General features: G+C 71.2%; 104 protein-coding genes (2 of these 104 cut by a window edge). 61 read left to right on the top strand and 43 right to left on the bottom strand.

Annotated elements, in window-relative coordinates:
• From ACZ7M7_RS19635 to ACZ7M7_RS19625, 3 genes are all read right to left on the bottom strand, one after another.
• Positions 1–657: the 5' portion of an N-acetylglucosamine kinase gene (locus ACZ7M7_RS19635; protein ID WP_472118464.1), read on the bottom strand. 321 nt of this gene lie to the left of the window's left edge; only the first 657 of its 978 coding nucleotides appear in the window; it begins with the start codon at positions 655–657; its stop codon lies beyond the left edge, outside the window.
• The gene (locus ACZ7M7_RS19630; protein ID WP_369269453.1) at positions 654–1,331 is read right to left on the bottom strand and encodes a uracil-DNA glycosylase; all 678 of its coding nucleotides are present in this window, start codon (positions 1,329–1,331) and stop codon (positions 654–656) included. Before ACZ7M7_RS19630 ends, ACZ7M7_RS19635 begins: the two co-directional genes overlap by 4 nt.
• A gap of 73 nt (positions 1,332–1,404) precedes the next feature.
• Entirely contained in the window at positions 1,405–2,490 is a 1,086-nt protein-coding gene (locus ACZ7M7_RS19625) for a WD40/YVTN/BNR-like repeat-containing protein (protein WP_383629890.1), read from the bottom strand.
• Between the two features lie 278 nt (positions 2,491–2,768).
• Here ACZ7M7_RS19625 and ACZ7M7_RS19620 point away from each other — a divergent pair, with 278 nt between their 5' ends.
• Entirely contained in the window at positions 2,769–3,356 is a 588-nt protein-coding gene (locus ACZ7M7_RS19620) for an Rv1733c family protein (protein WP_472118458.1), read from the top strand.
• A 398-nt stretch (positions 3,357–3,754) separates the two neighbouring features.
• Here the strand turns inward: ACZ7M7_RS19620 and ACZ7M7_RS19615 are convergent, their stop codons facing one another.
• Positions 3,755–5,449, bottom strand: a complete 1,695-nt coding sequence (locus tag ACZ7M7_RS19615; RefSeq protein ID WP_472118455.1) for a DNA alkylation response protein — start codon at positions 5,447–5,449, stop codon at positions 3,755–3,757.
• Positions 5,450–5,524: 75 nt separating this feature from the next.
• Between ACZ7M7_RS19615 and ACZ7M7_RS19610 the strand changes: the two genes are divergently transcribed.
• A complete protein-coding gene (locus tag ACZ7M7_RS19610; protein WP_472118452.1) occupies positions 5,525–6,316 on the top strand; it encodes a PaaX family transcriptional regulator C-terminal domain-containing protein in 792 nt (263 codons plus the stop codon).
• 90 nt (positions 6,317–6,406) lie between these two features.
• Here the strand turns inward: ACZ7M7_RS19610 and ACZ7M7_RS19605 are convergent, their stop codons facing one another.
• Complete coding sequence (locus tag ACZ7M7_RS19605; protein WP_383598806.1) at positions 6,407–7,189, bottom strand: pectate lyase; 783 nt, start codon at positions 7,187–7,189, stop codon at positions 6,407–6,409.
• Between the two features lie 71 nt (positions 7,190–7,260).
• A complete protein-coding gene (locus ACZ7M7_RS19600; protein WP_383598803.1) occupies positions 7,261–8,241 on the bottom strand; it encodes a pectate lyase family protein in 981 nt (326 codons plus the stop codon).
• A gap of 312 nt (positions 8,242–8,553) precedes the next feature.
• On the opposite strand from ACZ7M7_RS19600, the gene ACZ7M7_RS19595 reads away from it, so the two are divergent.
• Positions 8,554–9,867, top strand: coding sequence for an extracellular catalytic domain type 1 short-chain-length polyhydroxyalkanoate depolymerase (locus ACZ7M7_RS19595; protein WP_472118449.1), 1,314 nt, complete (start codon positions 8,554–8,556; stop codon positions 9,865–9,867).
• A 124-nt stretch (positions 9,868–9,991) separates the two neighbouring features.
• Positions 9,992–14,368: an HAD-IC family P-type ATPase gene (locus tag ACZ7M7_RS19590; protein WP_472118446.1), complete on the top strand. Its 4,377-nt coding sequence runs from the start codon at positions 9,992–9,994 to the stop codon at positions 14,366–14,368.
• Here the strand turns inward: ACZ7M7_RS19590 and ACZ7M7_RS19585 are convergent, their stop codons facing one another.
• The gene (locus ACZ7M7_RS19585; RefSeq protein WP_472118443.1) at positions 14,369–15,448 is read right to left on the bottom strand and encodes an NADH:flavin oxidoreductase/NADH oxidase; all 1,080 of its coding nucleotides are present in this window, start codon (positions 15,446–15,448) and stop codon (positions 14,369–14,371) included.
• 152 nt (positions 15,449–15,600) lie between these two features.
• Between ACZ7M7_RS19585 and ACZ7M7_RS19580 the strand changes: the two genes are divergently transcribed.
• Entirely contained in the window at positions 15,601–15,951 is a 351-nt protein-coding gene (locus ACZ7M7_RS19580) for an ArsR/SmtB family transcription factor (RefSeq protein WP_451166100.1), read from the top strand.
• On the opposite strand, the gene ACZ7M7_RS19575 is transcribed toward ACZ7M7_RS19580, so the two are convergent.
• Positions 15,874–17,268: a nucleobase:cation symporter-2 family protein gene (locus tag ACZ7M7_RS19575; protein ID WP_472118440.1), complete on the bottom strand. Its 1,395-nt coding sequence runs from the start codon at positions 17,266–17,268 to the stop codon at positions 15,874–15,876. The genes ACZ7M7_RS19580 and ACZ7M7_RS19575 overlap by 78 nt on opposite strands.
• A gap of 35 nt (positions 17,269–17,303) precedes the next feature.
• The gene (locus tag ACZ7M7_RS19570; protein WP_472118437.1) at positions 17,304–18,659 is read right to left on the bottom strand and encodes an FAD-dependent oxidoreductase; all 1,356 of its coding nucleotides are present in this window, start codon (positions 18,657–18,659) and stop codon (positions 17,304–17,306) included.
• Between the two features lie 208 nt (positions 18,660–18,867).
• Here ACZ7M7_RS19570 and ACZ7M7_RS19565 point away from each other — a divergent pair, with 208 nt between their 5' ends.
• A complete protein-coding gene (locus ACZ7M7_RS19565) occupies positions 18,868–19,332 on the top strand; it encodes a DUF6214 family protein (RefSeq protein WP_472118434.1) in 465 nt (154 codons plus the stop codon).
• Positions 19,333–19,386: 54 nt separating this feature from the next.
• Here the strand turns inward: ACZ7M7_RS19565 and ACZ7M7_RS19560 are convergent, their stop codons facing one another.
• A complete protein-coding gene (locus tag ACZ7M7_RS19560) occupies positions 19,387–20,070 on the bottom strand; it encodes a DUF305 domain-containing protein (protein WP_383598780.1) in 684 nt (227 codons plus the stop codon).
• A gap of 65 nt (positions 20,071–20,135) precedes the next feature.
• Here ACZ7M7_RS19560 and ACZ7M7_RS19555 point away from each other — a divergent pair, with 65 nt between their 5' ends.
• Positions 20,136–21,632, top strand: a complete 1,497-nt coding sequence (locus ACZ7M7_RS19555) for an LVIVD repeat-containing protein (RefSeq protein WP_383598777.1) — start codon at positions 20,136–20,138, stop codon at positions 21,630–21,632.
• Here the strand turns inward: ACZ7M7_RS19555 and ACZ7M7_RS19550 are convergent.
• From ACZ7M7_RS19550 to ACZ7M7_RS19530, 5 genes are all read right to left on the bottom strand, one after another.
• Positions 21,620–22,306 (bottom strand): TetR/AcrR family transcriptional regulator, encoded by a 687-nt coding sequence (locus ACZ7M7_RS19550; protein ID WP_472118430.1) that lies wholly within the window; start codon positions 22,304–22,306, stop codon positions 21,620–21,622. The genes ACZ7M7_RS19555 and ACZ7M7_RS19550 overlap by 13 nt on opposite strands.
• 152 nt (positions 22,307–22,458) lie before the next feature.
• A complete protein-coding gene (locus tag ACZ7M7_RS19545) occupies positions 22,459–23,169 on the bottom strand; it encodes an HAD family hydrolase (protein ID WP_472118427.1) in 711 nt (236 codons plus the stop codon).
• A gap of 76 nt (positions 23,170–23,245) precedes the next feature.
• The gene (locus ACZ7M7_RS19540; protein WP_383598768.1) at positions 23,246–23,917 is read right to left on the bottom strand and encodes a phosphatase PAP2 family protein; all 672 of its coding nucleotides are present in this window, start codon (positions 23,915–23,917) and stop codon (positions 23,246–23,248) included.
• Between the two features lie 153 nt (positions 23,918–24,070).
• Complete coding sequence (locus tag ACZ7M7_RS19535; protein ID WP_383629866.1) at positions 24,071–25,006, bottom strand: M56 family metallopeptidase; 936 nt, start codon at positions 25,004–25,006, stop codon at positions 24,071–24,073.
• A 115-nt stretch (positions 25,007–25,121) separates the two neighbouring features.
• Positions 25,122–25,679 carry a DUF5134 domain-containing protein gene (locus tag ACZ7M7_RS19530; RefSeq protein WP_472119256.1) on the bottom strand — a complete coding sequence of 186 codons (558 nt, stop codon included), beginning with the start codon at positions 25,677–25,679 and terminating at the stop codon, positions 25,122–25,124.
• 177 nt (positions 25,680–25,856) lie between these two features.
• On the opposite strand from ACZ7M7_RS19530, the gene ACZ7M7_RS19525 reads away from it, so the two are divergent.
• Both ACZ7M7_RS19525 and ACZ7M7_RS19520 read left to right on the top strand, forming a co-directional pair.
• Positions 25,857–27,335 (top strand): FUSC family protein, encoded by a 1,479-nt coding sequence (locus ACZ7M7_RS19525; RefSeq protein WP_472118423.1) that lies wholly within the window; start codon positions 25,857–25,859, stop codon positions 27,333–27,335.
• Positions 27,332–27,868, top strand: coding sequence for a MarR family winged helix-turn-helix transcriptional regulator (locus tag ACZ7M7_RS19520; protein WP_472118419.1), 537 nt, complete (start codon positions 27,332–27,334; stop codon positions 27,866–27,868). Before ACZ7M7_RS19525 ends, ACZ7M7_RS19520 begins: the two co-directional genes overlap by 4 nt.
• Before the next feature lie 48 nt (positions 27,869–27,916).
• Here ACZ7M7_RS19520 and ACZ7M7_RS19515 read toward each other — a convergent pair whose 3' ends face one another.
• Positions 27,917–28,681: a VOC family protein gene (locus tag ACZ7M7_RS19515; RefSeq protein WP_472118416.1), complete on the bottom strand. Its 765-nt coding sequence runs from the start codon at positions 28,679–28,681 to the stop codon at positions 27,917–27,919.
• A 167-nt stretch (positions 28,682–28,848) separates the two neighbouring features.
• On the opposite strand from ACZ7M7_RS19515, the gene ACZ7M7_RS19510 reads away from it, so the two are divergent.
• Positions 28,849–29,763, top strand: coding sequence for a GNAT family N-acetyltransferase (locus ACZ7M7_RS19510; protein ID WP_472118413.1), 915 nt, complete (start codon positions 28,849–28,851; stop codon positions 29,761–29,763).
• Here the strand turns inward: ACZ7M7_RS19510 and ACZ7M7_RS19505 are convergent.
• A complete protein-coding gene (locus ACZ7M7_RS19505; RefSeq protein ID WP_451166122.1) occupies positions 29,760–30,152 on the bottom strand; it encodes a VOC family protein in 393 nt (130 codons plus the stop codon). The genes ACZ7M7_RS19510 and ACZ7M7_RS19505 overlap by 4 nt on opposite strands.
• 70 nt (positions 30,153–30,222) lie before the next feature.
• On the opposite strand from ACZ7M7_RS19505, the gene ACZ7M7_RS19500 reads away from it, so the two are divergent.
• Positions 30,223–30,774, top strand: coding sequence for a GNAT family N-acetyltransferase (locus tag ACZ7M7_RS19500; protein ID WP_472118410.1), 552 nt, complete (start codon positions 30,223–30,225; stop codon positions 30,772–30,774).
• A gap of 18 nt (positions 30,775–30,792) precedes the next feature.
• Here ACZ7M7_RS19500 and ACZ7M7_RS19495 read toward each other — a convergent pair whose 3' ends face one another.
• Positions 30,793–31,476, bottom strand: coding sequence for a glycerophosphodiester phosphodiesterase (locus tag ACZ7M7_RS19495; RefSeq protein WP_383598746.1), 684 nt, complete (start codon positions 31,474–31,476; stop codon positions 30,793–30,795).
• 397 nt (positions 31,477–31,873) lie between these two features.
• Between ACZ7M7_RS19495 and ACZ7M7_RS19490 the strand changes: the two genes are divergently transcribed.
• From ACZ7M7_RS19490 to ACZ7M7_RS19480, 3 genes are read left to right on the top strand one after another with little or no spacing between them, the layout of a single operon-like run.
• On the top strand, positions 31,874–33,271 hold the full coding sequence (locus tag ACZ7M7_RS19490; RefSeq protein ID WP_472118407.1) for a DUF6421 family protein: 1,398 nt from the start codon (positions 31,874–31,876) through the stop codon (positions 33,269–33,271).
• Positions 33,272–33,315: 44 nt separating this feature from the next.
• A complete protein-coding gene (locus ACZ7M7_RS19485) occupies positions 33,316–34,065 on the top strand; it encodes an SDR family NAD(P)-dependent oxidoreductase (protein ID WP_383599723.1) in 750 nt (249 codons plus the stop codon).
• Positions 34,062–35,132, top strand: coding sequence for a threonine aldolase family protein (locus ACZ7M7_RS19480; protein WP_383598740.1), 1,071 nt, complete (start codon positions 34,062–34,064; stop codon positions 35,130–35,132). Before ACZ7M7_RS19485 ends, ACZ7M7_RS19480 begins: the two co-directional genes overlap by 4 nt.
• Positions 35,133–35,155: 23 nt before the next feature.
• Here ACZ7M7_RS19480 and ACZ7M7_RS19475 read toward each other — a convergent pair whose 3' ends face one another.
• On the bottom strand, positions 35,156–36,523 hold the full coding sequence (locus ACZ7M7_RS19475; RefSeq protein WP_472118404.1) for a hypothetical protein: 1,368 nt from the start codon (positions 36,521–36,523) through the stop codon (positions 35,156–35,158).
• A 173-nt stretch (positions 36,524–36,696) separates the two neighbouring features.
• Here ACZ7M7_RS19475 and ACZ7M7_RS19470 point away from each other — a divergent pair, with 173 nt between their 5' ends.
• Together ACZ7M7_RS19470 and ACZ7M7_RS19465 are read left to right on the top strand one after the other, a co-directional pair.
• Positions 36,697–37,269: a transglutaminase domain-containing protein gene (locus ACZ7M7_RS19470; RefSeq protein WP_472118401.1), complete on the top strand. Its 573-nt coding sequence runs from the start codon at positions 36,697–36,699 to the stop codon at positions 37,267–37,269.
• Between the two features lie 20 nt (positions 37,270–37,289).
• On the top strand, positions 37,290–37,985 hold the full coding sequence (locus tag ACZ7M7_RS19465) for a B3/B4 domain-containing protein (protein ID WP_451166132.1): 696 nt from the start codon (positions 37,290–37,292) through the stop codon (positions 37,983–37,985).
• Positions 37,986–37,997: 12 nt separating this feature from the next.
• Here ACZ7M7_RS19465 and ACZ7M7_RS19460 read toward each other — a convergent pair whose 3' ends face one another.
• Together ACZ7M7_RS19460 and ACZ7M7_RS19455 are read right to left on the bottom strand one after the other, a co-directional pair.
• A complete protein-coding gene (locus ACZ7M7_RS19460) occupies positions 37,998–38,726 on the bottom strand; it encodes a lysophospholipid acyltransferase family protein (RefSeq protein ID WP_383598729.1) in 729 nt (242 codons plus the stop codon).
• A gap of 187 nt (positions 38,727–38,913) precedes the next feature.
• Entirely contained in the window at positions 38,914–39,330 is a 417-nt protein-coding gene (locus ACZ7M7_RS19455) for a DUF4395 domain-containing protein (protein WP_472118397.1), read from the bottom strand.
• 76 nt (positions 39,331–39,406) lie between these two features.
• On the opposite strand from ACZ7M7_RS19455, the gene ACZ7M7_RS19450 reads away from it, so the two are divergent.
• The 4 genes from ACZ7M7_RS19450 (at position 39,407) to ACZ7M7_RS19435 (ending at position 42,605) form a co-directional block, all read left to right on the top strand.
• Positions 39,407–39,820, top strand: a complete 414-nt coding sequence (locus tag ACZ7M7_RS19450; protein ID WP_383599720.1) for a TlpA family protein disulfide reductase — start codon at positions 39,407–39,409, stop codon at positions 39,818–39,820.
• Between the two features lie 208 nt (positions 39,821–40,028).
• Entirely contained in the window at positions 40,029–40,538 is a 510-nt protein-coding gene (locus ACZ7M7_RS19445) for a flavin reductase family protein (protein WP_383629854.1), read from the top strand.
• Positions 40,539–40,780: 242 nt separating this feature from the next.
• On the top strand, positions 40,781–41,569 hold the full coding sequence (locus tag ACZ7M7_RS19440) for an electron transfer flavoprotein subunit beta/FixA family protein (protein WP_472118394.1): 789 nt from the start codon (positions 40,781–40,783) through the stop codon (positions 41,567–41,569).
• A 73-nt stretch (positions 41,570–41,642) separates the two neighbouring features.
• Positions 41,643–42,605 (top strand): electron transfer flavoprotein subunit alpha/FixB family protein, encoded by a 963-nt coding sequence (locus ACZ7M7_RS19435; RefSeq protein ID WP_362379271.1) that lies wholly within the window; start codon positions 41,643–41,645, stop codon positions 42,603–42,605.
• 62 nt (positions 42,606–42,667) lie between these two features.
• Here ACZ7M7_RS19435 and ACZ7M7_RS19430 read toward each other — a convergent pair whose 3' ends face one another.
• Positions 42,668–43,579: an endonuclease/exonuclease/phosphatase family protein gene (locus ACZ7M7_RS19430; RefSeq protein ID WP_472118391.1), complete on the bottom strand. Its 912-nt coding sequence runs from the start codon at positions 43,577–43,579 to the stop codon at positions 42,668–42,670.
• A gap of 204 nt (positions 43,580–43,783) precedes the next feature.
• Here ACZ7M7_RS19430 and ACZ7M7_RS19425 point away from each other — a divergent pair, with 204 nt between their 5' ends.
• Together ACZ7M7_RS19425 and ACZ7M7_RS19420 are read left to right on the top strand one after the other, a co-directional pair.
• Positions 43,784–45,079, top strand: a complete 1,296-nt coding sequence (locus ACZ7M7_RS19425; protein ID WP_472118388.1) for a DUF6986 family protein — start codon at positions 43,784–43,786, stop codon at positions 45,077–45,079.
• Between the two features lie 103 nt (positions 45,080–45,182).
• Positions 45,183–47,243 (top strand): serine/threonine-protein kinase, encoded by a 2,061-nt coding sequence (locus ACZ7M7_RS19420; RefSeq protein WP_472118385.1) that lies wholly within the window; start codon positions 45,183–45,185, stop codon positions 47,241–47,243.
• 2 nt (positions 47,244–47,245) lie between these two features.
• On the opposite strand, the gene ACZ7M7_RS19415 is transcribed toward ACZ7M7_RS19420, so the two are convergent.
• Positions 47,246–48,016, bottom strand: a complete 771-nt coding sequence (locus tag ACZ7M7_RS19415) for a hypothetical protein (protein ID WP_472118382.1) — start codon at positions 48,014–48,016, stop codon at positions 47,246–47,248.
• Positions 48,017–48,035: 19 nt separating this feature from the next.
• On the bottom strand, positions 48,036–49,115 hold the full coding sequence (locus ACZ7M7_RS19410) for a LacI family DNA-binding transcriptional regulator (RefSeq protein WP_383598708.1): 1,080 nt from the start codon (positions 49,113–49,115) through the stop codon (positions 48,036–48,038).
• Positions 49,116–49,355: 240 nt separating this feature from the next.
• Here ACZ7M7_RS19410 and ACZ7M7_RS19405 point away from each other — a divergent pair, with 240 nt between their 5' ends.
• A complete protein-coding gene (locus ACZ7M7_RS19405; protein WP_472118379.1) occupies positions 49,356–50,306 on the top strand; it encodes an ROK family protein in 951 nt (316 codons plus the stop codon).
• 52 nt (positions 50,307–50,358) lie between these two features.
• Here the strand turns inward: ACZ7M7_RS19405 and ACZ7M7_RS19400 are convergent, their stop codons facing one another.
• Positions 50,359–52,332 (bottom strand): NPCBM/NEW2 domain-containing protein, encoded by a 1,974-nt coding sequence (locus tag ACZ7M7_RS19400; protein WP_472118376.1) that lies wholly within the window; start codon positions 52,330–52,332, stop codon positions 50,359–50,361.
• A 216-nt stretch (positions 52,333–52,548) separates the two neighbouring features.
• On the opposite strand from ACZ7M7_RS19400, the gene ACZ7M7_RS19395 reads away from it, so the two are divergent.
• The 3 genes from ACZ7M7_RS19395 (at position 52,549) to ACZ7M7_RS19385 (ending at position 55,055) form a co-directional block, all read left to right on the top strand.
• A complete protein-coding gene (locus ACZ7M7_RS19395; RefSeq protein WP_472118373.1) occupies positions 52,549–53,535 on the top strand; it encodes a TIGR01777 family oxidoreductase in 987 nt (328 codons plus the stop codon).
• A 51-nt stretch (positions 53,536–53,586) separates the two neighbouring features.
• Positions 53,587–53,865 (top strand): hypothetical protein, encoded by a 279-nt coding sequence (locus tag ACZ7M7_RS19390; RefSeq protein ID WP_383598696.1) that lies wholly within the window; start codon positions 53,587–53,589, stop codon positions 53,863–53,865.
• A 146-nt stretch (positions 53,866–54,011) separates the two neighbouring features.
• Complete coding sequence (locus ACZ7M7_RS19385) at positions 54,012–55,055, top strand: NUDIX hydrolase (RefSeq protein WP_472118370.1); 1,044 nt, start codon at positions 54,012–54,014, stop codon at positions 55,053–55,055.
• On the opposite strand, the gene ACZ7M7_RS19380 is transcribed toward ACZ7M7_RS19385, so the two are convergent.
• Complete coding sequence (locus ACZ7M7_RS19380; RefSeq protein ID WP_472118367.1) at positions 55,022–56,080, bottom strand: protein kinase family protein; 1,059 nt, start codon at positions 56,078–56,080, stop codon at positions 55,022–55,024. The two genes, ACZ7M7_RS19385 and ACZ7M7_RS19380, sit on opposite strands and share 34 nt — an antisense overlap.
• A 24-nt stretch (positions 56,081–56,104) precedes the next feature.
• Complete coding sequence (locus ACZ7M7_RS19375) at positions 56,105–57,460, bottom strand: M20/M25/M40 family metallo-hydrolase (protein ID WP_472118364.1); 1,356 nt, start codon at positions 57,458–57,460, stop codon at positions 56,105–56,107.
• 133 nt (positions 57,461–57,593) lie between these two features.
• On the opposite strand from ACZ7M7_RS19375, the gene ACZ7M7_RS19370 reads away from it, so the two are divergent.
• On the top strand, positions 57,594–58,856 hold the full coding sequence (locus tag ACZ7M7_RS19370; protein ID WP_472118361.1) for a geranylgeranyl reductase family protein: 1,263 nt from the start codon (positions 57,594–57,596) through the stop codon (positions 58,854–58,856).
• 56 nt (positions 58,857–58,912) lie between these two features.
• Here the strand turns inward: ACZ7M7_RS19370 and ACZ7M7_RS19365 are convergent, their stop codons facing one another.
• On the bottom strand, positions 58,913–59,362 hold the full coding sequence (locus ACZ7M7_RS19365; protein ID WP_472118358.1) for a nitroreductase/quinone reductase family protein: 450 nt from the start codon (positions 59,360–59,362) through the stop codon (positions 58,913–58,915).
• 142 nt (positions 59,363–59,504) lie between these two features.
• Here ACZ7M7_RS19365 and ACZ7M7_RS19360 point away from each other — a divergent pair, with 142 nt between their 5' ends.
• The 3 genes from ACZ7M7_RS19360 to ACZ7M7_RS19350 all read left to right on the top strand — a co-directional run bounded on the left by ACZ7M7_RS19360 (position 59,505) and on the right by ACZ7M7_RS19350 (position 62,216).
• Positions 59,505–60,194, top strand: a complete 690-nt coding sequence (locus tag ACZ7M7_RS19360; RefSeq protein ID WP_472118355.1) for a TetR/AcrR family transcriptional regulator — start codon at positions 59,505–59,507, stop codon at positions 60,192–60,194.
• A 100-nt stretch (positions 60,195–60,294) separates the two neighbouring features.
• Positions 60,295–61,554: a sensor histidine kinase gene (locus ACZ7M7_RS19355; protein ID WP_472118352.1), complete on the top strand. Its 1,260-nt coding sequence runs from the start codon at positions 60,295–60,297 to the stop codon at positions 61,552–61,554.
• Entirely contained in the window at positions 61,551–62,216 is a 666-nt protein-coding gene (locus tag ACZ7M7_RS19350) for a response regulator transcription factor (protein WP_472118348.1), read from the top strand. The genes ACZ7M7_RS19355 and ACZ7M7_RS19350 overlap by 4 nt, the downstream gene beginning before the upstream one ends.
• On the opposite strand, the gene ACZ7M7_RS19345 is transcribed toward ACZ7M7_RS19350, so the two are convergent.
• The gene (locus ACZ7M7_RS19345) at positions 62,177–62,482 is read right to left on the bottom strand and encodes a DUF6332 family protein (RefSeq protein ID WP_328429483.1); all 306 of its coding nucleotides are present in this window, start codon (positions 62,480–62,482) and stop codon (positions 62,177–62,179) included. The two genes, ACZ7M7_RS19350 and ACZ7M7_RS19345, sit on opposite strands and share 40 nt — an antisense overlap.
• Before the next feature lie 122 nt (positions 62,483–62,604).
• Between ACZ7M7_RS19345 and ACZ7M7_RS19340 the strand changes: the two genes are divergently transcribed.
• Positions 62,605–63,168: a GNAT family N-acetyltransferase gene (locus ACZ7M7_RS19340; RefSeq protein WP_472118345.1), complete on the top strand. Its 564-nt coding sequence runs from the start codon at positions 62,605–62,607 to the stop codon at positions 63,166–63,168.
• Here ACZ7M7_RS19340 and ACZ7M7_RS19335 read toward each other — a convergent pair.
• Positions 63,152–64,630: an MFS transporter gene (locus ACZ7M7_RS19335; protein ID WP_472118342.1), complete on the bottom strand. Its 1,479-nt coding sequence runs from the start codon at positions 64,628–64,630 to the stop codon at positions 63,152–63,154. The genes ACZ7M7_RS19340 and ACZ7M7_RS19335 overlap by 17 nt on opposite strands.
• 85 nt (positions 64,631–64,715) lie before the next feature.
• Here ACZ7M7_RS19335 and ACZ7M7_RS19330 point away from each other — a divergent pair, with 85 nt between their 5' ends.
• A complete protein-coding gene (locus tag ACZ7M7_RS19330) occupies positions 64,716–65,093 on the top strand; it encodes a MarR family winged helix-turn-helix transcriptional regulator (protein WP_383598660.1) in 378 nt (125 codons plus the stop codon).
• A 39-nt stretch (positions 65,094–65,132) separates the two neighbouring features.
• On the opposite strand, the gene ACZ7M7_RS19325 is transcribed toward ACZ7M7_RS19330, so the two are convergent.
• Positions 65,133–65,873, bottom strand: a complete 741-nt coding sequence (locus tag ACZ7M7_RS19325; protein WP_472118339.1) for a maleylpyruvate isomerase family mycothiol-dependent enzyme — start codon at positions 65,871–65,873, stop codon at positions 65,133–65,135.
• A 157-nt stretch (positions 65,874–66,030) separates the two neighbouring features.
• Here ACZ7M7_RS19325 and ACZ7M7_RS19320 point away from each other — a divergent pair, with 157 nt between their 5' ends.
• On the top strand, positions 66,031–66,606 hold the full coding sequence (locus tag ACZ7M7_RS19320) for a DM13 domain-containing protein (RefSeq protein WP_472118336.1): 576 nt from the start codon (positions 66,031–66,033) through the stop codon (positions 66,604–66,606).
• Between the two features lie 53 nt (positions 66,607–66,659).
• On the opposite strand, the gene ACZ7M7_RS19315 is transcribed toward ACZ7M7_RS19320, so the two are convergent.
• Both ACZ7M7_RS19315 and ACZ7M7_RS19310 read right to left on the bottom strand, forming a co-directional pair.
• Complete coding sequence (locus ACZ7M7_RS19315) at positions 66,660–67,049, bottom strand: VOC family protein (RefSeq protein ID WP_472118333.1); 390 nt, start codon at positions 67,047–67,049, stop codon at positions 66,660–66,662.
• A 60-nt stretch (positions 67,050–67,109) separates the two neighbouring features.
• A complete protein-coding gene (locus tag ACZ7M7_RS19310; protein ID WP_472118330.1) occupies positions 67,110–68,279 on the bottom strand; it encodes an MFS transporter in 1,170 nt (389 codons plus the stop codon).
• 193 nt (positions 68,280–68,472) lie between these two features.
• On the opposite strand from ACZ7M7_RS19310, the gene ACZ7M7_RS19305 reads away from it, so the two are divergent.
• Positions 68,473–69,951, top strand: a complete 1,479-nt coding sequence (locus ACZ7M7_RS19305) for a glutamate-cysteine ligase family protein (RefSeq protein WP_383598646.1) — start codon at positions 68,473–68,475, stop codon at positions 69,949–69,951.
• A gap of 26 nt (positions 69,952–69,977) precedes the next feature.
• On the opposite strand, the gene ACZ7M7_RS19300 is transcribed toward ACZ7M7_RS19305, so the two are convergent.
• From ACZ7M7_RS19300 to ACZ7M7_RS19290, 3 genes are all read right to left on the bottom strand, one after another.
• The gene (locus ACZ7M7_RS19300; protein ID WP_472118327.1) at positions 69,978–71,096 is read right to left on the bottom strand and encodes a Gfo/Idh/MocA family protein; all 1,119 of its coding nucleotides are present in this window, start codon (positions 71,094–71,096) and stop codon (positions 69,978–69,980) included.
• Positions 71,066–71,776 carry a ThuA domain-containing protein gene (locus ACZ7M7_RS19295; protein WP_472118324.1) on the bottom strand — a complete coding sequence of 237 codons (711 nt, stop codon included), beginning with the start codon at positions 71,774–71,776 and terminating at the stop codon, positions 71,066–71,068. The genes ACZ7M7_RS19300 and ACZ7M7_RS19295 overlap by 31 nt, the downstream gene beginning before the upstream one ends.
• 92 nt (positions 71,777–71,868) lie before the next feature.
• The gene (locus ACZ7M7_RS19290) at positions 71,869–72,759 is read right to left on the bottom strand and encodes a class I SAM-dependent methyltransferase (protein WP_472118321.1); all 891 of its coding nucleotides are present in this window, start codon (positions 72,757–72,759) and stop codon (positions 71,869–71,871) included.
• Positions 72,760–72,832: 73 nt separating this feature from the next.
• Between ACZ7M7_RS19290 and ACZ7M7_RS19285 the strand changes: the two genes are divergently transcribed.
• Positions 72,833–73,264 carry a helix-turn-helix domain-containing protein gene (locus ACZ7M7_RS19285; RefSeq protein WP_383598634.1) on the top strand — a complete coding sequence of 144 codons (432 nt, stop codon included), beginning with the start codon at positions 72,833–72,835 and terminating at the stop codon, positions 73,262–73,264.
• Between the two features lie 21 nt (positions 73,265–73,285).
• Here the strand turns inward: ACZ7M7_RS19285 and ACZ7M7_RS19280 are convergent, their stop codons facing one another.
• Together ACZ7M7_RS19280 and ACZ7M7_RS19275 are read right to left on the bottom strand one after the other, a co-directional pair.
• Positions 73,286–73,888: a response regulator transcription factor gene (locus tag ACZ7M7_RS19280; RefSeq protein WP_383598630.1), complete on the bottom strand. Its 603-nt coding sequence runs from the start codon at positions 73,886–73,888 to the stop codon at positions 73,286–73,288.
• Positions 73,885–75,186 carry a sensor histidine kinase gene (locus tag ACZ7M7_RS19275; RefSeq protein ID WP_472118317.1) on the bottom strand — a complete coding sequence of 434 codons (1,302 nt, stop codon included), beginning with the start codon at positions 75,184–75,186 and terminating at the stop codon, positions 73,885–73,887. Before ACZ7M7_RS19275 ends, ACZ7M7_RS19280 begins: the two co-directional genes overlap by 4 nt.
• A 182-nt stretch (positions 75,187–75,368) precedes the next feature.
• On the opposite strand from ACZ7M7_RS19275, the gene ACZ7M7_RS19270 reads away from it, so the two are divergent.
• The 4 genes from ACZ7M7_RS19270 to lpdA all read left to right on the top strand — a co-directional run bounded on the left by ACZ7M7_RS19270 (position 75,369) and on the right by lpdA (position 81,891).
• A complete protein-coding gene (locus ACZ7M7_RS19270; protein WP_472118314.1) occupies positions 75,369–75,959 on the top strand; it encodes a hypothetical protein in 591 nt (196 codons plus the stop codon).
• A 130-nt stretch (positions 75,960–76,089) separates the two neighbouring features.
• Complete coding sequence (locus ACZ7M7_RS19265; RefSeq protein WP_472118311.1) at positions 76,090–79,284, top strand: amidohydrolase family protein; 3,195 nt, start codon at positions 76,090–76,092, stop codon at positions 79,282–79,284.
• Positions 79,285–79,457: 173 nt separating this feature from the next.
• Entirely contained in the window at positions 79,458–80,303 is an 846-nt protein-coding gene (locus ACZ7M7_RS19260) for an SCO2400 family protein (protein ID WP_472118308.1), read from the top strand.
• Positions 80,304–80,478: 175 nt separating this feature from the next.
• The gene (gene lpdA / locus ACZ7M7_RS19255; RefSeq protein ID WP_383598616.1) at positions 80,479–81,891 is read left to right on the top strand and encodes a dihydrolipoyl dehydrogenase; all 1,413 of its coding nucleotides are present in this window, start codon (positions 80,479–80,481) and stop codon (positions 81,889–81,891) included.
• Positions 81,892–81,895: 4 nt separating this feature from the next.
• Here the strand turns inward: lpdA and ACZ7M7_RS19250 are convergent, their stop codons facing one another.
• Positions 81,896–82,597, bottom strand: a complete 702-nt coding sequence (locus tag ACZ7M7_RS19250) for a CPBP family intramembrane glutamic endopeptidase (RefSeq protein ID WP_427842545.1) — start codon at positions 82,595–82,597, stop codon at positions 81,896–81,898.
• 30 nt (positions 82,598–82,627) lie between these two features.
• Positions 82,628–84,571 carry a glycoside hydrolase family 5 protein gene (locus tag ACZ7M7_RS19245; protein WP_472118304.1) on the bottom strand — a complete coding sequence of 648 codons (1,944 nt, stop codon included), beginning with the start codon at positions 84,569–84,571 and terminating at the stop codon, positions 82,628–82,630.
• Positions 84,572–84,814: 243 nt separating this feature from the next.
• On the opposite strand from ACZ7M7_RS19245, the gene ACZ7M7_RS19240 reads away from it, so the two are divergent.
• The 3 genes from ACZ7M7_RS19240 to ACZ7M7_RS19230 all read left to right on the top strand — a co-directional run bounded on the left by ACZ7M7_RS19240 (position 84,815) and on the right by ACZ7M7_RS19230 (position 88,406).
• The gene (locus ACZ7M7_RS19240) at positions 84,815–85,591 is read left to right on the top strand and encodes a class I SAM-dependent methyltransferase (protein WP_472118301.1); all 777 of its coding nucleotides are present in this window, start codon (positions 84,815–84,817) and stop codon (positions 85,589–85,591) included.
• Between the two features lie 135 nt (positions 85,592–85,726).
• Positions 85,727–87,790 carry a galactose-binding domain-containing protein gene (locus ACZ7M7_RS19235; RefSeq protein ID WP_472118298.1) on the top strand — a complete coding sequence of 688 codons (2,064 nt, stop codon included), beginning with the start codon at positions 85,727–85,729 and terminating at the stop codon, positions 87,788–87,790.
• A gap of 19 nt (positions 87,791–87,809) precedes the next feature.
• Positions 87,810–88,406, top strand: a complete 597-nt coding sequence (locus tag ACZ7M7_RS19230) for a TetR/AcrR family transcriptional regulator (RefSeq protein ID WP_383598601.1) — start codon at positions 87,810–87,812, stop codon at positions 88,404–88,406.
• Positions 88,407–88,415: 9 nt separating this feature from the next.
• Here the strand turns inward: ACZ7M7_RS19230 and ACZ7M7_RS19225 are convergent, their stop codons facing one another.
• Positions 88,416–89,510: an acyltransferase family protein gene (locus ACZ7M7_RS19225; RefSeq protein WP_472118295.1), complete on the bottom strand. Its 1,095-nt coding sequence runs from the start codon at positions 89,508–89,510 to the stop codon at positions 88,416–88,418.
• Positions 89,511–89,733: 223 nt separating this feature from the next.
• Here ACZ7M7_RS19225 and ACZ7M7_RS19220 point away from each other — a divergent pair, with 223 nt between their 5' ends.
• From ACZ7M7_RS19220 to ACZ7M7_RS19205, 4 genes are all read left to right on the top strand, one after another.
• Positions 89,734–90,618: a hypothetical protein gene (locus tag ACZ7M7_RS19220; protein WP_472118292.1), complete on the top strand. Its 885-nt coding sequence runs from the start codon at positions 89,734–89,736 to the stop codon at positions 90,616–90,618.
• Between the two features lie 141 nt (positions 90,619–90,759).
• On the top strand, positions 90,760–91,500 hold the full coding sequence (locus tag ACZ7M7_RS19215) for a class F sortase (RefSeq protein ID WP_472118289.1): 741 nt from the start codon (positions 90,760–90,762) through the stop codon (positions 91,498–91,500).
• A 98-nt stretch (positions 91,501–91,598) separates the two neighbouring features.
• Entirely contained in the window at positions 91,599–93,524 is a 1,926-nt protein-coding gene (gene htpG / locus ACZ7M7_RS19210) for a molecular chaperone HtpG (RefSeq protein WP_472118286.1), read from the top strand.
• A 100-nt stretch (positions 93,525–93,624) separates the two neighbouring features.
• A complete protein-coding gene (locus ACZ7M7_RS19205) occupies positions 93,625–94,035 on the top strand; it encodes a VOC family protein (protein WP_328429504.1) in 411 nt (136 codons plus the stop codon).
• A 39-nt stretch (positions 94,036–94,074) separates the two neighbouring features.
• Here ACZ7M7_RS19205 and ACZ7M7_RS19200 read toward each other — a convergent pair whose 3' ends face one another.
• Positions 94,075–94,395: a hypothetical protein gene (locus tag ACZ7M7_RS19200; RefSeq protein WP_472118283.1), complete on the bottom strand. Its 321-nt coding sequence runs from the start codon at positions 94,393–94,395 to the stop codon at positions 94,075–94,077.
• A 454-nt stretch (positions 94,396–94,849) separates the two neighbouring features.
• Between ACZ7M7_RS19200 and ACZ7M7_RS19195 the strand changes: the two genes are divergently transcribed.
• The 7 genes from ACZ7M7_RS19195 (at position 94,850) to polX (ending at position 104,272) form a co-directional block, all read left to right on the top strand.
• Entirely contained in the window at positions 94,850–96,322 is a 1,473-nt protein-coding gene (locus ACZ7M7_RS19195; protein ID WP_472118280.1) for a type III PLP-dependent enzyme domain-containing protein, read from the top strand.
• Positions 96,319–97,662 (top strand): pyridoxal-phosphate dependent enzyme, encoded by a 1,344-nt coding sequence (locus tag ACZ7M7_RS19190; RefSeq protein ID WP_472118277.1) that lies wholly within the window; start codon positions 96,319–96,321, stop codon positions 97,660–97,662. Before ACZ7M7_RS19195 ends, ACZ7M7_RS19190 begins: the two co-directional genes overlap by 4 nt.
• Positions 97,663–97,667: 5 nt before the next feature.
• Positions 97,668–98,885 carry an aminotransferase class V-fold PLP-dependent enzyme gene (locus ACZ7M7_RS19185; protein WP_472118274.1) on the top strand — a complete coding sequence of 406 codons (1,218 nt, stop codon included), beginning with the start codon at positions 97,668–97,670 and terminating at the stop codon, positions 98,883–98,885.
• Positions 98,886–98,978: 93 nt separating this feature from the next.
• Entirely contained in the window at positions 98,979–99,752 is a 774-nt protein-coding gene (locus ACZ7M7_RS19180) for a class I SAM-dependent methyltransferase (protein WP_472119253.1), read from the top strand.
• Between the two features lie 175 nt (positions 99,753–99,927).
• Positions 99,928–101,055 (top strand): GNAT family N-acetyltransferase, encoded by a 1,128-nt coding sequence (locus tag ACZ7M7_RS19175; RefSeq protein WP_472118271.1) that lies wholly within the window; start codon positions 99,928–99,930, stop codon positions 101,053–101,055.
• Positions 101,056–101,208: 153 nt separating this feature from the next.
• The gene (locus tag ACZ7M7_RS19170) at positions 101,209–102,453 is read left to right on the top strand and encodes a DegT/DnrJ/EryC1/StrS family aminotransferase (RefSeq protein ID WP_472118268.1); all 1,245 of its coding nucleotides are present in this window, start codon (positions 101,209–101,211) and stop codon (positions 102,451–102,453) included.
• An 82-nt stretch (positions 102,454–102,535) separates the two neighbouring features.
• A complete protein-coding gene (gene polX / locus ACZ7M7_RS19165; RefSeq protein ID WP_472118265.1) occupies positions 102,536–104,272 on the top strand; it encodes a DNA polymerase/3'-5' exonuclease PolX in 1,737 nt (578 codons plus the stop codon).
• Between the two features lie 14 nt (positions 104,273–104,286).
• On the opposite strand, the gene ACZ7M7_RS19160 is transcribed toward polX, so the two are convergent.
• Positions 104,287–105,468, bottom strand: coding sequence for a flavin-dependent monooxygenase (locus ACZ7M7_RS19160; RefSeq protein ID WP_451166209.1), 1,182 nt, complete (start codon positions 105,466–105,468; stop codon positions 104,287–104,289).
• Positions 105,469–105,760: 292 nt separating this feature from the next.
• Between ACZ7M7_RS19160 and ACZ7M7_RS19155 the strand changes: the two genes are divergently transcribed.
• The 8 genes from ACZ7M7_RS19155 to ACZ7M7_RS19120 form a co-directional block, all read left to right on the top strand.
• Entirely contained in the window at positions 105,761–106,876 is a 1,116-nt protein-coding gene (locus ACZ7M7_RS19155) for a Gfo/Idh/MocA family protein (RefSeq protein ID WP_472118262.1), read from the top strand.
• Complete coding sequence (locus ACZ7M7_RS19150; protein WP_472118259.1) at positions 106,873–107,811, top strand: DUF6807 domain-containing protein; 939 nt, start codon at positions 106,873–106,875, stop codon at positions 107,809–107,811. The genes ACZ7M7_RS19155 and ACZ7M7_RS19150 overlap by 4 nt, the downstream gene beginning before the upstream one ends.
• Entirely contained in the window at positions 107,805–108,557 is a 753-nt protein-coding gene (locus ACZ7M7_RS19145; protein ID WP_472118256.1) for a cupin domain-containing protein, read from the top strand. The genes ACZ7M7_RS19150 and ACZ7M7_RS19145 overlap by 7 nt, the downstream gene beginning before the upstream one ends.
• Before the next feature lie 105 nt (positions 108,558–108,662).
• Positions 108,663–109,946: an ABC transporter substrate-binding protein gene (locus ACZ7M7_RS19140; RefSeq protein ID WP_472118252.1), complete on the top strand. Its 1,284-nt coding sequence runs from the start codon at positions 108,663–108,665 to the stop codon at positions 109,944–109,946.
• Positions 109,943–110,887 (top strand): carbohydrate ABC transporter permease, encoded by a 945-nt coding sequence (locus ACZ7M7_RS19135; RefSeq protein ID WP_472118249.1) that lies wholly within the window; start codon positions 109,943–109,945, stop codon positions 110,885–110,887. The genes ACZ7M7_RS19140 and ACZ7M7_RS19135 overlap by 4 nt, the downstream gene beginning before the upstream one ends.
• Complete coding sequence (locus ACZ7M7_RS19130; protein WP_472118246.1) at positions 110,884–111,750, top strand: carbohydrate ABC transporter permease; 867 nt, start codon at positions 110,884–110,886, stop codon at positions 111,748–111,750. Before ACZ7M7_RS19135 ends, ACZ7M7_RS19130 begins: the two co-directional genes overlap by 4 nt.
• 5 nt (positions 111,751–111,755) lie before the next feature.
• A complete protein-coding gene (locus tag ACZ7M7_RS19125; protein WP_472118243.1) occupies positions 111,756–112,409 on the top strand; it encodes a hypothetical protein in 654 nt (217 codons plus the stop codon).
• Positions 112,410–112,538: 129 nt separating this feature from the next.
• On the top strand, positions 112,539–112,795 hold the 5' portion of the coding sequence (locus tag ACZ7M7_RS19120) for a phospholipase (protein ID WP_383598541.1). Its footprint extends 196 nt past the window's final position; only the first 257 of its 453 coding nucleotides appear in the window; the start codon lies at positions 112,539–112,541; the stop codon falls past the right edge of the window.

The following is a 112,795-nucleotide window of genomic DNA, read 5'->3' as shown; positions in this document are numbered from 1 at the left end:
GGCCACATGGGGAGCGAAAGAAGCCAGGACGGCAGGGCGGTCGGGCCGCGGATACAGCTTCCCGGGCAGCCCCCGCACCGGGCCGAAGCATTCCTCGGCGCGGGCCAGCAGGCGGGCCGACCCGCCCGACCGCCCGTCGTGCGCGCGCAGCGCCGCCTCGAGGCCGGCCCGCCCGATCCAGGCGCCGCTGCCGCAGTCGCCGAGCAGATGCCCCCAGCCGTCCGCGCGGCGCCAGTTCGCCAGGTCGGTGCCGATCGCGATGAGTCCCGTACCGGCGGCGACCACGGCACCGGGCCTCGGCCCGAGGGCGCCGACATAGGCGGTGACGGCATCCGCGGCGAGCGCGACCCGCCCGATACCGAACTCCCGCCGCAGCGCGCCCGGCAGTTCGGCGCGCAGCGCATCACCCAGGCTGGCCATCCCGGCAGCCCCGACGGCGGCCGCGTCCAGCCGGTCCGCACCGGCCTCGGCCACCAGCGCCCGCACCATGGGCACGAGTTGCTCCATGAAGTGCCCGGGGTCGATGCCCCGATCCCCGGTACGAACCGGTTCGCGGGACTCCCGCCGGGCCGTCGCCGCACGACCGACGGTGCCGACGACGACTCGCAGACCGGATCCTCCTGAGTCGACGGCGAGGAATCCGGAGGGGCCGGTCACGGCAGGCGCCAGTCCACCGGCTGTCCTCCCTGCCCGATCAGCAGGTCGTTGGCCCGGCTGAACGGGCGGGAGCCGAAGAAGCCGCGGTCGGCGGACATGGGGGAGGGGTGCGCGGACTCCACCGACGGGAGTCTGCCGAGCAGGGGACGGAGGTTGCGGGCGTCTCGGCCCCAGAGAATGGAGACCAGCGGCTTGCCGCGTCCGGCGAGCGCGCGGATGGCCTGCTCGGTGACCTCCTCCCAGCCCTTGCCGCGGTGTGCGGCCGGTTTGCGCGGGGCCGTGGTGAGCGCCCTGTTGAGCAGCAGCACGCCCTGTTCGGTCCAGGGCGTCAGATCACCGTTGGACGGCTGCGGCAGCCCCAGGTCGGTGTTGAGCTCCCGGTAGATGTTGATGAGGCTGCCGGGCAGCGGACGTACGTCGGGCGCCACCGAGAACGACAGCCCCACGGCATGCCCGGGGGTCGGATACGGGTCCTGTCCGACGATCAGGACCCGTACGTCGTCGAAGGGCTGCTGGAAGGCCCTCAGGACGTTCGGCCCGGCCGGTAGATAGGTGCGCCCCGCGGCGATCTCCGCGCGCAGGAAGTCGCCCATCCCGGCGATCCGTTCGGCAACGGGTTCCAGGGCCTTCGCCCAGCCCGCTTCGACGATTTCATGCAAGGGTCGTGGTGCCACGGGCGTCACCCTACTGCCGCACGGGCGGCGGTGATCAACCAGTGGCCAAGGCCGGCCCCTGAGCCCCGACGGCTCATCCGACCACCGCGGCCCTCACGCACAGCACGTCCGGGAGATGCGACGCCAACTCCTGCCAGCTGTCGCCGTCGTCGGCCGAGGCGAACACCTCGCCGTTGCGATTGCCGAAGTACACGCCCGCCGGGTCCGCGTCGTCCGTGCACATCGCGTCGCGCAGCACCGTGCCGTAGTGGTCGTCCTGCGGCAGTCCCGCCGACAGCGGCTCCCAGGTCTTGCCCGCGTCCGCCGTACGGAAGACGCGACAGCGGTGGTCGGCCGGGACGCGGTCCGAGTCTGCGTTGATCGGGAACACGAACGCCGTCTCGCCGCGGTGGGGGTGCGCGGCCACGGCGAAGCCGAACGTGGAGGGCAGGCCCTCGCCGATGTCCGTCCAGTTCGCGCCCGCGTCGTCGCTGCGGTACACACCCCAGTGGTTCTGCAGATACAGCCGGTCCGGCGTCGCCGCGTCCTGCGCGATCTTGTGGACGCACTGACCGAACTCAGGGTTCGGATCCGGCAGGAACACCGCGGAGACACCGGAGTTGGACGGCGACCAGCTCGCACCGCCGTCGGCCGTCTTGAACACCCCTGCCGTCGAGACGGCGACCGTCACGGCCTGCGGGTCGCGCTTGTCGGTGATCACGGTGTGCAGGCCCTCACCGCCGCCGCCCGGCACCCACTTCGAGCGGGTCGGGTGCTCCCACAGCGGGCGGACCAGCTCGAAGGTCTCGCCGCGGTCCTCCGAGCGGTACAGCGCCGCCGGTTCCGTGCCCGCGTACACCACGTCGGGCTCCGCGGCCGCCGGGTGGAGCTGCCACACGCGCTCCAGCGAAGCGTCCGTGTCCTTGGGGAACTTGACGGCCGGCTGGGCCGGTTCGGTCCAGGTGCGGCCCAGGTCGTCGGAGTGGAAGACCGACGGGCCCCAGTGGGCGCTGTCGCCGCCCACCAGAAGTCGCGGACGCTCGCCGCGGGTGTCGATGGCGACCGAGTACACGGCCTGGGCGTTGAAGTAGGGACTTTCGTCGAACTCCCAGGTGCCGCCTCGCCTCCGTCCGATGAACAGGCCCTTGCGCGTGCCCACGGCGAGCAATGCCTCGGTCATGCCGACCACCTCCGCGACGTCTTTGTCTCAGGTACCGGCCAGTCTGCACCCCGGCACTGACAGTCACCTCTGGAAAGGCTTACGTCGCAGGTCAGCGCGGCGATGATAGCCCTCAGGCGGGAGCCGCGGGCACTTTCGCGAAGACGCCCGCGAGGGCCGCGTGACCCGTGCCACGGTCGATCCCGGTACGTGCAGTGAGCATCCGCCTCCCCTCTCCCGTATGGGATGGCGGCCGGTCCGGCAGGCACGTTCGTGCGCTCATGAGGAGGAAGCCTTCGATGGCGTTCCGTGGTCCGAAGGTGTGGCTGTGGCGCTGGCGGCGCAATCCGCTCAAACGCCGGGCCGACGCGGTGGAGGCCTGGGTGCTCCTCGCCGCCTGGGTACTGACTGTTCTGTGCGGAGTGCTCGCCGGCCTGGCGACGGCCCGCACGGTGGAGTACGGAATGGCCCGGGAGCGCGTCGAGTGGCGGCCCGTCGTGGCCCTGCTCACCGAACAGGCGCCGGGCACGTTCGACGCGCGCTCCGGCACGTCGACCAGCGACTACGTATGGGCGAAGGTCCGCTGGAGCACGCGGGACGGTTCCCCGCACACCGGCCAGGCCCGCGTCCGCCCCGGCAGCGGCGTCGGCACGCCGGTCACCGTCTGGACGGACCCGCAGGGCCGTCTGGTGACCCGGCCCGCCACCCCCTCCGAGGCCCGCACCCGAGCCACCCTGGTCGGCGGCCTCGCAGGTCTCTGCGCCGCCTCCGTCCCCTTCGTCGCCGGCCGAGCCCTCCGCAGCCGCCTGGAGAGCCGGCGCATCGACCACTGGGGCTACGAGTGGGCACGCTTCGGGCCGCTGTGGGGTGGCCGGACGACGGGGTGACGGCCGTAGGGGCCCGGCCCGTGGCTGCCTCGGCGGCGGCGCAGGAGGCGGCCGGCAGCGGTTCCATCCACCCCGTCCATGAAGCAGCGCGGTCCCAGCCGTGATCGAGACGGCGCCCCGCACCGTACTGGCCGACGCCGCCGCGCGGCGACGAGGCCGAACAGTGCTCACGCCTGATCCACCGGCCCACGTCCCTCGGGCGGCGCGTCACATCCGTCAGCCCTGCGGCGCCCGCCGCCGGGAGTTGCCCGAGGGGGGGCCACCCACGTGGGTGGGCTTGCCCGTATCGCGTGGGCGGCACCCAGCCGGTCAGTCCCGTTCTCTCTTGGCCGCCCCTTCGGTGCCACGGCCCGCTCCCGGGCCGCACACCCCAGCCCTCAGCCCTGAGCTTTCATCGCTCATTCCACACCCGGCAGCGCCCGCCCCAGAATCCCGTCCACGTCCGCCGCGTCCGGCAGCGTGCCGAAGGCGTGGCCCCAGTCGCCGGCCAGTCGGGTGGCGCAGAAGGCGTCGGCGACCGGTGTGGGGGCGTGGCGGATCAGGAGGGAGGCCTGGAGGGTGAGGGCCATCAGCTCGACCAGGCGGCGGGCGGAGGCCTCGGAGCCCGCGGCGAGCAGGGACTGCAGGCGGGTCACCGACGCGTCCAGACGCGCGTCCGCCCCCTGTGCCAGGGCAAGTTCGGCGAAGAGTGCCTCCGCAGTGCCCGGCTCGCGGCTCAACGCCCGCAAAACGTCGAGGGCGTTGACGTTCCCCGAGCCCTCCCAGATCGACAGGAGCGGAGCCTCGCGGTAGTGGCGGGGCATGCCCGACTCCTCGACGTAGCCGTTGCCGCCGAGGCACTCGAGGGCCTCCGCGGTGAAGGCCGGACCCCGCTTGGTGACCCAGTACTTGCCGACGGCGGTGGCGATCCGGCGGAACGCCGCCTCGGTCCCGTCCGCGTCGTCCCCGCGTACCACCCGGTCGGCCGCTCCGGCCAGCCGTAGCGTGAGCGTCGTGGCGGCCTCGGACTCCAGTGCCAGGTCGGCCAGGACGTTGCGCATCAGCGGCTGGTCGACCAGCCGCGCCCCGAACGCGCTGCGGTGGCGCACATGGTGTCCCGCCTCGACGAGCGTCTTGCGCATCAGCGTCGCCGAGGACATCACGCAGTCCAGCCGGGTGCAGTTGACCATCTCGATGATCGTCTTCACGCCCCGCCCTTCGGGCCCCACCAGCCAGGCGACGGTGCCGTCGAACTCCGGCTCGGAGGAGGCGTTGGAACGGTTGCCCAGCTTGTCCTTCAGACGCTGGATGCGGAAGGTGTTGCGGCTGCCGTCGGGCAGGACACGCGGCACGAGAAAACAGGACAGCCCGCCCGGCGCCTGTGCCAGGACCAGGAAGACGTCGCACATGGGCGCCGAGGTGAACCACTTGTGCCCGCGCAGCGTGTACACGCCGGGCTCGGCGGTCGGCCACGCCGTGGTCGTGTTCGTACGGACGTCGGAGCCGCCCTGCTTCTCGGTCATCCCCATGCCGGCGAGCAGCCCCCGCTTCTCGGTCGGCACCCGCAGCCCCGGGTCGTACTCCCGGCTGGTCAGCAGCGGTTCGTAGATCTTCGCGAGCTCGGGCTGCCGGCGCAGCACGGGGACGGCGGCGTACGTCATGGACGCCGGGCAGCCGTGCCCCGCCTCCGTGTGCCCCCACACCAGTCCGCCCGCGGTCCGCGCGACATGCGCTCCGGGCCGCTCGTCCGCCCAGGGAGCGGCCGCCAGCCCCTCGCCGACCGCGACCCGCATCAGGTGGTGCCAGCTCGGATGGAACTCGACCTCGTCGACGCGATGGCCGTACCGGTCGTGCGTCCGCAGCACGGGCTCGTGGCGATTGGCCTGCTCACCCCACTCCTGCGCCTCGGCGCTCCCGGCCCGCAGGCCCAGCCGCCGGATGTCCTCCTCGGCCCACCCGGCACCCTCGCGGCGCAGCCCCTCGATCAGGGCTGTGTCCTCGGCGGCGTCGTACGGCGCCAGGGGAGGGGGCTGGTTGGTGACGTCGTGGGTGCCGTACTGCCCGGACTGCTCCGGCGCGACTCCGGACTGTTCCTGCGCGAGTATCGAGACCATGCCGCCAGTGTTGCACCATTGCTGCGGTTGCAGCAATCCTGTAATACGCCGAGCCGGCACGTAAGGTACCTGGCCATGCCGAACAACCCGTCACCGCCGGCCGACGAGGTGGACCTGCGCCCGCTGTCCGCCCGGTCGGTCGTCCTGAGCATGCTGCTGGGTCTGCATCCGCCCGAGCTGCCGGTGAAGGAGCTGGTGCGCAGCGTGGAGCCGTTCGGGATTGCGGGGTCCACCGTGCGGGCCGCGCTCAGCCGGATGGTCGCGGCCGGTGACCTGCGGCGCGCCGACACGGTCTACCGGCTCAGCGACCGGCTCCTGGAACGCCAGCGGCGGCAGGACGACGCCGTCCACCCCGAGACCCTGCCCTGGGACGGCGACTGGGAGATGGTCGTCGTCACCGCCACGGGCCGTGGCCCCGCCGAACGCGCGGAACTGCGCACCGAGTTGACCCGGCTCCGGCTCGCCGAGCTCCGCGAGGGCGTCTGGCTGCGCCCGGGCAACCTGCTCCGGCCCCTGCCGGGCGACCTCGTCCAGGTGGCCCAGCGCTACACGGCCCGCCCCGACCGCCCCGCACCCGAGCTCGCCGCGAGCCTGTGGCCGCTGGACGCCTGGGCCGGCACCGGACGCGCCCTGCTCACCGAGGTCGCCCACGCGCGACGGCCGTCCGACCGTTTCACCGCCTTCGCGGCCGTCGTGCGGCACCTGCTCGCCGACCCGGTGCTGCCCCCTGAGCTCCTCCCCGCCCACTGGCCGGGCGACCGACTGCGCGCCGCGTACGCGGACTACCGGCGGGAGCTCGCGGAGGACGTACGCGCGCGTGACGGGCACGACCGCTCCGACAGCGCACGCGCGCGTGCCCGCAACTGACCGCACACGACGCGACGGCCGCCCGAAGCGCCGTGCGGGGACGCTTCGGACGGCCGCCTTCACCGTGGGGGGACCGCCTGCGAGCGGGTGCTACCGGTAGGTGATGTCCGAGCTGGAGTACAGGCAGTTCGTGCTGTCCGGCCCCGTGCCCACGGCCGTGTTGTTGTTGTACTTCTGGCACGGGATGACCTTGCGGCCGGAGTCGTTGAGGATCGTGATGCCGCGCAGCGTCGCCACGTCGTTGCGGTTGACGTTGATGCCGACCAGACGCGCGGTGGACCCCGTGCCGGTCACCTCGATGTTGCTGAGGTTGACCTTGCGCGTGTACTGCGTGGAGCAGTCGCCGCACGAGCGGTACAGCGTCTTGAAGTCGCTGACGGCGAAGTTGGAGACGTTCAGCGTGCCGGGCCCGTTGTGCTGGAAGACCTTGTCGGCGGCCTTCTTGGCGCCGCCGCCGGTCACGGTGTAGGTGGAGCCGCCCCGGAAGGTGGCCGCGTCCTCGCCGACGTCCTCCCACCACACGTTCTGCAGGGTGCAGTTGCCCTCGCAGTGGATGCCGTCGGCGCCGGGCGCGCCGATGATGACGTTCTTCAGCGTCGCGCCGGCCGCGAGCTTGAAGATCGGGTCCTGGCCCTCCTCCTGACCGTCACCGGCCAGGTCGCCGCTGCCGTAGTAGCGGACCATGCCGCCGTCGCGGACGCCGGACACGGAGATGGTGGAGCTCACCGGCTGGCTGCTGCTGGGCGTCGGCCAGGTGGCGGCGCTCGCCGGCGGCGCGCCGACTGTCGCGATCATGACAGATGAGAGGCCGAGGGCGGTCAGGCCGCCGGTCAGTGCGCGCCGACGGGCGCGGGGCTTTGCTGGCGAAGTCATGTCCCGTATGCCTTCTTCCGGTTGTGGGGGTCTCGGATCGGAAGTGCCGATCTTCTTCCAGGTGGGGGTGGTCAGAGCTTCCCGGCGCCCGCGCCGGACGTCACCGAGGCGACGACGGTGGACGCGGACTCCGCGGTGTAGCCGTAGGGCGGCGTGGTGAAGGTGCCGACCCGGGAGATCTCGGTCGCGGCCCCGCCGAGATCGTTGCCGCGCAGATTGGCGTAGCCGTCCACGTCGCTGCTGCGGTTCGTGGTGACGGCGATCTTGGTGTCGCGGAAGACGTTGTTCTCCACGAGCATCTGGGCGCCCATGCGCGAGTGGCAGGCGGTGTCCGCGCCGGCCACGTAGTTGTTGTAGAAGTGCCCGGTGCCGAAACGCAGGCTGGGGATGCGCGAGTAGACGTTGCTGAACTGGTTGTGGTGGTACGTCACCTTCAGGTGGCCGGTGTCCTCGCTCGCGTTGTTGTCGCTGTGGCCGACGAGCGAGCCCTTGAAGTGGTCCTTGAAGGTGTTCCAGGACACCGTGACGTTGTCCGAGCCGTGATTGATGTCCAGCAGGCCGTCGTAGTGGTCCTTGTCGTGATCGCGGTCGGCCGAGAAGGAGTTGTGGTCGATCCACACCTTCGTCGACTCCTGGACGGTGACGCCGTCGGCCGGCGCCACCGGCTTGCTGATGTTCAGGTTCCGGATGACGACGTTGGTGACCTCCTTCAGGCGCAGCCCGCCGCCGGTGAAGCCGGCCGACGAACCGACGCCCAGCACCGTGGTGTTGGAGCCGACGTCCACCTGACCGCTCAGCGAGATGAGGCCGTTGACCCGGACGACCTTGGCCGAGTCACCGGTGACCGCCGCCTTGAAGGCGTCCAGCGTCGTAACGGTGACCGCCGAGGCGCTGCCGCCGCCGGTCGTCCCGGCGCCGAACCCGACCGGCGAGGTATCGGCCGCCCCGGCCGGCTGCGGCAGGGCGATGACGGCCGCGGTGGCCAGGACCGCTGCCGCGGCCGTCGCCAGTGCCGTTCTTTGCGGGCGTGCACGTGGGGGGAGAGTTCGCATGGGGTGCGTCCCTTCGGGAGGAGCGACACGAACATGTACGTGGACGATGAACGTCATGCAGAACGCCGTGCGCAGGCATTGTGACCATGTGGGGGTGCTGCGCAGCGAGCCGGTCACACTGTTGAACGGAACGTAGAGGGCAAGCGCTTTCTAGTCAACGCTTCGCGCGGAAGAAATCGTCAGCCCTGGTGGGGGTAAGGGCTCTCATGAGGTGGGCGCGGAAGTGGGTGTGGGAGCGCTTCCATGGTGAGCGTGTCCATGCCACGATGCCCTCTCCGTGAGGCCCCTCCCGCGACCAGAAGGGACAAGGACGTGCCCACCCCCATCCGCACGACCGCGACAAGAAGGCTCCGGACCCTCCTCGCCGCCCTGCTGCCGCTGTTGGCGACCCTCCTCGTCGCCGCCCTCACGGCCGCCGCCCGCACCGAGGCCGCCGATGCCGTGCCGACCGCGACGCTGACCGAGGTCACCGATTTCGGCACCAACCCCAGCAACCTGCGGATGTACGTGTATGTGCCGGACAACGTCACCGCCCACCCGGCGGTTCTGGTGGCCGTGCACTGGTGCACCGGCTCCGGACCGGACATGTACCACGGCACCGAGTACGACACGCTCGCCGACCAGTACGGCTTCGTCGTGGTCTACCCGTCCGTCACCCGCAGCAGCAAGTGCTTCGACGTCTCCTCGCCGCAGGCGCTGCGGCGCGGCGGCGGCAGCGACCCGGTCGGCATCAAGTCCATGGTCGACTGGGTGACCCGCACCTATGACGCCGCCACCGGTCGCGTCTTCGCCACCGGCATCTCCTCCGGCGCGATGATGACGAACGTCCTGCTCGGTGACTACCCCGACGTGTTCGCCGCGGGCGCGGCCTTCTCGGGCGTCCCCTTCGGCTGCTTCGCCACGACCGACGGCTCCGAGTGGAACAGTGCCTGCGCGAACGGCACCGTCACGCACACCCCGCAGCAGTGGGGCGACCTGGTGCGCGGCGCCCACCCCGGCTACACCGGACCCCGCCCGCGCATGCAGCTGTGGCACGGCACCGAGGACGACGTCCTGCGCCACCCCAACTTCGGAGAGATGATCAAGCAGTGGACGGATGTCCAGGGCGTCAGCCAGACCCCGGCCGCCACGGACACGTCCCAGTCCGGCTGGACCCGCACCCGCTACGGCGGCACCGGTGACCGGGCCCCCGTCGAGGCGATCAGCCTGCAGGGCGTCGGCCACAACCTGTACGGCTACGGCATGGCGGCCCGGGTGCTCACCTTCCTCGGCATCGACACTGGCGGTCCGGCGCCCCAGCCGCGGCCCGGCGCCTGCAAGGTGACCGCCACCACCAACCCCTGGAGCACGGGCCTGACCGCCTCCGTGACGATCACCAACACGGGCACGACGGCGATCAACGGCTGGCGGCTCGGCTTCACCCTGCACACGGGCCAGTCGATCACCAACGGCTGGGGAGCCACGTACGCCCCCGCCTCCGGCGCGGTGACGGCGAGCAGCGCCTCGTACAACGCGGCGCTCGCGCCCGGGGCGAGCGTCAGCATCGGCTACCAGGCGAACCACACCGGGAACAGCGGGTCGCCGGGCGCCTTCACGCTCAACGGGACGGGCTGCGCCTCGGGGTGATCGCCCTCGGCGAGGAGGCAGGACCCGAGAGATCCCTTGCGTCTCCCGTGCGCGGATGACATGCCGTTTTGCGGGAACCCGGCCGCACGGGAAGCCGACGTCGAACGAGCTGCGAGGGCGAGCGATGGTTCTGGGACTGCTCACACGTCCGACAGCCGCCGTGGCCGAGATGGTCGCGGCCGGGCCCCGGCTGCTCGCCCGAGGAGCGGCCCCCGCGGTGGGAATCGCCGCGGGGGCGGTCGCCGGAACGGCCCGGGCAGGGGTACGGGGTGCCGACAGCGCCGCGCGTGCGGTGCGCGTCGCCCGCAGCTCGCTTCCCCTTCGCCCGCAGCCCTGGAGGTCCGGCGCCCGTACCCATCTCGCCCTGCAGCCCGAGGCGCCCGAGCGGGTACGGATGGAGGGCGGGCTGGAGCAAGCCGCTCGCAAGGTCGCCGCGACGCTGATGGAGCGGCCCGACGTGGCGCTCGCCTACTGGGACGGTGGGCTGAGCCGGCTGGTGGTGACCGCCGTCGAGGAGTCGGCCGGCGACCAGGTGCTGGACAGGGCGGTCGAGATCGCGGCCCGGCACGGTCTGGCCCGGACCGACAATTCGGTGGACGAGATCGCCCACCCCGCCGACCCGGCCGGGGTGCGGGCCGCCACCACGACGCTCGCCGTCGACGGGGTGGGCATCGCGGCCGCGTTCGCCGGCTACGCCCTGCGCCTGCCGACCACGCCCCGGTCGGTGACCGCGCTGGTGACGCTCCTGCGGGAGAATCCGCGCTTCCGGGGCTGGCTGCGGGCCCGGATCGGCCGCTCCCGCATGGACATGGTGCTGGCCATGGCGAACGCGGCCGTACACGGGGCCGGCCGGACCCCGACCGCTCTCGTGCTGGACGGCACGCTGCGCTCGCTCCAGCTGGCGGAGACAGTGGCTCGCGTGGCGGCCTTCGACAAGGTCCACGACGAGGTCTCCGCACCGGACCGGGCCAGCGTGGCCGGGGCACACTTCCCGCGTCCGCCGCTGCGCACCTCCCCGGCCCAGGAGTACGCCGCGCACGCCGAGACCGGCAGCCTGGTGGGTGCGGCGGCGATGCTGCTGGTCAAACACGACGGCACCGAGGCGGCGGAGGCGGTGCTCGCCGGCTCACCCAAGGCGGCCCGCTACGGACCCGCCGCCTTCCACGCCGTACTGAGTTCGGCGCTGTCCCGCGACGGCGTCCTGGTGCGGGACCCCGAGCGGCTGCGGCAACTGGAGATGGCCGACACGGTCGTCCTGCATCCGAGCGCGCTGCGGACGCCGGGCGCCGACGCGGATCCATGGGCGGAGACCGTGCTGGACGCGGCACGGCGCGCGGGCCTGCGGGTCGTGATGGTGGACGACCCCGCCCTGGCCGACTTCACGAGCCTCGCCGACCAGGTGGTGCGCGACGAGCGGTCGCTGAGCGACGTGGTGAACGCGTTGCGCGCCGAGAAGGACAGCGTCGTCGTCACGGTCGCGCGGCCGGCGCAGCACGACGAGGACATCCTCGCCGGACTGCTCGCCGGCGATGTGGCCGTCGCCCTCACCGACCAGGACGGAGCCGTCGTCTGGGGCGCCGACGTGCTGGCTCTGCACGGTCTTGCCGACGTGTGGCGGCTGTTGCGGGCGGTTCCGGCCGCGCGCGGCGTCGGCCGCAGGTCGCAGGTGCTGGCCCGGTCCGGTGCCGCCCTGTCCGGGCTCCTGGTGGCGATCGGCAAGTCCTCGCGCGGGCGCCCCACGCCGTGGCCCGGACTGCGGCACACGCCGGTCGACGCGAGCGCGGCATGGGCCCTGCTCACCGGTGGGCGCGCGGCGCTCGGGGTTGCGACGGCCCGCGCACCGCACCCCCGGCCGCGCGTGTCCTGGCACGAACTGGAGCCCACCGAGGTCCGCGAACGGCTGGAGCACGAGACGGGCCCGGAGCCGACCGTCCCCGAGCAGGTGGGCGGCGGCGCGCGCAAGGCGATCCGCAGGATGGGCCGGCATCCCCTGTTCGCACCGCTGAGCGGTCCGGTGCAGCTCGCCCGGGCCGTGCGCGGCGAGCTCGACGACCCCCTCACTCCGGTGCTGGCCGTCGGCTCGGCCGCCGAGGCGATCCTCGGCTCCATGGTGGACGCCCTGCTGGTCATCGGCGCGCTCGACCTGAACGCCCTGGTCGGCGGCGTCCAGCGGATGCGGGCCGAGCGGGCCTTGTCCGGACTGCTGGCGAAGCAGAAGCAGAAGGCGCGCGTCACCTCCGAGGAAGCCGAGTCCCAGCCGCACGTCGTGGACGCCGCCAAGCTGAGCCCCGGCGATCTGATCGAACTCCGGGCGGACGACGTGGTGCCCGCCGATGCCCGGCTGGTGTGGGAGGACGGGCTGGAGGTGGACGAGTCCGCGCTGACGGGGGAGTCCCTGGCGGCGGACAAGGGGATCGAGCCGACGCCGGACGCCGCCGTGCCGGACCGCAGCTCCATGGTGTTCGAGGGGACCACCGTGGTGGCGGGACACGCCCGGGCCATCGTGGTGGACACCGGGGACCGTACGGAGGCCGCCCGGGCCGTGGCCCTCGCCGCCCGCACCCCACCGTCCGCCGGAGTACAGGCCAGGCTGCGGGAACTCACCGACAAGGCCCTGCCGTGGACCCTCGCCGGCGGCGCCGGGGTGACCGCGCTGTCGCTGCTGCGCGGCACGCCGATCCGCCGGGCCGTCAGCGGCGGCGTGGCGGTGGGCGTCGCCGCGGTCCCCGAAGGGCTGCCGCTGGTGGCGACCGTCGCCCAGCTGGCCGCCGCCCGTCGGCTCAGCCGCCGCGGAGTCCTCGTCCGTGCCCCGCGCACCCTTGAGGCGCTCGGCCGGATGGACACCATCTGCTTCGACAAGACCGGCACCCTCACCGAGAACAAGCTTCGCCTGGTCCGCGTGACGGACGCCGACGGCAAGGTCCATAGGCCGGACGAGGACGACCCCACGCTGCGGACCGCGGCACGTGCCTGCCCCCGGCTGAACGGCGTCACCGACCGGCCGGTGCACGCCACCGACGAGGCCGTTCTGGACGCGGCCGGCCCCGACCCCGAGTGGTCCCAGACCGAGGGCCTGCCCTTCGCTGCCGACCGTGGCTACGCCGCCGCCGTCGGCCGGGCCGAGGACGGCACTGCGGTACTCGTCGTCAAGGGCGCTCCCGAGACGGTGCTGCCCGCCTGCGCCGACCTGCCCTCCTCCGCATCGGACGCGGCGCACGAGCTGGCCGGCGGCGGACTGCGGGTCCTGGCGGTGGCCCGCCGCCCGCTCGACTCGGCGGACAAGGCCGCGGATGTCCTGGAACAGCCCCTGGAGGGCCTGGAGTTCACCGGCCTGCTCGCCCTCGCCGACGTACCGCGAGCCACCTCCACGGCCCTGGTCGAGGGCCTGCGCGCGGCAGGCGTACGACCCGTCATGCTGACCGGCGACCATCCGCAGACCGCGCGGGCGATCGCCGCCGAACTGGGCTGGCCCGAGGACACCGGCGTGGTCACGGGCGATGAACTGGCGTCCGCGGACCGGGAGGAACGGGCCCGGATGCTGCGCGACATGGGCGTCGTGGCCCGCGTCGCCCCCGAGCAGAAGCTCCAGGTCGTCGAGGCGCTGCGGGACGCCGGGTGCGTGGTCGGCATGGTCGGCGACGGAGCCAACGACGCTGCGGCCATCCGTGCCGCCGACATCGGCGTCGGCATCGACGCCCGTGGCTCGGCGGCCGCCCGCAACGCCGCCGACCTCGTCCTCACCAACGACGACCTGACGGTCCTGATCCAGGCGGTCGCCGAGGGCCGGGCCCTGTGGCACAGCGTCGCCGACGCCATCGCCATCCTGATCGGCGGCAACGCGGGCGAGGTGGGCTTCGGCCTCCTCGGCACGCTGCTGTCGGGCGCCGCGCCCCTGTCCACCCGCCAGATGCTGCTGGTGAACCTGTTCACGGACCTGTTCCCGGCCATGGCAGTGGCGGTGACGCCGAAGGAGGCGGAGGGAGCCGATGCGGAAACCGGGACGGAGGACGCGGATCCGGCGAAGGAAGACGAGGGTTTTGATGCGGTACCCGCAGGCACCGAACCCCTGGGCACCTCACTCCTCGGCGAACCGCTGATCCGCAAGATCCGGCACCGCGCCCTGACCACCACCCTGGGCGCCACGTCCGCCTGGCTGATCGGCCGCTTCACCCCGGGCACCGCGCGCCGCTCCACCACGATGGCCCTGTGCGCGGTGGTCGGCACGCAGCTCGCCCAGACCCTGGCCGACCGCCGGGGCAGCCCGCTGGTCCGCGTCACCGCCCTCGGCTCCGCGGCAGCCCTCGCCGTCCTGGTCGAGATCCCCGGCCTCAGCCGGCTCTTCGGCTGCACACCGCTCGGGCCGGTCGCCTGGGCGGGCGTCGTCGCGTCGATCGCGCTCGCGGTGTTCGGCCAGCGCGCCCTGCCGCAGCTGGAGCGGATGCTGGCCCGCTACCTGCCGACCACGTCGGGCGATGCGGCACCCGTGGCGTCCGCCGCGTGATCAGACGGACCGGTGGTACTGGTCCGGCACGTGCACGTCCCCGCCCAGTTCCCGAGCCGCGTGCCGCGCCCACGACGGGCTGCGCAGCAGCTCACGGCCGAGCAGGACGGCGTCCGCCTCGCCGTTCGCGATGATCTTCTCGGCCTGCTCGACGTCCGTGATCAGCCCCACCGCGGCGACCGGCAGCGCGGTCTCCGCCTTCACCCGCGCGGCGAACGGCACCTGGTAGCCCGGGCCGACGGGGATCCGGGCGCCGGAGGCGTTGCCGCCGGTCGAGACGTCCAGCAGGTCGATGCCGTGCGCCTTGAGGTCGGCGGCGAAGCGGACCGTGTCGTCGGCGGTCCAGCCGTCGTCCTCCAGCCAGTCGGTGGCCGAGATGCGGAAGAACAGCGGCTTGTCGTCCGGCCACACCTCCCGCACGGCGTCCACGATCTGGAGCGCGAAACGGGTGCGGTTCTCGTACGAGCCGCCGTACTCGTCGGTGCGGTGGTTGGAGTACGGGGAGAGGAACTCGTTGATCAGATAGCCGTGGGCGCCATGGATCTCGGCGATCTCGAAGCCCGCGGTGAGGGCGCGGCGTGCGGCGTCCGCGAACTGACCCACGACGTCCTGTATCTCGGCGACCGTCAGCTCGGTCGGCACCGGGTGCCCGTCGGCGAACGGGATCGCGCTCGGCGCCACCGGCTGCCACCCGTGCGCGTCCGGTCCCACCGGCGCACCGCCCTTCCAGGGCCGGTCGGTCGACGCCTTGCGGCCGGCGTGGGCCAGCTGGATCGCCGGCACCGTGCCCTGCGACACCAGGAAGCTCGTTATCCGGCGGAACGCCTCGACCTGGGTGTCGTTCCAGATGCCCAGGTCGTACGGGGAGATCCGGCCCTCGGCGCTGACTCCCGTGGCCTCGACGATGATCAGCCCCGTGCCGCCGGCCGCGCGGGCCGCGTAGTGCGCGAAGTGCCAGTCGTTGGGGACGCCGGCGTCGGGGCCCTCCGGCGCGGCCGAGTACTGGCACATCGGGGGCATCCACACGCGGTTCGGGATCGTCACATCGCGCAGGGTGTAGGTCTCGAAGAGGGCACTCACGGCGGACTCCATTCGTCACGGGGGGACCAGCGATCGACTCGTACGATAGGCATCGTAGTACGGGAAGTGTCAAACTACGAGAGCTCTCGTACAATGGAGGAACCCGAGCACGGGGAATCCCGAGTGAGGGAACCCGACGAAGTGGAGCCGCCGTGACCAGCCCCGCTGTCAGCAGCCGTGACCTCCCGCACCCGACGCGCGGGGAGATCCGTCTGGAAGGCGTGCTGCACGCGCTGTCCGACCCGATGCGCCTGCAGATCGTGCGAGAGCTCGCCGCCGTCGGCGACGAGCTCTCCTGCTCGCAGTTCGACCTGCCCGTGACCAAGTCCACCACCACGCATCACTTCCGGGTGCTGCGCGAGAGCGGGGTGATCCAGCAGGTCTACCGGGGCACGGCCAAGATGAACGGCCTGCGCAAGGACGACCTAGACGGCCTCTTCCCGGGACTTCTCGACGCCCTTCTCGACGCCGCCGCCAGACAGGCCGTCCGGCTCGGCGCCTGAACCGTCCGAACCGGCCTTCGCGGGCAGGTGGTTGAAGAGCAGGTTCAGCACGATCGCCGTCAGACAGCCCGCGCTGATCCCGCTGTTCATCACCGTCTGGAACCAGTCCGGGAACTTCTCGTAGACCGTCGGCACACCGACCGGCAGCATGCCCACGGCCACGGAAACCGCCACCACCGTCAGGTTGTTGTTGCCCTTGAAGTCCACGCGGGTGAGCGTCCTGAGCCCGCTGGCCGCCACCGTTCCGAACATCACCAGGCCCGCACCGCCCAGCACCGGAGCCGGTATCGCCGCCACCACCGCGCCCAGCTTGGGCAGCAGACCGAGCAGCACGAGGATCCCGCCCGCGGTCGCGACCACCCAGCGGCTGCGCACGCGGGTCATGCCGACGAGGCCCACGTTCTGCGCGTACGCCGTGTACGGGAAGGTGTTGAAGACGCCGCCCAGCACGGTCGACAGGCCGTCGGCGCGCAGGCCGTCCGCAAGGGAGCGCGGCTCGACCTTGCGGTCCGTCATCTCGCCGACCGCGATCAGGTCACCGGTCGTCTCGGTCATCGTCACCAGCGCCACCACCAGCATCGACACGATCGCCGAGAACTCGAAGGTGGGCGCCCCGAAGTGGAACGGCGTGCTGATCCCGACCCAGTCGGCGTCCCCGACCCCGCCGAAGTCCGTGAACCCGAACGGCACTGCCACCGCGAGCCCGACCACGATGCCGATCAGTACCGCGATCCGGCTGAGGAACGCCGGCGCGAACCGCTGCACCCCGAGCACCACCGCCAGGACGAACGCCGCGAGCGCAAGGTTCTTCGGCTCCCCGAAGTCCGCCGAACCGGCGCCGCCCGCGGCCCAGTTGCCGGCGACCGGCAGCAGCGACAGCCCGATGATCAGGATCACGGTGCCGGTGACCAGGGGAGGGAAGTATCGGAGCAGCCTCCCGAAGACCGGCGCCAGCAGCACGATCGCGAGGCCCGCGACGATCACCGAGCCGTAGATCGCGGGGAGTCCGCCGCCCGTGGTGCCGATGAGCACCATCGGCGACACGGCGGCGAAGGTGCAGCCCTGCATGATCGGCAGCCGCACGCCGAAGCGCCAGAAGCCGATGCACTGGATCAGCGTCGCGATGCCGCACACCAGGAGGTCGGCGGTGATCAGATACGCCAGGTCCGCGGGCGGGAGCTGCATCGCGCCGCCGACGATGAGGGGGACGGCGACGGCGCCCGCGTACATCGCGAGGACGTGTTGGAGGCCGAAGGCGGCCAACTGGCGTTTGGGCGGGATCTCGTCGACAGGGTGCACGGGCGCGGATGCGGTCATGGGCGAGACCGTAGGCTCCTTGAACAGAGTGTTGATTACGGAGATGTTGCTGCTTCGTTGCTGTGTGCGGCGTTCATCAGCGACTCCCAGTCGGGGAGCTTGACCACACCCCTGCCCAGCGACGCGCCAAGCTCCGCCTCCGCCCGCTCGATCGCGCACCAGCCCTGCCACTCGACCGGGTCGATCCCCTCGCCGCGCAGCGCCGTGAGCGGATCCTCGGGCAACTCCCGCCGTACGAGCGCGGAGGCGTCCTCCAGCAGCGACGTCACCGTCTCCTTCGCGCACGGACGGTTCGTGCCGATGACGCCCGTCGGGCCGCGCTTGATCCAGCCGGCCACGTACTCGCCCTGCGCGACGAGGCCCTCGCGCAGGACGCGGCCGGCGAGATGCGGGACCGTGCCGGTCGCGGGGTCGAACGGCAGGCCCTCCAGGGGGATTCCGCGATAGCCGACGGAACGCAGCACCAACTGCGCCTCGATGTCCTCGTATTGGCCGGTGCCCGTCACCCCGCCCTGCCCGTCGGGTGCCGTCCGCTCGAAGCGGACCGCGCCCACGTGTCCGGCATCGGCGAGGAGTTCGACGGGGCGCAGGAAGAAGCGCAGCGCGATGCGGTGGCCGACGTCCTGTGCCGGGGCCTCGGCCCAGACCCGCAGCGCCTCCACGTTGCGGCGCTGCGGGGCGGGCAGTGCGGAGGGGTCGGCGTAGGCCGGATCGATCGCCAGCTCCTGCCGATCCACCCTCACTTCGGTGTCCGGCAGGGTGCCCAGCTCGCGGAGCTCCTTGGTGGTGAAGCGGGCCTGAGAGGGGCCGCGTCGGCCCACCATGCTGATGTCGGTCACCCGGCTCGAGGCGAGGGCGGTGAGTGCCGCCTGCGGCATGTCGGTGGGGCTCAGCTCGGCGGTGCCTCGCGCGAGCATCCGCGTGACGTCGACCGCGACGTTCCCGATGCCGATGACCACCGCCGAGCGCGCGCCGAGGACGAAGCCGTCGTCGATCGCGTCCGGGTGGGCGCTGTACCAGGACACGAACTCGGTCGCCGACCAACTGCCCGGCAGGTCCTCGCCGGGAATCCCGAGATGCCGGTCGGTGGCGGCGCCCACGCAGTACACGACGGCGTGGTACAGCTCCCGCAACCGGGTCGTCGGCACGCCGGCCGGCCCGACCTGGACGCCGCCGAGGAACCGCACCCGTTCGTGCTCCAGGACGGTCCGCAGATTGTTCTGGAGAGACTTGATCTTCTCGTGGTCCGGCGCCACCCCGTAGCGCACCAGGCCGTACGGGCACGGCAACCTGTCCAGGACGTCGACGACCACGTCGGGATCCTGCTGTACAAGGCTCTGGGCGGTGTAGCACCCGCTCGGCCCGGAGCCGACCACGGCGACATGCAGCACGGCGGAACTCCTTGTCCGAGGGACCTTCGAGGTCTTCAGGAGTCGCTCTCGAGTCCAGCATCGCACCGCTTCCGCTCCGCTGACAGGGTGCTGTGCGCCGTACGGGACGCGTGTTCGTTCGTATGGAATGTGATCATGCGGTTACGTTGCGTGTGTGCTGGAAGCATCCTTTCTTAATCTTTCCGATCGCCGTGCGACGGACGGCGCCGTGTCCGTGTGGCCCGCGTGGGAAGTGCGGGACGACGCCGGAGCCACTGCGTGGTTCGGGGTCCGGCTCGAGTTCGGCGACGGCGCCCGGGTCGAGGCGCTCGCCGTGGTGTGCGAGGGGTGCGTCTCCATCGAGGACGTACGGGCCGAGCCGGCGCTGTCCCTCGACGACCTCGCGGCGCTCGCCGACTGGATCGAGGCTCCGCTCTCCGAGGCGTGTGGGGTCGGGGCCGGGCACGGGGCGGACGGCGAGGACGCCGGGTCCGGTCCGGTCGTGCCGGCCTGGCCCCGGGGCGTCGAGGGGCAGTGGCTGGTGGCGCAGAAGTACCGTGCGGCCCAGGAGCAGGGCGTCGACCCCGTCCTCGCGGTGATGCGCGCGACGGGGCAGGACCGCCGGAGGTCGCTCAGGCTGATCGGGCGGGCGCGCGACGCCGGCTTCCTGACCCGGCGCCGTGCCGGCCGCTGAGTGCGGCCCCGGCGGCAGCCGGGCCGGCGGACGTGGCGGCCGGGGCCGGGGCCGTCAGAGCATGTCCCGCATCCGCGTGACCTCACTCGTCTGCTGAGCGACCACCTCGTCGGCCATCTCCTCGATCTGGATGTTGTTGCCCTGCCCCTTCACATCGGTGGCCATGGTGACCGCCCCGTCGTGATGGGTGATCATCAGAGTGAGGAAGAGCTGGTCGAACGCCTTCCCCCGCGCGGACCGCAGCTTCTCCAGCTGTGCCTCGGTCGCCATGCCGGGCATCGATCCGTGCTCGTGGCCGTCGCTCTTCTCGGTCTTGCCGTGGTTCTTCAGCCAGCCCTTCATGGCGGTGATCTCCGGGCCCTGAGCGGCGCCGATGCGCTCGGCGAGCTTTTTCACCTGCGCCGATTCGGCCCGGTCCGGGGCGAGTTCGGTCATCTCCAGGGCCTGGGAGTGGTGCTGGATCATCATCCGCGCATAGGAGACGTCCGCCGAGTTGGGGGAGTCGTCCTCGGCGCGCTGCCGTGCCGCCTCCTCGGTGGACAGCACCCGGTTCGACTCCCCGGGCTTGCCCGGCACGATGACCGAAGGCCCGCTCTGCGAGCCCGACCTGGCGTCGGAATCGGAGTCGCAGCCACCGAGCGCGAGCACGGTCAGGGCGGCCAGGGAGGCCGTAGCGAAGCGTGCCCGGCGGCAATGCGCTTTCGTTACATGTCTATTGCCCGCTCTTGAAATGTGCATGATGAAGACGATACTCGGGCGTGCATGAACCGTTCCAGTGTGAACGGCACGAGGGAGGAAAAACAGTGATCCTGTTCAGCAATCCCCGAACGCGACGCAGACGCCTGGCAGTTGCTGCTGCCGCTGCCGGGCTCATGGCCACGCTGCTCACCGCGCAGCCGGCTGTCGCGACCCCCGACCCGGGGGACGGCCCCGTCGCGGAGAAAGAGGTCTCCGAGAGCACCCGGGCCGAGGTCCGCGAGGCCCTCGCGGACGGCGAGATACCCGGCCAGAACGAGATCGTCCACTCCGACAACATCCAACACCTGGCCCACGTCCCCAAGGACGCACTGCAGGGCACCAACTCGGACATCGCCTTCCAGGGCAGGTACGCCTTCGCCGGCAACTACGACGGCTTCAACGTCTTCGACATCAGCAACCCGAAGGCGCCCAGGACCATCGCCCAGGTCCTGTGCCCCGGCTCGCAGAACGACATCTCCGTCTCCGGTGACCTGCTGTTCCTGTCCACCGACTCCTCGCGCAGCGACAGCAGTTGCAACAGCACCACCCAGCCCGCGACCGAGAAGTCCTCGTGGGAGGGCATGAAGGTCTTCGACATCAGCGACAAGAAGAACCCCAGGTACGTCGCCGCCGTCGAGACCGCCTGCGGCTCCCACACCCACACACTGGTGCCCGAGCGCAGGAACGTGTACGTCTACGTCTCCTCGTACTCGCCCGACGCCGGCTACCCCGACTGCCAGCCGCCGCACGATGGCATCTCCATCATCAAGGTGCCGCGCCACGCGCCCGAGAAGGCGGCGGTCGTGGACTTCCCGGTGCTCTTCCCCGGTGAGGGCCCGGACGGTGGCGGCAACCCCGGTCCTCCCGGCGGCGTCCGCAAGACCACCGGCTGCCACGACATCACGGTGCTGCCCTCGAAGGACCTGGCCGCCGGCGCCTGCATGGGCGACGGCATCCTGCTGTCCATCAAGGACCCGGAGCGCCCGAAGGTCATCGACCAGGTCAGGGACGACGTGAACTTCGCGTTCTGGCACTCGGCGACCTTCAACCAGAAGGCGAACAAGGTCGTCTTCACCGACGAGTTGGGCGGCGGTAGCGCGGCCACCTGCAACGCGGAGATCGGCCCGGACCGCGGTGCCGACGGCATCTACGACATCGTCGGCAAGGGCGACAAGCGCAAGCTCGTCTTCCGCAGCTACTTCAAGATCCCCCGTCACCAGGCGGACACCGAGAACTGCGTCGCCCACAACGGCTCGCTGATCCCGGTCAAGGGCCGCGACATCATGGTCCAGGCCTGGTACCAGGGCGGCATCTCCGTCTGGGAGTTCACCGATTCGGACAACCCGAAGGAAATCGCCTACTTCGACCGCGGCCCGCTCACCACGGACACGATCAGGTCGGGCGGCTCGTGGTCGGCGTACTACTACAACGGCTACATCTACTCCAACGAGTACGCCCGGGGCTTCGACGTCCTGAAGATCGACGACCGGCGCACGGCCCCGGCCCGCTGGGTCCACATGCGCGAACTCAACGTCCAGACACAGCCGGACTACTTCGACTGACCCTCGGCGCAGCCGGGTGCGGACCCGGTCGCGAAGAACCGCGACAGATCCGTGTCGCACGTCCCGCCGGGCACGGCCCCCGAGTCCGGCGGGACTCCCAGCCCCCGGTCCAGCCCGTAGCGCTTGAACAACTCGGCCCGCAGCACCGGAACGGGCATCGGCACCCCGGGCACCAGCGCCGCGTAGACCGCGCCTATGAGCAGCGCGCGAAGCATCGGGTAGTCGGCGTCCGGGTCCGGTGAGCCGTACCGTACGCAGGTGTCCCGCAGCAGCTCGGCCAGGCGCCGCTGCTCCGGGCACTGCACGAAGCCCTCGGCCTGCAGGATTCCCGCCATGTGCTGGCGCATCAGCACGGGCCGGTCCCGGGCCAGGCCCAGGATCGCGTCGACGGCCCTGGCCATCCGCTCCCGCCCGTCCTCGGTGTGCGGGTCGCGCTCCAGCGCCTCCTCCAGCGTGCGGTGCATCAGCCGGTGCACGGCGGACTGCACCAGCTGGCGTTTGCCGGGGAAGTAGTACGACACCAGGCCCCGCGCCGAGCCCGCTCTGTCCGCGATGTCACCCAGCGTGGTGGCGTCGTAACCACGCTCGCTGACCAGCTCCACCGCCGCCTGCAGAAGCCGCTCCCGGGAACGCCGCCGCAACTCTTCATTGACCGAGGCGCTGCGCGGGGACATGCTGGACTCCTGCGTTGACTGGCTGCCAGCCAACTATACTCAACGCGTCCGGTCCGGCCCGTGGAGGGCCTGGTCGGGGTTGCCGTCTGCCCTGGGCGACGCGGGGGATCGTCCAGGGCGGACTCGACCTGTATCCGGATGGTGGCCGGAGGCTACTTGTTCGCCCGCGGGGTGGCGCCCACGAGATCCAGCACCGGCCGCAGCGCGTCCGGCCGTTGGTCGGCCGGCAGATGGTCCACGAAGTGCACCGCACAGCCCAACGCCGCCGCACCGCCGTCGGCCCGCCGGTTGTCGCCGACCATGACGACGTCGCGCGGATCGGCGTCCAGCGCCGCGCAGGCCGCCTCGAACAGGCGGGGGTCGGGCTTCTGGATGCCGTGCTCGTACGACAGCGCGTACGCGTCGACAAACGGATCGAGGCCGTGCTCGCGGAACACCGGCCGCAGATCCCAGCCGATGTTGCTCACCACCCCGACGCCGACGCCGCGCTCACGCAGCGCCCGCAGCACGTCGACGGCATCCGGGTACGGGCCCCACGCGGCCGGTGCCATGTGGCGGTCGTAGAGCAGGTCGTGCAACCGGTCGTCGGGGAGCGGCACATGCCGGGAGAGCCCGGTGTAGGCCGCCCGGTGCAGCTCCGCGCTCTTGTCCCGCACGCCCCACACACTCGCGACGTCCTCGGGCAGCCACGACGGATCGACCCCGCCCGGCAGGGCGCCCATGGCCTCCAGCGCCTGCGCCGCCTCGACCAACTCGGCCTCGGCGAGCTCCATCCGGGCCTCGGCGAGCGCTCCGCGCAGCCAGGACTCGGTGGACTCGACACGGAAGAGGGTTCCGGAGAAATCGAACAGAACTGCGGTCATGCAGCGGATCCTACGGGGCCGGATGTCACGGCGCGGGAAGATCGCCGCCGGAGCCCGGACGGTCGCCGCGGACGGTTCAGCTCACCCACCGGGCGTGTGCCCGCACCGCCAGCACCACGACCAGCGCGCCCAGCAGCCAGCCGCCCACGACGTCCGTGGGCCAGTGGACGCCGAGCCACACCCGGGTCAGCCCGACGCCGGCCACGGAGATCGCGGCCACGGCGACGGCCGTACGCCACAGCGCGCGGTCGGCGCCGTAGCGATGCAGCAGCCACAACAGAAGGCCGCAGACCACCGTGGCCGTCATGGCGTGGCCGGAGGGATAGGCGGCGTAGTGGGCGGAGTCGACGGGGTCGGGCCAGACGGGGCGCGGGCGGTCGACCAGGGCCTTCAGGGTCTGCTGGACCAGCGTGGCGAGCGCACATGTGGCCACCAGCCATACGGCCGTCCAGCGCGCGGCTCTGCGCCACACCAGCCAGATCGCGACCGCGAACGTCAGCAGACGCATCGTCCACGGATCCCAGACCCAGTCCGTCAGGATGCGGAACGCCTGCGTGACGCCGCTCTCGTCGACCGCCCAGCCGTGCGTGGTCCGCGCGACGTCGCTGTCGAGGTTCATCAGCGGGTGCCACCGCAGCGCGACCAGGGCGAGCAGCAGCGTGGAGCCCACGGCCAGGGCGCCGGCCCAGCTGACGGTCCTGCGCTCGGCCGGCGGGCGGGGCGGGGATTCGACGGACTGGGTGTGCATAGTGCGATCCTCGCCGACGGAGGGGGCGGGAGGCCAATGCAGGGGATGCATTTGCGACGCCCGCCACAGGAGTACCGACCCGCCCCCGCACATACCGGGCGGATCCCGGGGACGTACCCCCGGACGGATCCGGGTACCCGTCAGCCGCCCCGGCTATCCCAGCGCCCGCAACCCGGGCACGAACGCCACCAGTACCGGTACCACCGGCACCAGCGCGGCAGCCGCCGTCAGCCGGAGCCGCCGGCCGGCCGTGAGCCGGTCCGGGGGAGCCAGCAGCCGGTGCACCCGCTGCGGCACCTGCGCCCGGTCGGTCGGGGAGGGGCCGAACACGCCCCGGTCCTCGTTGAGTTCGACGAGGGCGAGGGCCGTCGTCAGCCGACCGAAGCGGCGGGACGCCATGTCGTCGGCGGCGAGTTCGACCAGCCGGTGCATCTCGTCGCGGAACGCGGCGAACACCGGCACCTGCGGAAATCCGCCCGCCAGCGCACCCGAGCAGTGCAGCAGCCAGTCGTGCCGGGCCTGTGCGTGCCCCTGCTCATGGGCGAGTACGGCGTCCAGTTGCCGCCCCTTCAGGCGGCGCAACGCGGCGGTGGTGATGACAAGCTGGGGCGCCGCACCGGGCAGCCACCACGCGTCCGAACGCTCGCCCTCCAGGATCGTCAGCCGGTCGTTCACGGTCGTCTCGCCGGGCAACAGCGGGGCGCGCACGAAGAGTTCGCTCCGTCGCCGCCGACGCCGGGCTCGCGCGCGTGCGACCTCGCGCACCAGCATCGCCACGGTCCACAGCCCACCGCACGCGAGCGTCACCGCGGTGGTCGCCGCCCACGGACCGCCCACCCCGAGCGCGTACGCCTCCACCACGGCACTCGGCGCCGGGGCGAACACATGGCCGCGCACCGCCTGCCACGCAGCCGCCGCACTGAGCGTCATCGACAGGGCGCAGCACAGGAGTACGGCCGCCACCACGCACTGCCACACCCACAGCGCGACCACCGGTTCACGGTCCGGCCAGTCCGCCCGGGCGAGCATCCGAGGGGCGACTACGGCGGTCAGGGCGCCGAGCAGCAACAGTGCCGCGGGGACCATCATGGGCAGCACCCTATGAGCGCCGCAGGGCTCAGCGGTACGGACCGCAGCGGCAAGTGACACAGACCACGGGCGTCAGTGCGGAGAGCCGGCGGCTCTTCCGGGCCTCGGCGGCACTTCAGAGAGCCAGCAGCATGGCCACCATGGCGATCCCCATCGACAGCCGGCAGGCCCGCGCCAGCTCGGGCCTGTCGCCCCATCCGACGCCTCCAGCCCCGGCTCCGCCCCCGGCGGTGACGCCCACGGGCACCAACCGGACGCCGCACAGCAGCACATAGCCCGTGAAGTACAGGAGCAGAGTGCCCGTCAGGAGCGGGGTGCCGAAAGCGCCGTGCCCGCCGTGACGGCCGGGTGAGGCTGCCATCGCGACCGCCATGTAGACCATGGCCGAGGCTCCCACCAGGTGGTGCAGATGATGTGCGCTCGCCCGGGCAGACCACAGGGCCTGGAGGGCCGCAGCGCCGAACACGGCCGCGTAGAGGGGCCAGGCCCACGTCGGCGGCGTGAACACCGCGGCAGGCACCGCCATCGCCGCCATCCCGAAGCCCATCAGCGCCTCGCCGCCCGCGGCCCGGCGCTGCTCCTCGACATGGCTGCGCATCCGCAGCAGACAGTAGGTTCCGGTCGCCGCACACAGCGCGACCAGCAGCCAGCCGTACGAAGCCGGTCCGTGCACGTGCACCTCCCGCTCGACGGTGTCGGACAGTCCGTCGATGCCCCGGACGTCCGGCGCGCATGCGAGCGCAAGGGTGTACGCGGGGAGCATTGGCCGGAGCACGGCAGGTCGTACCGCAGCACACGTCCCGTCTCATCTGTTTCCTTTACAAGTAAAACACTTGCTAAGGTGATGGGTATGAAACTGGTGATGGGTACGAGCAGCCGCCATCCGCTCGCCGGCGTGCTGCGCCTCGGCCGGCCGTCGGACATCTGGTTCAAGCCCGCCCTGAGCGTGGTCTTCTCCGTCGCCCCGCCCAACGTCGCCCTGCTGCTCCTCGGCCGGCTGGACCTGGCGATGTACACGATGGCCGGATCCCTGTGCGCGCTCTACGCCCACAACCGCCCCTACGCCGCCCGGGCCCGCGCCCTGGCATGGGTCGTGCTCGGCATGCTCGGCGGCCTGGCCACGGCGCTGGTCGCGGCCTCACTCACCAGCAGTGCCGTAGTACTGGTCACCGTGGGCGCGGCACTGGCCGCCGTGCAGAAGGTGCTGTGCGACGCGACCCGTATCGGTCCGCCGGGCAACGTGGTGCTCACCTTCATCAGCTCCGCCGCCCTGTTCGCCCCGCAGTCCTTCGCCCAGATCCCCGGCCACGTCGGTCTTGCCGCCACGGCCGCCGCCTGGGCCTGGCTCGTCGGCATGGCACCGGGCCTGATGCGACCGCACGGCCCGGAGCGCCGGGCCACCGCGGGTGCCCTGCACGCGGCTGCCGCGTACGTCGAGACGGGCGGTGCAGGCGCTCCGAGCGGCCCGGGTGACCGCCACACCCGTGCCCACGCCACCGCTGCCGCCGCCGTGCACGCCGCCCGGCAGGCGCTGCACTCCGCCGGCCGCCCCGGCCGCGACGGTGGCACGCGCCGCGCGCTCGAACGCCTCGTCGTCCGCGCCGAGGTCGCCCTCGCCGCCCCCGCCGACGCCGCCCCCGCGCTGCTGCGCACCTGGGCCCGGCAGGTGCGGGGCACCCGGCCCGTGCCGGAGGTCGACGACCTCGCGCACATCGGGACCGAACTCACCTCGCCCGCCACCCCGTTGTGGCACCGCCTCGCCCCCCTGACCCCGCTCGCCGTACGCACCGCCCTCGGCTGCGCCCTCGCCGGATACGCCTCGCTCGCCCTGGGGATCGGCCGCCCCTACTGGGCCCTGGTCACCGCGGCGTGCCTGTATCAGGCCAACCTCAGCCTCACCTGGGGCCGTGGCGTCCAGCGGGTCATCGGCAACCTGCTGGGCGTCCTCCTCTTCGCCGCGCTCGTCCCACTCGCCCACACCGGCGAGATCGCCCTCGTCGTGTGCTGCCTCGCCCTCAACTTCGGTGCCGAGGCGCTGATCAGCCGCAACTACTGGCTCGGCAGCGTCTGCGTGACCCCGATGGCGCTGCTCATCACCGAGTTCGCCGGGTTCCAGGAGCCCGGGCGGCTGATCACCGAGCGGGTCGTGGACACCTTGGTCGGCGCGCTGGTCGGCCTCGTCGCCGCGGTGGCCGTACCGGACCGGCGGTGGCAGCGGGTCGTGCGCGCCGAGCGGAGCCGACCCCGTACGCTCGCGGCCACGGGGCGTAGCCAGGGACCGCGCCCGGACCAGCGCACAGGCGACACGACGGAGGGCGTACGGCCATGACGGCGACGAACGGCGGGCCGACCGGGACGAGACGGGACACGGTGGCCGCCGTGGTCCGGCAATGGCGGACCGTCCACCCCGACCTCGACACCGCCCCGATGGAGATCATCGGCCGCATCAACCGCTGTGCCGCCCTCCTCCAGCAGGCCGAGGACGCCCCGCTGCGCCGGGCGGGCCTCAGCCGCCCCGAGTTCGACCTGCTCGGCGCGCTGCGCCGCACCGGCCACGAACTGACCCCCAGCGAACTCGCCCGGGAGACCTTCTCCTCGGGCGCCGCCGTCACCAAACGCCTCAAGCAGCTGACCGAGCGCGGCCTGGTGGAGCGCCGCGGCGACACCCGTGACCGTCGCGTCGCCCATGTCCGCCTCACCGACACGGGCCGAGACCTGGTCGACGGCATCCTTCCCGAGCAGCTCGCGTACGAGACGGCCGTACTGTCCGGCGTCGACCCGCAGGGCCAGGACGAACTGGCGTCCTTGCTCAGCGAGTTGCTCGGTCGGCTGGAGGGTCAGTTGGGGGCGCTGCGCGGCTGACCCGAGCGCGGGTGGTCTCAACGCCCGCCGGCCGTGCGGTCGGCCGTGTCACTTCTCGTCGGCCGCGCGGTACACGCCGAACACCGCTCCCTGCGGGTCCCGCAGTACGGCGATCCGCGGTCCGTCGGGGATGGCGGTGGGCTCCATGAGAACGGTGCCGCCCGCCTCGGTCGCGTCCGCCGCCATGCTGTCCACGTCCACCACGGCGAAGTACGGCAGCCAGTGCGCAGGCACCTCGTGCGGGAACTTGTCGTCCATCGTCAGCATGCCGCCGAAGTCGTCGCCGTCGATGCCCCACTGCGTGTAGTGCTCCGAGGCGTTGACGCTCCAGCCGAACACCGTCGTGTAGAACTCCACGGCCCGCTCGGGCGCCCGGGTCAGCAACTCCACCCAGCCCAGCGCGCCGGGTGCGCTGAGCACCCCCGCGCCGGGGAACGACCGGGCCTGCCAGAGCTGGAAGACCGCACCCGTCGGGTCCACGACCACCGCGAAGCGGCCCACGTCGAACACGTCCATCGGGCCGACCAGCACAGTGCCGCCGGCCTCCGTCACCTGCGCGGCGGCGGTGTCCGCGTCCCGCACCGCGAACGACACGTTCCATCCCACCGGCTGCCCCTCCTGGTACAGCGGCGTCAGCGCGGCCACGGCCGCCTCACCGAGGTGCGCGACGGTGTACCCGCCCGCCTCCTGACGCGGATCGGTCTCGGCGCGCCAGCCGAACAGCCCCTCGTAGAACTGCTGGGCCGCGGCCACGTCGCTGGTCCCGAGCTCGGTCCAGCAGGGCCCGCCGGTCACCGGCTTGTCGAGCTTCATGGCGCTCCTCCCGCAGGAACCCCCCCTCCAGCACGCTAAGCCCCTACCTGGGCCCCGGCCATCCGGCGGAATTCCCCTGGAGCCCGGCGCCGCCACCGTCGTATTCTCGACCCCGTACCGCACCGCGTGGCGGCCTCCCGACACCGTTCTCCGACCGGAGGTCCCGCATGCCCGCGCTCGAGGTGCGCCCCTTTCGCCGTGCCGACCGCGACCAGCTCACCGAACTGATCAACATGCACGTCGCCGCGGTCGTCCCCGGCGTCTCCGTCTCCGTGAACACGGTGCTCAGTGCTCTGGAGCGACAGCCGGACGAATTCATCACCGACCCCTGGGTCGGCGAGCGCGTGACCCTTGTCGCCGAGCAGCGCGACCACGTCGTGGCCGCCGCCCATCTGCTGCGCTACCGGGCGGACGACGAGGTGGGCGGGATCTACCGGGACATCGGCGAGATCGACTGGTTCGTGTGCCGTCCGCCGGCCTCCTTCTGGCCGGACTCCGACGAAGCCGCCGACCTGCTGATGGATGCCTGCCTGGCCCAGCTGGCCCGCTGGAACGTGCGCGCCCGGTACGCGAGCGGCGAGCTCCCCGCCCCGGCCGTCCACGGCCTGCCCCGCACCTGGCCGCACATCCGCGCCCTTTACGAGCGCGCGGGCTTTCGGCACGTCGGCGACACCGAGGTGATCCTGATCGCGCGCGTGGCCGACCTGCCGACCCACGAACCGCGGCCGGGCGAGACCGTCGACCGCACGCTGGGGGAGTGCGGCACGCGCTTCACGGTGTACGCCGACGGGCGCGCCCTCGGCTTCATCGAGGTCGACACGTCCCTGTCCCGCCCCGAACGCCACACGCGCGGCACGGGCCTCGCCGACATCGGCAACCTGCACATCGACCCGACGACGTACGGCGAGGGCGGGCTGGAGCACCGACTGCTCGGTCAGGCCGCCGACTGGCTGCGGCTGTGCGGTGTGGACCGCCTCCTCGCCCATGAGCAGGCCACCGACGGCACGATGATCGACTGTCTGACCTCGGCCGGTTTCCGGGAACTGACCCGCACCGACCGAGGTTGGCGACACCGGCCCTAGATTCCGGGCCGGTACCGCAGTGGGTGGTCCGCCGGCACCTCCACCAGCACGATCTGCGTCCCGTCCGGATCGGCGATCCACATCTCGACGAGGCCCCACGGCTCCTTCACCGGCGGCCGGACGATCTCGACGCCCTTATCCCGCAGCTCGTCGTGCGCCGCCGCCAGGTCCTCGACCTGCAGCCACAGCCGGACGGCCGGCGAGGGCGGGGTCTCGGAACGGCCGGAGACCTCCAGGAAGCCACCGCCGAGGAAGTACACGGTGCCGCGCTCCGGCCCCGTTCCGAACTCGCGGTGGACGGCCAGGCCCAGCTGCTCGCCGTAGAAGACACGGGAGCGCTCGGGGTCGGTGGGGTGAAGCAGGGTCCGTCCGCTCAGTACGTGCACCATGCAGCGGGATCCTAGCGGCGCGTTACGCTCAGCGGTGCCCGAGCCGTGCCCGAGATTGGAGAAGCGCCCCATGGACACCACCGCGACCGCCGCCGCCGACGGACTCACCTTCCGTGACGCCACCGACGCCGACGTGGACACGCTGGTAGCGCTGATCGAGTCCGCCTACCGCGGGGACTCCAGCCGGGCCGGGTGGACGACCGAGGCGGACATTCTCGAGGGCCAGCGGACCGATCCGCAGGGCGTGCTGGCGGTCATCAGGTCGTCGGACAGCCGGCTGCTCACCGTGGAGCAGAGCGGGCAACTGGTGGCCTGCTGCCAGCTCGAACACCGCGGCGCCCACGCCTACTTCGGGATGTTCGCGGTCAGCCCCGCACTCCAGGGCGCCGGACTCGGCAAGGTGATCATCGCGGAGGCGGAGCGGCAGGCCCGCGCGGCCTGGGGCGTCACCGAGATGCACATGGCCGTGATCTCCGTACGGAACGACCTGATCGCCTGGTACGAGCGGCGCGGCTACCGCCGTACGGGACGGATGACCCCGTTCCCGTACGGCGACGAGCGCTTCGGCATCCCGCAGCGCCCCGACCTGCAGTTCGAGCTGCTGGTCAAGGAGCTGGCGTGACGTTCATGCGGGGGACGTTCAGGCCGTGAAACGGCCGGTGCGCTTGATCTCGGGGTAGTCGGTGGTCGCGCCGTCCAGTTCCAGGGCCCGTACGAGACGCAGGTGGTCCTGGGTGTTGACCACCCAGCCGATGATCCTGAGGTCCGCCTTGCGGGCGTGCTCCACGACCTCCAGGGTCAGCCGGCGGATGTTGAGGCAGACCGTCGCCGCGCCGGCCTCGACGGCACGGTCCACGATGTCGGTGCCGTAGCGGCTGGCGATCAGCGCGGTCCGTACGCCGGGTACGAGGCGGGCGATCTCGGCGACGGCGTCGTCGTGGAACGAGGACACCTCGACCCGGGAGACCAGGTCCCGCTTGGTCATCACCTCGGCGAGCGCCCGGGCCGCCGCGACGTCCTTGATCTCGGCCTGCAGCGGGGACCTCACGGCGTCGAGGACCTCTTCGAAGACCGGGACGCGCTCGCCGCGGCCCGCGTCCAGGGCGCGCAGCTCGGCGAGGGTCTTGTCGGCGATCGCGCCGGTGCCGTCGGTCGTGCGGTCCACATCGGTGTCGTGCATGACGACGAGGGCGCCGTCCTTGCTCAGGTGGAGATCGAGTTCGATGGCGTCGAGGCCGGCCTGCTGGGCGGCGACGAACGAACGGAGGGTGTTCTCGGGCTCGACACCCATGACTCCGCGGTGACCGATGGTAAGGAAGTTCAAGGTTCAACTCGCTTCCGTCGACGGCGGCTCGGTGTGCACGCGAACCGGAGCGGACTGTTCGCGCGGCAGATCCGCAGCCTAGTGGGCCCGGCGCGTGATGAACCCCACGTGTACGCAGGGTTTGCGGCAGTGGACATGTCGTACCTGGATCGCACCCCTCCGGATGGTCACCCGGCCGTGGGCGAGTCCCGCAGGGATTGACCTGCCGCTGTGGACCACCCGTTCATCCGTGCGCATGCCCACGCATGGACGGGGTATGCGCCATCGGGATGACCAACAGCAAAAGTTGCGGTGACCATGGGGGTGTGCAGGATAATTTCCCGGCTCTCCTCTTGCTGAAAGGAACCTCGTACGTATACGGTCTCCATACGCGAGGTTCTCCCGTGAAGGATGGGTCATGACGGAAATTCTTGTGCAGGCGGCTACGGAGGAGCAGGTTCCTCCTGTGACCAGGGTGGTGGAGCACCCGGCGTGGCCCGTGCTCAAGGATGCCGTGGAGCGGATCCGGCCATGGCAGTCCAAGGACGGGTCGATCGATTTCGAAGCCGAGGGCGCGCCCGAGCGCACGGACGCCGAGGCCGCCGTGCGGCGTGTCGTGGACGCGGTGGTGGAGCTTTCCCCGCTGCTGCCGCACGACGCCGCTTACCACGAGGCCCTGGTGAAGGACCTGCGCCGCTGGGCCGAGGGCGGCTTCCAGGTGCCCGACTTCCTCGACTCGCTGCTGGCCTTCCAGCCCGCCGCGAACCGCGCGGACGGCCTTCAGCACCTCGTCGTCTTCGCGATGTACACGCAGAACGGCAACCCCGACCGCAACCTCGAAGCGGTCGTGCTGCGCATGGTCTGGCCGGACTGGCTGGCCGAGCTGGAGCGCAGCCGCTATGACAACCCGCTGTTCTGCGGCATCAAGTTCGAGGACTTCACGGCCGGCTACGACACCAACTCCGCCGTGCTCTTCCCCGAGACGATCGCCGTGCGCGAGGCCCCGGAGCGCTTCACCTGGGGCGGCATCTTCTGCGACCGCGAGGCCGCCCGCTTCCGCCGCGTCACCGACGCCGCCGTCGACATCCTCGGCCTGGACCTGCCCGAGGACATCGCCGCGATGGTGCACGACCAGAAGCGCTGCGAGGAGGCCTTCGTCCTGTGGGACATGGTCCACGACCGCACCCACAGCCACGGCGACCTGCCGTTCGACCCGTTCATGATCAAGCAGCGCCAGCCGTTCTGGATGTACGGCCTGGAGGAGCTGCGCTGCGACCTCACCGCCTTCAAGGAGGCCGTGAAGCTGCAGGCCGACGGCGTCCCGCAGGCCCGTGACGTGCAGTACGCGGTGCTGTTCGACCGCATGTTCCGCTTCCCGGTCACCGGCGAGCGCGTGCGCAACTACGACGGCCTCGGCGGCCAGCTCCTCTTCGCCTACCTGCACAAGCACGACGTCGTCCGCTGGACCGACAACAAGCTGTTCATCGACTGGGACCGCGCCCCGCAGGTCACCAACCAGCTGTGCGCCGAGATCGAGACGCTGTACCGCGACGGCATCGACCGCCCGAAGCTCGTCCACTGGTTCGCGGGCTACGAGCTCGTCTCCAGCTACCTTTCCCCGCACCCGGGCTCCAAGTGGGCCAAGGGTCCCGACGCCCTCGACCTGAGCCTGCCGCCGCGCAAGCTCGTCGATGACGTGCTTCCGGACGAGTTTCCGCTGAGCATGTTCTATGAGGCACTGTCCAAGAAACTCAAGAACGTGATCGCCTCGACCCGGGGCATCACGCCGGACAGCGCCGAGCGGATCGCCGCGTGAGCGACCGCGGCACCGAGAACACAGCTCAGCAGGAGGCGAAGAAGATGGCGGGGAACGGAGCTCTCAGCGGTGCGGTGATCGCGGTGGCCGGCGCGGGTGGACCCGCCGGGCAGGCGGCGCTGCTGCGACTGGCCGAGGCGGGCGCGACCGTCATCGGCTCGGACAACGACCCGGAGCGGCTCGCCGAAGCCGTGGACGCGGCGAGCTACGCGCACGGCGGCGCCACCGTCGTCGGGGACACGGTCGACCTGCTCGACCGTGACGCCACCCGCGACTGGGCGGACCGCATCGAGAAGGACTTCGGCCGCGTCGACGGCCTGGTCCATCTCGTCGGCGGCTGGCGCGGCAGCGAGACCTTCATCAAGACGAGTCTCGACGACTGGGACTTCCTGGAACTGCTGCTGATCCGCACCGTGCAGCACACCTCACTGGCCTTCTTCGAGGGCCTCCAGCGCAGCGAGCTCGGACGGTACGTGCTGATCAGCGCCGCCGGCGCGTCGAAGCCGACCGCTGGCAACGCCTCGTACGCCGCCGCCAAGGCCGCCGCCGAGGCCTGGACGCTCGCGCTCGCCGACGCCTTCCGCAAGGCCGGGGGTCCCGAGGGGCCGACGTCCGCGGCTGCCATCCTGGTGGTGAAGGCGCTGGTGCACGACGCGATGCGCGCCGACCGCCCCAACGCGAAGTTCGCGGGCTTCACGGACGTCAAGGACCTGGCCGATGCCGTCGTCGGCGTCTGGGACAAGCCCGCCGCCGAAGTGAACGGAAACCGTCTGTGGCTGACCGAGAAGCCGTGAACCCTCCGAAGACCGACGCCCGTCGCCATCACGACCCGGACGTCCGCGGCTTCGCCAGCGACAACTACGCCGGTGCCCACCCCGAGGTGCTCGCCGCCCTGGCCCTGGCCAACGGCGGGCACCAGGTCGCGTACGGCGAGGACGACTACACCGAGAACCTCCAGCGGATCGTCCGCAGCCACTTCGGCGCCACCGCCGAGGCGTTCCCGGTCTTCAACGGCACCGGCGCCAACGTCGTCGCGCTGCAGGCGGTCACCGACCGTTGGGGCGCGGTGATCTGCGCCGAGAGCGCGCACATCCACGTCGACGAGGGCGGGGCGCCGGAACGGATGGGCGGCCTCAAGCTGCTCACCGTCCCCACGCCCGACGGGAAGCTCACCCCCGAGCTGATCGACCAGCAGGCGTACGGCTGGGAGGACGAGCACCGGGCGATGCCCCAGGTCGTCTCGATCACCCAGAGCACCGAACTCGGCACCCTCTACACGCCGGACGAGATCCGCGCGATCTGCGAGCACGCCCACGCGCACGGCATGAAGGTGCACCTGGACGGCTCCCGGATAGCCAACGCGGCGGCCTCTCTGAACGTGCCCATGCGGACGTTCACCAACGCGGTCGGCGTCGACATCCTCTCCCTCGGCGGCACGAAGAACGGCGCCCTGTTCGGCGAGGCGGTCGTCGTCCTCAACCAGGACGCCGTCAGCCACATGAAGCACCTGCGCAAGCTGTCCATGCAGCTCGCCTCCAAGATGCGCTTCGTGTCGGTGCAGTTGGAGGCCCTGCTCGCCAAGGACCTGTGGCTGCGCAATGCCCGCCACGCCAACGAGATGGCCCAGCGCCTCGCCGAGGGCGTGCGCGCCGTGCACGGGGTCGAGATCCTCTACCCCGTGCAGGCCAACGGCGTCTTCGCCAAGCTCCCGCACGACGTGAGCGAGCGTCTCCAGAAGAGGTTCCGCTTCTACTTCTGGGACGAGGCGGCGGGCGTCGTGCGCTGGATGTGTGCCTTCGACACGACCGAGGACGACGTGGACGCGTTCGTGGCGGCGCTCAAGGAGGAGATGGCCCGCTAGGCCTCCTCCTCCCTCGGCACCGATCAGCCGTTGACGACGATCGCGGCGCTGTTGTTGCGCAGGTTCGGGTCGAACTTCCTGATGGACAGCTCCGGATCGTCGTTGAGGGTTTCGACGGTGGTGCGTGCCCCGCGCACCACCTGGTCGATCCGGAGCTGCACCTCAAAGCTGTGGGACGCCTTGTCGTGCAGGTGGATCGGCGTCCGGCAGAGGTAGACCGTCACGGGAGACCCCTCCTCGGGCGGCTCCTGGGCCGAGCAGTCCTCCGGCAGGCCCACGACCGTCGTCCCCTCCGGCGCCTGGAACCGCACAGTGGCGACGGCAGCGCCCACGCCCAGCGACGCCACCCATGCCGGGCCGCGGTTGTGAACGGTGACACGCGCGGTCACGGTGTCCCCGACGGCCCCGCGCACCTTGCTGCCGGTGAGCTTCAGGTCGGCGGTGTTCCTGGCGTCGAGGTTGACGGTCCGGTAGTTGTCCGACAGATCCAGGTCCTCTGCGCCGGCGGCGGCCCGCTGCGCCGCCACGGGGCGCAGGTTCAGCTCGTGGCCCGTGCCAGGGGTCCACGTCTCGCCGCCCCGGGCCTCTTCGAGTGCCTCGTCCGAATACGGCAGTACGGAGTGGTCGAACCGCTCGTACAGCGCGTTCCGCCCGACACGGAGGGCGGTCGTCAGGGCGTACCGCTCGCCCGGAGCCACCGCCTCGTCCAGCACGCACAGCGCAAACGTACCGATGGCGTGGTCCCGGTACTCACAGTTGGAGTGCCGCTCCTTGAACCGAAGGCCGTACGACGAGTAGATCGACAGCAGTGTGCGGTCCACGGTGCGGTTGCCGTTGTTGGCGACCGTCGCCCGTACCTGGGTGTTCGTGCCGGGCGTGAGATCCCGCTGGTGCGCGGCCTGGCTGAGTCCGAGGTCCGGGCCGTCGCCCAGGGTGATCCGGGTCTCCGCCGGAACTGCCGTCAGCTCCCCGGCGGCGGCCGAGTAGCGCACGTACCCGGACGCGCTGAGATCGGCGTCCGGCAGCGCGCGGAGTCCGAGCCGGGCTACCGCCACGCCGTCCGTTCCCACCGGAATCCCGGGGAAGTCGCAGACCGCCTTGAGGGCCGACTCGGGCACACAGTTCGCGGGCCACGACACTCGCGCGAACGAGGCGATCTCACCGACGTCCACGGTCAGTTGGCCGGCCGGCCCCCCGTTCTCGGTGTTGTCGTGGGTGACCCCGACATCGAGGACACGCTCGGACGCCGCGCCGTCCGCGTCGGGCCCCGGCAACACGGTCTCGGACGGCACACTGATCCACAGCTGATCCGACGCGGCGTGCACGGGCCCGGTTCCCACCGCGGCCAGGGCGCAGCCGGCGAGCGCGGCTGTGAGCAGGCGAGACTTCATGGATTCCCCCTAGTGGATGACCTGTCCGGTGGCGAGACCTGCGGCGCGGGGGAGGGGTTGTATGCGGGGGTGGGGTTGCGGCGAGGATCGGCCATTTTGTCGCTCCGTATAGCTATGCGTTCGCACGCAAATTGATTGACTCTCGGTTCGGTCGCCTCCTACCCTCTGCAGTCATGCAGATGATCCAGGAAACCGCAGACCTCTCTGCCTACTTGGCCGCTGACGAGGTGATCGACCATCACCATCCCGTCGTGCGCGAGACGGCTGCCAGGCTCGCCGACGGTGTGGCCGACTCGTATGACTATGCGCGAGTGGCCTTCGAGTTCGTGCGTGACGCCATCCCGCACTCGCAGGACTCCGGCGATCCCCGCGTCACCTGGCGCGCCTCCGACGTCCTGGAACAGGGCACCGGCATCTGCTATGCCAAGGCCCACGCACTGGCCGCGTTGCTGCGCGCCGAGGACATCCCGACGGCGCTGTGCTACCAGAAGTTCGAGGTGGTGCACGGGTTGGTCGCCGTGCGGTTCCACGGCGCCTGGCATCGGCAGGATCCGCGGGGCAACAAGCCCGGCGTGGACGCCCAGTTCTCGCTCGACGGTGAGCGGTTGGCCTTCACGCCCGATCCGGCGTCCAATGAGATGGACTATCCAGTCCTGTATGCTGCACCGCACCCGGCCGTGCTCGATGCCCTCAGGGACGCCCCCGACCGGCCTCATCTGTGGCAGACCCTGCCCACCGCACTGTGAACCCCGAGACAAGGCGGACCATGACTCTCTCCCTGACCGTGTCCGACGAGGTGCGCGCACTGGCACCCGGCTTCACCCACGTGGCGGTCGAGGCACACGGACTGGTCAACGGACCCAGTACCGCGGCGAGTTCCGAGCTCCTGGACGAGGCGGCCCGCCGGCTCGCCGGACGCCTGGACGGGCGTGCTCCGCACGAGGACCCGCACATGGCGGCCTGGCGCGAGATCTACACGGCGTTCGGGTCGAAGCCGTCCCGGACCCGCAACTCCGCGGAGGCGCTGGCCAAGAGGGCACTGTCGGAGGCGGGACTGCCCCGGATCAACCTGCTGGTGGACGTCTACAACGCCATCAGCGTCGCCCACCTCGTCCCCGTCGGCGGCGAGGACGTCGACCACATCGAGGGTGGCATGCGCCTGGTGCGCGCCACCGGCGAAGAGGACTTCGTGACCGTCGCCGGCGGCGAGGAGGTCGTCGAGCACCCGGACGCGGGCGAGGTCGTGTGGCGCGACGACGCGGGCGTGACCTGCCGCCGCTGGAACTGGCGCCAGGGCCCCCGCACCCGGCTCACCGAGGATTCCGTCTCCGGGATCTTCCTCCTGGAGACCCTGTCACCCATGCCGGTCGCCGAAGCCGAGCAGGCGGCGGCCGAACTCGCCGGGCTCCTGGAGAAGTTCAGCCCGGGAGCGCACATCACGGTGCGTCCCCCGTCCTGTTGAACGGGTCGGGTGTCAGCGGGCGTCGGCCTCGCGCACCTGCTCCGGCGTAGGTGCCGTGCCGCCGAGGTGGGCCGGCATCCACCAGGTGTCGTCCGCGTCCTTCGGGCGGACGGGGTAGGCGCGCTGGGCGGCTTCCAGGAGTTCCTGGACGCGCTCGCGCACCTGGCGGGTGATCGCGCCCGCGTACTTGTCCTTGGAGGCCTCGATCGCCTCGCCGACCCGGATGTTGACCGGGGTGTGGCTGCGCTTGAAGTTGCGCGGGTGGCCCTTGGTCCACAGGCGCTGTGTGCCCCACACGGCCATCGGGATCAGCGGTACGCCGGCCTCCTGAGCCATCCGGGCGGCACCCGACTTGAAGCTCTTCAGCGTGAACGACGGCGAGATGGTGGCCTCGGGGAAGACCCCGACGATCTCGCCGGACCGCAGCGAGTCCAGCGCGTGGGCGTATGCCGTCTCACCCTGCTTGCGGTCCACCGGGATGTGCTTCATCCCGCGCATCAGCGGGCCGGAGATCTTGTGCCGGAACACCGACTCCTTGGCCATGAAGCGCACAAGGCGCTTCTGCGGGAGCGCTGCCAGGCCGTTGAAGACGAAGTCCAGGTAGCTGATGTGGTTGCTCACCAGCACGGCGCCGCCCGAGCGCGGAATGTTCTCCGATCCCTTGCAGTCGATCTTGAGGTCCCACACCTTGAACAACGCCTGGGCGAAACCGACGACGGGACGGTAGACAAGCTCTGCCATGGACGGGGTGGACCCTTCCTTCTCTGCCTGGGAAGGAGGCTCCCAGTGGAAAAGTTACGCAGCCGTAGGTTTACGGCTTGTCGCAGATCGTGCCCCAAGAACGGCCGAGGGCCAAGCCCAAGTGCCTGGGAATGGCGAGATCCTCGTCACGTCGACCCTTGATCCACCTCGGGCTTTTGTGCCGTCTTTACTCGGCGCGCACCGTCACTCGCCGCAGCAACAGGTACGTCTCGCAGCCCAGGCAGTACCCGAAGACGGCGTTCAGGAAAGCGGCCGCGAGCGCGGCTCCGGTCGCGGCGAGTCCCAACCAATCCGGACCGAGCGTGTACCCGACCAGCCCGAGGCCCGCGAAGAGCAGCCCGACCGCCTGGGCGAAGCGCGGCGGCTCCGGCGCCTCGAACTCGGTCGGTGGGCCGATCCGGGGCCGCACGGCTGTGCGGAACAGCCAGCCGTAGGGCGAGCGGCCCACCCCGCCCGCCGCGCCCAGTGCGAACGCCAGCGTCTGCCAGGCCAGCAGCCAGGCGCTTCCGGTGACCAGGGCTACCGCCAGCACCACGGTCGTCACGGCCGCCCCGAAGCGCGGCCCCCTCGCATCAATGTCCATGAATCAAGCATTCCGCAATGGAAAGGTTCCGGGGGGTCGGGAATCTTTGCAGTCTCGTGAACGCTTGAGCAGGGTGATGACCGGACTGGTGGTGTGCGTGGTGGTGCTCGCGGCGGCGAGTGCCTACGGAGTGCTGCAGCGGCGGCGGAGCGGGAGAGTACGGGTGCGCGGGCGCGATGACGGAAAGCGGCTCGAGGCGGCCGAGTTGGGCGCGGCGCTGGGCGAGCGCGCCACCCTCGTGCAGTTCTCCAGTGCCTTCTGCGCCCCCTGCCGGGCCACCCGGCGGGTGCTCGGGGAGGTCGCCGGCATGGTCCCGGGCGTGACCCACGTCGAGATCGACGCCGAGGACCACCTGGACCTCGTACGCCGCCTCGACATCCTCAAGACGCCGACCGTGCTGGTCCTCGACGCCACCGGAAACGTCGTACGGCGGGCCACCGGCCAGCCGCGCAAGGCGGACATCATCGCGGCACTGGGCGAAGCGGTCTGAGGGGCTGTGAGCCGAGGGTGAGTCATCTCCCACATCCCGGAACCCACTTGACTGTGCGTACCACCTATCGTCAGCCTGACCTTATGCCTGAGGAACTCCTTCTCTTCGGACGGGCTCACGTCGATCTGGCCCGCACCGCGAGCGCGCGCTGTCCGGGCTGTTGAGCACCCACGGATCGCCACGCCTCCCCTTGCAGAAGGACAACTCCATGACGGCCACGTCCGGCCTCGGTACCCCTCAGCTCGCCTCTCCCGACCTGCTCCGCTCCGTCTTCCGGCGGCATGCCGCCGGAGTGGCAGTGATCACCGCCCGCGGTGAGACGGGCCCGGTCGGCTTCACCGCCACCTCTGTCACGTCCGTCTCCGCGGATCCCCCGATGCTCTCCTTCGGCATCGGCACCGGTGCGTCCAGCTGGCCGGCGATGGCCGCCACGGAGTACGTCGGTGTCCACATACTCGGCGAGCACCAACAGGAGCTCGCCGCCACCTTCGCCCGTAGCGGCGCCGACCGCTTCGGCCCGCCCACGGCCTGGGGCGAGGGCCCGGAAGGCGTCCCCGTTCTCGATGACGTCCTTGCCTGGACGGTGTGCCGGGTCGTGGCGCGTGTGCCGGCCGGCGATCACCGCATCGTGCTGGCCGAGGTTGTCCTGGGTGATTCCACGGGTCCCGGGCGTCCGCTTCTGTACCACCAGGGCCGGTTCAACGGCCTGCGTGACTGACCTCACCACGCCGATGTGACGGAACCGGCTGCCCACGGTTCTGCGAAGCCGTCGGTTTCCGATTACGCTGCGTTGCAAAGGTCACAGTTCAAAGCGCTTGCTTAGCGGGAATGAACTGGGTGTACTGACGAGTAATATTTCGCTCGGAGCGCGGGTCGCCCCGAACGGGATCAGCCGCTTGGGGCGCCTATGCTGCCTGCAAGTAGGCAGCAGAGAAATGTCGACGCAGTAGGAGAGCCGGCGTGAGCTTGAGGATCGTTGTCACCGTGAAGTACGTGCCCGACGCCACTGGCGACCGGCACTTCGCCGATGACCTGACCGTCGACCGGGACGACGTGGACGGTCTGCTCTCCGAGCTCGACGAGTATGCGGTCGAGCAGGCGCTGCAGATCTCCGAGAACTCCGACGACGACGTGGAGATCACCGTTCTGACGGTGGGCCCCGAGGACGCCAAGGACGCGCTGCGCAAGGCGCTGTCCATGGGCGCCGACAAGGCGATCCACGTCGAGGACGACGACCTGCACGGCACCGACGCCCTGGGCACCTCGCTGGTGCTGGCCAAGGCGATCGAGAAGGCCGGCTACGACCTGGTGATCTCCGGCATGGCCTCCACCGACGGCACCATGGGTGTCGTACCGGCCCTGCTCGCCGAGCGCCTGGGCGTCCCGCAGGTCACCCTGCTGTCCGAGGTCTCCGTCGAGGACGGCACGGTCAAGGGCCGCCGGGACGGCGACGCCGCCTCCGAGCAGCTCGAGGCCTCCCTGCCGGCCGTCGTGTCGGTCACCGACCAGTCGGGCGAGGCCCGCTACCCCTCCTTCAAGGGGATCATGGCGGCCAAGAAGAAGCCGGTGGAGTCCTGGGACCTGTCCGACCTCGACATCGAGGCCGAGGAGGTCGGCCTGGAGGGTGCGTACACCGTCGTGGCTGGCGCGGCCGAGCGTCCGGCCCGCACCGCCGGCACGATCGTCAAGGACGAGGGCGAGGGCGGCAAGCAGCTCGCCGAGTTCCTCGCGAGCCAGAAGTTCATCTAAGGGTCCATCGGCCCGCTGAGGCTCAACACCCCTTCCGCCCCTCAGACTTCGCAATCCGCAGGAGAGCAATCCCATGGCTGAAGTTCTCGTCTACGTCGACCACGTGGACGGTGCCGTCCGCAAGCCCACCCTGGAGCTGCTGACCCTGGCCCGCCGAGTCGGCGAGCCGGTCGCCGTCGCGCTGGGCAACGGCGCCGCCGACACCGCCGCCACGCTCGCCGAGCACGGCGCGGTCAAGGTCCTCACCCACGAGGCCGCCGAGTACGCCGACTACCTGGTCGTCCCGAAGGTCGACGCCCTCCAGGCCGCCGTCGAGGCTGTCTCTCCGGCCGCCGTCCTGGTGCCGTCCTCCGCGGAGGGCAAGGAGATCGCCGCCCGTCTGGCGCTGCGCATCGGTTCCGGCATCATCACCGACGCCGTCGACATCGAGGCCGGCGACGAGGGCCCGGTGGCCACCCAGTCGGTGTTCGCCGCGTCCTTCACCACCAAGTCCCGTGTCTCCAAGGGCACCCCGGTCATCACGGTCAAGCCGAACTCGGCCGCCGTGGAGGCCGCTCCGGCCGCCGGTGCGGTCGAGGCCCTGTCGGTGTCCTTCTCCGCCCAGGCGACCGGCACCAAGGTCACCGGCCGTACCCCGCGTGAGTCGACCGGTCGTCCGGAGCTGACCGAGGCCGCGATCGTGGTCTCCGGTGGCCGTGGCGTCAACGGCGCGGAGAACTTCGCGATCATCGAGGCCCTCGCCGACTCGCTCGGTGCGGCCGTCGGTGCCTCGCGTGCCGCCGTGGACGCCGGCTGGTACCCGCACACCAACCAGGTCGGCCAGACCGGCAAGTCGGTCTCGCCGCAGCTGTACATCGCCTCCGGCATCTCCGGTGCGATCCAGCACCGCGCCGGTATGCAGACCTCGAAGACGATCGTGGCGATCAACAAGGACGCCGAGGCCCCGATCTTCGACCTGGTCGACTACGGCGTCGTCGGCGACCTCTTCGACGTCGTCCCGACCCTGACCGAGGAGATCAAGACCCGCAAGGGCTGATCCCGAAACGGGCACTCCGAGGCCCCCGTGACCGTCCGGCGGTCACGGGGGCCTCGGCTCGTTCAGCCCAGGGTCAGGGACGCCTGCACGGGCAGATGGTCGCTCGGGAACTGGCCGTCGTCGGAGAAGGTGTTGATCGTCGCCCGGTGCGTCGTGACACCGGGCGTGCTCAGGACCCAGTCGATGCGGTCGCCGTTCGGCGTCAGCGGCTTGTAGCCGTGGAAGGTCGCGTACAGCTCGCTGCGCTCGGACGCGGTGTGCCAGGTGTCGACGAGACCGGCGCCGAGCAGCGTGTCGTACACCGTGTTCCTGTGGGCGGCGACGTTGAAGTCCCCGGTCACCACGACCGGCAGGGAGCGGTCGAAGCCGGCGATCCGCTCGGCGATGAGTGCGGCGCTGCGCTCGCGCGCGTACTGGCTCACGTGGTCGAAGTGGGTGTTGAGGACGTAGAACTCCCGTCCGCCGTCGGTCGGATCGCGGAACCGGACCCAGGTGACCATGCGGGCGAAGGCCGCGCCCCAGGTGTTGGAGCCGATCACGTCGGGGGTGTCGGAGAGCCAGAAGTGGTCGTACTCGGTCGGGCGCAGCCGGTGGGAGTCGTAGAAGATCGCCATGGCCTCGTCGCGGCTGCCGTGCAGTCGGCCGGTGCCGACCCAGTCGTAGCGCCGGCCGAGGTCGGAGTCGATGTCGAGCAGCTGGGAGAAGATGCCCTCCTGGGTGCCGAGGACGTGCGGGGCCTCGCGGCGCAGCAGCTCGCGCATCACCGGTCTGCGCACGCTCCAGCTGTTCGGCTCGGTGGTGCTGGCGAAGCGCAGGTTGAACGACATGACCTGAAGGTGCCGGCGGGCGGCCGGGCGCTCGCCCGCCGAGGCGGACGTCGTGGGCAGTGCTGTACTGGAGAGGGGCGCGGTGACCGCCGCGGCTAACGCGGCCTTCAGGCCCAGACGGCGCGTGACTCGGCTGTGGTTCGGCACTGAGGCTCCTTCGGTGGGAACTACCGGACGAGTCGTGCGGGGCGTGCGTATGGAAGTGTGATACCGCGCCCTGTGATGGGCGTGAACATGGCGGGATGGGTGAGTGACTCCCCGTGGACATGGTGTTGACCAGCCGGAAGGTCGCCGGATAACTTCATTCTACGGATTGTTGATTCCGTATCGCGGAAGTCAGGAGGATGTGGGATGGGTCAGGGCCAGCAGGAGAAGGTGGCGACCAGCCTCGCGGGTGCCGTCAGCGAGGAGATCAGCGCCTCCCTCGCACCGGTCGACGCCGAGCTGGAGCGCCGCTACCCCGGAGACCCCGGCACCCGCCAGCCCGTCCACACCGTCTACGTCCCCGGTGACGTCTTCGCCGCCGACACCATCCGCTCCTGGGGCGACCAGGCCCTCGCGCTCCTCGACGAACACGCCCCGGACGCCGCGTCCTTCGCCGCCGTGCTCGGCCTGTCCGACGAACTCGCCGAGCCGGTCCACGCGCGTGTGCGCGCCAAGCTGGAGCGCGAGCCCATCGAGGACCTCCGCGTCGACTTCGAGGACGGCTACCAGGGGCGCGACGAGGACGAGGACGCCGCCCGCGCGGCCCGGCTGATCGCCGAGGCGTACGAGAACGGCACGGCAGCCCCGTACATGGGCATCCGCATGAAGTGCATGGAGGCGCCCGTACGCGACCGGGGCATCCGCACCCTCGACATCTTCCTCACCGGCCTGATGGAGGCCGGCGGTCTGCCCGACGGGCTGGTGCTCACCCTGCCCAAGGTGACGTACCCCGAGCAGGTCACCGCCATGGTGCGGCTCCTGGAGGAGTTCGAGAAGGCGCGCGGGCTCGAGCCCGGCCGGATCGGCTTCGAGATCCAGATCGAGACCAGCCAGTCCATCCTCGCCACCGACGGCACCGCCACCGTCGCCCGGATGATCCAGGCCGCCGAGGGCCGTGCAACGGGCCTGCACTACGGCACCTTCGACTACAGCGCCTGCCTCGGCGTCTCCGCCGCGTACCAGGCCAGCGACCACCCGGCCGCCGACCATGCCAAGGCGATCATGCAGGTCGCGGCGGCGGGCACCGGCGTACGCGTCTCCGACGGCTCGACGAACGTCCTGCCGGTCGGCCCGACCGCGAAGGTCCACGACGCCTGGCGACTGCACTACGGCCTCACCCGCCGCGCCCTGGCCCGCGCCTACTACCAGGGCTGGGACATGCACCCCGGCCACATCCCGACCCGCTACGCCGCCGTCTTCGCCTTCTACCGCGAGGGCTTCGAGCAGGCCGCCGCCCGCCTAGCCCGGTACGCCAACCGGACCGGCGGTGACGTCATGGACGAGCCCGCCACCGCCAAGGCGCTCAGCGGCTACCTGCTTCGCGGCCTGGACTGCGGTGCCCTCGACATCGGCGAGGTCGCCCGGCTGACCGGTCTGACCCGTACGGATCTGGAGGGATTCGCGTCGCCCCGGCGGGGTGACCTGACGGCCTCCGCGAAGTAGCGGCCCTGTCACATTCGCAACCACCGGCTGGTGTTGTCACTCCTGCCCCGTAGTCTGTACGCCACGCAAGGCATGTCAGTGGTGTCACAGGAACGGGGCAGCGGTGTCATCGGGGGAGAACGGACAGGCGGACGAGACCGGTCGGCTGCTGGCCGGGCGCTATCGCGTGGTGGCGCAACTCGGGCGCGGCGGCATGGGCGTGGTCTGGCGTGCCGTCGACGAGGTGCTGGGCCGCGAGGTCGCCGTCAAGGAGCTGCGCACCTACTCGGACGCCGACGGTCCCGAACTGGCCGATTTGCGGCTGCGGATGCAGCGCGAGGCCCGCGCGGCGGCCCGGGTCAAGCACTCGGGCGTCGTGGCCGTGCACGACGTCGCCGAAGTCGACGGACGCCCGCTGATCGTCATGGAGCTGGTCGACGGCCCCTCCCTGGAGGCGGTGCTGCGCGACCGTGGCACCCTCGACCCGCGTGAGGCGGCCGGGATCGGCGCCAAGGTCATGGACGCGCTGTCCGCCGCCCACCGCGTCGGCGTCCTGCACCGCGACGTCAAGCCCGGCAACATCCTGCTGGAGCGCTCCGGCCGGGTCGTCCTGACCGACTTCGGCATCGCCGCCATGGACGACCCGGGCGACGGCGCGGCCACCCAGCTCACCCGCACCGGCCATCTCGTGGGCTCCCTGGACTACTTGGCCCCCGAGCGTGCCCAGGGCGCCGACCCGGGCCCGTCCTCGGACGTCTGGGCCCTGGGCGCCACGCTGTACGCCGCGGTGGAGGGCTCCGCACCCTTCCGCCGCACGTCGACGTTCTCCACGCTCACCGCGATCGTCTCCGAGCCCCTGCCGGAGCCCGTCAACGCCGGGCCGCTCGGCCCCGTCCTGGCGCGGCTGATGGACAAGCGGTCCGAGTCCCGCCCGGAGGCCGACGAGGCACGCGAACTCCTCCTGGCGGTGGCCGGGTCGGGCGGCATGGACGCGCCGACGGCGGCCCTGCGGGGCCCGGCGGACTCCGGGCCCGGGCGGGACGAGACGGAGCGCAGCGTCCCCTCGGTGCCGCCCGGATTCGGGGCACCCGCACCGACCGGCCCCGCCGGACAGGCGTACGGCGGCCCGGGCCAGGGCACTCCAGGGCCTCAGAGCGCCGACACGCCACAACAGGGCGTGCCCGCGTCGGACCTGCCCGGGGCGCCACGCTTCGGGACTGCGGGGCAGGGCGCGAACGGCCCCGCGACTCCCGGCCGAGGCACGCCACCGGCACAGGGCTTCGGCGCCGCCGTCCATCCCGGCCCGCCCGTACCCGGCCACGGACCCGGCGCCCCGGGGCAGCCGGCCCCATCGCCGTACGGCAGTGTGCCGGGGCACTCCGGGCAACCCCCGCACGCCTTCGGCAGCCCCAGCCCCTCGCCGCACGACTCGGCCGCCACCGGCCCCATGGTCACCTCCTCCGGCAGCCCCGCCCGGCGCAAGAGCCGTGCCCTGCTCGCCGCCGTGGCCGTCACCGTGGTCCTCGCGGCCAGTGGGGTCACGGTCGCCCTGCTGAACAACTCGGGCGACGCCAAGGCCGAGGAGCCGGGCACGTCGGCGGTCGCCGCCACGGACAAGTCCCCCGAGGCGAGCGGCAGTCCCGACGCCGACCGCTCGGGCGACGGAGGTCTGACCGAGAAGGACGACGACAAGAAGTCCCCCGACGCGACCAAGTCCCCCAGCGACAAGGCGGACAGCAAGCCCACCGATCGCCCCACCACCTCGTCCCCGACCAAGCCCTCGGGCGGAGGCGGCACCGACGGCGGCACCACGGGCGGCGGCTCCGGCGACGGCGGCACCACGGGCGGTGGCGGAACCACAGGCGGTGGCGGGACCACCGGCGGCGGGGGCACCACGCCGGACCCGTCCTGCTTCGCCATCGGCGGCGGCAAGTACAACTGCCAGGTCTGGAAGACCGCCACGTCCTACACCGCCTCCGGCACCGAGGTCGGCATCCTGAACGCGGGCACCAACTACTTCTACTGCCAGCAGAATCTCGGCCGTCGGGAGACGTCCGGCCAGTGGACCAACGTCTGGTGGGCCAAGACGGACGACGACAGCGGCAACACGAACGTCTTCGTCAGCGACGTCTACCTCGAGGGCGGCAACAACGACGAGCCGGTGCCGGGACTCCCGGTCTGCTGAGCTCAGTTCCGGTCGGCCCGGAGGTACTTCTCCAGCCCGGAGGTCGTCACCAGCCGCTCCTCCACGAGCAGCCGCGTTCCCCGCTCGCACAACCCCGCGTCGGCTCGCGCACGCTCGCAGAACTCCTCGGGAGTGACCCCGAACAGCTCCCGCAACCGGGCCGAGCCGAGCAGGAGTTCCGCGATCAGCGCATGCTGGCCGGGGTGGGTGCGCGGCGCCCCGGAGCCGTCGTGCAGGACGCCATGGCGGTTGACGTACACGAAGGTGCCCGGGAGTACGCTGCCGTCCGCCGTCTCGATCCGCACCTCGGGTGCCGGCAGCCAGGCGCGGCCGAAGTTTCCGTCCGGCGCCGGTACGCCCTCGCTGGCGTCGATCACCGCGAGCTGCTCCGAGTCGAGCCAGGTGATGAACAACTCCCGTACGTGGCCCGGTGCTTCGAAGGGCGACGCGGACATGTACCCCATGCGGCTCACATGCGCGGAGACACCGACCTCGATGCCCGTCACCCGCACCTTCACCATCGGAAGGGGAGTGACGATTCCGAAAGCGGCCATCTTGCGCCGCAGTTGGCCGGGGCAGGCGTTGGAGCCGACCGCGAGGACGGGCACGCGGTCGTCGTACACCAGGCGGTCCAGGGGCAGCAGCCGGTCCCCGTCGAGGAGTCCGGAGTCCGACGGCCAGGCGCCCGGATAGAGCAGCGGATGGTCGCGCGGCGCCTCCGCCAGGCCGAGCGCCTCCAGGGTGCGGTCCTGCACCGGCCGCGAACTGCTCATGCTGTGGTCCATGGGCCGCTCAGTCCGCCGGCGGCAGCTCGCCCGAGCCGCGGGTGATCAGCCGTGTCGGCAGCTCGATGCGTTCCGGGGTGACCAGCGTGCCGTCCAGCTGGCGGAACAGCCGCTCGGCGGCGGTACGACCGAGAGCCGCCGCGTCCTGGGCGACGACGGTGACGCCGGGCTGCAGCAGGTCGGCGAGTTCGATGTCGTCGAAGCCGACGAGGGCGACACGACGGGACTGCTCGGCGAGGACACGGATCACGGTGACCGTCACGCGGTTGTTGCCCGCGAAGATCGCGGTGACGGGGGAGGGTCCGGAGAGCATCTCCTCGGCCGCCCTGCGCACCCGCTCCGGGTCGGTGACGCCCAGGGACATCCAGGCGTCCTCCACCGGTATGCCCGCGTCCTCCATCGCTGCCCGGTAGCCGCGCAGCCGCTCGGCGGCCGTGTGGATGCGGGGCATGTCGCCGATGAAGCCGATCCTGCGGTGGCCGTGGGCGATGAGGTGCGCGACGCCGTCGCGGGCACCGCCGTGGTTGTCGGACAGGACGCAGTCCACGTCGATCTGCCCGGCCGGGCGGTCGACGAACACGGTGGCGACGCCCGCCTTGAGCTCGGGCTCCATGTACCGGTGGTCGTCACCGGCCGGAATGATCACCAGCCCGTCCACCCGCCGCGCGCACAGTGCCAGCGCCAGCTCCTGCTCGCGGTCCGGGTCCTCGGCGCTGGAGCCGTTGATGAGCAGGGCGCCGTGCGCTCGGGCGACCTCCTCGACGGCCCGGCTGAGCGGGCCGTAGAAAGGGTCCGCGAGATCCTCCAGGACCAGGCCGATGCTCGCCGTACGGCCCTTGCGCAGCACCCGGGCGCTGTCGTTGCGGCGGAAGCCGAGGGCGTCGATGGCCTCCTGGACGCGACGCTCCGTCTCCGGCGTGACGCCGGGCTCTCCGTTGACCACGCGCGAGACGGTCTTCAGGCCCACTCCGGCACGCGCCGCGACGTCCTTCATGGTCGGACGGTTGCCGTAGCGGTTCTCCGGAAGGCGGTCGGAGCGGCGGATGGTCTCGGCCACGATGCGGTGTCCTGTCCTGTCGTCGTCCACGGGACGAGTCGATCCATGAGGCTCGCTCGGTCCGCGCGGATGCGTCTGTCCATGGGGATGCGTCGGTCCATGGGTTTGTATGAGGATGTGGCGTCGAGCATAGAGCCTGGACAACGTTGTCAGATCCAGGGGACACTGTCCACCGCAATCTCCGGCCTGCGCCCTCACCGCGAGACCGGCTCGCCCAATTCCCGTGGTTGACGGGGAGATCCGAATGGTTGACGGGGAGAACTGACACTGATGCACAACGACCTCGTGGCTGCGCTCGACATCGGCGGCACCAAGATCGCCGGAGCGCTGGTAGACGGCCACGGCCAGATCGCGGTCCGAGCTCAGCGCGCGACGCCCGCCCGGGAGGACGGCGACACCGTGATGCGGGCCGTCGAGGAGGTCGTCGGCGAACTCACCGCATCGCCCCTGTGGGGACGCGCCACGGCCCTCGGGATCGGCAGCGCGGGACCGGTGGACGCCTCCGCGGGCACCGTGAGTCCGGTGAACGTGCCCGGCTGGCGCGACTATCCGCTGGTCCGGCACGTCCGCGAGGCGGCGGGTGGCCTGCCCGTCGAGCTGATCGGCGACGGCGTGGCCATCACGGCGGCCGAGCACTGGCAGGGAGCCGCCCGGGGGCACGACAACGCGCTCTGCATGGTCGTCTCGACGGGCGTCGGAGGCGGCCTGGTCCTGAACGGCCGACTGCACCCCGGGCCCACCGGCAACGCCGGCCACATCGGTCACATCAGCGTCGATCTGGACGGCGATCTGTGCCCGTGCGGTTCGCGGGGCTGCGTGGAGCGCATCGCGAGCGGTCCCCACATCGCCCGGCGCGCGATCGAGAACGGCTGGCAGCCGGGTCCGGACGGCGACACGTCCGCCGCCGCGGTGGCCGCCGCCGCGCGGGGTGGGGACCCGGTCGCCGTGGCCTCCTTCGAACGGGCCGCACAGGCCCTCGCCGCCGGGATCGCGGCCACCGCGACCCTCGTCGAGATCGACATCGCGGTGATCGGCGGGGGAGTGGGCAAGGCGGGCGACGTCCTCTTCACCCCGCTCCGCAAGGCCCTCCACGACTACGCCACCCTGTCCTTCGTGCAGCGCCTGACGATCACCCCCGCCCAGATGGGCACGGACGCCGGGCTGGTGGGGGCCGCGGCGGCCGCGCTCGCCGGGAAGGCGGGCGCGGCGGCGGGGGTCTGAGCACCCCGGCGGGCAGGAACGTTCAGTCACAGGGTGGGGGCGGGCGGACCGCTCAGCAGGTCAGGCGCGCCTCCGCCCAGTCGCCGTGGTCCGAGGTGACGCCGTCCCCGCCGTCGGTGACGACGAGCCGGACTACCTGGGCGCCGGTCACATCGGCCGTGAGCGCCTGGGCCGGCATCGCGTTGGTGAGGGCGCCGGTCGAGGCGGCCCGGGTGCCGTCCGCCCAGATCTCGAAGGCGACGGTGCCGTCGGCGCCCTCCTCGTCGTCCACCCCGACCTTCGCGGTGACCGTCTCGCAGGCTCCGCCGCCGTAGTACTCGACGGTGCTGTCGGCGTGGACTCCGAGCCCCGTGCCGTACACCACCCCGCCGATCGTGATCGGATTCCCGTCGCCGGCGTCGCTCTCGCCGTTGCTGGTGTTGCGCTCGACCGGGCCCCACCCGTTGGTGGCCGAGAGCCACGGGAGGTCACCGAGCCCGGACGTCCCCGATGGCGGCGCCACCACCACGGTCGCCGTCAGCGGCAGCGCGCTGTCGACGCGGACACCGGAGGGGGAGCGGTAACTCGCCCTGAGAGTGAGCCCGTACGACCCCGGCGGCGTTTCCTGCGGTGCGGTGACCGCCCACTTGGTGCGCAGGGAGCGGCCTGTGGAGAGCGCCGGCGAGGTGGTGGGTGACGTCGCCCTGACGGACCACCCCTCGGGGCCGGTCAGCGTGACGGACACGCGCTTGGCCGTCGTACGCCCGAGGTCGGTGACCGTCGACGTGAGGCCTGCCTTCTTGCCCGCCTCGACCAGCGGGCTGCCGTCCAGGCCGAGTTCGACGGCGGGCGGGTGCTGGACCGACCTGGGATCGGCGGCGACGCGCAGCAGGACGGTGCCGTGCGCGGGGACAGTCGCGGAGATCGTGCCCGCGGTGTTGTGGCTCCGGTGCTGCCACAGGTCGCGCAGGGAGTAGGCGTCGGCGGCGGGCAGGCCGACCGCGTCGGCGTTCGTGGTGATGCGCTGGGCGGTGCCGGACTCGTTGAAGAGGGCCACCGCGCGGCTGCCGTCCCGCATCTCCTTGGCGACGACCCAGCGCCCGCCCTGCGAGGAGATCACCGTGCCCTGCTTGCCCAGGGGGTCCTGGTCGACCGCGATGACCTCGCGGTTGCCGAGGATCTCGAAGGTCTCCTCGGTGGCCGAGCGGAGGTCGGAGCCGATGAGGAGCGGAGCGGCCATGATCGCCCACATCGAGAAGTGCGAGCGGTACTCGGTGTCCGTCATGCCGCCGTTGCCGACCTCCAGCATGTCGGGGTCGTTCCAGCGGCCGGGCCCGGCGTGCGGCGCGAGCGGCAGGTTCTGCTTGAGGATCGACAGCATCGAGCCCCAGTTGTCGCTGATGTCGCCGGTCGTGCGCCACAGCTGGCCGACGTCGCCCGCCCACTCCCAGGGCTTGTTCTCGCCCCACTCGCAGATGCTGTGGACGATGGGACGGCCCGTGGCCAGGAGCGCGTTGCGCATGGTCGTGTAGCGCAGCTTGGCGTCCACACCCTGGTTGTTGCAGTTGTCGTACTTGAGGTAGTCCACGCCCCAGTCCGCGAACTGCTGGGCGTCGCTGTACTCATGGCCGAGCGAGCCCGGGAAGCCGGCGGTGTTGCAGGTCTTCGTGCCCGCGCTGGTGTAGATGCCGAATTTCAGGCCCTTGGAGTGGACGTAGTCGGCGACCGCCTTGATGCCGTTCGGGAAGCGGACCGGGTCGGGTACGAGCTTTCCGTTCGCGTCCCTGGACGGCAGGGCCCAGCAGTCGTCGAGGTTGACGTACTCGTATCCGGCGTCCTTGAGGCCCTTGTCGACGAAGATGTCCGCGATCCCCTTGACCATGGACTCGTCGAACTCGGCACGGCAGTGCGTGGAGTTCCAGTTGTTGAAGCCCATGGGCGGGGTGAGGGCGAGGCCCTCCGCCGGGGCGGGAGCCGTGGGGGCCGCGGCGGCGGGGGCGGCGAGACCCGCCGCGCAGAGCAGGCCTGCGGCAAGTGCTCCGACCACTCTTGTGTGGGTTGTGCGGGTGTGAAGGTTACGCACCGTTACGTTCCTCCGTACCTGCGAAGACGGGTGACGGCATGTACGCGTCATAGTGCGTTCACGGTAGAACCTGTCGGAGTGTGTTGGAAGTCGTCGGAGGCCGGAATGGCGAGCCGAGCGGAGTTTTTGAACATGTTCAACGTTCTGGGGTAAGGTCGTTCCCATACGAGAGGGGGAGCCGTGAAGATAGTGATTCCCGGGGGAACCGGGCAGGTGGGCGCGGTCCTGAACCGTGCCCTGAGCAGTGCCGGCCACGAGGTCGTCGTGCTGACGAGGCGGCCCACGCGCGACGGCGAGGTGCACTGGGACGGCGAGACCCTGGGGCCCTGGGCCACGGCGATCGACGGCAGCGACGTCGTGATCAACCTGGCGGGGCGCAGCGTCAGCTGCCGCTACACCGCGCCCAATTTGCAGGCCATGATGGATTCGCGGGTGCACTCCACCCAGATCGTCGGCGAGGCGATCGCGAGCGCGGCCCGGCCGCCGCGGGTCTGGCTGCAGATGAGCACGGCCACCATCTACGCCCACCGCTTCGACGCGCCCAACGACGAGGCGACGGGCATCATCGGCGGCAGCGAGCCCGATGTGCCGGACTACTGGTCCTACAGCATCGACATCGCCAGGTCCTGGGAGCGGGCACAGGAAGAGGCCGACACGCCGCACACCCGGAAGGTCGCCCTGCGGTCCGCCATGGTGATGAGCCCCGATCGCGGCGGTGTCCTCGACATGCTGCTGCGCCTCGCGCGGCTGGGCCTCGGCGGCCCCGTCGCGGGCGGCGGTCAGTACATCTCCTGGATCCACGACCGCGACTTCGTCCGCGCGGTCGAGTTCCTGATCGAGCGGGACGACGTCGTCGGGCCGGTGAACATCGCCGCCCCCGAACCCCTGCCGCAGCGCACGTTCATGCGCGACCTCCGCTCCGCCTCGCGCGTCCCCGTGGGCCTGCCCGCGACGAGGTGGATGGCGGAGATCGGCGCGTTCGCCCTGCGCTCGGACACCGAACTGCTGCTCAAGAGCCGCCGTGTCGTCCCTGGCCGACTGCTCGACGAGGGGTTCGCCTTCGAGTACGCCCGCTGGCCGGAAGCGGCCGGCGACCTCGTACGGCGCGTACGGGAGCGCAGGCTCCACGGGGGCCGGACCGGGGCCGGAGTTCCGTCACTGACCTGATCGCCCGAAGGGCGAGCGTGACTCCCGGCCCGTTCCACAGTTGAACCCACCATGAAGAAGCGCAGCATGCTCGCCATCGCCTCCCTGGCCACCGGATTCGTCGTCGCGGCGGTCACTCCGTCCCATGGCGCCGAAACCCCCGCCACCGGTGGTTCCCCCGCCACCGGGCTGCCGGACGCCGGGATCCCTGTCAGCGGCGCTCAGACGAAGGTCGCCGGCGTGAATGTGAACGACGCCCTGGACACGGTCGGCCGGGCCATCAACCGGGAGACGGACCGGGCCGTGAACGACGCTCCGCACAAGAAGACCAAGAACGGCAAGAAGGGCTGACGAGCCCGCCGGTACGACAGCACGGCGCCGGAGCCCTCGAATCCGAGGGGACTCCGGCGCCGTTGTCATGCGCTCTCTACGGGAGCTGGTTTCCGTGGCAGGGTGGAGCGGGCAAGCCACAGGGGGCCAACAGAAGAGGGGGAAACGTGATCGTTTGGATCAACGGTGCGTTCGGTGCGGGGAAGACCACCACCGCACGGGAACTGATCGAGCTGATCCCGAACAGCACGCTCTTCGACCCCGAGGTCATCGGCGGAGCGCTCAGTCACCTGCTTCCGCCCAAACACCTCACCGAGGTCGGTGACTTCCAGGACCTGCCGATCTGGCGACGTCTCGTGATCGACACGGCGGCCGCGCTGCTCGCCGAGCTCGGCGGGACCCTCGTCGTTCCGATGACGCTGCTGCGCCAGGAGTACCGCGACGAGATCTTCGGTGGCCTCGCCGCCCGCCGTATCACCGTCCAGCATGTGCTCCTCACCCCGGCGGAAACGATCCTGCGGGAGCGAATAGCCGACCGGGAGGTGCCGTCCGACCTGCCCGACGGCGAGATGCGGGTCCGGCAGTGGTCGTACGACCGCATAGAGCCGTATCGTGCCGCGCTCGCTTCCTGGCTCACCGCCGACGCCTATCTCGTCGACAACGGCGGCCTGACCCCGTACGAGACTGCCGCCCGTATCGCCGAGGCGGTCGGCAGCGGTTCGGTCCCCGTCTGCGACATCGTGCAGACGCCCGAGCCCACCGCCGAGACCCTCGCCTCGGGCGTCCTGCTCTTCGACGAGGAGGACCGCGTGCTGCTCGTCGACCCCACCTACAAGGCCGGCTGGGAGTTCCCCGGTGGCGTCGTCGAACCCGGCGAGGCGCCCGCGCGCGCGGGCATCCGCGAGGTCGCCGAGGAGACGGGGATACGGCTGGACGACGTACCGCGCCTGCTCGTGGTCGACTGGGAGCGGCCCTCGCCCCCCGGATACGGAGGTCTGCGCCTCCTGTTCGACGGCGGCCGGCTCGACTCGGCGGAGGCCGCACAGCTTCTGCTGCCCGGGCCCGAACTGCGCGACTGGCGCTTCGTCACCGAGGCGGAGGCGGCCGATCTGCTGCCGCCGGTGCGGTACGAGCGGCTGCGCTGGGCGCTGCGGGCGCGGGAACGCGGGGCGGCGCTCTATCTGGAGGCGGGCATACCGGCGCCTTCCTGAGCGAGCTCCAGTGCTTCGTACGGGTACGGCGTCGTTCTGCTCTCGTTCTGGAGCCGCCGGGCGAAGTCACCCATCACGACGGCGAGCGGCGCGTACCGCTCGATGATGCCGGCGGCGACCCGCGGGATCCCCTGGGGCCTGAGCCCCTCGGAGCAGGCACGCACGAAGGTCTCGCGGTCGTCCCGGTCATGGCCGTACAGGGCGGTCGCGAGCCAATTCACGAAGTGGCAGGCGGTGTAGACGCTGTCGTAGTGCCGGTGCCGCTCGAAGAAGTCGCGCTCCTGCGGGGTGAGGCGGAAGCGGGCGGAGAGAGCGAGGCCGTAGTCGGCGAGGTAGAGCCGGCGCCCGTCGGTGAGGATGTTCTGGAAGTGGGCGTCGAAGTGCAGCAGCCGGCCCTCGCGGAGGAAGCCGGTGGTGGCCTTGAGTTCCCGTTCTACGAAGGCGCACGCGGTATCGGCCTCGTCCGTGCGAAGCCGGGCGTCCAGCCAGTCGTGCAGGGTGTGCGGGACGTACTCAAGGAACAGCGCCACGCTCGCGGTCGCCGTCCGTAGTCCCTCGATGCGCTCGCGCACCTGCGGGCAGCCGCCCCAGTGGGCGACGGCCCGCTCCACGTCGGCCAGTTCGGTGGGAAGGGGTTGGGGCGGCTGCGGCAGGATCCGCCAGTGATGTGTCAGCGGGAAGCCCGGGAACCGGTCGGCCAGCACCCAGTTCGTGGTCATCGTGTGCACGGCGAGTTCGCGCCAGGCGCCGAAGCCCGGACTGCCGATGCCGTAGTGGAAGTAGGCCGGCAGGCCGAGGACGTTCGCCGTGGAGCGGGCGTTCCCCGGCCGCAACTCGACGTCGGTGAGCGGGATGCGTTTCACGAACACGCGTCTGCCGTCGACCTCGATCAGCGTCGACCGTCCGCCGATCCCCGTGCCGAGCGGCGTCCCCTCCGCCACGAGGTCCGCGAGCTCGTGGTCGGAGAGAAGCGCCAGGGACGTGCCGATGTCGGTGTGGGCGGTGAGGCGCGCGGAGCGGGTCATGAACCCATCCTCGGCGCAAGTGCCTCAGCTCGCCGCGTAGTTGCGCAGGAACAGTGCCTCGGCGACCGACAGGCGCTCCAGCTCCTGCGGGGACACGCTCTCGTTCACGGCGTGGATCTGGGCCTCCGGCTCGCTCAGGCCGATGAGGAGGATCTCCGCGTGCGGGTAGAGGGAGGCGAGGGTGTTGCACAGCGGGATCGAGCCGCCCTGGCCGGCGTACTGCATCTCCTGGTCCGGGTACGCCACCGCCATCGCGTCCGCCATGGCCTGGTAGGCGGGGCTGCTCGTGTCGGCGCGGAACGCCTGGCCCTGACCCGTCTGCTCGGTGCGCACCCGGGCACCCCACGGCGTGTGCGCCTCCAGGTGGGCCTGGAGCAGCTTGGTCGCCTCGGCGGCGTCGACGCCCGGCGGCACCCGCAGGCTGATCAGTGCCCGGGCGCTCGCCTGCACGGACGGGGTGGCGCCGACGACCGGCGGGCAGTCGATGCCCAGGACGGTGACGGCGGGGCGCGACCAGATACGGTCGGCGACCGTGCCGGAGCCGATCAGCTCGACGCCGTCGAGGACCTTGGCGTCCTTGCGGAACTGCGCCTCGTCGTACTGCAGTCCCTGCCACGCCGATTCGTCGGTCAGCCCGTCCACCGTCGTCGAACCGTCCTCGGCGCGCAGCGAGTCCAGGACGCGGATCAGCGCGCCGAGCGCGTCCGGAGCGGCCCCGCCGAACTGGCCGGAGTGCAGGTTGCCTTCGAGTGCGTCGATCTGCACGCGCATGAGGGTCATGCCGCGCAGGGTCGAGGTGACCGTCGGCAGGCCGACGCGGAAGTTGCCCGCGTCGCCGATCACGATGGTGTCGGCCGCCAGCAGGTCCGGGTGTGCCTCGGCGTACCGCTCCAGACCGCCCGTGCCCATCTCCTCCGAGCCCTCGGCGATCACCTTCACGTGCACCGGCACGCCACCGTCGGCCTTGAGCGCGCGCAGCGCCAGCAGGTGCATGATCAGGCCGCCCTTGCAGTCGGCGGCGCCGCGCCCGTACCAGCGGCCGTCGCGCTCGGTCAGCTCGAAGGGCGGGGTGTGCCAGGCGGCCTCGTCCAGCGGGGGCTGCACGTCGTAGTGGGCGTACAGCAGGACCGTCTTCGCGCCCGCGGGGCCGGGCAGACAGCCGTACACCGACTGCGTGCCGTCGGGGGTGTCCAGCAGGGCCACGTCCTCGAAGCCCTCCGCGCGCAGGGCGTCGGCGACCCAGCGGGCGGCGCCCTCGCTCTCGCTCCTCGGGAACTGGTCGAAGTCCGCCACCGACTTGAATGCCACCAGTTCGGTGAGCTCCGCCTTCGCCCTTGGCATCAGCGAGGCGACGGTCTCGGCGACCGGATTCGACGACATGGGCACGCTCCTTGTGGGTGCGACGTTGTACCAGTGAGTGCTGTGATCCTCCCACAGCAGCCTGCGACGATGCCCGCCGTAGGATGCGGGGGACAGCAGGCGTAGGCGGCTTGATCGGGAGCAGTAGACCATCGTGAGCAGCGAGAACTCTTCGGCGGACGACGTGCAGCAGGTGTGGGACGTCGTCGTGGTGGGCGCGGGACCCGCAGGAGCCTCGGCCGCGTATGCGGCGGCCGTCGCCGGGCGGAGCGTGCTGGTGCTGGAGAAAGCGGAGCTGCCGCGCTACAAGACATGCGGCGGCGGCATCATCGGTCCCTCGCGCGACGCGCTCCCACCCGGCTTCGAGCTGCCCTTCCGCGACCGGGTGCACGCGGTCACGTTCTCCAACAACGGCCGCTTCACCCGCACCCGCCGCTCCAAGCACATGCTGTTCGGGCTGATCAACCGGCCCGAGTTCGACCAGCAACTGGTCGAGCACGCCCAGAAGGCGGGCGCCGAGCTGTGTACGGGCGTGACCGTGCAGCGCGTCGAGCAGCACGGCTCGGCGGTGCCGGACCGGCGTAGCGTCGCCGTGGTCCTGCAGGGCGGCGAGACGCTGCTCGCGCGGGCCGTCGTCGGCGCGGACGGCAGCGCCAGCCGGATAGGAGCCCACGTCGGGGTGAAGCTCGACCAGGTGGACCTCGGCCTGGAGGCGGAGATCCCGGTGCCGGAGACGGTCGCCGAGGACTGGCAGGGGCGGGTGCTCATCGACTGGGGGCCGATTCCCGGCAGTTACGGCTGGGTGTTCCCCAAGGGCGACACGCTCACGGTCGGGGTGATCTCGGCGCGCGGTGAAGGCGCCGCGACCAAGCGATACTTGGAGGAGTTCATCGGGCGGCTTGGGCTCGCCGGGTTCGAACCGAGCATCTCCTCCGGCCACTTGACGCGCTGCCGCGCCGACGACTCGCCGCTGTCGCGCGGGCGGGTGCTGGTGTGCGGTGACGCGGCGGGCCTGCTGGAGCCGTGGACACGCGAGGGCATCTCGTTCGCGCTGCGGTCGGGGCGGCTCGCGGGGGAGTGGGCGGTGCGGATCGCCGAGGCGCACGACGCCGTGGACACCCGGCGCCAGGCCCTGAACTACGCCTTCGCGATCAAGGCGGGACTCGGCGTCGAAATGAGCGTCGGCAAGCGGCTGCTGACGGCGTTCGAGCGCCGTCCCGGGCTCTTCCACATGGGGCTGACCGGTTTCCGGCCGGCCTGGAAGGCGTTCATGGACATCACCCGCGGCGCCACGTCACTGGGCGAGATGGTCCGTACCCACCCCATGGCCCAGCGCGCCCTGACCGCGCTGGACAACCGTCAGTCGGCGAACCCGAACCCGACTCCGGCGCCGGCGGCCGACGAGGCCACTTCCTGACGATGATCCGGGTCACTGCGTGACGACGACCGGGGCACTTCCGTACGACGCCCCGGTCACTGCTCGACGGTGATCCGGAAGACGGGGTGGTCCGGGGCGGCCGCGACGATCTCCTCGTCGGAGGACTTCGCGGTGACCCCGTTGAAGTACTGGTTGACCTCCCAGCCCCACTTCTCCAGGTAGGCCCGCAGGATCGGGAGCTTCGTCTCGTCGGGAATCTCCACCGCGGAGAACTGACGCACCTTGCGCCCGACGCGCAGTTCCCCACCGCCGGCGGCGCGCATGTTGCGCACCCACTGGGAGTGGCCGCGGGCCGAGACGAGGTACTGCGTGCCGTCGTAGGTGTGCGGGTTGACCGGGATGCGCTGCATGGTGCCGCTCTTGCGCCCGCGCACGGACATCTCCGCCGTGCCCGCGATGCTGAACCCGTGCCGGGCAAGCCAGCCGACGACGCTGTTGAAACGGACGTTCAGCGGGCTGCCCTTGAGGTAGTACGGCGACGACATCGGTGACTCCCGGAGTTTGATCTCGAGATTGAGAGAGCGGTGCTCTCGCTTGAGAGCAGTGTGCACGAGATTGCCGATCCAGAGCAAGAGCAGTGCTCTCGAATATGTGCACTGCTCCGTTATCCGTGGGAGAGTGGCTCACATGAGCAGCACCACACAGGGCGCACGTGCCCGGGCCAGGCTGGAAGTCACGGCGGCCATCAAGGACGAGGCGCGCAGACAGCTCGCGGCCGAGGGCGCCGCGAAGCTCTCGCTGCGCGCCGTGGCCCGCGAACTCGGCATGGTGTCCTCCGCGCTCTACCGGTACTTCCCCAGCCGGGACGACCTGCTGACCGCTCTCATCATCGACGCCTACGACTCCCTCGGCGAGTGTGCGGAGGCCGCGCACCGCAAGGCCGCCGACGCCGGGCCCGTGGAACGCTGGACGGCGGTCGCCCAGGCCGTCCGCGACTGGGCGCTGCGGCATCCGCACGAGTACGCGCTGATCTACGGCTCGCCCGTGCCCGGCTACACCGCGCCCGACACCACGGTTCCGCCCGCCTCCCGCGTCGGCCTCCTCTTCATCGGCATCCTCCGCGACGCCCACCGGCACTCCGGCCTCACCGAGCCGCCTCTGTCCGCCGAACTGCGCCCCGAGGCCGAGCGCATGGCCGCCGACCTGGCCCCCGACCTCCCCGCGGCGACGGTCGCGGCCCTGATCGCCGCCTGGGCCCAGCTCTTCGGGCTCGTCGGGTTCGAGCTGTTCGGGCAGTTCCACCGGGTCGTGGAGGACCGGGAGACCTTCTTCCGGCATGCGGTGGGCCGGCTCGCCCACGAGGTGGGACTGGCGTGAGCCGCCGAGGAGGGGGAGGGGGCGTACTTCGCGGGGAGTATCCGTGATCACCACGCCCGGGTGACGCCGCCCGGCGGTCATCGCGTCTAGCGTGGCGGACATGGATGAGCAGCAGGTACGCCGGCGCGGCGGTCCGCCGATGTGGTGGCGGCAGGGGCCGCCGTGGTGGAACCGCTGGGAGGACGAGGAGCACGCCGTTCGCTGGCCCTGGCGCTCCACGCTGCTGATCACCGTCTTCGTGATGGCCGGCTCGAACTTCGCCGCCGAGGGGCAGCTGGACTACCGGGCCCCGCTCGACCCCTTCGCACGCGCCCTGCTGTTCGTGGCGTCGGCCCTGCTGCTGTGGCGCAAGCGGTACCCGGTGACCGTCGTCTTCGGGACCGCGATCGCCGCCACGCTCTACCTCGGCGCCGGATACCCGTACGGCCCGGTCTTCCTGGCTGTCGCCGTGGCCTGCTTCAACGCCATCGTCACCGGACACCGCCGGGCCACCTGGGCTGCGGTGGGGGTGTTCTGGATCGGGCACGCCCTGGTCGCCCACTGGCTGTACCGGTGGCTGCCGCCGTCCGGTGACTCGGCCGCCCCCTGGGGGCAGGAGGGCGTGATCGCCGCCTGGGTGGCGGCGATCGTGGCGGTGTCGGAGCTGGCCAGAACGCGGCGCGAGCAGTGGGTGCGGGAACGCGCCGAGCGGGCGCAGGCGGCGCGGCGGCGCGCCGACGAGGAGCGGCTGCGGATCGCCCGCGAACTGCACGACGTCCTCGCGCACAGCATCTCCGTGATCAATGTGCAGGCGGGTGTCGGACTCGCCCTCCTCGACACCGACCCCGAGCAGGCGCGGACGGCCCTCACCACCATCAAGGCCCAGAGCAAGGAAGCGCTCGGCGAGGTCCGCCAGGTCCTCGACACCCTGCGCACCCCCGGCGACGCGCCCCGCGCCCCGGCCCCCGGCCTCGACCGGCTGCCCGAACTGGTGGAGCAGGCGGCGAGTGCGGGCCTCACCGTCGAGGTCGAGGGCGATCCGCCCCGCCTGGCACCCGGCACGGACCTCGCCGCCTTCCGGATCCTCCAGGAGGCCCTCACCAACGTCGTACGACACTCGGAATCACGGCACGCACGCGTGCACCTCGATCACTCCGACAGGACGGCGCTACGGCTGCGCATCGACGACGACGGTCCGGCGACCGGCACCGACGCGGGCGGCAGCGGCAATGGACTCGCCGGAATGCGGGAGCGGGCGGCCGCGCTCGGTGGCACGATCGAGGCGGGCCCGCGTGCCGACGGCGGGTTCCGGGTGCTCGCCGTACTGCCGTTGAAGGCTCCCGCCGACGAACCGGGCAACCACGTCAAGGAGGACCGGTGATCCGCGTACTGCTCGCCGACGACCAGTCACTGGTGCGGGCCGGCTTCCGCGCGCTGCTCGACGCACAGCCCGACATCGAGGTGGCGGGAGAGGCGTCCGACGGCGAGGAAGCGGTGCGCAAGGTCCGCGAACTGCGGCCAGACGTCGTCCTGATGGACATCCGTATGCCGCTCCTCGACGGCCTCGCCGCGACCCGCCGGGTCACCGACGACGGCGACCTCACGGGCGTCAAGGTGGTCATGCTCACCACCTTCGAGCTCGACGAGTACGTCTTCGAGGCCATCCGCTCGGGCGCCTCCGGCTTCCTGGTCAAGGACACCGAGCCCGACGAACTCCTGCGCGCAGTACGGGCGGTGGTCGAGGGCGACGCGCTGCTGTCGCCGGGTGTGACCCGCCGTCTCATCGCCGAGTTCGCCGCCCGCTCCAAGGAGCCCGCGGCCGCCGACGCCCTCGTCGAACTCACCGAGCGCGAGCGGGAGGTGATGGCGCTGGTCGGCATCGGACTGTCCAACGAGGAGATCGCCCGGCGCCTGGTGGTCAGCCCGCTCACCGCGAAGACCCACGTCAGCCGCACGATGGTCAAGCTCGGCGCCCGGGACCGGGCGCAACTCGTGGTGCTGGCCTACGAGTCCGGGTTGGTGCGGCCGGGCTGGCTGGGCTGACCGGCCTCGCCTGCGGCGGCCTTCCGCTGCCCGAAGCGGACCAGCACACTGACGACGCGGGCGACGAACAGCACGGCCGCCGCGGTCGTCCCCGCCGCGACGAGCGTGGTGCGCGTCCCGGCCGACACATCGAACGCGAACGCCGGTCCGGCCACCGCCCCGAACAGCACGGCCGCCGCGAACGCCGCACTGCACAGGGCGTATCCGATCTCGACGGTGATCGCGTCCCGCTCGGCCTGACTGCGCCGTCCCCCATACATGGTCATACAGGGAGTTTCACAGCGTGTGCCCGGCGGAGCAAGCAGGCTCCGCCGGGCACACGTTGAGGAAGGTTCCCCCGGGCGTCTCTCTCGGATCACTTTCACGGACGTGCGCTACGTTGCCCGTCATGACTGACCTTGGATCCGTCGCCTGGCCACCCGCCCCGATCAGGACCGAGCGGCTCGTGCTCCGCGAGTCCGAGGCCCGGGACCGTGCGGCGTTCATCGAGCTGTTCGCCTCGCCGGAGGTGGGCACGTACATCGGTGGACCTCGACCGCGTGACGAGCTCGAGCGTGCGGTGCCCGAGGTGCCCGGGCGCAGGCCCGGCCTGTTCGTGATCGATCTCGACGGAGCGATGATCGGCATGATCACGCTCGATCGACGCGACGCAGAGCGGCCGGGTCACGTCCTTCCCGATGCCGGAGAGACCGAACTCGGCTACCTGTTCCTGCCGGAGGCGTGGGGATCCGGGTACGCCGCCGAAGCGTGCCACGCGGCACTCGACTGGTTCGCCGGAGCGCTTCCCGGCCGGCCGGTGGTGCTCCGCACCCAGGCCGCCAACGACCGCGCGATGCGCCTCGCGCAGAAACTGGGATTCACCGAGGTGGAGCGGTTCGAGGAGTACGGCGCCGAGCAGTGGTTCGGCGTGCGGAGTCCGGCACCGGGCGCGGTCCCTAGTCGCGAACGGTGACGCGTTCCGCCTCCTGCGACGCGGACTTGGCGACCACCACGGTCTGCTGCTCGCGACGCGTGCGCACTCCGGTGAGGGCGATCAGCAGACCCACGACCGCGATGCCCGTGATCACGACCAGAGCGGGCATGTAGCTGTCGAGGTGAGCCTGCGGGGACGCGGACTCCGCGGGGGTGTTCGCGGTCAGCACCGCCGTCACCACGGCCAGGAACAGCGCGCCGCCCACCTGGACCGAGGTGTTGAGCAGGCCCGAGACCATGCCCTGCTCGTGTTCGTCGACGCCGTTCGTGGCCTGGACGTTCAGTGAGGGGAAGGTCAGCGCGAAGGCCGAGCCGACCAGCAGCATGGTGGGCAGGATCACCGCCGCGTAGACCGGGTCGAGGTCGATGCGCAGGAACAGGACGTAGCCGGCGACCATCAGGGCGAAGCCGATCGCGATCAGCCGTGCCGTGCCGAACCGGTCGATGATCGCACCGACCTTGGTCGCCGACAGTGCCACGAGCGCGCCCGCAGGCAGGAACGCCAGAGCCGTGTGCAGCGCCGACCAGCCGAGCAGTTCCTGCATGTACAGCGTGACCAGGAACTGGAAGCCGATGTAGCTGCCGACGAATGTCAACGCGCCCAGTTGCGCCCGCACTTGAGCCCCGGAGCGCAGCACGCCGAGTCGGATCAGCGGGCTCGGGCTGCGCCGCTCGACGCGGACGAAAGCCGTCAGCAGGGCGACGACGGCGACGAAGGACAGGACCGTGCGGGCGGAGCCCCAGCCCGCTTCCGGCGCTTCGACGACGGTGAAGACGAGCAGCAGCATCGAGGCGGTGCCGAGGACGGCGCCGGGGATGTCGTAGCCGCCGGTGTTCTTCTCGCGCTCGGTGCGCGGCAGCAGCTTCAGGCCGACGGCCAGGGCGATCAGCGCGACGGGCGCCGGGAGCAGCATGGTCAGACGCCAACTGGCCTCGGTGAGCAGGCCGGAGAAGACCAGTCCCATCGAGTAGCCGGTGGCGCCGCAGGTGGTGTAGATCGCCAGTGCCCGGTTGCGTACGGGGCCTTCGGCGAACGTCGTGGTGATGATCGACAGGCCGGCGGGCGCGGTGAACGCGGCGGCCAGGCCCTTGATGAAGCGGCTTGCGATCAGCAGCGGGCCGGAGTCGACGAGCCCGCCGAGCAGCGACGCGAGCGCGAAGACGGCGAGGGCGACCAGGAAGACCTGACGTCGGCCCAGCAGGTCGGCGGCCCGTCCGCCGAGGAGGAGCAGGCCGCCGTAGCCGAGGATGTAGCCACTGACGATCCACTGCAGGGTCGAGGTGGACAGGCCCAGGTCGGCGCCGATGGACGGCAGGGCGACACCGACCATCGACACGTCGAGTGCGTCCAGGAACATCGCGGCGCACAGCACCAGCAAGGTGCCCCACAGCCGGGGGGTCCAACGTCCGTCGGACGCGGGGGAGATGAGCGGAGAGGTCATGGCCCGAACACTACATGCGTATGCATCGAATGCAAGCGCATTTAATTCCAGTGCAACAAAAGGCGATTTCTGCTACGGTGCGGCCATGGCGGCGACGAAGGCCGAGCGGGCGCTCGTGGACCAGTGGCGGGACATCCTGGCGCTGCATGCGCGTACCCAGTGCGAACTCGACCGGGCGCTGCATCAACACGGCGTGTGTGCCAGTGACTTCGAGGTCCTGGACGTGCTGGCGGACGGCGCCTGTTCGTACCGGGTCCAGGAGATCTCCGAGCGCGTCCATCTGAGCCAGAGTGCCCTGTCGCGGCTGATCGCCCGGCTGGAGAAGGACGGACTCGTCGAGCGCGGCATGTGCGCGGAGGACCGGCGGGGTGTCCGGGTGGCGCTCACGGCGAAAGGGCGCACGCTGCACGGCGAGGTGCTGCCGGTGCAGCGCGCGGTGCTGACGAGGATGCTGGCGAACTGACGGGCGTACAGCCCGGGTTGGGCCGCGCGATGGCGCCGTTCAGCTCCAGGTGACGGCGGAGGTCTCCCGCCACAGCGTGGCGACTGCGGCGTCGCCGGTCACGTGCGGGAAGGGCAGTCGGTTCCACAGCGCCAGATACAGCCGTGCCACCGGCCCGGAGATCTCGCAGTCGGCCGGGGCGGCATCGCCCCGCGCGGCCACCGGCGGTTCCTGCGACAGCCGTACGGTCCACACCGCGCCGCTCATGTCCGTCGCCCCTACCCGCAGCACCCGGGGTTCGGCGCTGCGGACCCGGCTCCTGCGCCGGGCGTGGAAGGCGCACAGCAACTCGTCGACGCCGTCCGCCGCGAAGGCGGGGTCGATCCCGCTCGGGGTGGCGCCGCGTGCCGTCTCCGCGTCGAAGCGGTGCACCGTCGTCTCGTGCGCCTGCCTGCGGGCCCAGAACGCGAGGGGCGAGGGAGCGGGCAGGAACTGCCAGCAGCGCACGTCGGCCGGGGCGCCGGCCAGCGTGTCGACCAGCTGACGGTGCCCCTCCCGGAACCAGGCGAGCAGCTCGGCGCCGTCGAGGTCGGGCAGGCCGCCGTCGGGGCGGGCCGAAGTGTGACCCTCGGCCACGAACGCCGCCGCCCAGCGGTGCACCATGCCCGTGTGCCGCAGCAGATCCCGCACCTGCCAGTCCGGACAGGTCGGCACCTCGGCCTCGGCCCCGGCCGCCTCGGCTGCCGCTGCCAGCAGCTGACCCTCGCGGTCCAGGGTTCTGACGAAGTCGGCGGTCTCCATGGGGCGAGTGTGCCGGACGGAACGCCTCCGGTCCCGGCGGCCGTGCGTCGGACGTAAGGGTTTCGTCATCAGCCTCGGTATGCACGCCGGGCCTCGAGTTCCGTTGAATGGACGTCGACGGACGGTCGACGGACGACTCTCAGGAAGCGGGGCGGTTATGGGGCGGGTGCGCAGGCAGCTGTTCGGGCCTTTGGGCATCGGGGTCCTGGTGCTGACGGTGGCCGTGGGCGGCTTCGGGCTGTACTGGTTCCAGCCGTGGAAGCTGTGGCAGGACCGGACCGTGGAGGAGGCCCTGCCCGTGGCGGCACAGACCCCGGCAGGGGCGACCTCCTCGACGGGCGCGTCCTCCCCGGAGGGTGCGGCCCCTTCGGCGCCCGGCCCGAAGACGCTGGCCGGCGGTGAGCTGATCAGCCACGAGCACGCGACATCGGGCACGGTGAGGCTCGTACGGCTGGCCGACGGCTCCCATGTCGTACGCCTGGAGAAGCTGGAGACCAGCAACGGGCCGGACCTGCGCGTGCTGTTGACGGACGCGCCCGTGAAGGAGGGCACGGCGGGCTGGCGTGTCTTCGACGACGGCGCGCACATCAGCCTCGGCAAGCTCAAGGGCAACAAGGGCAGCCAGAACTATGTGGTGCCGCAGGACGTCGACCTGTCCCGCTACAGCAGCGTCAGCATCTGGTGCGACCGTTTCGACGTGTCGTTCGGGGCGGCGGAGCTCGCGCGGGTCTGAGCGGCGTCAGGGCGGCGGGCGCCGACAGGGCGTCCGGACCAGGTGCGGGGCGTTCAGGACCGGCTGGGAAACAGGCAGAACTCGTTGCCCTCGGGGTCGGCCAGGACCCAGTGGTCCTCGTGGCGGGTCACAAGGGTCGCCCCGAGGGCGGTGAGCCTACCGAGCTCGGACTCGGGGTCGGTGGCGACCAGGTCCAGGTGCAGGCGGTTCTTCACGCGCTTGGGCTCCGGGACGAGCTGACACCACAGCCGAGGGCCGCCGCCACCGGGCTCGACGAGCACGGTCGGGTCGTCCTCCGGGCCCGAGATGCCTTGCGCGCGCAGCCGCGCCAGCTCGGCGTCGTCGTACGGGGCGACGTCGTAGTCGTCGAGGGCGGCGGCCCAGAAGCGGGCCGTGGCGGCCGGATGGGCACAGTCGATGACGAGGTCGTGGAGGCGTGCCATCCGGTCATGATGGGGCCGGGGAGTGTGCGGGACAACGTCCTGGGCGGCGTACGACCTCGGTCAGCTGGGTGCCGTGCGCCGGGTCGCGACGCCGATGAGCGTGGCGATCGCCGCCAGTACGGCCACGCTGGTGAGGGCGACGGGCAGGGAGAACCAGTCCGCCATGAAGCCGATGGCGGGTGGCCCGAGGAGCATGCCGCCGTAGCCGAGGGTGGAGGCGATCGCGACTCCGCTCGGTCCTGTGAGGGTGCCCGCGCGTTCGACGGCGACGGGGAAGAGGTTGGCGAGACCGAGCCCGGTCACCGCGAATCCGAGCAGCGCCGCCCACAGGGAGGGCGCGAGCGAGCCGAGGACCATCCCGGCCGCCGCCGTGGCGCCGCCCGCGACGACGGTACGGCCGTGGCCGAGCCGTTCGAGCAGGGCCGTACCGGAGAGCCGGCCGATGGTCATGGCCAGGGCGAAGCACGCGTAGCCGATGGCTGCGACGCCGGGTGTGGCGTCCAGGTCCTGTTCGAGGTGCAGGGCGCCCCAGTCGGCCATGGCGCCCTCGCCGTAGGCCGTGCACAGGGCGATCAGGCCGAAGACGATCACCAGTCCGCGCGTTCGGGGATCCAGGCGGCGCGGGGCGTCCTTCGCGGGGCGTCCGGGGCTCGTGGGAGTCGGCGGCTCGTGGCGCAGCAGCGTACGTCCCGCCACTGCCGTCACCAGCAGCCCGATGACGGTGAGGCTCAGCAGATGCCGGGTGGGGGAGAGGGTCCCCGCGACCAGCCCGCCGAGGCCCGCGCCGACCATGCCGCCCAGGCTGAAGGCCGCGTGGAAGCTGGGCATGATGGGCCGGCGCAGGGCCGCGACCAGGTCCACGGCGGCGCTGTTGAAGGCGACGTTGATGCCGCCGTAGGCGGCGCCGAAGATCAACAGGACGGCACCGAGCGCGAGCGTCGAGTGCGTGAGCGGAGGCAGCGCCACGCTAAGGGAGAGCAGGACGGCGCAGACCACGGTGACCTCGTGGGTGCCGAAACGGCGGCAGAGCCGACCGGTGAGCGTCATGGTGAGCACGGCACCGGCGGAGACGCCGAGCAGGGCCAGGCCTAGGTCACCGGCCGACGCGCCGGTCTGCTCCTTGATGGCGGGAATGCGGACGACCCAGCCGGCGAAGAGGAAGCCGTCCAGGGCGAAGAAGGTGGTCAGGGCGATACGGAGGCGGGAGAGGCCGTTCGTGGTGCCCGGCACGGCGTTGTGCGATCGGGCTTTGTTTATTTGCGGCACAAACTCAGGCTAAGCGGGGCCGGGGGTGACGACAAGGGGATACGGGGAGGGGAGGCCGGGACGGGAGCGGACCAGGTCGGTGCCCTGACTGTCCCACTGCCGCCCGAAGTGCGACGCTAAGACCAGAGCTATCCGCCGAGGGGACTCGGGAGGGCGCATGGGACGTGACGTGCCGGCCCTGGTGTTCACGCGGGAGGATCGCCGTCAATACCGGGAGAAGATGCACACCTGCCTCGATGTGCTGGCGCAGATGCTGCGCGAGTCGACCTTCGAGAGCGAGCGGCCCCAGGTCGGGCTGGAGATCGAGCTCAACCTGGTGGACGACGACGGGCTGCCGGCGATGCGCAACACCGACGTGCTGCAGGCGATCGCCGACCCCGCCTGGTCGAGCGAGCTGGGCCGCTTCAATCTGGAGATCAACATTCCGCCCAGGGAGCTGACCACCGGTGGCCCCGGCGCCTGGGAGCAGGCGATCCGTGACGCGCTCAACCACGCCGAGGACCGCGCCTCGGCCGTGGGCGCCCACCTGATCATGGTCGGCATTCTGCCGACCCTGGGGGAGACGGACGTCGGCGAGCGGGCCCTGTCCGGTGATCCGCGGTACCAGCTGCTCAACGAGCAGATCTTCGCGGCTCGCGGCGAGGACCTGCGGATCACGGTGGACGGGGTGGAGCGCCTGGCGACCTACGCCGACACCATCACCCCCGAAGCCGCGTGCACCAGTACCCAGTTCCACCTCCAGGTCGCCCCGAAGGAGTTCGCGGCCTACTGGAACGCGGCCCAGGCCGTCGCCGGCGTGCAGATCGCCCTGGCGGCGAACTCCCCCTACCTCTTCGGCCGGGAGCTGTGGCGCGAGACCCGGATCCCCCTGTTCGAGCAGGCCACCGACACCCGCCCCCAGGAGATCAAGGCCCAAGGCGTACGACCCCGGGTGTGGTTCGGGGAGCGCTGGATCACCAGCGTCTTCGACCTGTTCGAGGAGAACGTGCGCTACTTCCCGGCGCTCCTGCCGCTGTGCGACGACGAGGACCCGCAGGACGCCCTCAACCAGGGCGGTGCTCCGGAACTGGGCGAACTCACCCTGCACAACGGCACGATCTACCGCTGGAACCGCCCGATCTACGCCGTCACCGACAGCGGTCCGCATCTGCGCATCGAGAACCGCGTCCTGCCGGCCGGGCCCACGGTGGCCGACATCATCGCCAACGGCGCCTTCTACTACGGCCTGACCCGCGCCCTCGTCGACGAGGACCGGCCGATCTGGACGCGGATGTCGTTCTCGGTCGCCGAGGAGAACCTGCACACCGCGGCGCGCGACGGCATCGACGCCCGCCTGTACTGGCCCGGCATGGGCGAAGTGCCCGTCGCGGAACTGGTGTTGCGGCGCCTGCTGCCCCTGGCCCACCGTGGCCTGGAGCTGGCCGGGCTGGACGCGGCCTGGCGCGAACCCCTGCTGGGCATCATCGAGCAGCGCTGCATCACCGCACGCAACGGCGCGCTGTGGCAGGCGGAGACGGTCCACCAGCTGGAGAAGGCCGGCGTCTCCGACCGGAGGGAGGCCCTGCGGCAGATGACCACGGCGTACATGGACTACATGCACCTCAACGCCGCCGCGCACACCTGGCCCGTGGACTGACCCCCGCCCGCGCACCGCGACTCGGGTCAGCGGGCGTCCCTCACTGCGCCCCTCCATTCCTGCGCAGCCGTCAGCGGGACGGGAACCGGCGGCTCCGCCGAGGTCGTCAGCTCGATGCGGCGCCCCTCGGCCGACGAGCGCAGCAGGGCGGTCATCGTCTCCAGCACATGCAGGGCGAGTTCACCGTTCGCGCGGGGCGCCCGCTGCCCCTGTGCGGCGACGAAGTCGAGCAGGCCGAGACCCCGGGCGCCGTCGACGTAGCCCGCCGAGGGCGGGAGGGTGCGCCACTGTGTGTCGCCGAGTTCGAAGAGCCGCACCTCACCGTCGAAGCGGTTCGGGTCCGGAACCGTGAGGGTCCCCGTCTCGCCGTGGACCTCGATCGGAGCCGCGGTCGTGGCCACGCCGTCGAAGCTCGTCGTGATCGTCGTCAGGGTCCCGCCGACGTGCTCCAGCACACCGGAGACATGACTGTCCACCTCCACCGGTATCCGCTCGCCCGCCCGCGGTCCCGAACCGATGACGCGCTCGGCACGCAGCCGGCCGGCCGCCCCGATCACGGCACGGACGGGACCCAGCAGATGGACCAGGGACGAGAGGTAGTACGGCCCCATGTCCAGCAGGGGGCCACCCCCGCCCGTGTAGTAGAAGTCGGGGTGCGGATGCCAGCGTTCGTGCCCCGGCGTGACCATGACCGCGGTGGCGAACTGGGGGCGTCCGATGCGGCCCGCCGCGACGGCCGCGCGCGCCGTCTGGATGCCGGCGCCCAGGACGGTGTCCGGCGCGCACCCCACACCGACCCCCGCTTTCACGGCGGCCGCCATCACGGCGTGCGCGTCCGTGAGGCCGGCGGCCAGCGGCTTCTCCCCGTAGACGTTCTTCCCGTGGCCGATGGCGCCGAGGGCGATCTCGGCGTGCGCCGCGGGGACGGTGAGGTTCAGCACGGTGTCCACGTCGGGGCTGCTCAGCAACTCCTCGACGGTCAGCGCCGCCACGCCGGGGACCTCGGCGGCGACCGCCGTGGACCGGGCGGCGTCGAGGTCGGCGACCGCGGTGACGCGCACGGCCGGATGGCCGACGAGCGTGTCCAGGTAGGCGCGGGAGATGACGCCGAGACCTACGACGCCGACGCGGTGCGCGTCGCCCACAGCATGCCCCTCTCGATGACGGTGCGGACGTTCGGGTCCTCCAGCACGTCGAGGCTGTGCCCCGGTGTCGTCACCAGCACGCGCCCGGCGCCCCACTGCCGGGTCCAGATCGCCGGCGAGGTGACGGGGCGGTGCCACGGCTGCCACGGCCGGGCGGGGTGGGTGGTGGTGGCCAGGACGTCGATCAGGTCGTCGTGGAGCACCCAGTACTGCTCGGTGTGCAGTTCGAAGTCCTCGATGCCGGCCGTGACGGGGTGCTCGCGGCCCAACTCCGTGATGGTGACGACGTGCGGCAGGTAGTTGTCCTCCTGAACTCCCCGGCGTTCACACGGCTCCTTGCCCGGATGCGTCGCGAACTGCCCGCCCACCAGATGGAGATAGTCGGAGGACGCGCGGAACGAGTCGGCGATGCCGCCGTGCCAGCCGGTGAAGCCGGTGCCGGCAACGACCGCCGCGCTCAGTCCCGTCAGCTGCTCGGCACCGATCTGCGACATCGTGACGCACTGCACGACGAGATCGGTGCCGGCCATCTCGGCGGCGTCCGCGTAGACCTCGGTCGACTCCTCGATCCGGACGGCATAGCCGTTGCTCCGCAGGAAGGGCAGGAACAACTCCGTGGCCCGGACCGGGTCGTGCCCCTCCCAGCCGCCGCGCACCACCAGGGCCTTCTTCCGCGTCATCTCGTCCCTTCGTGAGGCCGGAGAACAGCGTCATCACTATGCGCCGAGCTCCTGCCCCTCGCAAAGAGTCGCCGGACTCTGCGAAAGTTTCGCTACGGCGACGTGGGTGAGGTGGGCGAGGCCGACGCGGATGACGCGGACGTGGCTCGGGCGCCGACCATCCAACAGGCCGACGTGAAGCGGACCTCCGTGCCGTGCACAAAGCCGTCGAAGGCGGCGCGGACGGTTTCGACGACCCTTGCGCGGGTCTGCTCGTCCGCTTCGGGCAGCACCTGCCCGACCGGACCGAGACGGGTGAAGTACCGGACCAACTCCTGCTCGGGCAGCGTGCAGGGCACTTCGACCGGCCGGATGTCGATGCCGGACCACCCGCTCTCCGTCAGGATGCGACGGACCCTCTCCGAGTCGGCGAAGGCGAACTGCCCCGGCTCGTCCGGCCGGCGGACGGGGAGGTTCGGCAGGAACGGCGCCGCGGCGCGCTCGGCCGTCGTCATGAACGGATTCTCGGCGGGGCCGCGCCAGACGATGAACCGGAGCGCGGCCCCGTCCCTGGCGGCGGCCCGCAGGTTCGCGAAGGCCCGGACGGGGTCGCTGAAGAACATGACGCCGAAGCGGGAGACGACGGCGTCGAAGGTGGCGGGCTCGAAGACATGCTCCTGCGCGTCGGCGTGGATGAAGGACACCGGCGTGTCCTCCCGCTCGGCGCGCGCCCGGGCGGCGGTGATCATCGGTTCGGAGATGTCGATGCCGACGCAGTGACTCTCCGGACCGAGCCGCCGAGCCACGGTCACCGTCGTGCCGCCCGTACCGCAGCCGACGTCCAGCACCTGCCCCGTCCGTCCGGCGGGCATCGCTTCGATGAGCAGCTCTTCGAACGGCCGGAGCATGTCGTCCAGCAACGCCTGTGTGTCGACCCAGGCGTTGCCACTGCGGCCGCTCCAACGGGCCGCCTGTTCGTCATCGGTCCTGCGCCTGCCGTCCATATCTCCTCCTGCGCTTGCGTTCATCGGGCCGGGGTGACAGCGTGCTACTTCAAGTCGACTTGAGGTCAAGCGGATGACGGACCTGGACATCGCCGAGGTGGCGCAGCGCGCCGGGGTTCCCGCCTCGACGCTGCGGTTCTACGAGGAAAAGGGGCTGATCGCCCCGACCGGCAGGCGGGGCCTGCGCCGACAGTACGATTCTGGCGTACTGGAACGCCTGGCGCTGATCGCGCTGGGACGCACCGCCGGCTTCTCGCTCGACGAGATCGCACGCATGTTCGCGCCGGACGGGCAGCCGCGTATCGACCGGCAGATGCTCTCGGCGAAGGCGGAGGAGCTGGACTCAAGGATCCGCGAACTGGGCGTCTTGCGGGACTCCCTGCGGCACGCGGCGTCCTGCCCCGCGCCGAGCCACATGGAGTGCCCCACCTTCCGCCGCCTCCTCGCGGCCGCCGCGTCCGGCACTGTCGCGGTGCCGGGAAAGCGGACGCCGGGAGCGCCGTGAAGCCTTGCCAGGGTTGCAGGGTCAGATCCAGCCCTGTTCCCAGGCGCGGTGCGCGGCCGCATGGCGGGTCGGGGTACCCAGCTTGGACATGGCCGCGGAGAGGTAGTTGCGGACCGTGCCGGGGGCCAGGTGGACGGCGTCGGCGATCTCGGCGATCGAGGCGCCGGTGCGGGTCGCGCGCAGGACCTCCAGTTCGCGGCCGGTGAGGGGGCAGTCGTCCTCGGTCAGCGCGGAGGCGGCGATGTCCGGGTCCACGTAGCGGCGGCCGGCGGCGATGTCCCGGATGATCTCGGCAAGCCGGGTCGCCGGGGTCGTCTTGGGGACGAAGCCGCGGACACCGGCGGCCAGGGCCCGGCGCAGCACGGCCGGCCGGGCATGCCGCGTCACCAGGACGATCTGCGTGGGCAGTTCGGCCCGGATCTCCTCGGCGGCGCGGAGCCCGTCGGTGGGCGGCATCTCCAGGTCGAGTACGGCGATGTCGGGGCGCTGCTCGCGGGCCAGCCGCACCGCCTCGGTGGAGGTGGACGCCTCGGCGACCACGGTGAGGTCCTGCTCCAGCGCGAGCAGGGCGGCCAGGGCGCTCCTGAGCATGTCCTCGTCGTCTGCGATCAGAAGGCGGATCATCGAGGGGCTCCGTCCACGGGGTTCGGCGACTGCGCTGCCTCCGGCGAGTCGTGCGACACCGAGGGCTCCGGCGACCCCGACGATCCCGGCGACCTCGGCGCCCCTGACGCACACGTCGGCAGCGCGGCCCCGACCACGAAGCGATCGCCCTCGTGCTGCCAGTTCAGCTCGCCACCGGCCGCCTCCAGCCGCTCGGCGAGGCCGCGCAGCCCCGTGCCGTCCAGGGCGGCCGGATGCTCCTCGGCACCGTCGTTGCGTACGCGCAGGCGGGCGTGGCCGTCGGCGATGCGGTAGTCGACCTCGGCGTGTCCGGCCCGGCTGTGCCGCAGCACGTTGGTCGTGGCCTCGCGCATCACGAGACCGAGGAGGTGCCGGGCGGAGTCCGTGAGATCGGCGGCCACGGCATCCGGGTCGAGCGTCATCCTCGCGTCGATGCCGGCGGCGGCCAGCACCCGGGTCGCGTTGCCGATCTCGTCATCCAGCGTCGTACGACGGTAACCCCGCACCACCGCCCGGGTGTCGCTGAGGGCGTCCGCCGACAGCTGCCGTATCTCCTTCATCTCCGCGGCGGCCCGCGCCGGATCCCGCTCGACGAGCCGTTCCGCCAACTCGCTCTTCAGGGCGATCACTTGGAGATGGTGGCCCTGGATGTCGTGCAGGTCGGCCGCGAACCGCAGCCGTTCCTCCCTGACCGCCAGCTCCGCCTCCAGCCGGCGTGCCTGGTCCAGCCGCCGTGCCGTGTCCCAGGCCCACAGCGGGCCGAGCGTCACCCAGGCCGTGATGGCGACCAGTCCCGCCGGGAACAGGGCCGCATACGCCGACTCCCCGTCGTCCCCTGCAAGGCTGACGACGCCGCCGGGGAGCAGGGCGAGGGCCACGGCGCCGCCGACCAGCAGTCGCCTGCGGCGTGGCGGGAGGTACGTGGCGACGATCGCGACCACCAGCGCGGGCGTCACCGCCCACAGCCCGTAGTTGCGCTGGGCCAAGGGGAGCGCCGCGAGCACGACTCCCGCCCCGACCGCGGCGGTCAGCAGGCCCACGGGCGGTCCGCCGGGCTGTGCGTCGGGGACCGGCAGGAGCGCAAGCCGTCGGCTCAGCAGGGCGACGCTCGCCCACACCTCGACCACGAGCGCGGCGGCGGCCGGCGCGCGCGCCCATAGCGGGACGTCGCCGTCGAGGACCCACTCGCCGACGAAGAGGACCAGGACGCACGCGGTCATGCCCGGCACGGTCCACCACGTGTAGCGACGGAAGCCCGTCAGCCCCGCCGCCTCGCGCTCGATCTCCCCGTCCCCCACCCGGTCATTGTGGCCCAGGCGGGCCGCATGACACATGTCATGCGCGGACGTGACAACGCCACGCGTGCGCAGGGGGATTCGGCACTACTGGCGGGCCTCGTCGCGGCGGAGGCTGAGGGCGTATGTAACAGCGGCGGCAGACGCAGCCGATACCCCGACCCCGTACCGAAGGAGAGCCCGTCATGCAGGCACGCCCCACTCACCCGACGGCCGTACGGCCGCACCCGAGCACAGCGCTCAGGCGGCGTTGGCCGACCGCGCTGGCCGCGGCGGTCGTCATCCTCAACGTGATCGCATCCGCCTCGCAGGACGTGGCCGACGCAGTCGGAGGGTTCGCCGAGACCCTGCCGTTGCTGCCCCTGATCTATCTGGTCGTCCACCAGATCGGCAGGCCGCAGGCCACCTGGCCGGTGCTCGGGGCCGGACTGGTGGCCGTCTTCGCCCTCGCCGCCCAGGATGTGGTCGCCCCCTCGACGGTCCTGGTCGCCCTCGCGGCGGCCGTCCTCGTGTGGGGCGCCGTCCGCGGGACTCCGCACAGCCGGGCCACGTTCGGGGTACAGGCCGCGGGCGCCGTCGTCTTCTGCGGGCTCGCCTCCGCGGGGCTCGCGGTGGATCCGGACCTGGGCCGATACCTGGTGGCGGCCGGCTGGTTCTGCCACGGCGTCTGGGACTTCGTGCACCTACGCCTCGACAAGGTCGTCTCGCGTACGTTCGCCGAGTGGTGCGGCGTCATCGACGTACTCGTCGCCGTCCAACTGCTCTTTCTGGTCTAGCCGAAAAACGGGTGCCCCGAGTGGCCGGAAACGGCCGAGAAACGCCGGGGCGGACGCGTAACCGGGAACCGCCCCGTACGTTGCCACCAGTGGTCCCTCCTGTCCCCAACTCCGCGCCCCGGGAGCTCGCTTGGACCCCGACGACACCGCAGCCGCCCTCCGCCTCGGCCCGCTCTCCCGCCGCAGATTCCTCCAGGGCACCGCCACCGCTACCGCCACCGCAGCCGTCACCGGATCTACGCTCTCCACCGTGAGCACGCCGGCCGTCGCCGCCTCCGCCGCGACCACCCTCTCCTTCACCGCCGCCACGGGCGGCTCCGCGACCCTCGCCCCCACCGGTGACCGGCTGGTCGCCGAGGTGCAGAACGTGCTCTGGTCCATCCCGAGGAAGGGCGGCACCGCCGTCCCGCTCACCCCGCCCGGCCTCGAACCCACGCGCCCGCAGTTCTCGCCCGACGGCAGCCGCCTCGTCGTCTGCGCCTACCGCGGCGGTGGCTTCCACCTCTGGACGCTGCGGCCCGACGGCACGGGGCTGCGGCAACTCACCGACGGCCCCTGGGACGACCGGGGCCCCGCCTGGTCGCCGGACGGCTCCCGGATCGCGTTCGCTTCCGAGCGCGGCGGCGACACCGTGACCGGCTCCCCGTACCGCATCTGGACCGTGGACGCGCGCACGGGCACGCCGACCCGGCTCACCGGGCGCCCCGACCAGCAGGGCCCTGGGCAGGACGCCCGCTGGGAGGACTTCGACCCCACGTGGTCGCCCGACGGGCAACGGGTGCTGTTCGTGCGGGCCGTCGTCACCGCGACCGGCACTCTCCGCGCGACCACGATCGCGTCGGTGGCCGCCGACGGCACGGGCCCGGTCATCACCGAGCACACCGACGGCTCGGGCGCCCAGCTCATGACCCCTGCGGTGTCGTCCACCGGGCGCCTGGCCCACCTGCGCACCACGGCCTCGCCTGCCGCGTCCTGCACGCTCGTCGTGGACGGCACACCGGTCGCGGTGCAGGGCGACGTCCTCCCCGCCCCGCCGCGCTGGACGGACGCCGACCGACTGCTCCTCAACGTCGGCGGACAGTTCCGCCTGGTCGATCCGGACGCGCCGGGTGACGGCGAGGAGATCCCGTTCACGGCCACACTGCCCGTGGACCGGCCCCGCTTCCGGGGCAAGACGTACGACTTCGAGGGCGCCGGCGCCCGTCCCGTCCGCGCACTGCACCTGCCCGCCCTGTCGCCGGACGGCCGCAGCGTCGCCTTCGCCGCGCTCAACGCGCTGTGGACCGCCGGGACGACCGGCGGCCGAGCACCGCGCAAGGTCCTGCAGGTCCCCGCCACCCGCTATGTGCTGGCGCCGACCTGGACGCCCGACGGCACGGCACTGGTGTACGCCGACGACCGTGACGGACTGTTCGCCGTACGACGCCGGGACCTCCGCTCCGGTGCGGAGACCGTCCTCGCGGCGGGCGGACGCGTCTTCCCCGCCCTCTCGCCCGACGGGACGCGGCTGGCCTGCCTGGACATGTCCGGCAACCTCCTGGTGCGCGACCTGCCCGAAGGGGCCGAACGCGTCCTCGCCGCCCCGCTGGGAGCGGGCGGGCTGCCCGGCCGACCCAGCTGGTCGCCCGACGGCCGGTATGTGGCGCTGTGCGACCGGAACCGTCTCAACCAGCGGTTCCGCGAGGGCTACAACCTGATCCGCGTCGTCGACACGGCCACCGGAACGGCAGCCCTGCACGCACTCGCCCCGCACACCTCGCTCTCCGACCGCTACGACTCCGGGCCGGTGTGGTCGCCGGACGGCCGCTGGATGGCCGTGGTGGCGGAGTCGGCGCTGTGGCTGCTGCCGGTCCGCGCCGACGGCACCCCGGACGGCGAGCCACGCAGGCTCACCACCGAACCGGCCGACCACCCCTCCTGGTCCGCCGACGCCCGCTCCCTGCTCCACCTCTCCGCGGGCACCCTGCGCCTGACCGACCTCCGCAGCGGCACAACCCGTACCGTCCGCGTCCCGTTCGACTACCGCAGACCGCGCCCGGCGGACACCGTGGTGCACGCGGGCCGCCTCTGGGACGGAACCGGAACGGACGTCCGCGAGAACGTCGATGTCGTGATCCGCGACGGCCGTGTCGCGGACGTGTCCCCGCACCGCGCCGGCCGCCCGGCCGAACGCCGCGTCGACGCGAGCGACCGCACCGTGATCCCCGGCCTCTGGGACGCGCACACCCACCCCTGGCAGACCACGTACGGCGGTCGGCAGACCGCGCTGCAACTCGCGTACGGCATCACGACGGCCGTCTCGCTGGGCGGTTTCGCCTACGAACAGGCCCGCATCCGGGAGGCGGTCGCCGCCGGTGTCCTCGCCGGGCCCCGGCTGCTGACCACCGGTGAGCTGCTCGACGGGCCGCGCGTCGCCTACAGCATGGGCCGCGCCCACCGGACCCGCGAAGGCCTGCAGCGGTCGCTGGCGCGGGGTGCCGCGCTGGACTGGGACTTCGTGAAGACGTACGTACGGGCTCCCGGGTGGGTGATGAAGGAGGCCGCGGACTTCGGGCACGAGCGGCTCGGCGTGCGCAGCGGCAGTCACCTGTGCAGTCCCGGTGTGCAGCTGGGCCAGGACCTGACGACGCATTTGCAGGCGACCCAGCGGCTGGAGTTCGGCCACGCGACGTCCGCGGCGGGGCGGGCCCACCAGGACGTCGAGGAGATCTACACCGCGACCGGCTTCCACCTCGTCGCCACCCCGTTCACGGCACTGGCACTGCTCGGCGCCGACGCCGCCCTGGCGGACGACCCGCGCGTCACCGCCGTCATGCCGCCCTGGGACACCGCGCTCGTCCGACAGCAGGCCGGACAGCCGCCCAGCGAAGCCCAACTGGCCACACTGGGGCGGGAGATGGACATCTACCGGCGCGTCCTCGCGAAGGGCGGCCTGATCGCGCTCGGCACCGACCAACCCATCGTCCCGGTCGGCCTGCATCTGCACCTCGCCCTGCGCGCCCTGCACAACGCCGGCATGTCACCGGCGGAGGCACTGCGCACCGCGACCCTGCTGCCCGCGCGGGTCTTCGGCGCCGACGCCGACCTGGGCACCGTGGAGGAGGGCAAGCTCGCCGATCTCACCGTCGTGGACGGCGACCCGTTCACCGACTTCACCACGCTGATCCGCACGGTGGCGGCCCTGCGCGGCGGCGTCCTCTTCGAGCAGGCGGACCTGGTGGACGCCTTCGACACCGCCGCCGACACCGCCACCGGGCGCCGCGTGACGGACGACTGGCTGGAGGTGGGCCGCCAGATGCGTCGCGAGGGGTGCTGTGACCTCTGAGCAGGTCACGGCACACACACACTTCGTGAAAGATCTGCGCAGGAGTATCACCCGGGATGCACACAGCCTTTTGAAAGGATCGTTAGCGTTCTGGCCGTTCGACCCCACGTGCAAACGTGACCAGGCCGCGGCCGAGCAGAGCCGATGGCGCAGTCAACCCAGGAAGACCGCAGATGGACTACTGCTCCTCGTGCCGCCGGCATCTCAACGGGGCCCTCGTGTGCCCCGGATGCGGCGCCTATGCCCCGGACATCGCTCCCTCGACGACAGGGGGACGCACCGTGTCGGCGGCACCGGGCGCGGTGACGCGGGAGCGGCCTGCGGCCGATACCTGGTACGACGGCTACTTCCGTGACGAGGCACCGTCGGCCGACGCGCACGAGACGGCGCCGGGAGCCCCGTCCGGTGGTGTGGACGGCGCACCGGCCGTCCCCGAGGGCCGGGCGGCGCGGCGTCGGCAGCGGGCCCGCTGGAAGAAGAACCAGCGCCGGGCCGTGGTCGCGACGGCCGTCGCACTGGTCGGCGGCGGCCTGACCGTCTCGGCGCTCGACCGCGGGGCCGGCGACAAGGCCCAGGCAGCCACCGCGCCGGAACGCCCGAACGTGGGCCTCCCGGAGCAGCAGCACACGGAGCTCACCCGCCCGGCGTCCACCCCGCCGGACACCCCCGACGCCCCGCGCACCGACACGTCCACGTCGAAGCCGTCCCCGACCAACGCCGCCCGGGAGTCCGTCACGGCCCCGCGCACCACGCGGGACTTCACCCGACCGGACGCGGCCACCACGCCGAGTCCCACGGCGACCTCGGCCCCGCAGTCGCAGAACGCCTCCGCGAATCCCGGCGGAGGGAACTCCGGCGGCAGCGGCGGCGGTGGCGGCACGGAGGCCGAGCAGCAGGCGCCGGCCCCGGCGCCGACCGACGGCTCCGACTCCGGAACCTCCACGTCACCGACGAGCCCGGCACCGGAGGCCACCTCGCCGGCGCAGCTGTGCGTGCTCAACCTCCTGTGCGTCGGCTGACCATGCAGGGCAAGTGACCTGACCGCCCGAGCGCACCTCACCTGAGATCGTCGTCACCCCGCCGCATCGCCACACAACCCCGTGGATGCGGTCATGCTGGAAGAAGCCGTACGCCATCGCCCGGCGAGGGCCGGCACCAGCAGAGCAGGACGTCGTACTCAGGAAGGAACTCTCCATGGTCGAGCAGGACGAGCGCTTCGATGTCGTGGTCCTCGGAGCGGGTCCCGGCGGCTACGTCGCCGCGATCCGCGCCGCCCAGCTGGGCAAGCGGGTGGCGGTCGTGGAGGAGAAGTACTGGGGCGGCGTCTGCCTGAACGTGGGCTGTATCCCGAGCAAGGCGCTGCTGCGCAACGCCGAACTGGCGCACATCTTCACGCGTGAGGCGAAGACCTTCGGCATCAAGGTGGACGGGCAGGTCAGCTTCGACTTCGGCGAGGCGTTCCGCCGCAGCCGCAAGGTCGCCGACGGCCGGGTCAAGGGCGTCCACTACCTGATGAAGAAGAACAAGATCACCGAGATCGACGGCCGCGGCACCTTCCTCGACCCGCACACCCTCCAGGTGGCCGGCTACGACGGCGAGACCCGCACCATCGGCTTCGACCAGTGCATCATCGCCACCGGTGCCACGCCCAAGTTGCTGCCCGGCACCCGGCGCAGCGCGCGCGTGGTGACGTTCGAGGAGCAGATCCTGGCCGAGGAACTGCCGCAGTCGATCGTCATCGCGGGCGCCGGCGCGATCGGCGTCGAGTTCGCCTACGTGCTCCACAACTACGGTGTCAAGGTCACCATCGTCGAGTTCCTGGACCGGATGGCGCCGCTGGAGGACGCCGAGGTCTCCGCCGAACTGGCCAAGCAGTACCGCAAGTTGGGCATCGACGTACTCACCTCCACCCGTGTCGACGCCGTCGACGAGTCCGGCGAGCAGGTGCGCGTCACGGTCACCGGCAAGGACGGCAGCCAGCGGGTCCTGGAGGCCGACAAGGTGCTGCAGGCGATCGGCTTCCAGCCGAACGTCGAGGGCTACGGCCTGGACAAGACCGGGGTGACCGTCACCGAGCGCGGCGCGATCGACGTCGACGGGCGCTGCCGTACGTCGGTCCCGCACATCTTCGCCATCGGCGACGTGACGGCGAAGCTGATGCTCGCGCACGCCGCCGAGGCCATGGGCATCATCGCCGCCGAGACCATCGCGGACGCCGAGACGATGGAGCTGGACTATGTGATGATCCCGCGGGCCACCTACTGCCAGCCGCAGATCGCCAGCTTCGGCTACACCGAGGCACAGGCCCGCGAGCTCGGCCACGACGTCAAGGTGGCGAAGTTCCCCTTCACCGCGAACGGCAAGTCGCACGGCCTCGGCGACGCGACCGGCTTCGTGAAGCTGATCAGCGACGCCAAGTACGGCGAGCTGCTCGGCGGCCACCTCATCGGCCCGGACGTCACCGAGCTGCTGCCCGAGCTGACCCTGGCCCAGCAGTGGGACCTCACGGTCCACGAGGTCGCCCGCAACGTCCACGCGCACCCGACCCTCGGCGAGGCGGTCAAGGAGGCCGTGCACGGCCTTGCCGGACACATGATCAACTTCTGACCGTTCAGCCGTCGAGCCACCAGCGGGCCGCCCCCCAGGCAAACGCGTAACCGAAGCCGTTGACCGCCCAGTGCAGGGTCATCGGCGCCAGCAGACTGCCGGAACGGCGGCGCAGCTCGCACAGGACGACCCCGGCGACGGCCGTGGCGACGATCGCCGCGGCCACCGTCGGTGCCACGCCGGCCTGGCCTTCCCCGAAGACGGACCCGACGGCGGCGTTGGAGCGGTTGATGCCACGGGACGGCATCAGATGCCAGACCCCGAACAGCAGCGACGACACGCCCGTGGCCCACGCCGTGCCGTGCCGACGCCGGATCATGGCCCACAGCACGCCCCGGAAGGCGGTCTCCTCCAGCAGTACGGTCCCGAAGGGCACCCGCACCAGCGCTCCCGACAGCATCCGCCCGAGGGACAGGTCCGCCGCCCTGCCGTCCCGGAAGGCCTCGCGCCCGGCCGGAACGGCGAGCAGGATCAGCAGCACCACCAGGACGATCGCCACGAGTACGGGAGCCCACCGCAGCCCCCGGCGCACCCCCGCCGCGTCGAGCCCCAGGTCGGCCGGGGTGAGACCGTCCCAGCGGGCGATCATCAGCAGCACGGCCGTCGCGATCACGCAGATGACCACGTACATGGCTGGGCTCCGCGCGAGCCAGTTGTTCAGCAGGTTCGCGGCGGTGAGCACGGCAAGAGCACAGGTGATCCGCATCCGGGTTCCAGCATCCCCCGGCTGCGCCGATCAGCCCAGTTTGCGGCAGTACAGCGCGTCGGGCGTCCGGGCCGACCCCACCCGGCCGGTGTAGGCGATGCCGGCCGCGTACTCGTCGTCCGCGCACTGGCCCTTGTAGTGGCCCTGCGCGAAGTCGCCGCCCTTGGCGGCCGGCCCCCGGTTGTCGCCCCGGTCGAACCAGACCGTACGGCCACTCGCGCCGAGCCTCCCGGCCGGGGCGGCGGCGCACAGGGCGGCGGAGACGGCCGCGCCGCGGACGCTGTAGCCGATCAGGAACTGCCCCTCGGCGCACTGGAGTTTGGTGTATCCGGACGCCCAGTCCCGTCCCGGGGCCACATGCCGCTCGTCCACGACCACCTCGTGTCCGCCGGCCGGGTCCCCCAGGGCGCCGGCCGTCACGTCCGAGCACAGCCCCCGGTTGCCGGTGTGGCCGAGTCCGAGCAGCCGCTGTCCGTCGGGGCAGACGGCCTTGCGGGCGCCGGGGTTCCAGTCGGGCAGGGCGCGCATCCGCCGCGACTGGACGAAGTCGCCGTGGTCGGGGCTGAGCATGGACCAGTCGGCGACCGGCGCCACCGGCCCGGTGCGGCCCTCGGCATCGATGAGCCTCGTCCAGGCGGCGGCCCGCCAGTCGTCGCCGTCGTACACGCCCATACGGCGGCCTTCGGCATCCCAGTGCAGCAGCGCCCAGCCGTTGCCCTTGCGGTCCTGGTGCCAGCCGACGAGCGGCCAGTAGGCGAAGTCGGCGTCGGTGCGGATCAGTTGGTCCACGAAGTTCTCGAACCAGGCCCGCGGTTTCTGGCCGGTCTCGTCGCGGCCCCCGACGCCGAACTCGCTGATCCAGACGGGTGCCGTGAAGTGCCGGTCCTGCTCGCCGGTCACGAAGAAGGCCTGGCGGTTCAGCACCGCGACCAGTTCGGTCGGGCTCAGGTCGCGGTAGCGGGGATCGCTGGTCTCGCCCGTTCCGGTGGCGCCGCTGTGGTTGGGGCCGGTGTAGTCGTAGAAGTGGGCGGAGTACACCAGCTTGCCGGAGTCGACGAGCGTGTGCGACAGGCGGCGGGTGGGCTCCAGGGTGGGGCGCTCGTGCGGAAGGCCGTCGACAGGGATGCCGGTCCAGTTGATGCCCTCGACGACGATCAGCAGGTTCGGGTTGGCCTCCGTCAGAATGCGGTCGCCGACGCGTTGGGAGGCGGCGAACCAGTCGTGGTTGTCGCCGAGGCCCCAGTTGGGGTCGTCCCACACGTTGCGGCGCACCTCGTTGTAGAGGTCGGCGCCGACGACGCGCGCGTTGTCCCGGTAGCGGCGTGCCATGAACAGCCAGTCGGTCTCCCAGGTCGCGGTGGACTGGCCGGTGTTCCAGCGTTCGTTGCCGTCCACTCCGCAGCACCAACGCGTGGTGTTGGTGTGGTTGTTGAGGATCACCGCGAGGCCGGCCGCCGTGAGGTCGCGCACGACCGCGTCGTACACCTCCAGCGGTGTCTTTCCGCGCAGCGCGGGATTGGCCGCGACGGAGTCGTCCGTGACGGGGCGGCTGTCGTGGATCATCTCGTTGGAGAAGGGGAGCCGGACGCTGTTGATCCCGATCTCGCGGAACCCGGCGATGATCTCGGCCACCGGGGCGCGGTCCAGGCCGAGCGGTATCCGGCCGGAGTTCTCGCCGGCGTGGTGACTCGCGTCGTCGGCCTGGTCGCCCGAGCCGTTCCAAGTGCCGCTGGCGCCATGCCAGTTGCCGGACCGCAGCTTGAAACGGTCCCCGTCCGCGTCGACGATCCAGCGGCCCCGGGTGCTCAGCGGCGGCGTCCACTCCTGCGCGCCGGTCGTGGCGGCGGGCGTGACGACGGTCTCGGCACCGGCCGGCTGCTGCTCGGCCGCGGCCTCGGGCAGGGAGGCGAGCGGGACGAGGAGGAGTACGGCGGCGAGAGTCGCCCTGGCCAAGGATCCGCGCACGGTCACCATCCCGACGGCTGTGTTGTCATGGCGGCGTCATCATGGTGGATGGGGTGACATTGGTCCAGTCTTTCGCGGGGTTCCGGCCCCGGCGCGGTCGGTGCACTGCCTCCTCGCCGACGAACGCGGTCTCCCGCGCCTCCTCCACTCCTCCACCCGAATGGGGCCGCCCCCCTTCACGGCCCGCACCTGTGGCGCCGTGCGGCCCCGTTGAGCATCCTCGGTGGTACCGCGTCCCAGGGAGGCACACCCATGCCGGCCAAGAACGTCACCGCCAACCGCTCCGCCCTCGGCCACCGGCTCACCTACGCCCTGCGCCACCCCGACCGCGTGCCCCGCCATCTCGTCCGCACCGCCCGGGACATGTGGCTGCGCCGCCGCCACCCGGACCACGTCTCCTACTACCGGGCCGTGATGCGCTCCGACACCCGGGCCGACCCGGACGCGGCCGTCGGCAGCCACAACCGCGAGCGATGGCTTGCGCTCGGGGAGATGCAGTTCGACTACCTCCTTGGCCACGGCCTGCGCCCCGGACACCGGATGCTGGAGATCGGCTGCGGCAACCTGCGCGGAGGCTGGCGCTTCATCCGCCATCTGGAGCCCGGCCACTACTACGGCATCGACATCTCGCCCGACATCCTCTTCGCCGCACAGGACACCCTCGTGGCGATGGGTTTGCAGCGGCGGCTGCCCACGCTGACCCCGGTGCGCGACCTGAAGCTGCGCTTCCTGCCCGACGCCCACTTCGACGTGGTGCACGCCCACAGCGTCTTCTCGCACTCACCGCTCCCGGTCATCGACGAGTGCCTGGCCAATGTCGGCCGGGTGCTCGCGCCCGGCGGCTGGTTCGACTTCACCTTCGACCGCACCGAGGGGCAGGAGCATCACGTCCTGCGGGAGGACTTCTACTACCGCACCGAGACCCTCCTGACGCTGGCCGAGAAACACGGCCTGCAGGCCCGCTTCATGGCTGACTGGGAGGAACTCCCGCACGGCCAGTCCAAGATCCGGGTCACGCATCCCGCGTGAGCCGACTCCCCGTCATCAGGTCAACTGTCCCGGACTCTTGACTCGTAAAGCAGGAGTGGCGATCCTCGTCGCACATCTTGCGAGGTCATGACAACCAGTCGACCGCGCGATCCCGCCGACCGAGGGACGTGGGCTGTGACGAGTTCCGGACGCCCGTACCGCAGACGCAAGAACGTGACCGTGGTGTCGCTCCTCCTCTTCGTGCTGTCCATCGCGCTGGGCCCCACGCCGAGTTCGGCGGCCGGAACCGACTGGTGGAACCCGACCGCACGGCCGGCGCCGGACTCCCAGGTCAATGTCACGGGGGAGCCCTTCAAGGGGACCAACGCCCAGGGCGAGGTGCGCGGCTTCGTGGACGCGCACGACCACATCTTCTCCAACGAGGCCTTCGGCGGCCGCCTGATCTGCGGAAAGCCGTTCTCCGACGCCGGCGTCGCCGATGCCCTCAAGGACTGCCCCGAGCACTACCCCGACGGCTCGCTCGCCATCTTCGACTTCATCACCAACGGCGGTGACGGCCGACACGACCCGAACGGCTGGCCCACCTTCAAGGACTGGCCCGCGCACGACTCGCTGACCCACCAGCAGAACTACTACGCCTGGGTCGAGCGGGCCTGGCGCGGCGGCCAGCGCGTGCTGGTCAACGACCTCGTCACCAACGGCGTGATCTGCTCGGTCTACTTCTTCAAGGACCGCAGCTGCGACGAGATGACGTCCATCCGGCTGCAGGCCAAGCTGACGTACGACATGCAGGCCTTCGTCGACAAGATGTACGGCGGCACCGGCAAGGGCTGGTTCCGCGTCGTCACCGACAGCGCACAGGCCCGTGAGGTCATCGAACAGGGCAAGCTGGCGGTCATCCTCGGCGTCGAGACCTCCGAGCCGTTCGGCTGCAAGCAGATCCTCGACATCGCGCAGTGCAGCAAGGAGGACATCGACAAGGGCCTGGACGAGCTGCATGCGCTGGGCGTGCGCAGCATGTTCCTGTGCCACAAGTTCGACAACGCCCTGTGCGGGGTCCGCTTCGACTCGGGCTCGCTCGGAACGGCCATCAACGTCGGCCAGTTCCTGTCGACCGGCACCTTCTGGAAGACCGAGACGTGCCAGGGTCCGCAGCACGACAACCCCATCGGCAACGCGGCGGCGGCCGCGGCCGAGAAGAAGCTCCCGGCGGGCGAGGAGGTTCCCTCGTACAGTGCTGACGCCCAGTGCAACGTCAGAGGTCTCACCGATCTCGGCGAGTACGCCGTACGGGGCATGATGAACCGCGGGATGATGCTGGAGATCGACCACATGAGCGTCAAGGCCACCGGCCGGGTGCTCGACATCTTCGAGTCCGCGTCCTATCCCGGCGTGCTCTCCTCGCACAGCTGGATGGACATGGACTGGACCGAGCGGGTCTACGGCCTCGGCGGCTTCATCGCCCAGTACATGCACGGCTCCGACGGCTTCATCTCCGAGGCCAAGCGCACGGAGGCCCTGCGCGACAAGTACGGCGTCGGCTACGGCTACGGCACCGACATGAACGGCGTCGGCGGCTGGCCCGGCCCGCGCGGAGCGGACGCCCCGAACAAGGTGACGTACCCCTTCAAGAGCGTCGACGGCGGCTCCGTCATCGACCGGCAGACCACCGGTCAGCGCACCTGGGACCTGAACACCGACGGCGCCGCCCACTACGGCCTCGTCCCCGACTGGATCGAGGACATCCGCCGCGTCGGCGGCCAGGACGTGGTCGACGACCTCTTCCGGGGCGCCGAGTCCTACCTCGACACCTGGGCGGCCTCCGAGAACCACGACGCCGGCGTCAACCTCGCGCGCGGCGCGAGCACGTCGGCCAGTTCCTCGGAGTGGAGCCTGTTCACGAGCTACAAGCCGGGGCGGGCCGTCGACGGCGACGGCGGCACCCGCTGGGCGAGCGACTGGAGCGACGACCAGTGGTACAAGGTCGACCTCGGCTCCACCCGCGTGGTCAAGCGGGTCACACTCGACTGGGAACGCGCGTACGCCAAGTCGTACCGTATCGAGCTGTCCACCGACGGAGTGAACTGGCAGACCGCCTGGTCCACGACAGCCGGTGACGGCGGCCTGGACACGGCCCGGTTCGGCGGCACACCGGCCAGGTACGTTCGCGTCCAGGGCCTGGACCGAGGCACCGACTGGGGCTACTCCCTCTACGAGGTCGGCGTCCACAGCGGCTGACACCCACGAGAGGGGCTCCATGGCACGGTTGCCGTCCGCCGAGCGGCGGCGACAGCTCACCGAAGCGGCGATCAGGGCGATGGCCCGGGACGGCGTCCCCAGGACGACCACCCGGTCCATCGCCGCCGAGGCGGGCGTCTCGCTGAGCGTCTTCCACTACTGCTTCGACTCCAAGCAGGAGCTGATCGAGTCCGTCATCACCACCATCACCGGGCACTACGTGACGGTGGTGAAGCAGGCCCTACGGCCCCGGGCCACCCTCGAGGAGACCGTCCGGGCCGGCTTCGAGGCGTACTGGGACCACGTCCGCGCCCACCCGGACGAGCACATGCTCACCTACGAGCTGGCGCAGTACGCCCTGCGCCAGCCCGGGTTCGAGCACCTGGCACGCCGCCAGTACGAGCTGTACGCCGAGACGTACGCCGAGCTCATCGAGCAGTTGCGGCAGACCATGGGCGTCCGGCTCCGCGTACCCGTCCCGGTACTGGCCCGCTATCTGGCCGCCATGACCGACGGCCTCACGCTCAACTACCTCGTCCTCGGCGACGACGCTGCCTGGACCGGCATCCTCGACACGGTCACCGCGCACATCGCCGGGCTGGTGTGCGAGAGCTGACGGGGGCGGTCACCCCCGTACGGCTGCCCGATCACGGGCCTCCTGAGTCGCGTCCCGCCGGAAGAGCCACCGCATCTCCGGCTCCACCACGAACCGCAGCGCCCGCCGCACCGGGGATGTGCACAGCGCGGTCACGACCACCGCGGCGGCGACGGCGACGACGACCGGGCCGAGCGGCTGCTGCATCCAGGCGGGGTCGTACCAGCCGAAGTAGTTCGCGCTCTGGGCGACGAACCCGTGCAGCAGATAGCCGTACAGCGTGCCCACGCCCAGCACCGTGCACCACATCCGCCGCCCGGGCACCCAGGCGAGGAAGCAGGCCACCAGGACCAGCGAGCAGGCGAACAGGACCGGGGTCATCACGGCCCCGTACCACTGGGGCGCGCCCAGCTCCTCGGCGCTGTCGCGGTGGTAGAACCAGGCCCCGGCCATCCGCGGCACCGCCCAGTACGCCACTACGAACGCGGCCACGAACACGGGCACGGCCGCTATCCGCACCGCGCGGCGGCGCACCATCCGGAAGTGCTCCGGGCGCAGCAGCAGACCCAGCACGAAGTACGGCAGGAACTGCAGGGTGCGCTGGAGATCGAGGTCGTTGCCGATGGACGGCGAGAGGGTGGCCAGCATCGCCACGGCGAGCGCCAGCGGCAGCGGCATGCGCACCCGCCGCCACAGCGGTGCGCTGAGCCGCCACAGGAACAGGGACGCGAGGAACCACGTCAGATACAGCGGGTCCAGCAGGCTGATCGGACGGTCCGGTTCCTGGTCCGTCCACCTGGTGAACAGGGTGTACGCCGTCTCGAAGACGACGTACGGGACGACGAGACCGGTCACCAGCCGTCTGAGCTGCTGCGGGCGGCCGTCGAAGCTGCGGGAGAAGTATCCGGAGATCACGATGAACGCCGGCATGTGGAAGGCGTACACCAGCATGTACAGCGCGCTGACCGTCCGGCTGCCGTCCCGCAGAGGTTCCCACGCATGGCCGACCGCCACCAGGACGATCGCCGCGTACTTGGCGTTGTCGAAGAAGGCGTCCCGCTCTTTCGAAGGCGCAGGTGACGGGGCTGTGGCAGGCGCGGGAGCCGTGACGGTGTGATTCGGCATCCCACGCGTCTCACCACTTATGGCCCCGGCAAACCTCCGCAGGCGCCTACAGGCCCCGTGGGCCCCGGGGGGACGGCGCATAGGGCCGTAGGGGTGTGGTCGTAACCCGTGTGATCGCTCCGAATGGTGCGACCCGAGGGATTGGCTGACGGTGGATCACGTCAGGCCTGGCTCCAGTGGTGATGAAGCGTCAGCCGCCCAGGCCGTGACGGAAGGACTCACTATGCGCTCTGTCCGCATGCTGCTCGCCACCGCGACGGCCACGGCCGCTCTGGCGATCGCGCCCACCGCCTACGCCATCACGACGGGGGACTGGGACCAGGAAGAAACCTCCCACAGCAAGGACCACGACAGCGACTCCCACAGCAAGGACCACGAGGAGGAGTCCTCCGGCAAGAAGCACGAGGACAACTCCTACAGCAAGGAGCACGACAAGGAGAGCAAGCACGACGAGCCGCGTGGCGGGGTCCACACGGGTGGCGGAGCGCTTGCGGCCCTGTTCAAGGACGACGACTGGGGCGGGGACAAGGAGAAGGAGAAGGAGAAGGAGAACTCCGACGGCTACAAGGAGAAGGACGAGTCGGACGGCTACAAGGAGTCGGACGGCTACAAGGAGTCGGACGGCTACAAGGAGAAGGACGAGGAGGGCAAGCACGACAAGGAGGGGAAGCACGACGAGGAGGGCAAGCACGACGAGGAGAGCAAGCACGACAAGCCGCACGGTGGGGTGCACACCGGTGGCGGAGCGCTTGCGGCCGTGACCAACGGTGACGACTGGGGCGGCGACAAGGACCCGAAGCACGACCCGGACAGCTACCGCAGCAAGGACGAGGGACACGGCGACCACGACAAGGGCTCGTGGAAGGAAGAGGACCACGGCGACGACTCGTGGAAGGGCGACCACGAGAAGGACTCGTACGGTGGCGACCACGACAAGGAGTCGTGGGGTGGTGGCGACGACCACGACGGGCCGCGCGGCGGTATGCACACGGGCGGTGGCGGTCTCGCCTCGCCGGGTGTCACCGCGGGTGGTCTGGCCGTGCTCGGTGCCGCCGGCGCCGGCATGTACGTGCTCCGTCGCAAGAAGGCCGCCGGATCCGTGGCGTGACCGATGCCCCGATGACATAGCCGCTGTGGCCGCCGCACGTGCGCCGTGCGTCGCGGCGGTCCCGCGGGTCGTCGCCCCTGTCCTCCTCGTATTTCTCCGTCCTGCTGTGTCCGCTGCTGTGCCCGAGTGAGGTGGTGCCCCATGGCCGCCGGCTGTCCCTCGTCCCCCGAGAACGACCCGGCCCGTTCCGACACCGGTTCCGCGACCTCGCGGCGGATAAGGCGCGCGGCCGCGGTGACGTTCTGGACCGTGGTCGCCGCCTTGGTTCTGGTGGTGACCCTTCCCGGAGCCCAGGACGGGGCTTCCGACGGCGGCCGTGCACAGCAGGCCCTGCCGGCGATCGGATCGCACGCTCCGGGGGAAGCCGAGTCCCATGCCTCACCGCGGGCGCGGTCCGACTCACCGGCGCGGCGCCCCGTGGGCAAGCATCTGGCGCGATCCCGGCCGGTGCGGCTGCTCATCCCCAAGATCTCGGTCGACGCGCCCTTCACCGATCTCACCGTCGGCAGTGCCGGCCGGCTCAACCCCCCTCCGGCCCACAACACCAACCTCGTCGGCTGGTACGCCAAGGGGGCGACCCCGGGTGAGACGGGCACGTCGATCATCGCCGGCCACGTGGACACGGCCACGTCCGCCGCGGTCTTCGCGAGCCTGAGCGAGCTGCGGAAGGGGGACCGCTTCCAGGTGCTGCGGGCCGACGGCCGCAAGGCGTCCTTCGTGGTCGACAGCGCGGAGACCTTCGACAAGGACACCTTCCCCAGCGAGCGCGTGTACCGCGACACGGCCCGGGCCCAGGTCCGGCTCATCACCTGCGCCGGGGACTACGACCGTCAGGTCAAGGACTACACCGCCAACCTGGTCGTGTTCGCCCACCTCGTCTGAACCACTACGTTCCGTATCACGCCACTCCGCGCTGACCTCGTGTCTTACAGTGACTGCGACCAGTTCCGGTGACAGATCCTGTGAGGTACTCGCTAACCATGCCGACCGAGACGTTTGAGTTCCAGGTAGAGGCCCGTCAGCTGCTCCAGCTGATGATCCACTCGGTCTACTCGAACAAGGATGTCTTCCTGCGGGAGCTCGTCTCCAACGCATCCGACGCGCTCGACAAGCTGCGTCTGGAGAAACTGCGGGACGACGCCCTCGACGCCGACGTGTCAGATCTGCACATCGAGATCGACGTCGACAAGGAGGCCCGCACCCTCACGGTGCGGGACAACGGCATCGGGATGTCGTACGACGAGGTGGGCAAGCTCATCGGCACCATCGCCAACTCGGGCACGGCCACCTTCCTGCAGGAGCTGAAGGAGGCCAAGGACGCGGCCGGGGCGGAGGGGCTGATCGGCCAGTTCGGCGTCGGCTTCTACTCCGGCTTCATGGCGGCGGACGAGGTGACGCTGGTGACCCGGCGGGCCGGCGAGAGCCAGGGCACCCGCTGGACGTCGCGCGGCGAGGCCACGTACACGCTGGAGACGGCCGCCGACGCTCCGCAGGGCACGTCGGTCACGCTCCACCTCAAGCCCGCCGACCCCGAGAACCAGCTCCACGACTACACCTCGCCCTGGAAGATCAGGGAGATCGTCAAGCGGTACTCGGACTTCATCACCTGGCCGATCCGGATGGTCCCGGACGCTGCCGCCCCGGGCGACGGCGACGGTGAAGGTGACGGGGACACCGCGCCCGAGCCCGAGACGCTGAACTCGATGAAGGCCCTGTGGGCGCGTTCGCGCAACGAGGTCTCCGACGACGAGTACCACGAGCTGTACAAGCACATCAGCCACGACTGGCGCGAGCCGCTGGAGACGATCCGGCTGCAGGCGGAGGGCGTCTTCGAGTACCAGGCCCTGCTGTTCGTGCCCACCCACGCCCCGCACGACCTGTTCACGCGTGACTTCAAGCGTGGCGTGCAGCTCTATGTGAAGCGCGTCTTCATCATGGACGACTGCGAGGCGCTGCTGCCGCCGTACCTCCGCTTCGTCAAGGGCGTCGTCGACGCGGCCGACCTCTCGCTGAACGTCTCCCGCGAGATCCTCCAGCAGGACCGGCACATCCGGATGATGCAGCGCCGGCTGACGAAGAAGGTCCTGTCCACGGTCAAGGAGTTCATGACCAAGGACGCCGACCGCTACGCCACGTTCTGGCGGGAGTTCGGCACCGTCGTGAAGGAGGGCCTGCTCACCGACACCGAGAACCGCGACGCCATCCTCGCCGTGTCGTCCTTCGCCACCACCCACGCCGACGACGAGCCGACCACGCTGGCCCAGTACGCCGAGCGGATGAAGGACGGCCAGGACGACATCTACTACATCACCGGCGAGTCCCGGCAGAGCATCGAGAACTCCCCGCACATGGAGGCGTTCCGCGACAAGGGCATCGAGGTCCTGCTGCTCACCGACCCCGTCGACGAGGTGTGGGTCGACGCCGTGGGCGAGTTCGAGGGCAAGACGCTGCGCTCCGTCACCAAGGGTGAGATCGACCTGGCGGCCGAGGGCGACGAGCAGGCCGGCGAGGAGCGCGAGAAGCAGGCCGAGGACTACGCCGCTCTGCTCGGCTGGATGCGGGAGCAACTGGACGAGGACATCAAGGAGGTGCGCCTGTCCGCGCGGCTCACCGTCTCCGCGGCCTGTGTCGTCTCGGACGCGCACGACCTGACGCCGGCCCTGGAGAACATGTACCGGGCGATGGGCCAGGAAGTGCCGCGCACCAAGCGGATCCTGGAGCTCAACCCCGGCCACCCGCTGGTGAAGGGCCTGAACCAGGCGTACAAGGAGCGCGAGGACCGCACCGAGCTCGCCGAGTCCGCCGATCTGCTCCACATGCTGGCGGTGCTCGCCGAGGGCGGTCAGCCGAAGGATCCCGCGCGGTTCGTGAAGCTGGTGGCGGACCGGCTGGAGCGCACCCTGTAGGCGGTGCGACGTAGGCCATGTGGTCGTGTGCGCGGGCCGTTGTCAGTGGCCCGCGCTACTTTCCTTGCAGTCGGCTTCCGGCCCTATTCCTGGAGGATCCATGGCCTCGCGTCTCAACCCCTACATCACCTTCGCCGGCGACGCCCGGCAGGCGATGGAGTTCTACAAGGACGTCTTCGGCGGCACCCTTGTGCTCAACAGCTACGGCGAGTTCGGTCAGAAGGACACCCCGATGGCCGACAAGATCATGCACGGCATGCTGGAGGCCCCCAACGGCTTCACCCTGATGGGGGCCGACACCCCGACGGACGACCACCGGCCCGGCAACAACATCTCCGTCAGCCTCAGTGGCGACGACGACGCCGAACTGCGTGGCTACTGGGAGAAGCTGTCGGACGGCGCCACGGTGACCGTGCCGCTGGACAAGCAGATGTGGGGCGACGTCTTCGGTATGTGTACGGACCGCTTCGGCATCACGTGGATGGTCAACATCGCCGGGCAGGCCGGCTGAGCGCGAGCTGCCGGGTCAGCTCCGGCGCGGCTGCCGGGGTCACCGCTCCGGCAGCCACTCGCTCAGCGCGTCGACGAGCCGGTCGAGGGCCGGTTCATCCACGGAGCGGTCCGTCATGACGGTCCGGCCGTCGAACCGGAGCGTGTACTGGAACATGTCCGCCCCCTCCATGTCCCGCGTGAAGTCGGAGACTTCGTCCAGCGCCGGATCGCCGAGCAGCGTCCGCAGCTCGGTGAACTCCGCAGCGCCGGTGCGACGGACGGCGCGTTCCCCCTTGTCGTCGGTCTGCACGGTGCCGTCGCCCCGCAGGGTCACCTCCTTGTGCACGCCCGCGTAGCCGCCGGTGACCACCATGGTCACCAGCACCTGATCCGGCCCGGTGACGGGGACCGGAGCAGCATTCGTGGACGCCGAGGGACTCCGCGACACCGTAGGCGAGGGCGGGGGAGAGGTCTGCGCCTGCGACGGCGAGGTTGATGCCGACGGCGGCGGTGCGGACGAGGCGTCGCAGCCGACCAGTCCCAGTACACCCGCCACGACCAGGACGACTGCCGCACGTCCACCGAACACAGCGCCCCCACCCGTCTGTCACGTCAACTGGAGTGTCCTTACCACGGAATGGGCGGCTCCGGGACCGACCCGTGGTCAGTCAGGGGCACGGTGATTTTCAGCCCACCTGTTGACGTACCGCCCAGCAGGGCAGGTACAGGGCGTAGACCACGCGCGGCCAGGGAAAGGAGCTATACGGCAAACCGCGGGGAGTGTCCGTCAGCGCCCGGAGTGTCGGGCCCGCAGCGCTGAGGAGGGGCCAGGCATGGGCGGGCAGCCCTTGTTTCTCGAACCGCGGCTGGAGTCGCGGCTGCGCTCGTTGCTGAACGTTCCGGGCCTGTTGCACACGCTCACGGAAGGCCTCGGGTCGCCGTTGAACGTCGTCGTGCCCGACCAACTCGCCGACAATCTCCAGCAGTTCCGCGCGGTGTACGGCAGCCACCACCTCTCCGGCCAGGTGTACTTCGCCCACAAGGCCAACCGGTCCAGTGCCCTGCTGCGCCGGCTCGCCGCCACGGACGCCGGCGTGGACGTCGCTTCCCTCGGGGAACTTCAGCACGCCCTCGGCGCCGGCTTCACCCCCGACCGGATCACGTCGACAGGGCCGAAGAACCCGGAATTCCTGTGGCTGGCGGCCCGTACGTCGGTCACCGTCAGCCTCGACAACCGAGGCGAGCTGGAGCAACTCGGCACGCTGGTACGCAAACACGCGCTGCCCAGGACCCACGTCCTGCTCCGGCTGTCGGGCTTCGAGGCGTCCGGCGTAAGGATATTGAGCCGCCGCAGCCGATTCGGCACCGACATGGGCGAGTTGGAGCCGCTGCTGGAGGCCGTCGAGCGGCACGGCGACGTCGTCGACCTGGGCGGCGTGGCCTACCACCTGGACACGACGAGCCTCACCGAGAAGGCCACGGCGCTGGAGGGCTGTCTGCGGGTGCTGGAGGAATGCCGGAGCCGCGGGCTCAGGCCCCGGGCCGTGGACCTCGGCGGCGGCTTCGGCACCAACTACCTTGCCGACGGCGGTCAATGGGACCGGTACACCACCGAACTCACCGAAGCCGTCCTGGGCACCCGCCCACCGCTGACGTACGGCGGCCACGGCTACGGCCTCCGCAACGACGCGGGCACCCTGCGCGGCACGCTCGGCCTGTACCCCGCTCACCGGCCGGTCGCCGGCGCCCGCTACCTCGACGAACTGCTCGCGCACCCGGCCGCGTCGCTCGGCGGCCGCCCCCTCGCCGCTCAGCTCCTCGAGCACCTTTACGACCTGCACACCGAACCCGGCCGAGCACTGCTCGACCAGTGCGGACTGACCCTGACCAAGGTGCTGGAGGTGCGCGACCAGGAGACCGGCGGCCCCCTTGCCGTACGGCTGGCGGCGAAGGCCGACGACGTGGCTCTGGAGGAGCACGGGGTGCTCATGGACCCCGTCGTCCTGCCACGGGACACGACGAGCGGCGCCGCCCGTACCGAATCCGTCGCCGTTCACCTCTTCGGCAACCTGTGTCTGGAGTCCGATCTGATCACCCGCCGCACGGTCTTCCTGCCCCGCCGCCCCGAACCGGGCGACCTGCTGGCCTTCGCCAACACGGCCGGCTACTGCATGGACTTCCACGCCACCCGTGCCCAGCACCAGCCCGTCGCGCGCAAGGTCGCCGCCTGGCAGGAGGGCGACGCGTGGCGCTGGTGCCTGGACGACCAGTACTGGCCGACCACACCCGTGGGGGGAGCGCAGTGAGGTACGACAGCATCACCGAGGCCATCGGCAACACACCGCTGGTGCGCATCGACCGGGCCGTGCACGGCCTGAGGCACATCGACCTGTACGCCAAGCTGGAGTTGCTCAACCCCTTCGGATCGGTGAAGGACCGGGCCGCCTGGAACATGGCGCGTCCACACCTGGCCGCCGCGGCCGGGGAGGGCGGCCAGGTCGTCGAGCTGTCGAGCGGCAACACCGCCAAGGCCCTGGCCGTTCTCGCGGGCATGCACGGCCTGACCTTCAAGAGCGTCACCAACCGGATGCGCATCCCCGAGATCAAGGACCTGCTCCTGCTGTTGGGCGCCGAGATCGAGGAACTGCCCGGCCAGAGCGAGTGCCTGGACCCGACCGCGACCGACGACCCGCTCACCCTGTTCCACCGCACCCTCTCCGAGCCGGACAGCGCATATCTGCACACCGACCAGTACTTCAACCCGCGCAACACCGAGGCCCACTTCACCGGCACCGGCCCGGAGATCGTCAAGGACCTCGACGGCCGGGCCCCGGACTGGTTCATCGCCTGCGTGGGCACCGCCGGTTCCTCCACGGGCGTCGCCCGCGCCCTGCGCGAGCACGACCCCGCCGTACGGGTCGCCGGCCTGGTCGCGGCCAAGTCCGACTTCATCCCCGGCATCCGCACCATCGACGAAGCGCACGAGGTGGGCCTGTTCGACCCCGGCACCTACGACACGATCGAGGCGGTCGGCGCCGACGAGGCGATCGAGGGGATGCTGACCCTCAACCGCCGCTGCGGCATCCTCGCCGGACCCACCGGAGGCGCCGCCTACTTCGGGGCCGTGCGCCAACTGCGCCCCATCGACGAGGAGTTGGTAGACCGGCACGACGAGGAAGCCGCGGAGAGGCAGTCGGCGGTCTTCATCGTCTGCGACCGGGTCGAGAGCTATTTGAGCTACGTCCGGCAGCGGCGCCCCGACCTCTTCGGCCGCCCGCGCCGCAGGAACTCCCCGGCCGACCTCTCCGACGCCGAGGTGCGCAGGGCACCGGCCATCGGCGTCGCCGACGCCCAGAAGTGGATCGCCACCGGCGAACCGCTCGTCGTCGACCTGCGCAGTCCCTACGCGTACGCCGCCCTGCACATCGACGGTTCGGTCAACATCGTGGACGAGCTCTTCGAGGAACTCCTCCACGGCGGGCTGCCGTTCAGCCGAAGCCGCCCCGTGCTGCTGGCCTGTCCGGTCGGCGAGAAGTCCGCCCGCCACGCCGCCCTGCTGACCCGGATGGGGCATCCGGACGTGCGCAGCCTGACCGGCGGCATCATCGCCTGGCGTGACGCGGGCGCACCTCTCGTACGGGACTGAGGCCCATGACCTTGCCCAGGACCGACACCCAAGGGGCCGCCGTCATCGAGGAGTTGGGGGCGTGGCAGCGTGCGCTGCGCTCCCGGTTCCCGATCATCATCGCGCACCCGGAACTGACCTACCTCGACAGCGCGGCCACCGCCCAGAAACCGCAGGACGTGCTCGACACCGTCCACACCTACCTCACCACGACCAACGCCAACGCCGGACGCGGCACCTACCCCTGGGCCAACCGGACCACGGCCCTGGTGGAGCAGGCCCGCGACCGGGTGAAACTGTTCCTCGACGACCCCGTGCCGGAACGCTCGGCCGTGCATTTCACGAGCGGCACCACCGAGGGCCTGCGCACGATCGCCCGTGACTGGCTGCCCCAGTTCCTGACCGACGGGGACGAGATCGTGGTTCCCGTGGCCGACCACGAGGCCAACATCGCGCCCTGGCTGGAGGTCCAGCGGGACCTGGCCCGGCAGGGCGTCCGTATCGGCGTGCGGCCGATGCCGTACCAGCGGGCGTCCGGCGACTACGACCACACCGCGCTCAACCGACTGGCGGGCCCGCGGACCCGGTTCGTCGCCGCGAGCCACGTCCACCACGTGTACGGCGGCAACATGAACATCCACCGCATCCGGCAGGCGGTCGGCCCGGACGCGGTCATCTGCCTGGACGCGGCCCAGAGCGTCGGCCATCTGCCGGTGTCCGTGGCCGAGCTGGACGTCGACTTCATCGTCTTCTCCGGGCACAAGGCCATGGCCCTGCCCGGCACGGGGGCCCTCTGGTCCCGTCAGGCACGCGGGCCGAAGTTCACGCCGGGAGGCTGGTCGGGCACTCCCAACACCGTCGGCATCGCGTCCCTCACCAGCGCCCTGGACTGGCTGGACGAAGCCGGCACCGAACGGATCGAGCAGTGGACGGTTGCCCTGGCGGCCCGCCTCACCGAAGGTCTGCGCCACCTCGACGCCTACGAGATCCTCGGCTGCCAGAGCAGCCTGGCCGCCGACTCGTCCGTGCAGCGGCGCCAGGGCATCGTCACCTTCCGCCACCACACGATCGACTCCGGAGACCTCGGTTTCATCCTCTTCAGCCACGGCTTTATGATCCGCTCCGACCAGCACTGCCAGGGCGGCGCGGGGGAGCGGACCGGCTCGGTGCGGGTGAGTCTGCACGTCTACAACACCGCCGAGGAGGTGGACCGGTTGTTGACCGTCCTTGCCACGCTCGAGTGACGTACCACCATCAGAGGGAATGGGAACCGTTTCCACCTGTAGGGTCTGCGCAGACGGTGCGGACGGGTGCGGAACGGCGAGGTGCACGACGGGATGGGGCTGAGCCTGGCGACGGCGGAGCGGTGGGTGGAGCGCTGGGAGCGCCAGCAGCAGCGGTACGCCGTCGACCGCGAGGAACGTTTCACGGTGATCGCCGATGTCCTGGAGCAGGCTGTGACCGGCCGCCCGGACCGGCCGCTGGTCGTCGACCTCGGCTGCGGTCCCGGGTCCCTGGCGGCCCGGCTGGCCCGGCGGCTGCCGGACGCGGACATCGTCGGCGTGGACATGGATCCGCTGCTGCTGGAGCTGGCCCGCACCCATCACGCGGACGCGGCCCGCTATGTCGACGCGGTGATCGGCGAGGAGGGCTGGACCCACGCCCTGTGCCTCGACCGCCCGCTCGACGCGGCCGTGTCGACGACGGCACTGCACTACCTCAGCCCGGACGCCCTGCACCGCACCTACCGGCAGCTCGCCGCGCTGCTGCGGCCCGGCGGCGTCCTCGTCAACGGCGACCACTTCCCGCACGACGACACCGCGCTCGCCGGACTCGCGGGGTGCGTCGGGCGCCGTCATGCCGAGCGGGGGCACGCTCTCGCGCACGAGGACTGGGACGCCTGGTGGACGTCCGTCGCGGCCGATCCCGAGCTGGCCGACCTGCTCACCGAACGCCGACGCCGATGCCGGCGGCAACCGGCCGCCGGAACCGACAGCGCGGCGCACCTGTCCGCGTCCGCGCACGAACGGCTGCTGCGGCAGGCGGGGTTCGGCCATGCCGGTGCCGTCTGGCAGTACGGCGACAGTCACGTCATCGTCGCGATCCGCTGACCCGAACCGCCGTCGCGCTCTGCTTACCAAGCACAGCTAAAGGATTCATCAGGCATCTTGACAGCGTGCGTGCTGTTTCGCGACGTTTGAGCCTCGCCGCAAGGTTCGACTTGGGGGAAATGCGGCGAGGCGCCATTAGGCGCTTCTTTGGGGGAATTTGGGGGGAGCGGTCGCCATGCGGTCCACTAGCGCCATCACGATTCACAGACCCGAGGAACTGAACGAGTCGCTGCGCCGGGCGTGGCACCGGGCGATGGACGAGTCGCCCGACTACGCCAACCCGTTCCTGGCGCCGGAGTTCGCGATCGGGGTCGGCAGGTCCCGCGGTGGAGCGCGGGTGGCGGTCCTGCACGAGGACGGGGAGGCCGTCGGCTTCCTGCCCTACGAGCGCAACGCGTACGGCGTCGGCAAGGCCATCGGCCTGGGTCTTTCCGACTGCCAGGCCTTGGTCCACCGGCCGGGCGTCACCTGGGACACCCGGGAACTGCTGCGGGCCTGCAATCTGTCCGTGTTCGAGTTCGACCACCTCGTCGAGGAGCAGAAGCCCTTCGGCCCCTACGTCACGGGGACGTTCGCCTCACCCGTGCTCGACCTCAAGCCCGGCGAGGGCAGTTACGCCGACTGGCTGCGCGGCGCGTACCCGGGGCTCGCCAAGACGACCCTGAAGAAGGAGCGGCGCCTGGGCCGCAACGTGGGCGAGGTGCGTTTCGTGTACGACGAGCGCGACCCGCGCGTGCTGCGCACCCTCATGCGGTGGAAGTCCGCCCAGTACCGCAGAACGGGGCGGATGGACCGCTTCTCCAAGCCGTGGATCGTCGACCTGGTGGACCACCTCTTCCAGGTCCGCGAGGAGCACTTCACCGGCATCCTGTCCGTGGTGTACGCCGGTGACCGGCCGGTCGCCGCGCACTTCGGGCCGAGGTCGCGCACCGTGTTCGCGGCTTGGTTCACCGCCTACGACCCCGAGTTCGGCTACTACTCGCCCGGACTGATGATGCATCTGCGGATGGCCGACGCCGCGGGCCGGGACGGTGTGACGGTCATGGACATGGGGCGCGGCGAGAAGGAGTACAAGGACTGGCTCAAGTCCCGTGAGCTGCGGGTGGCCGAAGGGTTCGCGGTACGCCCGCACCCGGTGGCGGCGGCACACCGGATGTGGCGCAGACCGGTGCGCGGCCTCAGAAACACGGTCCTGGCCCACCCCGGGCTGCGCGAGCCCGCCGACCGGCTGCTGAAGACCGTCGGCTCGCTGCGCACCTCGGTCCTGACCCACTCGCCGGGAGCGGGAGCCCGCGCCCGCTGAGCGGGGCCTCGACCCCGTCCTTCGCCGCCTCGGCGTCGTAGCCCTGGCCCTCACTGCCTCGGAACCCCTGCTCGGGGCCCTCACGATGCCCGCGAGCCCACACCGCCCGCCTCGGGCGGCCCTTCGTCGGACCCTTCCACGGAAGAGGTGACCATGCCGTACGGATCGCGGCTCGCCGCGATGATGACACGGCGCATCGGACGCGAATGCGTCTACACGCCCTCGGCCCGACTGGCCCTGTACCTGGCGCTGCGGCGCTGGTGCCGGCCGGGTGGGCGGGTGCTGATGTCCCCGGTGAACGACGACGTGATCCTCTTCGTCGTCCTCGCCGCCGGACTGCGCCCCGTACAAGCCCCCGTGTCCCAGTGGGACGGCAACATCGACCCGGCCGCCGTACCGGAGACCACGTGGCGCAACGTGGACGCCGTCCTGACCACCAACCTGTACGGCATGCCGGACCGGGTCGTCGAACTGCGCCGCCGCTGCGACGAGTTGGGGATCCCCCTGATCGAGGACGCGGCGCACGCCATCGGCACGCATGTGGACGGGCAGCCGATCGGCACCTTCGGGCAGGCGGCGGCATTCAGCCTTTCCAAGCATGTGGCGGGGATGGCAGGCGGTTTCCTTGCCGTCGACGACGTACGCACCCGACGGGAACTGGAGCTGCTGCGCGACGACCTGCTGACCCCGCGCCGCCTCCGCCACGACCTGACCACCACACTGCGTCCACTGGCACGGTCAGCCGTACGCTCGCTGCACCTGGTGCGCCCGGTCTGGCGCACCATGCAGCGTCTGGGGCTGCTCGAACGCGACGACTTCCGCATGGCCCTGCACGCGCCGCGCCTCGCCGGCAGCGCCCGCCACGCGCCGAGCCTGGCCGCTTACGAGCCCTGGGTCCGGGTCGACCTGCACGGCTTCCGCTCCCGCCACGGGGCCCTGGTCCGGGGGCAGTTGGAGCTGCGGATGGCCCTGCTCGACGGCGACCTCGCCCGGCGCCGGGCCGGTGTCTCACTGCTCGCGGGCACCACCTGGGCCACCCCGGCCCTGCGCGACCGTACGGCACACGACGGCTCTCCGGGGCTGTTCCGGGTACCGCTTCTGGTTCACGACCGCAACGCCCTCGTGGCACGTCTGGTCGACCACGGCGTGGTCGCGGGGTACGTCTACGACCCGCCGCTCGACGACTACGCGGGCGCCGAGTTCGTCGAACCGTCCCCCGACCCCTCGGCCGCCCGCTGGTTCGCCGCACACACCCTGCCGGCCGACCCCCTCCTGGCCCGCAGGATCACCGACGCCCTGACCACGGAACTGGCGACTCCGGCCCACCCTCCGATCCCGACCCGGACACCCGAAGCCGACACCACCACGACGACGCCCCCCACACCTCTGGGCCAGTGAAGAGGCCGGTACCGGGCCGGGGGAGAGCGGGCGGCTCGTCCGGCACCGCGCCGCCCGGCCCCACCGTGCCTACCCTGGAGGTGTGGCTCGGTCCAACGACGAGGTCGCCGCACTGTTCCAGGAGTACGCGGATCTGATCTCCATCACCGGAGGAGACGCGTTCAGGGCACGTGTCTACGAGAAGGCCGCCCGGGCGATCGGCGGCCACCACGCCGACGTGTCCACGCTCGACGTCAAGGCCCTCAAGGAGATCCCGAACGTCGGCAAGTCGATCGCCGAGAAGGTCGTCGAGTACTTCTCCGGTGGCAGCGTCTTGGCCGTCGAGGAACTGCGGGCGAAGATCCCCGCCGGCGTCCGGCAGCTGACCGCCATCCCCACCCTCGGCCCGAAGAAAGCACTGGTCATCTACCAGGAGCTGGGGATCTCCACGACCGAGGAGCTCGCCGACGCCATCCACGAGGAGCGGCTGCGCGACCTGAAGGGCTTCGGGCCGAAGACCGAGGAGAACATCCTGCACGGCATCGCCCTGCTGCAGTCCGCCGGCGACCGCGTCCTGATCGACGCCGCCATGAGCCTCGCCGAGGACATCGTCGCGGAGATGTCCCAGGTGGCCGGCTGCAAGCGCTGCTCCTACGCCGGCTCGCTGCGCCGCGTCCGCGAGACGATCGGCGACATCGACATCCTCGTCGCGGCGGGGAAGGCGGAGCCGATCATGCGGGCCTTCACCGAGCTGCCGTACGTCTCGGAGGTCATCGCGCACGGCACGAAGAAGACATCGATCCGTACCACCAAGGGCCTCCAGGTCGACCTGCGCGTCGTACCGCCGGACTCCTGGGGCGCGGCGATGCAGTACTTCACCGGCTCGAAGGCGCACAACATCCGCACCCGGGAGATGGCCGTCCACAAGAAGCTCAAGCTCTCCGAGTACGGGCTCTTCGACACCGAGTCCGGCAAGAAGATCGTCTCCGAGACCGAGGAGGACGTATACGCCCGGCTCGGCCTGCCCTGGATCCCGCCCACCCTGCGTGAGGACCGGGGCGAGATCGAGGCCGGACTGCGCGGCGAGCTGCCCGACCTGATCCAGGAGAAGGACATCCGGGGCGATCTGCACACCCACACCGACCTCACCGACGGGCTCGCGCCACTGGAGGAGATGGTCGCCGCGGCCGCCGAGCGCGGCTACGCCTACTACGCGGTCACCGACCACGGCCCGGACATGGCCATGCAGCGGATGACCGACGAACGGATCCTGGCCCAGCGCGAACGCGTCCGCGAACTCGACGGGGAGCACGGCAAGCGGGGCAAACGGGCCGGCATGCGGGTGCTGCACGGTGCCGAGCTGAACATCGGCCCCGACGGCGACGTGGACTGGCCCGCGGAGTTCCTCGCCGGCTTCGACCTGTGCGTGGCCTCGGTGCACTCGCACTTCAACCAGGAGCGCGAGGCGCTGACCCGGCGGATCGTCCGGGCCTGCGAGAACCCGCACGTCCACATCATCGGCCACCCCACCACCCGACTCATCGGCAAGCGCCCCGGCATCGACGTGGACCTCGACGCCGTGTTCGCCGCGTGCGCGCGCACCGGCACGGCCCTGGAGATCAACTCCCATCCCGACCGGCTCGACCTGCGCGACGAGGACATCCTGCGGGCCAGGCGGCACGGCGTGAAGTTCGCCGTCGACAGCGACGCCCACGCCGTCACCCATCTGGCCAACCTGCGCTACGGCGTGGGCACGGCCCAGCGCGGCTGGCTCACCAAGGACGACGTGATCAACACCTGGCCGCTGACCCGGCTGCGGCGCTTCCTGAACAAGGAGTGACCCGCCCCAGGGGCCTACAGAAAGGGCGTGCCCGGGTCGACTCCGGACAGGACCCGGCCGTAGATCTCCAGATTGGTCGCGGGATTCACGAACGAGTGAAGACTCAGTGCGTGCAGATCGCGCACCGCCCGCTGGATCGGCACGTCCCGGTGCAGCGACGACGCCCCGGCCGCGGAGCCGAGCAGATCGACGGCCTCCTTGCACAGCCGCGCCACATAGCCGCTCTGCGCCCGGATCCTGGCCCGCTCCTCGGGCGTGTACGGCTCGCCCGACTCGGCCCGCGACTCGATCAGGGCGACGAACTCGGCGGTCAGCAGCTCGGCGCAGGAGATCTTCATGGCCGCCTCGGCCGCCTGGAGATGGGTGACCGTGGCCTCGTTCTGACGCTGGTGCAGGGTGTACGTGATGCCCCGCCGTCGGCTGCGCTCGGTGAACTCCGCCAGGGCGGAGCGGGCCAGCCCGAGCGCGTTGGGCGCCGTCCACACGCAGAACAGCAGCAGGACGGGCATCCGGTAGAACGGGTCGTCGGCGTTGGTCTTCGACCCGATCTCGCCCGCCAGCAGCGGCCCGACCGGCAGGACCCGATGGGCCGGCACGAAGACGTCCCGCGCCACGACGCTGTCGCTGCCGGTCCCGGCCAGCCCCGACACGTACCAGTCGTCCAGAATCTCCAGCTCGGCCATCGGTACGGCCGTCCACAGCAGCTCCGGCGGCCCCTCACCCGACTCCGACTCGACGCGGACCGTCAGCAGGTGCCAGTCGGCGTCGTGGCAGCCGGTGGCGAAGCCCGAGGTGCCGTTGACCACGTAGCCGCCGTCCGAGCGGACCGCCGTCGCGTCCGGGACGAGGGTGCCGCCGACCTTCGCGTCCGGGTTGGTGAAGATCTCGTCCTGCGCCTCGTCGGGGAAGAGCGCCGCGATGTAGGAGCAGCCGGCCTGGATCACCGTCTTGAACGCCGTCGAGCCGCACGCCGAGGCGATCTCGGCCACCGCGTCGACCTGGGTGTGCAGCCGGCTCTGGTAGCCGCCGTACCGCCGGGGGACGTTCATCCGGTGGATGCCGGCGTCCGTCAGCGCCGCCGCGACCTCGGGGGTGACCTGACGCTCCTGCTCGGCGCGCAGCGCGTGTTCGCGGACCAGTGGGCGCAGTGCCCGGACGCGGTTGACCAAATCGGTATCGGTGCCGACTGCTGTCATCGGTGACCTCCCGAGCACGACGAGTCATCACCGTGACGCGGATGGCCGGCACTGTCAACGGGCCGTCCGGAGGGGGGAGTTGAAGCGCGCCAAAGCCTCGGCAGTCCTGTGATCTTCGTTCGTTTGAGCGGTGGTCGAAAAGGGGGGCGTGCGGGAGGTGGGCGAGCCGAACGGGTCGGGCTTTGCTCATCTCGCCGCAGAGGGGTTGTCCTTACATTCCGTCCCTGCCTAGGGTCGCCCTCGAAGTGCAAGCGCTTTCTGAGCGGGCTGTCCGCCGTCCGAGGAGAACTGCATGTCCCCAAGCCCCGCCCGCCGTCGCGTCGCGGTGATCGGCACCGGCGCCATCGTCAGCGGCAGTCATCTCCCCGCGCTGAGATCCCACCCCGACCGGGTGGAGCTGGTCGCCGCCGTCGACGTGGACCAGGCCCGGCTGAACGCCTTCCGGGAGCTCGCGGGCGAGGACGTCGCCGGGTACACCTCGACCGGCGAGATGCTGGACGCCGTACGCCCCGACCTGGTCCTGATCGGCACGCCGCCGTCCCTGCACCGGGAGCAGACGGTCGCCGCACTCAAGGCGGGCGCCTGGGTGCTGTGCGAGAAGCCGCTGTGTCTGTCGCTCGCCGAGTACGACGACATCGCGGCGGCCGAGGAGGCGGCGGGCGCGTATGCGTCGGTGGTCTTCCAGCACCGCTACGGCTCCGGCGCCGTGCACGCCCGTGAGCTGATCACGAGCGGTGAGCTGGGCACCCCGCTGGTCGCGCACTGCCAGACGACCTGGCACCGCGACGCCGCCTACTACGCGGTGCCGTGGCGCGGGCGCTGGGCCACCGAGGGCGGCGGACCGACGATGGGTCACGGCATCCACCAGTTCGACCTGCTGCTGCACCTGCTCGGCCCGTGGGCGGAGATACGGGCCATGGCCGCACGCCTGGTGCACGACACCGAGAGCGAGGACGTCTCGACGGCCCTCGTGCGCTTCGCGAACGGCGCCCTCGCCACCGTCGTCAACAGCGTGCTGTCCCCGCAGGAGGTGAGCCGTATCCGCGTCGACTGCGCCGACGGCACGGTCGAGCTCACCCACCTGTACGGCCACCGCAACGAGGACTGGGTCTACACCCCGGCCCCGCACGTCCCCGCCGAGCGCGCCACCGCCTGGCGCACCCCCGCTGCGGACCTGCCCAGCTCCCACACGGCACAGCTCGGCGCCCTCTTCGACGCCTACGACAACGGTGTCCGGCCGCCCGGCAGCGGCCCCGACGCCCGGGCCACCCTCGACTTCGCCGCCGCCCTCTACAAGGCCGCGTTCACGGGAAGCCCCGTGCACGCGGGCGAGATCCGGCCCGGCGACCCCTTCTACCCGGCCATGCACGGCGACCACCCCCACTGGGCCCCGAAGGAGCGCGCATGAGCATCCGCGTCACCCACGCGCACGGCGACCACATCGCCGTCACGGCCGCGAACGGCACCGAGATCCTGCGGTACGTCTATCGGCCCGACCCGGAGGCGTTCGAGTCCCGCAAGCCGTACGCCCACCCCGTGCGCACCCTGGCCGGGCACACCGTGACCGGCTACCGGCCCAACGACCACCGCTGGCACAAGGGCCTGCAGATGACCGCGAGCCATCTGTCCGGGCAGAACTTCTGGGGCGGCAACTGCTACGTCCACGGCGAGGGCTACCTGCCGCTTCCCGAGCGGGTCGGCTCCATGCGGCACGACGGCTTCACCGCGTTCACGGTCGAGGACGACCGGCTCGCCTTCGGCGAGGAACTCACCTGGGTCGAGAACGGCGGCGAGGAGTGGGCGCGCGAGGTGCGCGAGCTGACCGTCCACTCGGTGGACGAGGAGTCCGGGGCCTGGACCCTGGACTGGTCGATCCGGCTCACCAACGTCCGTGCCGAGCCCCTGTCCTTCGGCTCGCCCACCACCGCAGGCCGTGAGATGGCCGGCTACACCGGACTCCAGTGGCGCGGCCCCCGGGACTTCACCGGAGGCACCGCCTTCGGCCCCGACCTCGACGGGGGAGCGGGCACGGACGCGGGCAAGCTGATGGGCACACAGGGCCCGTGGCTCGCCTTCACCACCGAGCACGACGACATCGACGGGCAGTCCACGCTCGTCTTCGCGCACGCGCCCGAGAACCTCGACGAGCGGGCCGCGATCCACGAGTCCCACTGGTTCGTGCGCTCCGAGCCGATCCCGACGGTGGCGTTCTCCTGGGCGTTCTTCGAGGAGTTCGAGCTGCCGCCGGGCGAGTCCTTCGCCTACCGCTACCGGGTGGTCGTCGCCGACGGGGCCTGGGACCGGGAGCGGGTGGGCGCTCACCTGGAGGGGGTGCCGTGGTGAAGCCGAACCTTCCGCATCCGCTGCCCGCCGCCGTCGGCCTGTCCCACCTCAGCGCCTATGACTGGGAGGCCGCCGACGGTGTGTGCGGCGGCAGCCCGCACCTGCACCTGGTGTGCACGGAGGCGTACGTCGTCACCGGCGGCCGAGGGGCCGTTCAGACGCTGAGCCCGGACGGCTACCGGGACATCCCCCTGGAGCCGGGCTCGGTCGCCTGGTTCACGCCGGGGACCGTGCACCGTATGGTCCAGGGCGGTGACCTGCGCATCACGGTGCTGATGCAGAACAGCGGGCTGCCCGAGGCCGGGGACGCGGTGTTCACCTTCCCGGCCGAGGTGCTCGCCGACCCCGAGAAGTACGCCGCCGCGGCGTCGCTTCCGCCCGGTACCGGACCGGAGACGGCGGCTGCCGCGCGTCGCCGCCGGGACCTCGCCGTCGAGGGGTATCTCGCGCTGCGCGAGGCACTCGTCGCCGGGGACAACGGCCCGTACGCCGAGTTCCAGCGCGCCGCCGCCCGGCTCATGCGCGCCAAGCTGCCGAACTGGCGGGAGCTGTGGCGGGCCGGCGCGCTGGCCACGGCCGAGCGCACGGGCGAGCAGCTCGAAGCGCTGGAGGCGGACGAGCCGGCGTATCTCGCCGACGCGACCGCGTACGAGGCCGCGCCCACCAGACGCGGCGGGTTCGGCATGTGCGGGCGCCGCGACGAGTACAACCTGCCCGGGACGACGCTGCCTTACGGCGGCGAGTAACAGGCCGACGCGTCCCAGTCGGTGAGTCTCAGACCGACGGGGAGCAGGCCAGGGGGGCCGAGGGGGGCCAACAGAAAGCCCGAGGAAAGGAGAGGTGACCTCGGCATGCCCGGACACAGGACAAAGGGGTTCTGCGCGTCGGCCGCCGCACTCGTGCTCTGCGCGATGCCGGCCGGCTGCGGGGGATCCGGAGAATCGGTCGGCGGCGGCAAGGTCGTGCTGCGCTACACGTGGTGGGGCAACCCCGACCGCGCGGAGCGCACCGAGCAGGCCGTCGCCCTGTTCGAGAAACGGCACCCGAACGTCCAGGTGCAGACGTCGTTCTCGGCCTACGACGCCTACAAGCAGAAGCTCGCCACCCAGGCGGCGGGTGGCGACGCCCCCGATGTGATGCAGCTCGACTACCGGCAGATCGACCAGTACGCGTCCGGTGACGTCCTGCTCGACCTCGCGCAGCAGAAGGCCGTACTGCGCACCGGTCAGATCGACGCGGGCCTGCTCGCGACCGGCCGACTGGACGGGACGCAGTACGCGATTCCGCAGGGCCGCGGCACCGAGACCGTCGCCTACGACGTCAAGGCGTGGAAGGAGTCCGGCGTTCCGCTCCCGGGCGGGAGCTGGACCTGGAGCGAATGGGCCGACTCCATGCGGGCCCTGACGGAGACGACCGGCAAGCCCGGCGCCACCGACCCCGGGCAGAGCGAGGACTGCTTCGAGGTCTGGCTGCGCGGCCAGGGCAAGTCCCTCTACACCAAGGACGGCGGGCTCGGCTTCACGGCCGGCGATCTGACCCGCTGGTGGACCTTCACCGACGAGCTCCGCCGCGAGGGCGTCGTCTCGCCCGCCGAGCAGACCACCCAGCTCGACGGCTCGGTGGAGAACACCCCGCTGGGGCGCGGTGAGGCCATGTCCGACTCCAACTGGGACGCACCGGCGAGCGGTTACCTCGCCCTCATACCGGGCGGCGTCGCGCTCGCGCCGATGCCGTCCGGTGCGGACGGCACCCCCGGCCAGTACTTCAAGCCGTCGATGTTCCTCGGGGTCGGCGCCGGCACCGCCCACCCGAAGGAGGCGGCACAGCTCGTCGACTTCCTCATCAACGACGACAAGGCGGCGCAGATCCTCGGTGCGACCCGCGGCATCCCTGTCAACGAGTCCATCCGCAAGGCGATCGAGCCGCAGCTCAAGGACTTCGACCGGACGATCGCCGACTACCAGACGTCCCTGGAAGGCTCCCTCAAGGACCCGCCGCAGGCCCCGCCCTCGGGCGACAACGCCCTGCAGACCACCTTCCAGCGCGACTACGACCAGGTGTCGTACGCGCGCATGTCGCCGCGCGAGGCGGCCGAGAACTACGTCACCGAGGCGAAGGCGGAGCTGAGGTCATGACCACCACCGACATCTCCGCGCCCGCCGCCGGGAAAGCGGGGGTCATCCCGGCGCGCAAGCGCCAGCCCAAGCGTGAACCCCAGGGCCCCGCCTGGGTGTTCCTCTCCCCATGGGTGCTCGGCGCGATCGTCCTGACCCTGCTGCCGATGGCCGTGTCGCTGTACCTGTCGTTCACCGACTACGACCTGTTCAACCCGCCGCGCTGGGTGGGCCTGCGCAACTACGTCCAGATGTTCACCGAGGACCCGCGCTACTGGCGCTCGGTGACGACCACGCTGACGTACGTCGTCATCGCCGTGCCCCTGCAACTCGCCCTTGCGCTGGGCGTGGCACTCGCCCTGAAGTCCATGAAACGCGGTAAGGGCTTCTACCGTTCCGCCTTCTACGCCCCCTCGCTGCTCGGCGCGTCGATGTCGATCGCCCTCGTCTGGCGCGCGATCTTCAACGACGGCGGCACGGTGGACAATCTGCTCGGCACCGGCGGCTGGGTCAACAAGCCGGGCTGGGCGCTGCTCGCCGTGGCGTTGCTGACGGTGTGGCAGTTCGGGGCGCCCATGGTCATCTTCCTCGCGGGGCTCCAGCAGATCCCGGGCGAGCTGTACGAGGCGGCGGCCGTGGACGGCGCCGGGAGGTGGCGGCAGTTCGTGTCCGTCACCGTGCCCATGCTGTCCCCGGTCCTGTTCTTCAACCTCGTCCTGCAGACCATCCAGGCCTTCCAGGTCTTCACGCCCGCTTTCGCGATCGGCGCCGGCAAGGGCGGCCCCGCCGACTCGACGCTCGTCTACACCCTCTACCTCTACGACCGCGGCTTCGTCGCCTCCCACATGGGCTACGCCTCCGCCATGGCCTGGGTGCTGCTGATCGTCATCGGCGCCGTCACCGCGGTGCTGTTCCGCACCTCGCGCTCCTGGGTCTTCTACGCCTCCGAGGGGGACCGATGACCACCACCACGACTCCGGTCGTCCGCAAGCCCGTTGCCCGGGGGCGGATCGCCCTGCACGTCGGCTGCCTGGCCGCGCTGCTGGTCATGCTGTACCCGCTGGCGTGGCTGCTGGCCACCTCGCTCAAGCCCGCCGACGAGGTCATCGCCAGCCTCAACCTGCTGCCCGGCCATCTGGAGTGGTCCAACTACAAGACCGCTCTGGACGGCGTGAACGACGTCTCCATCTGGCGGCTGCTGACCAACTCGCTGCTGATCGCGGGCGGCGCGGTCCTCGGCAACGTGATCAGCTGCTCGCTCGCCGCGTACGCCTTCGCGCGGCTGCGATTCCGCTTCCGCGGGCCGCTGTTCGCGTTCATGATCGCGACGATCATGCTGCCGCATCACGCGGTGCTGATCCCGCAGTACATCATCTTCAACCAACTCGGCCTGGTGAACACGTACTGGCCGTTGATCCTGCCGAAGTTCCTCGCCACCGAGGCGTTCTTCGTGTTCCTCATCGTGCAGTTCATGCGCGGACTGCCGCGCGAGCTGGAGGAGGCGGCCCGTATCGACGGCTGCGGCCCGTTCCGCAGCTTCTTCCGGATCGTGCTGCCGCTCACCCGTCCCGCGTTGATCACCGCCGCGATCTTCACCTTCATCTGGACGTGGAACGACTTCTTCACCCAGCTCATCTATCTCTTCGACCCCGAGAAGTTCACGCTCACCCTCGCCCTGCGGTCGTTCGTGGACGCCTCCAGCACCTCGGCGTTCGGCCCGATGTTCGCGCTGTCCGTGATCGCGCTGCTGCCGATCGTGCTGTTCTTCCTCGCCTTCCAGCGCCTGCTGGTGGAGGGCATGGCCAGCTCCGGACTCAAGGGGTGAGCGGCATGAGTGGACAGAGTGGGCCGAGCGGGACGCGGTCGCGTGAGGCGGGCGAGGTGTTCGGCCCGCGCATGACCCTCTTCGCCGACGTGCTGAGCATCGGGCTCGCCACGGCCGTGGCCGGTCTGCCGCTGCTGACCGCGCCCGCGGCGCTGTCGACGGCGTGCGCGGTGCTGCGCGGCGCCCGGGAGGAACGGCCCGCCACCGCCGGGCGGTACTTCGTGCTGCTACGGCGACGGCTGCGGACCGGCGACCTGGCGGCGGGCGCCCTCGCGCTGGCGGGAGTGCTGCTGCTCGCCGGCGACCTGGCACTGGCCGGGGCGGGGCTGCCCGGTGGGCCGCTGTTCGCCGTGCCGGCCGCCGCGATCGGTGCGTGCGCCGTCGTGATCGGCCTCAGGGCCTGCGCCCGCCGCGAGTCGCTCACCGACTGGCGCGCTGCCGTAGGCGGGGCCGCCCGGGACTCCGTTCAGGACGTGGGCGGCAGTGGTCTGGTGCTGCTCGCGGTGGCGACCGCGATCCTGTGCGCCTGGATGCTGGTGCCGCTCGCGTTCCTCGCCCCGGGGCCGCTGGCCCTGGCGGTCACGGCCGTGGACCTGCGGAGGGAGGGTAGGCGCAGGCAGGCGGGGGCACGTCGTGCGGAGCACGAATTCATCCCCTGATCTCCTCGCATGTCCCAGAGTTAACGGCGCATTAGGTCGCTTGCGGTGTAAAAGGACTGTTGGGGTGTCAATCATCTTGTCATGAACCTGCGACCCGACGGGCGGGTCGCAGCCTCATGGAGGTGTGGAATGCACCGCACACTCACCACCGGTCTTGCCGCATCAGCCCTCTCACTCATGGCCGTCGTCGCCACCGCCACGGCCGCGGAAGCCGCCCCCGCCGACAAGCCCCAGGTCCTGGCCAACTGGACCCAGACCAGCGCGTCGAGCTACAACTCCTGGGTCGCCGCCCGCTCCAACCAGTCCGCCTGGTCCGCGTACGGGTTCGACTGGTCCACGGACTACTGCTCCTCCTCGCCGGACAACCCGTTCGGCTTCCCCTTCTC

The sequence above is a fragment of the Streptomyces sp. NPDC111606 genome, assembly GCF_055656945.1.
The sequence above is the reverse complement of the archived record's forward strand: the minus strand, read 5'-3'. Positions and strand labels throughout refer to the sequence as shown.

Bases quoted from the DNA above. Each gene is read 5' to 3' on its own strand.
- ACZ7M7_RS19625 (WP_383629890.1), bottom strand. From the start codon at position 2,490: ATGACCGAGGCATTGCTCGCCGTGGGCACGCGCAAGGGCCTGTTCATC.
- ACZ7M7_RS19620 (WP_472118458.1), top strand. From the start codon at position 2,769: ATGGCGTTCCGTGGTCCGAAGGTGTGGCTGTGGCGCTGGCGGCGCAAT.
- ACZ7M7_RS19615 (WP_472118455.1), bottom strand. From the start codon at position 5,449: ATGGTCTCGATACTCGCGCAGGAACAGTCCGGAGTCGCGCCGGAGCAG.
- ACZ7M7_RS19610 (WP_472118452.1), top strand. From the start codon at position 5,525: ATGCCGAACAACCCGTCACCGCCGGCCGACGAGGTGGACCTGCGCCCG.
- ACZ7M7_RS19605 (WP_383598806.1), bottom strand. From the start codon at position 7,189: ATGACTTCGCCAGCAAAGCCCCGCGCCCGTCGGCGCGCACTGACCGGC.
- ACZ7M7_RS19600 (WP_383598803.1), bottom strand. From the start codon at position 8,241: ATGCGAACTCTCCCCCCACGTGCACGCCCGCAAAGAACGGCACTGGCG.
- ACZ7M7_RS19590 (WP_472118446.1), top strand. From the start codon at position 9,992: ATGGTTCTGGGACTGCTCACACGTCCGACAGCCGCCGTGGCCGAGATG.
- ACZ7M7_RS19575 (WP_472118440.1), bottom strand. From the start codon at position 17,268: ATGACCGCATCCGCGCCCGTGCACCCTGTCGACGAGATCCCGCCCAAA.
- ACZ7M7_RS19560 (WP_383598780.1), bottom strand. From the start codon at position 20,070: ATGCACATTTCAAGAGCGGGCAATAGACATGTAACGAAAGCGCATTGC.
- ACZ7M7_RS19550 (WP_472118430.1), bottom strand. From the start codon at position 22,306: ATGTCCCCGCGCAGCGCCTCGGTCAATGAAGAGTTGCGGCGGCGTTCC.
- ACZ7M7_RS19545 (WP_472118427.1), bottom strand. From the start codon at position 23,169: ATGACCGCAGTTCTGTTCGATTTCTCCGGAACCCTCTTCCGTGTCGAG.
- ACZ7M7_RS19540 (WP_383598768.1), bottom strand. From the start codon at position 23,917: ATGCACACCCAGTCCGTCGAATCCCCGCCCCGCCCGCCGGCCGAGCGC.
- ACZ7M7_RS19535 (WP_383629866.1), bottom strand. From the start codon at position 25,006: ATGATGGTCCCCGCGGCACTGTTGCTGCTCGGCGCCCTGACCGCCGTA.
- ACZ7M7_RS19525 (WP_472118423.1), top strand. From the start codon at position 25,857: ATGAAACTGGTGATGGGTACGAGCAGCCGCCATCCGCTCGCCGGCGTG.
- ACZ7M7_RS19520 (WP_472118419.1), top strand. From the start codon at position 27,332: ATGACGGCGACGAACGGCGGGCCGACCGGGACGAGACGGGACACGGTG.
- ACZ7M7_RS19515 (WP_472118416.1), bottom strand. From the start codon at position 28,681: ATGAAGCTCGACAAGCCGGTGACCGGCGGGCCCTGCTGGACCGAGCTC.
- ACZ7M7_RS19510 (WP_472118413.1), top strand. From the start codon at position 28,849: ATGCCCGCGCTCGAGGTGCGCCCCTTTCGCCGTGCCGACCGCGACCAG.
- ACZ7M7_RS19505 (WP_451166122.1), bottom strand. From the start codon at position 30,152: ATGGTGCACGTACTGAGCGGACGGACCCTGCTTCACCCCACCGACCCC.
- ACZ7M7_RS19500 (WP_472118410.1), top strand. From the start codon at position 30,223: ATGGACACCACCGCGACCGCCGCCGCCGACGGACTCACCTTCCGTGAC.
- ACZ7M7_RS19490 (WP_472118407.1), top strand. From the start codon at position 31,874: ATGACGGAAATTCTTGTGCAGGCGGCTACGGAGGAGCAGGTTCCTCCT.
- ACZ7M7_RS19485 (WP_383599723.1), top strand. From the start codon at position 33,316: ATGGCGGGGAACGGAGCTCTCAGCGGTGCGGTGATCGCGGTGGCCGGC.
- ACZ7M7_RS19475 (WP_472118404.1), bottom strand. From the start codon at position 36,523: ATGAAGTCTCGCCTGCTCACAGCCGCGCTCGCCGGCTGCGCCCTGGCC.
- ACZ7M7_RS19470 (WP_472118401.1), top strand. From the start codon at position 36,697: ATGCAGATGATCCAGGAAACCGCAGACCTCTCTGCCTACTTGGCCGCT.
- ACZ7M7_RS19465 (WP_451166132.1), top strand. From the start codon at position 37,290: ATGACTCTCTCCCTGACCGTGTCCGACGAGGTGCGCGCACTGGCACCC.
- ACZ7M7_RS19460 (WP_383598729.1), bottom strand. From the start codon at position 38,726: ATGGCAGAGCTTGTCTACCGTCCCGTCGTCGGTTTCGCCCAGGCGTTG.
- ACZ7M7_RS19455 (WP_472118397.1), bottom strand. From the start codon at position 39,330: ATGGACATTGATGCGAGGGGGCCGCGCTTCGGGGCGGCCGTGACGACC.
- ACZ7M7_RS19450 (WP_383599720.1), top strand. From the start codon at position 39,407: ATGACCGGACTGGTGGTGTGCGTGGTGGTGCTCGCGGCGGCGAGTGCC.
- ACZ7M7_RS19445 (WP_383629854.1), top strand. From the start codon at position 40,029: ATGACGGCCACGTCCGGCCTCGGTACCCCTCAGCTCGCCTCTCCCGAC.
- ACZ7M7_RS19435 (WP_362379271.1), top strand. From the start codon at position 41,643: ATGGCTGAAGTTCTCGTCTACGTCGACCACGTGGACGGTGCCGTCCGC.
- ACZ7M7_RS19425 (WP_472118388.1), top strand. From the start codon at position 43,784: ATGGGTCAGGGCCAGCAGGAGAAGGTGGCGACCAGCCTCGCGGGTGCC.
- ACZ7M7_RS19415 (WP_472118382.1), bottom strand. From the start codon at position 48,016: ATGAGCAGTTCGCGGCCGGTGCAGGACCGCACCCTGGAGGCGCTCGGC.
- ACZ7M7_RS19405 (WP_472118379.1), top strand. From the start codon at position 49,356: ATGCACAACGACCTCGTGGCTGCGCTCGACATCGGCGGCACCAAGATC.
- ACZ7M7_RS19390 (WP_383598696.1), top strand. From the start codon at position 53,587: ATGAAGAAGCGCAGCATGCTCGCCATCGCCTCCCTGGCCACCGGATTC.
- ACZ7M7_RS19380 (WP_472118367.1), bottom strand. From the start codon at position 56,080: ATGACCCGCTCCGCGCGCCTCACCGCCCACACCGACATCGGCACGTCC.
- ACZ7M7_RS19375 (WP_472118364.1), bottom strand. From the start codon at position 57,460: ATGTCGTCGAATCCGGTCGCCGAGACCGTCGCCTCGCTGATGCCAAGG.
- ACZ7M7_RS19365 (WP_472118358.1), bottom strand. From the start codon at position 59,362: ATGTCGTCGCCGTACTACCTCAAGGGCAGCCCGCTGAACGTCCGTTTC.
- ACZ7M7_RS19360 (WP_472118355.1), top strand. From the start codon at position 59,505: ATGAGCAGCACCACACAGGGCGCACGTGCCCGGGCCAGGCTGGAAGTC.
- ACZ7M7_RS19355 (WP_472118352.1), top strand. From the start codon at position 60,295: ATGGATGAGCAGCAGGTACGCCGGCGCGGCGGTCCGCCGATGTGGTGG.
- ACZ7M7_RS19345 (WP_328429483.1), bottom strand. From the start codon at position 62,482: ATGACCATGTATGGGGGACGGCGCAGTCAGGCCGAGCGGGACGCGATC.
- ACZ7M7_RS19340 (WP_472118345.1), top strand. From the start codon at position 62,605: ATGACTGACCTTGGATCCGTCGCCTGGCCACCCGCCCCGATCAGGACC.
- ACZ7M7_RS19335 (WP_472118342.1), bottom strand. From the start codon at position 64,630: ATGACCTCTCCGCTCATCTCCCCCGCGTCCGACGGACGTTGGACCCCC.
- ACZ7M7_RS19330 (WP_383598660.1), top strand. From the start codon at position 64,716: ATGGCGGCGACGAAGGCCGAGCGGGCGCTCGTGGACCAGTGGCGGGAC.
- ACZ7M7_RS19325 (WP_472118339.1), bottom strand. From the start codon at position 65,873: ATGGAGACCGCCGACTTCGTCAGAACCCTGGACCGCGAGGGTCAGCTG.
- ACZ7M7_RS19320 (WP_472118336.1), top strand. From the start codon at position 66,031: ATGGGGCGGGTGCGCAGGCAGCTGTTCGGGCCTTTGGGCATCGGGGTC.
- ACZ7M7_RS19315 (WP_472118333.1), bottom strand. From the start codon at position 67,049: ATGGCACGCCTCCACGACCTCGTCATCGACTGTGCCCATCCGGCCGCC.
- ACZ7M7_RS19305 (WP_383598646.1), top strand. From the start codon at position 68,473: ATGGGACGTGACGTGCCGGCCCTGGTGTTCACGCGGGAGGATCGCCGT.
- ACZ7M7_RS19295 (WP_472118324.1), bottom strand. From the start codon at position 71,776: ATGACGCGGAAGAAGGCCCTGGTGGTGCGCGGCGGCTGGGAGGGGCAC.
- ACZ7M7_RS19290 (WP_472118321.1), bottom strand. From the start codon at position 72,759: ATGGACGGCAGGCGCAGGACCGATGACGAACAGGCGGCCCGTTGGAGC.
- ACZ7M7_RS19285 (WP_383598634.1), top strand. From the start codon at position 72,833: ATGACGGACCTGGACATCGCCGAGGTGGCGCAGCGCGCCGGGGTTCCC.
- ACZ7M7_RS19280 (WP_383598630.1), bottom strand. From the start codon at position 73,888: ATGATCCGCCTTCTGATCGCAGACGACGAGGACATGCTCAGGAGCGCC.
- ACZ7M7_RS19270 (WP_472118314.1), top strand. From the start codon at position 75,369: ATGCAGGCACGCCCCACTCACCCGACGGCCGTACGGCCGCACCCGAGC.
- ACZ7M7_RS19260 (WP_472118308.1), top strand. From the start codon at position 79,458: ATGGACTACTGCTCCTCGTGCCGCCGGCATCTCAACGGGGCCCTCGTG.
- lpdA (WP_383598616.1), top strand. From the start codon at position 80,479: ATGGTCGAGCAGGACGAGCGCTTCGATGTCGTGGTCCTCGGAGCGGGT.
- ACZ7M7_RS19250 (WP_427842545.1), bottom strand. From the start codon at position 82,597: ATGCGGATCACCTGTGCTCTTGCCGTGCTCACCGCCGCGAACCTGCTG.
- ACZ7M7_RS19245 (WP_472118304.1), bottom strand. From the start codon at position 84,571: ATGGTGACCGTGCGCGGATCCTTGGCCAGGGCGACTCTCGCCGCCGTA.
- ACZ7M7_RS19240 (WP_472118301.1), top strand. From the start codon at position 84,815: ATGCCGGCCAAGAACGTCACCGCCAACCGCTCCGCCCTCGGCCACCGG.
- ACZ7M7_RS19230 (WP_383598601.1), top strand. From the start codon at position 87,810: ATGGCACGGTTGCCGTCCGCCGAGCGGCGGCGACAGCTCACCGAAGCG.
- ACZ7M7_RS19225 (WP_472118295.1), bottom strand. From the start codon at position 89,510: ATGCCGAATCACACCGTCACGGCTCCCGCGCCTGCCACAGCCCCGTCA.
- ACZ7M7_RS19220 (WP_472118292.1), top strand. From the start codon at position 89,734: ATGCGCTCTGTCCGCATGCTGCTCGCCACCGCGACGGCCACGGCCGCT.
- ACZ7M7_RS19215 (WP_472118289.1), top strand. From the start codon at position 90,760: ATGGCCGCCGGCTGTCCCTCGTCCCCCGAGAACGACCCGGCCCGTTCC.
- htpG (WP_472118286.1), top strand. From the start codon at position 91,599: ATGCCGACCGAGACGTTTGAGTTCCAGGTAGAGGCCCGTCAGCTGCTC.
- ACZ7M7_RS19205 (WP_328429504.1), top strand. From the start codon at position 93,625: ATGGCCTCGCGTCTCAACCCCTACATCACCTTCGCCGGCGACGCCCGG.
- ACZ7M7_RS19195 (WP_472118280.1), top strand. From the start codon at position 94,850: ATGGGCGGGCAGCCCTTGTTTCTCGAACCGCGGCTGGAGTCGCGGCTG.
- ACZ7M7_RS19185 (WP_472118274.1), top strand. From the start codon at position 97,668: ATGACCTTGCCCAGGACCGACACCCAAGGGGCCGCCGTCATCGAGGAG.
- ACZ7M7_RS19180 (WP_472119253.1), top strand. From the start codon at position 98,979: ATGGGGCTGAGCCTGGCGACGGCGGAGCGGTGGGTGGAGCGCTGGGAG.
- ACZ7M7_RS19175 (WP_472118271.1), top strand. From the start codon at position 99,928: ATGCGGTCCACTAGCGCCATCACGATTCACAGACCCGAGGAACTGAAC.
- ACZ7M7_RS19170 (WP_472118268.1), top strand. From the start codon at position 101,209: ATGCCGTACGGATCGCGGCTCGCCGCGATGATGACACGGCGCATCGGA.
- ACZ7M7_RS19160 (WP_451166209.1), bottom strand. From the start codon at position 105,468: ATGACAGCAGTCGGCACCGATACCGATTTGGTCAACCGCGTCCGGGCA.
- ACZ7M7_RS19155 (WP_472118262.1), top strand. From the start codon at position 105,761: ATGTCCCCAAGCCCCGCCCGCCGTCGCGTCGCGGTGATCGGCACCGGC.
- ACZ7M7_RS19150 (WP_472118259.1), top strand. From the start codon at position 106,873: ATGAGCATCCGCGTCACCCACGCGCACGGCGACCACATCGCCGTCACG.
- ACZ7M7_RS19140 (WP_472118252.1), top strand. From the start codon at position 108,663: ATGCCCGGACACAGGACAAAGGGGTTCTGCGCGTCGGCCGCCGCACTC.
- ACZ7M7_RS19135 (WP_472118249.1), top strand. From the start codon at position 109,943: ATGACCACCACCGACATCTCCGCGCCCGCCGCCGGGAAAGCGGGGGTC.
- ACZ7M7_RS19130 (WP_472118246.1), top strand. From the start codon at position 110,884: ATGACCACCACCACGACTCCGGTCGTCCGCAAGCCCGTTGCCCGGGGG.
- ACZ7M7_RS19125 (WP_472118243.1), top strand. From the start codon at position 111,756: ATGAGTGGACAGAGTGGGCCGAGCGGGACGCGGTCGCGTGAGGCGGGC.